We start from the raw sequence: 85574 nt of genomic DNA on the forward strand, positions 1-85574 counted from the left end.
GGAGCACTGTGGCATAGCCCACCGACATGTGGGACGCCGTCGAGGAGCTGTATTTCGCCAATCCACCACATGGGCACCACCAGGCCCAGGGGTCCCGGGAATCACCCTGACAACCGCGGGAGTTTTCGGCCGGTCCGGGGCCGTGATTACCGAAAAACCCACATCTGCCTGCGCTTACCCGTGGTTTTGCGGCTCTGCGATGAATTCCCCGCGACGGCCCCGTCCTACCTGTGAGGCCGGCAGCGTAGCCCGGCAGCATTCACCGGAAGGATGCCGACCATGAGCAGCAAGATGATCTTCATCAATCTCCCCGTCGCCGACCTGGCCCGTTCGAAGGGTTTCTACGAGTCGCTCGGTTGGAAGGTCAACGATGACTTAACCGACGACAATGCCGCCTGCATCGTGGTCGATGCCAATATCTGCCTGATGCTGCTGACCCGCGAGTTCTTCGCCACCTTCGGCAAACGGCCCGTCGCCGAGACCACCGGTGCCATCGGCGCCGCCTATGCCCTGTCGCTGAGCAGCGCCGAGGAAGTGGACCGGCTGACCGAGGCCGCCCTGGCCGCGGGGGCGATCGAGGAGGTCAACGAGGACAAGCGCGCTCAGGAGGCCGAGGTCGGTATGCACGGGCGGACCTTCGTGGACCCGGACGGCCACCAGTGGGAGCCGTTCTGGATGGACTGTCCCGGCGAGCGGTGATCCGCTGTCCCGCTCCGCGACGGCCTCTCCCTCATCGGGCCGAGAGGCCGTCGCTCGTTCGATCGATACCGCGCGGCGAGCACCGGCTGCACCATGCGGACCGTCTCATTTACCGCTGAAATTCGGCTTGCGCTTCTCCTTGAAGGCCTTCGGGCCTTCCTTGGCGTCGGCCGACCTGAACACCGCCATACCGAGTGTGGCGTCGATCTGGAACGCCTCCTCCTCGGGCATGCATTCGGTATCGCGGATGGTCCGCAGAATGGCCTGCACCGCGAGCGGCCCGTTCGCGGTGATCAGCTCCGCCAGCTCGAGAGCCTTGTCCAGCGCGGTACCGTCCGGCACCACATGCCCGACCAGGCCGATCTCCTTGGCCTCGGCCGCGGTGAGGTGACGGCCGGTGAGCAGGATATCGGCGGCGACCGTGTAGGGGACCTGACGGACCAACCGCACCGCCGAGCCGCCCAGTGGGAACAGTCCCCACCGCGCTTCGGATACCCCGAACTTCGCGCTCTCGCCGGCCACGCGGATATCGGTGCCCTGCAGGATCTCGGTGCCGCCCGCGATGGCGGCGCCTTCCACGGCGGCGATCAGCGGTTTCGTGAGTCGGCGTCCTTTGAGCAGGGCCTCGATCCTGGACAGATCCCAGCCGCCGCCGGCGAACGAATCGCCGGGGTGCTGTGCGGTCATCGCCTTGAGATCGGCGCCGGCGCAGAACGCCCCGCCGGCGCCGGTCAGGATGGCGACGCGGATATCGGGATCTTGGTCCACCTGGTCCCAGGCGTCGCGCATAATCGCCATCATCTCGCCCGACAGCGCATTGCGTGCCTCGGGTCGGTTCATGGTGACTATGAGGACGTGGTCGCGTTTCTCGACGAGGCAATCTGGCATCGCGGAATCTCCTGACTTCTGAGCCTTGTCAGAAACAGTAACACGTTCTATTTTAGGCCTGTGACGTACAACATAGCCGACCTTGTCGAACACACCATCGACCTCGTGCCGGACCGGGTCGCACTGGCCGACGATCACCGCTCGGTAACCTTCGCCGAGTTGGAGGACCGGGCCAATCGTCTAGCGCACTACCTGTGTGAACAGGGTGTGCAGCCGGGCGACAAGGTCGGCATCTACTCGCGCAACACCATTGAGGCCGTCGAGGCGATGGTGGCGATCTTCAAGGCGCGCGCGGTAATGGTCAACGTCAACTTCCGCTATGTCGAGAACGAGTTGCAGTACATCTTCGACAACTCGGACATGGTCGCGCTCATTCACGAGCGCCGCTACGCCGACAAGGTGACCGCGGTCCGGCCGAAGACGCCGAAGCTGAAGACCGTCCTCGTGGTGGACGACGGTACGCAACTTCCGACGCCGGTCGAATCGGTGGAATACGAAGCGGCACTGGCTGATTCGTCCGGTGTCCGCGACTTCGAGGACCGTTCGCCCGACGATATCTTCATGATCTACACCGGCGGCACCACCGGTATGCCCAAGGGCGTGATGTGGCGGCACGAGGACTGGTGGCGGGTGCTCGGCGGCGGCATCAACTTCATCACCGGCGAGCACGTACAGGACGAGTGGCAGCAGGCCAAGGACGGCGCCAAGAACCCGCAGATGGTGCGCTACCCGATCCCGCCCATGATCCACGGCGGTTCGCAGTCGGCCACCTTCCACGGCCTGTTCGACGGCGGCAAGACCCTTATGCTGCCGGAGTTCGACGCGCACGGGGTGTGGCAGGCCATCGACCGGCACGGTGTCAACCTCATCTTCATCACCGGTGACGCCATGGCCCGGCCCATGCTGGACGCGCTGAAGGCCGGCAACCCGGAAACCGGCGAACCATATCAGCACGCCAATCTGTGGGCGATGGCCAGCAGCGCCGCCCTGTTCTCGCCGACGCTCAAGGACGAGTTCATCGAGCTGCTGCCGAATACGGTCATCACCGACTCGATCGGCTCCTCGGAGACCGGCTTCGGCGGGATCTCCATAGCCACCAAGGGCGCGACCCACACCGGCGGTCCCCGGGTGAAGATCGACGCGTCCACCGCCGTGCTCGACGAGAACGGCAAACCGGTGGTCCCGGGCTCCGGGCAGGTCGGTGTGCTCGCCCGAAAGGGCAATATCCCGATCGGGTACTACAACGACCCGGTGAAGACCGCCGTGACCTTCAAGGAGTTCGACAGCGTTCGGTACTCCATCCCCGGTGACTACGCACGCGTCGAGGAGGACGGTACCGTCACCATGCTCGGGCGCGGCTCGGTGAGCATCAACAGCGGTGGCGAGAAGATCTACCCGGAGGAGGTCGAGGGCGCGCTCAAATGCCACCCCGAGGTGTTCGACGCGCTGGTGGTGGGCATCCCGGACGAACGGTGGGGGCAGCGGGTCGCGGCCGTCGTGCAGTGCCGCGGTGACAAGCGGCCCACGCTGGAGGAGTTGCGCCCGGTGCTGAGTCAGGAGATCTCGTCCTACAAGCTGCCGCGCAGTCTGTGGTTCGTCGACGAAATCAAGCGTTCGCCCGCCGGTAAGCCCGACTACAAATGGGCCAAGGCGCAGACCGAGGCTCGTCCCGCCGACGAACACGCCGAGGTCGGCAGCGCATAGCCGGTATCCGGGCCAGTGGGCTGTCGCGGATACGCGGCGACAGCCCCTCGTGTATCGAGGTCACAGGGCCACAGACGCACAGGACATCGCAGGCAGAATTGTTCGATGTCCCGCCCACCTGCTTCATGCCGAGGGTCAGTACATCACCATGTGGGCAAGCCTTCGGGTGTCCTGGCCTTGCTTCATTGTGCGTTGTCACCGAGGGGGCCTGGTTCCCGACGGACGCGGAACTGGGCGATTCGGTCGAGAAGCGACTCATCCAGTAGTCCCGCGATCGGCGACCACCGCGCGTGTGTCCGTCCGTTCTGCTCGATCACATCCGCCTGCGCAACGATCCGCCCTAACTGCCCATCCAGATGCTCGACCGTAGGTACGAACACCGCTTCGGCCTCGTGCAACCTGATCCGGTCCTCGAGAAACACCAATCGACTCGACCGCCCGGCATCGACCCGGATCGTCTCGCACAGCTCATATCCCAACCGCAGCGTCCGCTGCTCGGTCCACACCGGCCCACACAGATCGGTACGCAGATACACGATCGCCGGTACTTGGTCCGAATACGTCACGACGCGCCCCTCACACGCCCCGGATGCGTGGCCCGCCACCGGGCGATGACACCGTCTACCTCCTGTTGAGCACTGTTCTCGGGTATGCGTCGGGGCGTGTCGAGCTCACGGAGACCTGCGGCGACTCGCTCGAATACGCCGCGGTCGTAACACTCGCCCTCCCACCACAGGCGTAGAGCGGTTTCCATCGTCTGAGTCCGCAACGGTGTTCTGACCGGCAGCGATGCTCGTGTCAATCGCATATTCACCCCTTGTGTCGTTGGCAGGCAGCCCAGGGCAGGGACGGTTTCCTATGGGCCGGGTCGAACCGCTATGTCAACCTGCCCTGAGCGCCGGGTCCAACGGTATGGACGCAGCTGGGACACCTGAACTGCGTCCGGGACGTTTTCGCAGACACTTTCAACCATTGAAACGTCCCAGTATGGTTCCGGTATGAGCCACCGCCTCGAATCCGCAATGCTGCGAGCACAACTCGACTCGGCCGCGCTCGCAAAAGCGGTCGGCGTCGACACCAAGACAGTCAACCGCTGGCTGGCCGGCCGAGTCCCGCACAAACGGACCAGAACCGAAGTAGCTCGTGTGCTGCACGAGTCGGAATCCACGCTGTGGCCGCAGGCTCGACCAGACCTGAGCGCCGTCGCACCGGCCACAGCCGAAGTACTGGCCGCCTACGCTCATCGAGCCGACATCCCCAACGACGTATGGATATCGTTGCTGGTGGGGGCAACTCAACGAATCGACATCATCGGGTATGCCTACCCGTTCTTATTCGAATTGTTGCCCGATGCCTCCGACCTGATCGTCGGTAAGTGCCGCAACGGCGCCGGCGTGCGTTTGGCCTTCGCGGACCCCGAATGTGCTCATGTAGCCGAACGTGATGCGCTCGAGCAGATGCAGGGGACGCTACCGGGACGGATACGTAACGCACTGAGTATGCTCGGGCCATTGGCCGAAACTCCCGGTTGCCGAATCGGTCTCCACACAACCCACTTGTACAACTCGGTGTTCAGGTTCGATGACCTGATGATCGTGACTCCGTATCTCGTCCGTGCTCGTGGGTATCAACATCCCGCGCTGTATCTACGAAAACTGTCCCCGTACGGGATGTTCGCCTCGTTCGAGGATCAGGTGGAGCAAATATGGGAGACCGTGACCCCCTACCCGAAGGAGGCGTCTGATGGCCTCACGGTGTGACTATTACCGCGATCCCGAGGCACCCGAGGCGAACAGCCTGGTGCCCGGGGGCTCGGCCTTGGTCGTCGACGACCGAGGAGCAATCCTGATGCAACGCCGAAGCGAGTCGGGCAACTGGTCGTTCCCCGTTGGTGTCATGGAGATAGGGGAAACCCTCGAACAGTGCGTGATACGCGAGACCAAGGAAGAGACCGGGCTGGATATCGAGATCAGCGGGATACTCGGGATCTACACCGACCCCGAACATGTGATCGCGTATGCCGACGGCGAGGTTCGGCAGGAGTTCAATATCACGTTCTACGGTCGGGTGATCGGAGGGCGAATCGAGGTCAGTTCCGAGTCCACCGAAGTCAGGTTTCTTCGGCTCGAGGAGCTAGAGACCGTGCCGGTGCACGAGACGGTTCGGCTCAGGTTGCGACACCACGTCGAACAGCGTGCACACCCATACCTGGGCTGAAAGACTCATCCAGTGGATACCACACGCTGGTGCCGACACGGTTCGGTGAGTAGCAACAGCGGTGGCGAGAAGATCTACCCGGAGGGGGTCGAGGGCGCGCTCAAATGCCACCCGGGCGTGTTCGACGCGCTGGTGGTGGGCGTTCCGGACCAGCGGTGGCCCCTTCGCGTCGCAACGCCGCGCGAATCGACGTGGCGGGACCGGCCGACGCAAACCATCAACTTCGGTATAGCGGTGGTACCGCGCGGTACCATAAGGTATGGCCGGATTGAACGTCAGATTCACGGATGAGGAGCTGGCGGCGTTGCGGGAGCGCGCCGAACAGGAGGGGCGGAGTATGCAGCAGTTCGCGCACGATGCGGTGATCACGGCGATAAACGAGCACTCGCGGTTGTTCAACGAGGCCGCCGACCATGTCCTACGGGTGAGTGAGGAGCTGAACCGGAGACTCGCGTGACGCGCTACCTGACGCTGGTCGAGCTCATCAACCTCGCTGAGCGTCTGGGTACTCCGGATGTCCGAGACTACGGGTTGCTCGAATCGGCTCTGGCGCGTCCGCAGGCCAGTGTCTTCGGGCAGGACGTCTATCCGGAGCTATGGCAGAAGGCGGCCGCGCTCATGGAATCGATTGCCCGAAACCATGCGCTGATCGACGGCAACAAGCGGCTTGCTTGGTATGCGACGTGGGTGTTTCTGCACATAAACGGGCATCCGCTGGATGCGAACCTCGATGTCGACGAGGCAGAACGTTTCGTCCTGGACGTGTGTCAGGGTGCGCTGGAGTTGACCGAGATAGCCGAGCAGCTGACGAAATTCACCGTGCGAGGGTAGGAAAGGACACTTACCGCTCGGACATCATGCGGCCATCGTCTATGCCTACCGTGGCTTCTGGAGCAACGGCACCCGGCTCGACGGCCCTGCCGGGCGCGGTTGCGCGACTCTACCGGCTTCGGCGTTGCCTCATCCGGTCACCCATAGCTCGGTGTGCTGGATGCCGACCGATCGATCAGACGGATTCCGGGACGAGGTCGGCCAAAGGGAGAAGGTGGTCCGGGGCCGGGCCGAGGGCGAATTCGTTGTGTTTGGCGGCGGTGAAGTAGCTGTGCACGATGTGGTCGCGGTCGATACCGACACCGCCGTGGACGTGGACCACAGTGTGCGCGACCTGATGGCCCGCCTCGGCGGCCCAGAACTTGGCGGTGTGCACGGCCGCGGCGGCCGGGAGGTCCTCGGAGAGCTGCCAGGCGGCCTGGGTGACGGTCAGGCGCAGACCCTGCACGTTGATATAACTGTCGGCCAGGCGCTGCGCCACGGCTTGGAAGCCGCCGATGGCGCGGCCGAACTGTTCACGTTCCCGGGCGTAGTCCGCCACCAGTTCCAGGCCGCGCTCGAGGGTGCCGAGCTGGCCGGCGGCCAGGCCGAGCCAGGCGCGCAGCAGCAGCCAGTCGAGGATCTGGGCGCCGGTATCGAGACCGCCGAGCAGTTCGGCGGGTGTCTCGGCGAATTCGACCAGTGATTCGGCGCTGCGGTCGGTCACCTGCTGGGCGGTCACAGTGACGGATTCGGCGGTGGGGTCGACAAGGAAGACGGCGGGTGTTCCGGAAACCGCTGCGGGCACCAGGATTCGGGTGGCGCGGTCGGCTACCGGGACGGTGGTCTTGACACCGGTGAGCCGCCAGCCCTCGCCGGTTTCGGTGGCCGTCGTGGCCGGGCGGGTCGGTTCCCAGTTGTGTTCCTCGGCCAGGGCGACCGTGAGGATGGATGTACCCTCGGCCGCCGCGGTGGCGAGTTCGCGTTGCTCTTCCGAACCGAATCGCGCGAGCGCTCCCGCGCCGAGCACGATCGACCACAGATACGGGACGGCGGCCACGTACTTGCCGAGTTCGCGCAGGATCGTGGCCTGTTCCAGGACGCCGAAACCGCTGCCTCCCAACGCTTCCGGCAGGGCAGCCGACAGGACGCCGGTCTCGGCCAGCGCCCGCCACAGCGATTCGTCGAATTTGGCCGTGCCGCTGTCGAGTTCGCGCAGTCGATCGGCGGTGACGAGCTTCTCGCAGACCTCGCCGGTCAGTCGGGCCAGGTCGAGCTGCGCCTCGGTCGGGGTGAAATCCATCTGTACTACCTGCTTTCGGACGGGCTCGACAGCGCTGTCAGCGTGCGGCGGCGGGCTGTTTCAGGGCGGTCATGGCGATGATGTCGCGTTGCACCTCGTTGGTACCGCCGCCGAAGGTGAGGATCAGCGCGGCGCGGTGCATTCGTTCGAGACGGCCGAGCAGGACCGAGCCGGGGGAGTCCTGGCGCAGGTGCGCTTGGGGTCCGAGGACCTCCATGAGCAGCCGGTAGGCCTCGGTGGCCAGTTCGGTGCCGTACACCTTGCAGGCCGACGCGTCCCAGGGGCGCGGTGCCATATCCCCGCCGGCGTCGGCCCGACTGGCGATCTCCCAGTTCATCAGCTTCAGGTACTCGACCTTGGCGTGCACGCGGGCCAGGTTCAGCCGTACCCATTCCCGGTCGAAGACGCGGGAGCCGTCGGCGGCCCGGGTCTGTTTCGCCCAGGCCACGGTCTGCCGCAGGGCCAGGGTGAGCGCCGCGGACGAGGTGAGCGCGACCCGCTCGTGGTTGAGCTGGTTGGTGACCAGCGGCCAGCCGCCGTTCTCCGGGCCGACCAGCGCGGTGACCGGGACGCGCACATCCTGGTAGTAGGTGGCGCTGGTATCCGGCCCGGCCATGGTGTGCACGGGGGTCCAGGAGAAGCCCTCGGCGTCGGTGGGCACGATGAGCATGCTGATGCCCTTGTGCTTCTTGGCGTTCGGGTCGGTGCGCACGGCCAGCCAGACGTAGTCGGCATAGGGGATGAGGCTGGTCCACATCTTCTGGCCGTTGATGACGTATTCGTCGCCGTCGCGCACCGCGGTGGTGCGCAGACTGGCCAGGTCGGTGCCCGCGCCGGGTTCGGAGTAGCCGATGGAGAAGTGCAGTTCGCCGGAGGCGATCCTGGGCAGGAAGGACTTCTTCTGTTCCTCGCTGCCGTAGTGCATGATCGTCGGTGCCACCGAGTTGATGGTCAGGAAGGGGACCGGCGCGCCGGCGATGGCGGCCTCGTCGGTGAAGATGAGCTGGTCCAGCATGGGGCGGTCCTGGCCGCCGAATTCCTTCGGCCAGCCGAGAGCCAGCCAGCCGTCGCGGCCCATTTCCCGGACGACCTCGCGGTAGACGTCGCCCTCACCGTACTCGCCGGTCTGGGCGCCGAGGGCGTGCCTGCGCTCGGGGGTGATGAGCCGGGCGAAGTAGTCGCGCAACTTCGCGCGTAGCTTTTCCTGTTCCGGGGTGTACGCAATGCGCATGGCAGTACCTCGAGACTTCGTTCTTCGGCTTGAGTGGCGTCTCCCGACGGGGTCGGGCCTGGCCCGGGTCCGGAAAAAGGGACCGGATCTGGTACCGGTTACCGCCGATCATTGCATATTGACTGAAACATGTTCCAGTATTGGGGGGTAATCATGCAATGTTGGTCCCTGCGGCGGCATTGGCTTGTTACGCTTCGGCGACTGACGGGGTAAGGAGTTCCGATGAAGGTCAGCGTTGATTTCGACCAGTGCGAGGCGAATGGGATCTGTGTGGGAATCGCTCCCGACGTGTTCGAACTCGACGATGAGGACATGCTGCACGTGGCCGAGGGTGAGGTTCGGGCCGACCGGGTGACCCAGGTCGAGGAGGCCGTGGCGCAGTGTCCGAAAGCGGCGTTGCGGTTGCTGTGAATCCGCTCTTGCCGGTAATAAGAACAGGTTCTAAAGTCGGCCCGGTGAGCGATACAGATATCAGCCTTGCCGGGCGAGTGGCGATTGTGACCGGCGCGGGAGCAGGTCTCGGCCGCGCCGAGGCCCTCGCGCTGGCGGGCGTCGGTGCCTCGATCGTCGTCAACGACCTCGTCGAATCGGACGCGGTAACCGAGACGCTGGAGCACATCCGGGCGCTGGGTGCGAAGGCCGAGTTCGTGGCGGGCAGTGTCGCCGAGCGTGCCACCGCGGACACCCTGATCGCCGCCGCCACCGAATCGTTCGGCGGGCTCGACATCGTGGTCAACAACGCGGGTATCACCCGCGACCGCATGCTGTTCAATATGTCCGACGAGGAGTGGGACGCCGTCGTCGCGGTCCATCTGCGTGGCCACTTCCTGCTGTGTCGCAATGCCGGTGCCTATTGGCGCGGCAAGTCCAAAGAAACCGGGGCGCCGGTCTACGGCCGAATTGTCAACACCTCTTCCGAGGCGGGTCTACTCGGGCCGGAGGGGCAGGCCAACTACGCGGCCGCCAAGGCCGGTATCACCGCCCTGACGCTCAGCTGCGCGCGGGCATTGTCCCGCTTCGGTGTCCGGGTCAATGCCATCTGCCCGCGAGCGCGGACCGCGATGACCGAGAAGGTGTTCAGCGCGCCGCCCGAGGATGAGGTCGATCCCCTGTCTCCCGAGCATGTGGCGCGGCTGGTGACGTACCTGGCCTCGCCCGCCGCCGACGCGGTCAACGGGCAGGTTTTCGTGGTGTACGGCCGCATGGTGGCCCTGATGGCCGCACCCGAGGTCGAGCAGCGGTTCGATGCGCCCGGTGCCGAATGGTCGACCGCCGATCTTGCCGCCACGCTGCGCGGCTACTTCGCCGAGCGCCCCGAAGGCCGTACGTTTTCTGCATCGGCTCTACACGATCTGGGTTGAGTGGCCTGCCCGGTATGCCGGGTATGTGCGGATGACCGGACGGCGCGGAGAGTTGAACGGTTGTCCAAGGATTGGTAGACATTGGTGCACATGTGCGGCGGCTCACAACGGTGATGCCGAAACTGCATAAACATTGTTCCAGTCTTGGTGTCTGAGATTGGAGTAAATATGCAGTTCAAATACCGCAAAAAGGCCCCAGACAGGAAGTGAACGTGTTCTACTTGGCGGGTGCGTGCCGGGGGTCGATCCGACACGCTCGCCAGCGGGACCAGCAGTCAGGCAAGGAGGATCGTCGATGAACGAGGTCCTCGCCGTGCCATTGCGGGCCGTCGGCGGATTCTTCGAACTCATGGCGGACGTGGCCCGCGCCAGTGTGCGGCCGCCGTTCCAATGGCGCGAGTTCATCGACCAGTCCTGGTTCGTGGCACGGGTGTCCATCATCCCCACCCTGCTGGTCGCCATCCCGTTCACCGTGCTGGTGAGCTTCACCCTGAACATCCTGCTCCGGGAGATCGGCGCCGCCGACCTCAGCGGCGCGGGCGCGGCCTTCGGCGCGGTCACCCAGGTCGGCCCGATCGTCACCGTGCTCATCGTCGCCGGTGCCGGTGCCACCGCCATCTGCGCGGACCTGGGTGCCCGCACCATCCGCGAGGAAATCGACGCCATGCGCGTGCTCGGTATCGACCCCATCCACCGGCTGGTGGTGCCGCGGGTGCTGGCCTCGATGTTCGTCGCGTTGATGCTCAACAGTCTGGTGTGCACCATCGGTATCGCAGGCGGCTTCCTGTTCTCGGTGTACCTGCAGGACGTGAACCCGGGCGCGTTCGTCAACGGCATCACCCTGCTGACCAGCCTGCCCGAGCTGATCATCTCCGAGGTGAAGGCCGGACTGTTCGGGCTGATCGCCGGAATGGTCGCCTGCTACCTGGGCCTGAACGTCAAAGGCGGTCCGAAGAGTGTGGGTGATGCGGTGAACCAGACGGTCGTCTTCGCCTTCATGGCCCTGTTCGTGGTGAACGTGGTGGTCACCGCGGTCGGTATCAAGTTCGCGGTGCGGTGATGCGATGTCGTTCGTAATCCGGTCCCGATTCCCGCGGATGGTCCGGCGAGTACGCCGACTGTCCGACTCGATGGACGAACTCGGCAGGCAGGCCGTGTTCTACGGCCGCGCGCTCGGCTCCATGCCCCGCGCGCTGATGCACTACCGCACCGAGACGATCCGGCTCATCGCCGAGATCAGCATGGGCACCGGGGCGCTGGCCGTGATCGGCGGCACCGTGGTGATCGTCGGCTTCCTGACCCTGTTCTCCGGCGGCACCATCGCCGTCCAGGGCTACAGTTCGCTCGGCAATATCGGCGTCGAGGCGCTGACCGGCTTCTTCGCCGCCTTCATCAATGTGCGCATCGCGGCCCCGGTGATCTCCGGTATCGGCCTGGCCGCGACCATCGGCGCCGGCTCCACCGCGCAGCTGGGCGCGATGCGGGTGGCCGAGGAGATCGACGCGCTGGAATCCATGGCGATCCGGCCGGTGCCGTACCTGGTCGGCACCCGGGTACTGGCGGGCATGATCGCGATCGTGCCGCTGTACGCGCTGGCGGTCATCGCCTCCTTCGTCGCCAGCCGGTTCGCCACCGTGGTGATCTACGGACAGTCGGCGGGCGTCTACGACCACTACTTCTCGACCTTCCTGATCCCGAGCGACATCCTGTGGTCGTTCGCCCAGGCCATATTCATGGCCCTGGCGGTAATGATGATCCACACCTACTACGGCTACACCGCGGCGGGCGGGCCGGTCGGAGTGGGCGTCGCAGTGGGTAACGCGGTGCGGGCCTCATTGGTCGCGGTGGTCACGGTGACCCTGCTGATCTCGCTGGCCGTGTACGGCACCTCGGGCAACTTCAACCTCTCCGGGTAAGCGTGATGATGGATTCGAATCGACCGGATGGGTTACCGGGCGGCCGGCTTGCCGGACTGTGGCGGAAATTCGGTCTGAAAGTGGCGGGCATCGCCCTGATACTGGGCATGGTCGCGGTGACGGCGGTATCACTGGTGATGTTCGTGGGCGGTTTCACCCCCACGGTCACCGTCACCGTGGCGGCCCCGCGCAGCGGCCTGGTCCTGGACCCGGACGCCAAGGTGAAGGTGCGCGGTGTGCAGATCGGCACCGTGGCCGAGATCACCCGCACCGACGCCGGGTCGACCCTGCGCCTGGCGCTCGACCCCGACCTGCTGCGGCTGGTCCCGGAGAACGCGACCGTGGACATCCGCTCCACCACGGTTTTCGGCGCCAAGTACGTGAACTTCGTGATCCCCGAGCAGCCGGCCGCCGAGCCGCTGCGACCGGGCGCGCGGGTGACGGCCGAGAAGGTGACCGTCGAGTTCAACACGCTGTTCCAGCGTCTGTCCGATGTTTTGGCCGAGGTGGAACCGGAGAAGCTGAACGCCACCATGACGGCGCTGGGCACCGCGCTCGAGGGGCGGGGCGAGCGACTGGGTGATCTGCTCTCGCGCAGCAACACCTATCTGCGTGAGATCAATCCCAGCCTGCCCACCCTGCGACGGGATCTGGCCACCTCGGCGGCGGTCACCAACCTCTACGCCGATACCGCCGGTGACCTGCTGCGCACCGCGGACAACGCGACGGTCGCCGGCCGCACGGTGGCCGAATCGGAATCCGAGGTGGACGCCCTGCTGGTGAACCTCACCGGTCTCGCCGACACCACCGGGGCGGTTTTGCGGGACAACGAGAACCAGTTGGTCACCGCGCTGGATCTGCTGCGGCCGACCGCGAGCCTCCTACACGAATACGCCCCGGCGCTGAACTGCATCGTCGGCGGTCTGGCCAAGGCCATGCCGCTCGCCGAGCAGGTCTTCGGCGGCGGGCAGCCGGGTGTCGCGCTGAACACCAGCTTCATGTACGGCCACGATGGATACAACTACCCGGAGGACCTGCCGAAAGTGAATGCGACCGGCGGACCGCAGTGCGCGGGGGTGCTCGACCGAGTGCCGGACAGTCATGCCGATTACGTTGTCACCGATACCGCCGAAGGCGCTCCCTACACGCCGTCGACCAGACTGGAGGTCAACACTCCGTCGGTGTTCCAGGTGCTGTTCGCCGGTATGCCCGGGGTGGGCCGATGAGGAATACCGCGACCACGGTCAAACTGGCCATCTTCACCCTGGTGATGACGCTTGTCTTCGCCGGGCTGGCGGTGGTGTTCTCGCAGGTCCGCTTTTCCCGGGAGAACGGCTACCACGCGGTCTTCGCCAGTGCGTCGGGGATGCTGCCCGGCGACAAGGTGCGTATCGCCGGGGTGCCCGTCGGCTCGGTGACCTCGGTGAAGGTGGGCAAGGACTACAAGGCGCACGTCGAGTTCGACGTCGACCGCAAATACCGGCTGCTGGCAAGCACCCGCGCCACCATCCGCTACGAGAACCTGGTCGGCGACCGGTACCTGGAACTGCTGGAGGGGCCGGGCGATACCGAGACGCTGCCGCCCGGCGGCACCATCGGATCGGACAAGACCGCGCCCGCCCTGGACCTGGATCTACTGCTCGGCGGTTTCAAACCGCTGCTGCGCGGCCTGGACCCGGCCCAGGTCAACGACCTGACCAACGCCCTACTGCAGATCTTCCAGGGTCAGGGCGGAACACTGGTGTCGCTGCTGAACAGCAGCGGTTCGTTCGCCAAGACCCTGGGCGACCGGGACGAGCTCATCGCCGGCGTGATCGACAACCTCAACGCCGTCCTGAAGACGATCTCCGACCGGGGCGACCAGTTCGCCACCACGATCGACGAGCTACAGCGACTGGTCAGCGGACTGGCCGCGGACCGCGATCCGATCGGCGTGGCCATCCCGCGGCTCGCGGGCGCCTCGGCGGCCCTCACCGATCTGCTGGCCCAGGCCCGCCCCGATCTGCAGGCCACCATCGCCCAGACCGGCCGAGTCGCCACGAATCTCGACAACGACTCCGACACCGTCCAATGGGTGCTGGACAAACTGCCCCCGACCTACAAGAAGCTGAACAAGATCGGCTCCTACGGCTCGTTCCTGCAGTTGTACGTCTGCCGGACGAACTTCCTGGTGGACGGCCCCGAGGGCAAACCGCTGCTCCTGGAGCTGCCCGGTGAGCAGACGACCGGAAGGTGTGCGAGCGAGTGAAGGAGAACTCACGGGTAGTGACCATCGGCGTCGTGGGCCTGGTGCTCGCGGTGTCGATCGCGCTGTCGGCGCTGCAGTTCGAGCGGTTGCCGTTCATCCGTGGCGGGGCGACGTTCACCGCGTACTTCGCCGATGTCGGCGGGCTCATCCCCGGCGACGATGTCGAGGTGGCAGGTATCCGATCCGGCCGCGTCGAGGCCGTCTCGCTCGACGGCGCCAAGGTGCTGGTGCGGTTCGCCCTCGACGAGACGATCGTGCTGGGCGACAAGACCACCGCGGAGATCAAGACGAACACCGTGCTCGGCCGCAAATCCCTGGCGGTGAACCCGGACGGTTCCGGGGCTCTGCGAGCCGACGACACCATCCCGTTGGAACGGACCGTCTCGCCGTACTCGCTCAACGACGCCCTCAGCGAGCTGACGAGCACGGTGCAGGGCCTGGATCTGGACCGGGTCGACCGGACGCTGGACGCACTGTCGGAGGCATTCGCCGACACACCCGCCCCGCTGCGCGCCGCCCTGGACGGGGTGACCGCCCTGTCGCGCAGTATCAACGCGCGCGACCAGGCGTTGTCCGATCTGCTGTCCCGCGCCCAGAACGTCACCACGATCCTCGCCGACCGCAGTGACAAGGTCAACGCGCTGCTGGTGGACGGCAACGAACTGCTCGGCGAGCTGGAACGGCGGCGGGCCGCGATCGGCCAGTTGATCGTGTACGTCAACGCGCTGTCCCAGCAGCTGTCCGGGCTGGTCGCCGACAACGAGGCACAGCTCAGACCGGCGTTGGACACATTGAATTCGGTACTGGATCTGCTGCAGCGCAACCGGGACAACATCACCGGCGCGCTCGAAGGGCTGGGCCCGTTCTCTGCGGCGCTCGGGGAGCAGGTCGGCAGCGGCCCATACTTCAACGCCTATGTGGTGAACGCGAGCAGTGAGACCCTGCAGCCGCTCGTCGACGCACTGGTCTGGCCGCAGCATCTGCCGGAATCGCTGCGCGCCTACCTACTCGAACCGGGTCCGAGGATCGGGCCGTCCGTACAGGAGCCGCCGCGATGAGTATCGGCAATGCCGTCCGAAGGTCGCCCCGCTGGGTTCTGATCGTCGCCGAGGTACTGGTCGGCGCATTGGTGGTGTTCGGGGCCTACATCGTCTTCGACCGGATCGGGACCGCCCAAATCACTGCCTACTTCACCTCCACCAGCGGTCTGTACGCCGGCGACGAGGTGCGAGTGCTCGGGGTGAAGGTCGGTCGCATCGACGATATCGAGCCCGGCGCCGAGCAGGTTCGGGTATCGATGACGATCGAGCGGGGCATCGACCTGCCTGCCGACGCCCGGGCCGTGATCATCTCGCCCTCGCTGGTATCGGCCCGATTCATCCAGCTGGCCCCCGCCTATACCGGCGGGCCGAAGCTGGCCGACGGCGCCGAGATCGGTATCGAACGCACCGCCGTCCCGGTGGAGTGGGACGATATCAAAACCGAACTGTCCAGGCTGGCCACCGCGCTGGGGCCGGTCGGCGACGACCCGAAGGGCTCGTTCGGCCGGGCCATCGATACCGCCGCCGAGAACCTCGAGGGCAACGGCGACAAGTTCCGGGAAACCCTGCGCGAACTGTCGGCCACCATGACCACGCTGTCCAACGGGCGGACCGATCTGTTCGGCACCATCCGCAACCTGCAGAAGTTCGTGGAGGTGCTGTCGAACAGCAACGAGCAGATCGTGCAGTTCGGCGACCGCCTGGCCTCGGTGTCGTCGGTGCTGGCCGGCGTCTCGAACGATCTGGGTGCCGGCCTGGACAATCTGGATATCGCGCTGGCCGATGTGAAACGCTTCCTCGACGGCAGCGGCGCCGAACTCACCGAGGGGGTGCAGCGGCTGGCCGAGGTCACCCAGATCCTGGTGGACAAACGCCCCGAACTGGAGCAGGCGCTGCACTCCGGGCCGACCGCGCTGGTGAACTTCTACCAGATCTACAAACCGGCCCAGGGCACGCTCACCGGCGCCATCTCGTTGAACAACACCGCCGATCCGCTGAGCTTCCTCTGCGGTTCCGTGCGGGCGCTGGAACAGCACGAATCCGATACCAGCGCCGATCTGTGCGCGGAATACCTGGCTCCGGTGATCAAGTCGCTGGCCATGAACTACCCACCCATCATGGCCAACCCGGCCACGGGTGTGACCGCGTTCCCGAACCAGCTGCACTACACCACACCGGAAGTGGAGGCCAAGGCCCAGGCCACGCCCGGCGCGCCGGCGGGGCCCGCCGCGCCGTCGTCGGTTCCGGTGGGTGTCCCGCTCGGACTGCCGGGTCTGGCCATCCCCGGTCTCACCCCGCCCGAAGGAGGACGATGATGTCCCGGCCCACCCCGCGCCGGACCGCGACGGGCCCGCGGCACCGGATCACGGCGATGGCGGTCGGTCTCGGCCTCGCGCTCGGCGTGTCCGGCTGTCAGTTCGATGGGCTCAACTCGCTTCCGATGCCGGGTACCGAGGGGGGTGGCGAGGGCGCCTACGCCGTGCGTATCCAGATGCCGAACGTCACCACGTTGACCAGGAATTCGCCCGTGCGGGTGGACGATGTCGCGGTGGGCGCGGTCTCGGATATCACCGTGGAGGGCTGGCACGCGCTGGTGACCGTCAAGCTGAACCCGGACGTGGTGCTCCCCGCCAATGCGGTGGCCCGCATCGGCCAGACCAGTCTGCTCGGCAGCAACCACCTGGAACTGGCGCCGCCCACCGATGTGCCATCCGAGGGCCGGCTCGCTGAAGGCGATCTCATCCCCTTGGACCGGGCCGGCGTCTACCCGACCACCGAACAGGTGCTCTCCTCGCTGTCGGTGGTGCTCAACGGCGGCGGTATCTCCCAGTTGGAGAACATCACCCGGGAGTTGAACGCGGCGCTGGTCGGCCACGAGGCCGAGGTCCGCGACCTGCTGCCCCAGTTGAACGAGCTCATCGTCAACCTGGACCAGCAGCGCGGCGACATCATCGCCGCCATGGACGGGCTGGACCGGGTCGCCGGCCAGTTCGCCCGGGAAAGCGATGTGGTGGCCGGCGCCATCGAGGACATCCATCCGGCCCTGACCGTCCTCGCCGACCGGCGGCAGAACATCACCACCGCCATCACCAAACTGGGTGAGCTCAGCGATGTCACCCAACGGTTGATCGACACCAGCGGCGACAACCTGAAGGCGAATCTCGCCGATCTGGCGCCGGTACTGCAGACCTTGGCCGATACCGGCGGCAACCTGGCCGAATCACTGAAGATCCTGCTCTCCTTCCCCTTCCCGTTGAAGAACATCGACAAGGCGATCAAGGGCGACTATCTGAACCTGTTCATGACCGTGGACCTCACGGGCGCACGACTGGACTCGAACTTCCTCACCGGCACCCCGCTCGGCGGGCGGTTCGGCGGTGTGGAGGCCGCGCTCGGCGCCATGGCGCCTCCTACCGCGGAGGGGCAGGGCAATCCGCTCACCGCGCCGCTGCAGCCGCCGGCCGGACCACCTGGGCCGGCCGGCGGGCCGCAACCGACCATTCCCGGGCTGCCGCCGATTCCCGGCCTGCCCGCGATCCCCGGGTTGACGGTGCCGCTGCCCGGTCCCGCAGAAGGGGGACAGCCGTGACGCTCACCCGGTTCGTCCGTATCCAGCTGGTCATCTTCTCCATACTCACGGTGGTCGGCCTGACCGTCATGGCCGGGACCTACGTGCGGCTGCCCGCCATGTTCGGGATCGGGCGCTACGACGTCATCGTGCAGTTGGCCGCGACCGGCGGGCTTTACAAACAGGCCAATGTCGCCTATCGGGGCACGAACGTCGGTGTGGTGAAAGAGGTCCGCCTCACCCCCGCGGGGGTCGAGGCGGACCTGTCCATCGACAGTGACTACAAGATCCCCGCCGACGTGGATGCGCTGGTGCGCAGTGTGTCGGCGGTCGGCGAACAGTACGTCGATCTGGTTCCGCCGCAGGAGCCCGCTGGCGGAAACCTCCACGACGGCAGCGTGATCCCGGTGGAACGCACCACGTTGCCACAGGACGTGGGTGCCCTGTTGGACCAGGCCGACCGGTTGCTGGCCACCGTCGCCGATACCCGCCTGCGCCAGGTGATCGACGAGGCGTTCCACGCCTTCAACGGCGCAGGCCCCGATCTGCAACGATTCATCGATTCGGCGGCGCTGTTGGTGCAGGAGGCGCAGGACAATGTCGAGCCGACCAAGAAACTGATCGAACAGATCGGTCCGCTGCTGGACACCCAGACCCGTTCCGATACGGCCATCCGGTCCTGGACACGGGACCTGGCCGCCGTCACCGACCAACTGCGCGAACACGACCCGGCGTTGCGCAGTATCTTCGCCAACGCGCCGTCGTCCATGGAACGGGTGACCGCCCAATTCCAGGATCTGCAGCCCACCCTGCCGCTGCTGCTGGCCAATCTGGTGAGTCTGGGGCAGGTCACGTCCACCTACCACGCCGGCCTGGAACAGACCCTGGTCGTCTACCCGCCGCTCATCGCGGCGCTGCTCACCGCGGTGCGCGGCCCGATGGAATACGGCGCCCTGGTCGACTTCATGACCGTGCTCAACGATCCACCGCCGTGCACCACCGGCTTCCTTCCGCCGGACCAGCGCCGCTCGCCGAGCGAATTCGACACCCCTCAGCCCCCGCCCGGGTTGTACTGCAAGGTGCCGCAGGACTATCCGACGGCGGTGCGCGGTATCCGCAATACACCCTGTATGGAATTCCCCGGCCGCCGGGCACCGTCGCCGGAGTTGTGCCGCACCGGTTATGTTCCGCTCGGCACCAACCCGCCGTTCGGTCCGCCGCAGCCGGTGGCCCCGGCCGTCGCGCCACCGGATCCGGGTGCTCCGGCCGCGCCGGCGAGTGCTCCGGCCGCGCTGCCGGGGGTACCAGCAGCACCCGCGAGTTTCTCCGGATACAGCATGCCGGGGGCCGCGCTGTCGTACAACCCGGCAACGGGGGTTTATGTCGGACCCGACGGACGCACCTATCGACAGGGCGACATCGCCCCCGGTGGTTCGGGTACCGTCGCTGCGGACTGGCAGGCAATGTTCGAGGAGCAGCAACGATGAGCGAGACCAGGGAGAACGGTCGTTCGCGCCGGCGCGCCGGTCGGGCCGCCGGGCCGCCGGGCGCGAAAGCCGCCGCGGGTTCCGCGGCCGAGACCGAGGCCTCGACCGAATCCGTAGCGGCCATCACCGCCGTCGAACCCACTACCGTCACCACGCCCGGCTCCGCCGAGAGGGCGGAGACCACCGCCGTCCCGGAGGCGGTGCAGGCCGCGGCCACCCACTCGGCCGGTAACCCGCCCGACGGGAAACCCTCGAACCCGGAGATCACGGCCGGCGCCGCCCTCCGCGATGCCGACGAGAAGCCGGCGGACCAGGACAGCCCCGATCCGGTGGTCACGGAGAATGTCGCGGGGGCGGAGGCCGGTACGGAGCGGGCCGACGCCGAGAAGATCGATATGGCGAAGGACACGGCGGCGGCCGCGGCCGCGGACGACACCGAGAAGGTCGAGACGGAAAAGGCCGGGGAGGCCGCGGCGGGACCCGGCCGTTCCTGGAAGCGCGCCCTGGCCACGGTCGCCGCCACGGTTCTGGTACTGGCCCTCGTCGCCGGTGCGGTGCTGTCGGTTTTCGCCGTCCGGTCCACCGAGGACCGCGACGCCCGCCGTGACGCCTACCTCCAGACGGCCCGGCAGACCATTCTCAACCTGACCACCATCCGCGCCGATACCGCCAAAGAGGATATCGACCGGATCCTCACCATGGCCTCCGGTGAGTTCAAAACCGAATTCGACGGCCGGGTCGACCCGTTCACCGAGATCGTCAAGCAGGCCAAGGTGGTGTCCAACGGTGAGGTCGTCGAGGCCGCCATCGAGCGTGACGACGGGAATTCCGCGACCGTCCTCGTGGCGGCCAAACAAACGCTGACCAATGCGGGGCAGGCGGAACCACAGCAGCGGTTCTACCGGTTCCGGGTCACCGTGACCAAGAGCGACGACGGGTCGTTGAAGTCCTCCGACGTGGAGTTCGTGGCATGAGCGGGCACGGCGTGATGAAGAAGGCTCTGCTCGCCCTCGTCGCCCTCGTGGTGGTCGCGTCGGCCGTGGTGGCCGGTATCAATGGTTACCGGTACTGGGATGACAAACGCGCCGAACAGTCGCGCTCCGATGCCGTCGCGGCCGCGACCCGCACGGTTTCGGCCATGTTCAGCTATCGGCACGAGACGGTGGAAACCGAACTGCCCAGGGCCGCCGACAATCTGGCCCCGGATTTCCGCAAGGATTACCTCGAACTCATCGAGAAGGCGATCGTGCCGGGGGCGAAGGAAAAGCAGCTCACGGTGGAGGCCACCACCCAAGCGGGCGGCGTGGTGTCGGTCGACCGGGCGCACGCGGTGGTCCTGTTGTTCCTCAACCAGGTGACCACCAGCAAGGACAGCCCGCAGGGAACCACCACGGGCAGCCGGGTGCGGGTGACATTGGACAAGAGCGACGATCGGTGGCTGGTCGCCTCGGTGACCCCGATCTGATCGACGCCCACCGAGCACATACGGGAAAGGCTCCGACCCTCGGGTCGGAGCCTTTCCCGTATGGAGCGCTTCATGGACCGAGCCGGCGTTCCTCCGCCGCCCGGGCCGACGCCGCGACGCCGTTCGCGTCGTGTCGGAGCCGAACACGCCGAGCTCACGGAGCTCCACGAACTCGTAGTCACCGAGCGTCACACTTACCAACAACGTCTGGAAGAACCGCACGCCGCTCATGCTGTATCGCATGGGGCATGCGCGGGCGTCCTGCGTGGTTACGCCGCGCTACCGCCTTCGGGCGCCGACCGCTCATGCTCCGGCCCTCGCCGAGGCGTATGTAGCCGTCGACGCAGCGCCCATGAGATCCACCGGCAGCACGCGAGGCGGTCGGCCGCTACCGGGACGACCACCGGCAGCAGATCGACCTGCTCCACGGCGACCTCGAGCAAGAGCCACAACACCTGGCCGTAGCGATAGACGCCCACAAGGAGACCGCATGTTCACCCGGTTCGTCTGTGCCCTGGCATTCGCCGGCGCGCTCACCGTCCTCGGGGTAGCGACACCACCCCACGCCGACGGGCACCCCGGCACCATCGCCACACCCATAGCCGTGCCGAACGGGCCATACCCGGTCGGTCGCACCGACACCGCCCTCACCGACTCGGGACGCACCATCGCCGTCTCGGTCTGGTACCCGGCCGCCACGGCCGGCCCTCCGGCGCCCTATATTCCCGAACCGCGGCCGATCGCCGCTGCGCAGATCGCCGCCCGCACCGCGCAGTGGGTGTACACCCCCACCGCGGCCGTGGCGATGCTCCTCGCGAGGGTGCCCGCCACCGACAACGCGGCACCCGCCGACCTCGGCGCGCTGCCCGTCGTCATCTGGTCGCCCGGCCTGGGTACTCCCCGCTGGCTGGCCTCCGGTCTTGCCGCCGATATCGCCTCCCGCGGCTACGCCGTCGTCACCATCGACCACACCGGTGAAGCACCCGCCGTCGCGCTGCCGAACGGACAGTTGGTGCTCGGCGATATCCCCACCCGAAACCCCGGCTACCTGCGGTCCGCTCTCACCGTCCGTGTCGCCGACATGCGCCTGGTCCTCGACCGGCTCACCACCCTGCCGGTCATCGGCGACCGCGTGGACACGAACCGGATCGCGGCCGCCGGCCACAGCTACGGCGGCCAGACCGCGGTTACCGCGGCCGCGGCCGACCCCCGCATCCGAACCGTCCTCGTCCTCGACGGTTCCGCCGGATGGGACGGTGTCGCCGACGTCCCCGACCTCGAACAGCCGGTGCTACTGCTCGCGGCGGGCGATATGCTGCACGCCTCGTGGCTGGAACTCCACACCGCCGTGGCCGGCACCGTCGCCGGGGCCGGTCATTACAGCCCGACCGACCTGCCCGCGTTCGGCGGTGGAGCCGAGCTGTGCGGCACCATACCCGCGGAAACCGGTACGGCGATCACCCGTTCGGTCGTCGCGGCATGGCTCGACCGAACGTTACGTGGCGCCGACCGACCACTGCCGGAATTCCCGGCGCTGCACTGGCGTCGTTGAAAAGAAAGCACCGGTCACACCGAAGACGGGTTGACCGGCGCTTCCTCCAGTGTCCCCTGTCGGGATTGGGCCGACGACCTTTCGGTTTCGGGTAACACGTAGGTCTTCCAACCGTGCCCGACTGCCACTCGGCGAGCAGTTGGACGGAGTTCTACAAGACCGCGGACAACAGGTTGAACGTGAAGTTCAGAGTGGGACCGAAATCGAAAACGAAGACGAAGGTCACCGCAGTACTCCTACAGTCGTGAAGCTGGGCTCATATCGGCCGGCCGGCATGGCGGGATCCGGAATTTGCGGATCCGTGAAAGTCTTTACCTTCGTCGCTATTACGAGAACAAAGGTGTGCCATTCGTAGGTACGCCACCTCAGGACGCCGTTGGGTCCGGACGGTAGCATGCCCCTCTCATGCGATCCGGATAGGCGCGCCGACAAGCCGGTTCCGGGAGTTGCTCGGTAAAGCGAGGCATTCGACCATCACAGCCTGCCCTTCCTCGGCGACCCGCCGGTCGTAACTCTGGTGAGCAGGTTCAACCGTCGTGTCAGTGGGTATGGTGGAACCGTTGGGTTCCGCTCACCAGCACAGGCTGCACAGAGGCTCTTGAACCGGGTGATTCACCGAGCAGAGGAGTGCACGATGGGGGTCTTCTTGAATTTCGGTCCGACGTGGAGCAACACGTGGAACATTTTCTCGCTGATCTTCAGTATCCCCACGCAGTGACAGCAGCGGTCCGGAACATCCGACACGTGTTCCGCGGTACCGGTCCGCCTCGCAGATAATCGGATGAGACCGCCCCGAACAGGGCATACCGGCGTGCCGCCGGAATCAACCGCCGAGCCTTGCCGAGACCACCTCGATATCCGATGCGGTGGATGGCCGGACAAGTTGTCCGTCCGCCCCCTGCCTACTTCTCCCTCTCTCCTCGTACTGGCCATCTCAGCGAAAGTCGGGCGTGTCGAGGATGCCGTGGGCGCCGCGTAGCGGATACCGAAGGCGGTCCTCGGCTCGTTCGGCCGGCGCGAGACCATCGGCCATGAGGAACGGGGATGTCAACGCACCGTGTACCACCTCGGGAAGGTGCGGCACGCCGATGCGTCTTCAGGGCGTGCCCACGGCCGCCATCGCGGCTCGGCCGGGAATACGGATGACGCCTTCACGGTGCGGACCTACGATGCGTTGGCCAGTGTCGCGTCGGCGTCGCAGGCAGTTGTGACAAACCTGACAACATGCGTCGGAGCGGTCGAATCGGAAACGCCGGTCAACCCGTAAGAAGGACGGGTTGACCGGCGTCTCTCCTCGAGCCCCCTGTCAGGATTGAACTGACGACCTTTCGCTTACAAGGCGAGCGCTCTACCACTGAGCTAAGGAGGCGGAAGCTCAGACATCATAACCGGACGTGCGCACCGGCCGACACCGGATATCCGGTGTCGGCCGGCGGCAGGTCGGGTGCCGAGCCGTTCGGAGGGATCGGCCCGGGTCAGGACTTGGCCTGGCGGGCCGCCTCGTCGGCCGCCATGGCGTCGCGCAGGCTCTTGGGCCGCATATCGGTCCAGTTCTGTTCGACGTATTCCACGCAGGCTGCGCGGCTGTCCTCGCCGAACACCACTCGCCACCCGGCCGGAACCTCGGCGAAGGTCGGCCACAAGGAGTGCTGTTCCTCGTCATTGACCAGAACGTAGAAGCGGCCGTCCTCGTCGTCGAACGGGTTGGTGCTCATTTCACCTCACTGGATGCTCGCGCGTATGTGTACGGGTTGCTGCGGGTCGACCGCGCCGAATACCGCGAACCCCGGCCGGCGGAACCCGACTGATAGGTCGACCCTAGCAAGGCCGGCGTTACCTTTGGGAAGACACCTCAACTGGGGGTCCGACCGTCCGAACCCCGCTGCCTGCGCAATTGTGATGTGCGCCGCCTGCGGCCGCCGGTCTACTCAGGCGGCGAAGAAGTCGAGCAGAACCTTGTTCACCGCCTCCGGCCGTTCCAGGTATCCATAGTGGCCGGCGTCGGGAATCTCCTGGTAGCGCGCGTTGGGAATGGCCTCGGCCACCTCACGGGCCAGATACGGCGGGATCATCCGATCGTCGGCGAAGCCCACCGACAGGCAGGACACGGTGATATCCCGATAGGCCTGCACCCGGTCGAACTCGTGGTCCATCCGACGCTGGGCGCGGATTCCGGGGCCCACCGGCCCACCGGTGAACTCGAACAGATCGAGCCAGTCGCGCGCGGCGTTCACATCGGCCATGGTCGCCGGGGACAGATTCATCACCGCGGTAATCGCGGCCTCGTACTTCGGCGGCAGAGCGACCCCACTGGAGTCCAGTTCGTGTTCGCCCAGCGACAGCACCTTCTGGAACTGGTCCAACCGTCCGTGACCGGCCAGGAAAACCGCCTTGCGCACCAGCTCGGGGCGGGCGAGGGCGAGTTCCTGCGCCACCCGGGCGCCCATGGAAGTGCCGACCACCAGCGCCGGGCCCTCGTCGAGCAGTTCGATCAGTCCGGCGGTATCGGCCACCATATCGTCGATGGTCATCCCGTCGACCGCCTCGTAGGAGGGTGCGATACCGCGGTTGTCGAAGGTGCACACGCGGTAGCCCGCGGCGACGAGCGCGGGGACCTGATGCAGCTCCCACACCCGGCCCGGGCTGCCGGTTCCCATGATCATCACCACGAGCGGGCCGCCGCCCTTCACATCCGTGCCCTTGGCCCGGTCGCCCTTGACCTGGTAGTTGAGTGAAATTCCGTTTACCGTGGCCAACGGCATGCTGGTGGCCCCTTCCTCATCGGTTTCGTGCTGCACACGGTATAGCCACCGGGCCGGCGGTGTTACACGAAGGGAGCGCCGGGGTGGCGCCGGACACGGCGCGCCGCGGATACTCGCGCGGCAGATACCATTGACTATTCGAACAGAACCAGCGCACCTGCCGAGAGGACTCGAAATGGCCGCCAAGAGCAGCGCCAATGGTATCGCCGACGACGATCTGGAACCCCTCGCCGACGAGACCGCGCGTCAGGCCCAGCGCGTCGTGGCCGCCTACGCCGCCGACGCCGACGAGTGCCGGATGCTGCTGTCGATGCTCGGAATCGGTCCGGGCGCCCGGGGCGGCGAGTAGTTCCACGGCCCTCGAGCGTCCCCGGCGCCAACGGCGACGTCGGTGGAGGCGTACACAACTGCACATGCCAACAGCGACGCGCAAAGGATGCGTGAGTGGACCCGATGACAGACCAGCCGTCCAACGACTCCGAGCACGCCCTGTCGGACCGAATCGCCGTACCCGATACCGGTCCCAATTCGATCGACGCCGAGGTGGCCGCCCCAGAACCGGTGGACGCCCAGCCGATCCGCAGTAGCGACAACGGTCCCGGCCCCGGGTTCGTCGTGGTCGCCAACCGGCTGCCGGTGGACCTGGAACGGTTGCCCGACGGCACCAGCCGGTGGAAGCGCAGCCCTGGCGGTCTGGTCACCGCGTTGGAACCGGTGTTGCGCAACAATCGGGGAGCCTGGGTGGGCTGGGCCGGTATTCCCGACGTCGAGGTCGACCCGATCATCGAGGACGGGCTGGAACTGTACCCGGTGCCGCTGTCGGCACAGGAGGTCACCGACTACTACGAGGGTTTCTCCAACGGGACCCTCTGGCCGCTCTACCACGATGTGATCGTGCGCCCGGTCTACGATCGCACCTGGTGGGCGGCCTACGTACAGGTGAACCGCCGGTTCGCCGAGGAAACCGCGAAGGTCGCCGCGGAGGGTGCCACCGTCTGGGTGCAGGATTACCAGCTGCAGTTGGTGCCGAAGATGCTGCGGATGCTGCGCCCCGACCTGACCATCGGCTTCTTCCTGCACATCCCGTTCCCGCCGGTGGAGCTGTTCATGCAGATGCCGTGGCGGACCGAGATCGTGGAGGGGCTGCTCGGCGCCGACCTGATCGGCTTCCATCTGCCCGGCGGGGCGCAGAACTTCCTGTATCTGGCCCGGCGACTGGCCGGCCAGCCCACCTCCCGCGGCAGCGTCGGGGTGCGGTCGAAGATGGGTGTGGTGCAGGTGGGCTTCCGCACCGTGCGGGTGGGGGCCTTCCCGATCTCCATCGCCTCGGCCGGACTGGACGAGCATTCCCGACGCCGCACCGTCCGGGAACGGGCCGCCCGCATCCGGGCCGAACTGGGCAGCCCGAAGAATATCCTGCTCGGTGTCGACCGGCTGGACTACACCAAGGGCATCGATATCCGACTCAACGCCTTGGAGGAACTGCTGGCCGAGGGGCGGATCGACCCTCGGGAGACGGTCATGGTGCAGCTGGCCACGCCGAGCCGGGAGCGGGTGGAGAGCTATATCCAGATGCGCGGGGATATCGAACGCCAGGTGGGCCGGATCAACGGCGAATTCGCCCGGGTGGGCTACCCGGTGGTGCATTATCTGCACCGGCCGATCGTGCGCGAGGAACTGATCTCGTTCTTCGTCGCCGCCGACGTCATGCTGGTGACACCGCTGCGGGACGGGATGAACCTGGTCGCCAAGGAATACGTGGCCTGCCACAGCGGTCTCAACGGCGCCCTGGTGCTCAGCGAGTTCACCGGTGCCGCCGCCGAACTGCGGCAGTCCTATCTGTGCAATCCGCACGACCTGGACAGCGTAAAGGATGCCATCATGTCGGCGCTCACCGACGACCGTGATACCCGCCGTCGGCGGATGCGGGCGCTGCGGCGGCAGGTGCTCGCCCACGATGTCGACCGCTGGGCCCGCGCCTTCCTCGACGCGCTCGCGCAGGGCCAGGTCGCGGGTCGTGCCCTGATCAGCTCGGACGGCGAGGACGGCGACATGGAGGACTACCCCGAGGAATTGCAGGACTGACACCACGGCTCACAGCAACCGCACAGCCGGGACGCAGCCCGTTCGCAGCCGCGAGGGCGAGGATGGTGGGGTGACTGGTTCTGCCGAGCAGGCACCCGAGGCCCGGGTACTGGTGGTCGACGACGAGCCCATGATCGTCGAACTGTTGTCGGTGAGTCTGCGCTTCCAGGGCTTCGAGGTCGCCACCGCCGGTGACGGCGCCAAAGCCCTCGATCTGGCCCGCAGCTTCCGGCCGCAGGCGCTGATCGTGGATGTGATGATGCCCGGAATGAACGGCTTCGGCCTGCTGCGGCGGCTACGGGCCGACGGGATCGGCGCCCCGGTGCTGTTCCTCACCGCGCGCGACGAGGTGCACGACAAGGTGGCCGGGCTGACATTGGGTGCCGACGACTACGTCACCAAACCGTTCAGTCTGGAAGAGGTGGTGGCACGGCTGCGGGTGATCCTGCGCCGCGCCGGCGCGGTCGCACCCGTGCGGGAGACCTCACGGCTCCGGTTCGCCGATATCGAACTCGACGACGACACCCATGAGGTGTGGAAGGCCGGCGAGCCGGTCGCGCTCTCGCCCACCGAGTTCACCCTGCTGCGTTATTTCATGGTCAACGCGGGGACCGTGCTGAGCAAACCGCGCATTCTGGACCATGTGTGGCGTTACGACTTCGGCGGGGATGTCGGGGTGGTGGAGACCTATGTGTCGTATCCGCGGAAGAAGATCGACACCGGGGATCGGCGGCTGATCCACACACTGCGCGGGGTGGGATATGTTATGCGTGAACCGAACAGCGGCCGGACATGAACGCCGAGCACCAAGACCGGGGCGAGGCGGGAGGCGGTGCGGCCGGGACGGACCATGGGACCGGGTTCGCGCATGCGACCGGGGCGGAAGGTGCCGCCGAGCCGGAGCTCGGAGCCGACCATACAGGCCGGAACCGCCCCCTCGGTGCCGGAATCGCCGTCGAGGACGGTGCGGCCGCCGACAGCTCCGGTGAGCGGGTGACAACCCGGCGCGAGAGCAGACGTGACGCCCCGCCGCAGGGCCGGATACGGCGGGTGATCGCGGGCAGGCCGGCGGCGATCCCGTTGCGGGTGACGTTGGTGCCGGCACTGGTGGTCCTGGCCGCCGGCGGCCTGTTGGCGTCCGGTGTGGCGGTGACCTCTGCGCTGCGCGGCGTGCTCATCGAGCGAGTCGATCAGCAGTTGAGCGAGGCGGCGCATACCTGGGCGCGCCCGGGCGGGCCGCGGTTGCCCCCCTTACCGGGGCGTCCCAGGGAAGAACGCCCGCCGGTGCTGTTCTTCGCCCGGGTCAAGGACAACTCGGGGGTCCCGTTCCTGAAACTCGACGAAGACAATCGGCCCGCCCCCGACCTGCCCGCCGACCTGGTTCCGGGTACCTTCACCACCGGATCGGTGGGTGACGCCTCGGTGAAATGGCGGGTGCTGTACACCGAGAACTCATCGGGTACCAGCATGGTTGCGCTCCGGCTGGACGAAACCGAGGACATCATCGACCGGCTCATCGTGTTACAGGCCGGGATCGGCGCGCTGGTGTTGGCGGCCTTGGCGGTGGCGGCGTATTTCGTGATCCGGCAGAGTCTGCGCAGGCTGACCGTCGTCGAGGAGACGGCCGCCGGTATCGCGGCGGGCGATCTGCACCGTCGGGTACCCGTGCGCGACACCAATACCGAGATCGACCGGCTGGCCCGGTCGCTCAATGCCATGCTCGCGCAGATCCAGGCGGGTTTCGTGGCGACCGAGGCCGCGGAGGAGGCGGCGCGGCGCTCCGAGGAGAAGATGCGCCGGTTCGTCGCGGACGCCGGCCACGAACTGCGCACGCCGCTCACCACGATCCGGGGTTTCGCCGAACTGTACCGGCAGGGTGCCACCGGGGACGCGGGCATGCTGTTGAATCGGATCGAACACGAATCGAACCGGATGGGGTTGCTGGTCGAGGATCTGCTGATGCTGGCCCGCCTGGACGCCCAGCGTCCGGTGGAACGCACACCCGTCGACCTGCTGCGGCTGGCCGGCGATGCCGTGCACACGGCACGGGCGGTCGCCGCCGCGCAGTATCCCGACGGCCCGCGCCGACCGATCGATCTTCGGGTCGACCCCGGGGAGGGCACCACCGAAGTGCCCGGGGACGAGTCCAGGCTGCGTCAGGTACTGAGCAACCTGCTGAACAACGCCCTCACCCACACCCCGCCCGAGGCGGCCGTCACCGTGCGACTCATCCCGGAACCGGACGAGGTGCGGCTCGACGTGATAGATACCGGCCCGGGCCTGACCCCGGAGCAGGCCGAGCGGGTTTTCGAACGGTTCTATCGCATCGACGATTCCCGTAGCCGCGGCAGCGGCGGCACCGGCCTGGGCCTGTCCATCGTGCAGGCGCCGGCCACTGCGCACGGCGGCACGGTGAGCGTGCACAGCGAACCGGGACGGGGCGCCACGTTCACCGTGCGGTTGCCGCGTAACCCGAAACCCCGTCCTGACCGCCTGCCGTATCGGGTCTATTCCGGGACGTTGGCGCCGTAACCGAGCTCGCGCAGCGCCTTCTTGATCTTGGTCTGGGCCTCGTCGAGGGATTCCGGGGAGGGGTTGGGGTCGGCGCCCGAGATGTCGAAATCACCCAGGGAGAAGGCGGGGAAGACGTGGACGTGCAGATGCGGGACCTCCAGGCCGGCGATGAGCAGACCGGCGCGGGGCGCGTCCCAGGCGGCGCGTACGGCGCGGCCGATCTTCTGGGCGAGGGCATTGATACGTGCGAAGGTTTCGGGGTCGATGTCCTGCCACTGGTCGATCTCCGCGCGCGGTACCACCAGGGTGTGACCCGGTTTCACCGGGTTGATGGTGAGGAACGCGACGAACTCGTCGTCCTCCCAGACGAATCGGCCCGGGAGATCGCCGGCGATGATCTGACTGAAAACAGAGGTCATGCCCGCAGATTACGCGTCCCGCGCCGGACCGGAACACCACCGCACACGCTGCGTCCGGTAGCAACAGCGGGCCGCGAGCCCGACCCACGGAGCACAGCCCGGACGGGGGACGACGGCCGGAGGCGGCAGCGCGGCGTAACCACGCAGGCCGCCCCTGCCCAGGCATATCGAGCGTGGAGTGCCCACCTATAAGCTTTCGGGAATGCGAGTACTCGTCATCGGCACCGGAGCCCGTGAACACGCCCTCGTCCTTGCGCTGCGCCGCGACCCGGCGGTGACCGAGGTGGTCGCCGCCCCGGGAAACGCCGGGATAGCGCAGCACGCGCGGGTGCGTGCCGTGGACCCCATCTCCGCTGACTCGGTGGTCGCGCTCGCCATCGAACTGGCCGTCGACCTGGTGGTGATCGGCCCGGAGGTGCCGCTGGTGCTGGGTGTCGCGGACGCGGTGCGTGCCGCGGGGATCGCCTGTTTCGGTCCGTCCGCCGCCGCGGCCCGGATCGAGGGCTCCAAGGCGTTCGCCAAGGATGTCATGGCCGCCGCCGGAGTGCGCACCGCGCACAGCGAGGTGGTGGACAGCCCGGCCGAACTCGATGCCGCGCTGGACCGGTTCGGACCCACCTGGGTGGTCAAGGACGACGGCCTGGCCGCGGGCAAGGGAGTGGTGGTCAGCGCCGATCGGGCGGCGGCCCGCGAGCACGCCGCGGAACTGCTCGAACAGGGGCATCCGGTGCTGTTGGAATCCTTCCTGGACGGACCGGAGGTGTCGCTGTTCTGCCTGGTGGACGGGGAGACGGTGGTGCCGCTGCTGCCGGCACAGGACCACAAGCGGGTCGGTGAGGGTGATACCGGCCCGAATACCGGTGGTATGGGCGCCTATACGCCGCTGCCGTGGCTGCCCGAGGACATGGTCGAGACGATCGTCGCCGATATCGTCGAACCCGTTGCGGCCGAACTGGTCCGTCGGGACTGCACGTTCAGCGGCCTGCTCTACGCCGGGCTCGCCATCGGGGCCGAGGGCCCGGCGGTGGTCGAGTTCAACTGCCGGTTCGGTGATCCGGAAACCCAGGTCGTGCTGGCCATGCTGGACAGTCCGCTGGGTGAACTGCTGTATGCCACCGCCACCGGCACCCTCGCGCGGGTACCGGCGCCGCGCTGGCGGGACGGCGCCGCGGTCACCGTGGTGCTGGCGGCCGAGAACTATCCGGGCCGGCCGCGAGTGGGGGATGTCATCAGCGGGGCGGGGGACGGCACCGCCGAGGGGTCCGCCACCGTGCTGCATGCCGGAACCACCCTGCGCGAGGACGGTGCTCTGCTGTCCGCGGGCGGACGGGTGCTCAATATCGTCGGTGCCGGGGTCGATCTGGCCGCGGCCCGGGCGGCGGCCTACGAGCGTATGGCCGGGATCAAGCTGCCGGGCAGCCACTATCGGACGGATATCGGGCTCACCGCGGTGGAAGGCCGGATCAGCCTGCCGGTCGCTCAGCCGTAGCCGAGGCCGTGTAGGGCCAGCCAGCGCTGCGGGTCGACGTGTCGGCCGTCCACGATGATCTCGAAATGCAGGTGTGGGCCGGTGGAGTCGCCGCGGTTGCCCATGCGCGCGATCTGCATACCGGCCGGGACGCGTTCGCCGACCGAAACGAAGAAGTCGTACATATGGCCGTAGACGGAGATGGTGCCGTCGTCGTGCCGGATCCGCACCCACAGGCCGAAGCCGGCGGCGGGTCCGGCATCGATGACCGTACCGGCGGCCACGGCGTAGATGGGTGTGCCGATCGGGCCCGCGATATCGATCCCACGATGGAATGTGCCCCACCGCTGGCCGAATCCGGAGGTGAACGTACCGAGCGCGGGCAGGACGACGCCGCCGCTGCCCGGTGGTATCGCTCCCGGCGGGATGACGTCGGGAGGCAGCGTATCCGGTGCGGGGGCGCTGTTGATCCACGGTTGCGCCTGGCCCGCCGCGGCCGCGGCGGCCTCGGCTTTGGCGCGTTCCAGGGTGGCGCGGGCGGCCGCGGCGACCACCGCCTGCTCACGGAGCCGTTCACCGGTGTCGATGGCATCCAGGTAGCGGCGTGCCGACGGTGGGGTGATCTGCACCTGTAAGGGATGGGCGACCGCGACGCGCAGCCGTTCGGCCGGCCCCGGCGGGCGGTCGGTGACCAGCGTGCCGAACGTGCCGTCGCCCGCCGCCAGTACCAGTGTCAGCCCCACCGCACCGATCAGTGCCCGATGCCGCCGCAGCGTCGCACCGATGTCCTCGGCGCTCGGGCGGCGGTCCAGGAGAGCGCGCAGATCGTCCCGGGTCGGGCGGTTGCGCAATGCCGTGGCCGGCAGGGCGCGGATGGACCGTAACCGCTCCGGCGGTACGTGAAGCGTGGCGCGCAGCCACTTCGGTTCGTGCCGTGCGCGGGTACGCCAATCGGACGGGAGCACCACACCGCCGCCCGCGGCGGCCGCCCGGCGCAGGGAAGACCGGCCGTCGTCGGCGTCCGTCCCGGTTGCTTCGGGTTGATCCGTGTCGTGTCCGGCCGATATCGCCGGCGGTACGTCGTCGGCCCGGGCATCGGATGGATCGTCGAGAGTGGGCACGGGGTTTTCCGGCGTCTCCGCCGCACCGTCCGGGACAGAGGTCGTGGCGGTGGGGTCGGCGTGTCGGGCACCGGATTCGGCCAGGGCGTCGAACGCGACCGATTTCGCCGTGTTCGCGCGGCGGCGGAGTATCCGCCCGAGGGCGGTGCGCGTGGGGGTGCCAGGTTTCGTTTCCCGGCGACGCCACAGGCGCCCGGGACCGCGGCGGAAAGCACCGGCGTGTCCGGATTCGTGCGCGGTGTGCTGCCGGTCGGCGACCGACCCGCCGGATTCTTCGGGCATCAGCGCCGACCTTATCGCTCGAGCGAGGCCGGCTGCTCTACCGTCGGTCGGGTGTCTACAGAATCTCGGCGCTCGACCATTCCACCTTTCTACGTGATGGACGTCTGGAAGGCGGCCGCGGAACGCGCGCGGACGCACGGCGATGTGCTGGTACTGGCCGCCGGACAACCGTCGACACCCGCACCGAAGCCCGTGCTGCGCGCCACCAAGACGGCGATGGACACGGAACTGTTCGGCTATACGGAGACTTTCGGCCTCCTGGACCTGCGCGAGACGATCGCCGAACACCACCGCTGGACCTACGGTTATCCGGTGGCCGCCGACGATGTCGTGGTGACCACCGGCTCCTCCGGCGCGTTCACCCTCGTCTTCCTGGCCGCGTTCGATCCCGGCGACACCGTCGTGGTGGCGCGTCCCGGCTACCCGGCCTATCGCAATACCCTCGCCGCGCTCGGCTGCCGGGTGGTCGAACTCGACTGTCGGGCCGAAACCAGGTTCCAGCCGACCGTGGCCATGCTCGAGGCCCTGAGGGAGCCGCCGAAGGGTCTGGTCGTGGCGAGCCCGGCCAATCCGACCGGCACCATGATCGATCCGGACGAATTGACCGCTCTGGCCCGCTGGTGCGAGGCACACGGCACGCTGTTGATCTCCGACGAGATCTATCACGGCATCACCTACGGCGGGGAGCGCACGGCATCGGCGTGGGAGACCTCCCGTGAGGCAGTGGTGATCGGTTCGGCGTCGAAGTACTTCTCCATGACGGGGTGGCGGCTGGGCTGGATGCTGGCCCCGGAAAGGCTGCGGCCGGCACTGCAGCGGCTCGCCTCGAATATGACCGTCTGCCCGCCCGCGGTCTCCCAATACGCGGCCCGTTACGCGTTCGGCGCCGAGGCCAAGGCCGAGCTTGACGGACATGTGCGGCGGTACGCGGTGAACCGGCGGATCCTGCTGGATGGGTTGCCCGCGCTCGGGATCACCGATCTCGCGCCGGCCGACGGGGCGTTCTACGCCTATGCCGATATCGGCCATCTGACCGATGACTCGATGGCGTGGTGTTCGAATGTTCTCGCACACACCGGAGTCGCGCTGGCACCGGGTTCGGATTTCGACACCGCGGTCGGACATCGAACCATCCGTGTCTCGTTTGCGGGGGCGACCGCCGATATCGAGGCAGCGCTGGTCCGCCTGGGTCACTATCTGGGACGGTCGTAAACCCCTCGAGGAGTGCTGGACAGCTCGTACCTCAACAACTTTGCACAGTACGACACCAGCGCGGCGTGGATACGGTAAAACATCGATGTCTGGTTTTTCCTATCCCTGATTTCGTACGGATGTACTGATGACGACTGGCACGATGGCACGGTGATAACCGCGACGACTCCGAAAGGTGAACGCCGTCGACAGGCACTGGTGGCGGCGGCGGCCGAGTTACTGCTCGAAGGTGGGTTCGATGCGGTGCGGCACCGTTCGGTCGCCACGCGGGCGGAGCTTCCGTTGGCGTCCACCACGTACTACTTCGAATCGCTGGAGGATCTGATCGCGCGTGCGGTGGAGTTCAGCGGGAACGCGGAGCTGGAGGCGATGCGCCGCCGCGTCGGCGAGGTCACCCATCGCCGCCGCGGTGCCGAGGCGACCGTCGAACTGGTGCTCGACCTGCTGATCGGTCCCGACGGCGCGGACGAGAGCGCCAACGGGCGGCTCATCGCCCGCTACGAACGCACCGTGGCGTCGGCGCGCCATCCGGAACTACGCGAGGTCCAGCTACGACTACGGGCGCAGCTGGACGAGCTGCTGGCCGATGTGCTGCGCCGATCCGATCGACTGGTGCGGCCGGAACAGCTTCGCCGGCTGGTCGCGGTGGTGGACGGCGCGGTGGTCGCGGCACTGAGCGAATCCGATCCACAACCCCGGCGAATGGCCCGCGGGGCGCTGTTGGAGATCATCGATTTCATCGCTCCCGCGACGCACCAGCAGATGGACCGATATCGGTCATTAGACTGACCGGAGTGACTTCCGCCCGGATTCCGAACGTCCTCGCCACCCGTTATGCCGGTCCGCAGCTGGCGCACCTGTGGTCGCCCGAACACAAGATCGTGCTGGAGCGGCGCCTGTGGCTGGAGGTGCTGCGCGCACAGTCGGAACTGGGGATCGATATCCCACCGGGGGTGATCACCGACTACGAGCGGGTCCTCGAACAGGTCGATCTGGCCTCCATTTCCGAACGCGAGCGGGTCACCCGACACGATGTGAAGGCCCGGATCGAGGAATTCAACGCACTCGCCGGGCACGAACACGTGCACAAGGGCATGACCAGCCGCGATCTCACCGAGAACGTGGAGCAGCTGCAGATCCGGCTGTCCCTGGAACATATCCACTCCCACGGTATCGCGGTCGCCGCCCGATTGGCCGAACGGGCCGCCGAATACCGAACCCTGGTGATGGCAGGACGATCCCACAATGTCGCGGCACAGGCCACCACCTTGGGCAAACGATTCGCCTCCGCGGCCGACGAACTGCTGATCGCGCTGACCCGGCTGCGGGAACTCATCGACCGCTACCCGCTGCGGGGAATCAAGGGGCCGATGGGCACCGCCCAGGACATGCTGGACCTGCTCAATGGCGATCCGGCGAAACTGGCCGCGCTGGAACAGCAGGTCGCCCGGCACCTGGGCTTCGCGAATGTGCTGACCAGTGTCGGCCAGGTGTATCCGCGCTCGCTCGACCACGATGTGCTGTCCACACTGGTGCAGATCGGCGCGGGCCCCTCGTCGCTGGCGCACACCATCCGCCTGATGGCCGGACACGAACTGGTCACCGAGGGATTCCAACCGGGTCAGGTGGGCAGTTCGGCCATGCCGCACAAGATGAACACCCGGTCGTGCGAGCGGGTGAACGGTCTGCAGGTGGTGTTGCGCGGATACGCTTCCATGGCGGCCGAACTGGCGGGCGCGCAGTGGAACGAGGGGGATGTGTTCTGTTCGGTGGTGCGTCGGGTGGCGCTGCCGGACGCCTTCTTCGCCCTCGACGGCATGTTCGAGACCTTCCTGACGGTGCTCGCCGAATTCGGCGCCTACCCGGCGGTCATCGCCCGCGAACTGGACCGCTACCTGCCGTTTCTGGCCACCACCCGCATTCTCATGGCGGCGGTGCGGGCCGGGGTGGGCCGAGAGGCCGCACACGAGGTCATCAAGGAGCACGCCGTCGCAGTCGCCCTCGCGATGCGCGAACAGGGACGTGAACCCGATCTGCTCGACCGGCTCGCCGCCGATTCCCGGCTGCCGCTGGACCGGGCCGCGCTGGAGGCCGCGCTGGCCGACAAGTCGGTGTTCGTGGGGGCCGCCGCCGATCAGGTGTCCGATGTGATCGCGCAGGTCGACAAGCTCGTCGCCGCCTATCCGGAGGCCGCCCGCTACACCCCGTCGCCGATTCTGTAACAGGCCGGTGCGTTTTCGTCGGCCGCGGGTCGGCAATAGTGAAGCGATGGACCCTTACACGATTTTCGCCGATATCATCGCCGGCCGTGCGCCCGCCAGCCGGGTGTACGAGGACGAGGATGTGCTGGCTTTTATGGACATTCGCCCGGTGACGCCCGGTCATCTGCTGGTGGTGCCCAAGGTGGTGGCGCGGAATCTGGCCGAACTCGACCCGGAGATCGGCGGGAAGCTGTTCCGGGTGGGGCAGCGGTTGGCGGCGGCGCTGCGGGCCGGTGAGGTCGGCTGTGACGGGGTGAACTTCTTCCTGGCGGACGGGGTGACGGCGGGTCAGGAGGTGTTCCACGTCCATCTGCACGTGATCCCGCGGACACCCGGTGACGGTTTCGGCCTACGGGCCCGGCCGACGTCGCCGCCGCGCGCCGATCTCGACTATCTGGCCGCCTCGATCCGGGGCGCGTTGCCACGCTGACCCGACCGCGAAACGGTTCGAGGCCGGGCGGTTTCCATCCACTGCGCACGATCCGGCGCTCATGGTCGGTCGGTTGCGCGGCAAGACGCCTGTCTCTCGTCACCACGTCCGAATGCGGCCGACCGGTGGTACACAGACTGCGGGTACTCCGCCGCCGGCCGCTACGGTGGGTGCCATGGCTGTTGACAGTGGGACCGGGACGAGCGGGGACGTGATGGCGCCGATCGCGAAGCGGGTGCCGTTCGAGCGGACGCACCACGGCGATGTCTTCGTCGATGACTACGAATGGCTGCGCGACAAGGACGACCCCGAGGTCGTCGCGTATCTCGAGGCCGAGAACGCCTACACGGAGGCGCGGACCGCGCATCTGGCGCCGCTGCGGGCGAAGATCTTCGACGAGATCAAATCCCGCACCCAGGAAACCGACCTGTCGGTGCCCACCCGGCTCGGGGACTACTGGTACTACTCACGCAGTTTCGAAGGCAAACAGTACGGTGTGCACTGCCGGTGTCCGATCGACGCCACGGCCGTCGGCGTCGACGCCTGGACGCCGCCTCGACTCGACACCGCTACCGAGATCCCGGGCGAAGAGGTCCTGCTGGACAGCAACGAACTGGCCGAGGGGCACGACTTCTTCGCGCTCGGCGCGTTCTCCGTCAGCCACGACGGGACGCTGCTGGCCTACTCGGTGGACACCGCGGGCGACGAACGCTACACGCTGCGCTTCAAGGACCTGCGCACCGGGGAACTGCTCGGTGACGAGATTCCGCGCACGGCGCCGGGGGCTACCTGGGCACAGGCCGGTACGCACGTCTTCTACCAGACCGTCGACGAGTCCTGGCGCCCCGATACCGTCTGGCGGCATCGGCTCGGCACCCCCACCGACGAGGACGTGCGGGTCTTCCACGAACCGGACGAACGCTACTGGGTGAACGTAGGAAGCACCCGGTCGGAGAAATACCTGATGATCTGGGTGGGTTCGAAGATCACCAGCGAGGGCCGGGTACTCGAATCGGACAACCCGGAGGGCGAGTTTCGGGTGTTGCTGCCGCGGCGCGAGGGCGTGGAGTATTCGGCCGAGCACGCGGTGGTGGCGGGCGAGGACCGGTTCCTCATCCTGCACAACGACGTGGTCGACGGGGTGAAGGCGCAGAACTTCGTGCTGGCCGAGGCGCCCGCCGACGATCCGTCGAATATGACGATCCTCATCGGCCACCGCGACGACGTCCGCCTGGAGGATGTCGACGCCTTCGCGAGTCAACTGGTGCTCGGTTATCGGCGGGAGGCGCTGCCCCGCGTCGCCGTCTGGCCGCTCACCGAGGACGGCTACGGCACCCTGCGCGAACTCGAATTCGATCCGGAACTGTACGCGGTGGGACTGGGCCGCTGTCCGGAATGGGATCAGCCCACACTGCGCCTCGGGTTCACCTCGTTCATCACCCCGACCCAGGTTTTCGACTACGTTCCCGCCACCGATGAGCTGCTGCTGCGCAAGGAACAGCCGGTTCTGGGCGGCTACGATCCGAACGACTATGTGCAGCAACGGGTTTGGGCCACCGCCGAGGACGGGACCCGGCTCCCGATCTCCCTCGTGGCCCGGCGCGACACCGACCGTGCCGCCGGTCCGAAACCGTTGCTGCTCTATGGATACGGCTCCTATGAGGCCAGTATCGATCCGGCGTTCTCGGTGTCCCGGCTATCGCTGCTGGACCGCGGCATGGTGTTCGCCGTCGCGCATGTACGCGGTGGCGGGGAGATGGGCCGGCTCTGGTACGAGAACGGCAAAACGCTCACCAAGAAGAACACCTTCACCGATTTCGTCTCCTGCGCACGCCATCTCATCGACACCGGGGTGACCGCGGCGGACCGGATGGTCGCCGACGGCGGCAGCGCGGGCGGTCTGTTGGTGGGCGCGGTGGCCAATATGGCGCCGGAGCTGTTCGCGGGGGTGCTCGCCAATGTGCCGTTCGTGGACCCACTCACCTCCATTCTGGATCCGTCGCTGCCGTTGACGGTGATCGAATGGGACGAATGGGGAAATCCGTTGACGGACAAGGATGTCTACGACTATATGAAGTCGTATTCACCGTACGAGAACGTCACGGCCCGCGCGTATCCGGCCATTCTGGCGATCACCAGTATCAACGACACCAGGGTGTTGCATGTCGAGCCCGCGAAATGGATGGCCAAACTTCGCGCCATCGCCACCGGGAACGCGCCGCTGCTGCTCAAGACCGAGATGAGCGCGGGGCACGGCGGGGTCAGCGGACGGTACGAGAAGTGGAAGGAAGTGGCCTTCGAATACGCCTGGGTGCTGGATATCGTCGGCCTGGGAGACCGCTGAGCCGCCCGGCGCCGCGGCGCGGGCCGCCGTCGGTGGCCGGCCGTTCCCGATGGACGCCACTCGTGGCCCGGTGTTCGTCCCCTGGTCATCGGGGCTGCACGGTGAATACATCTGTGGCCGGCACCGTGGGTTCATGAACGCCGAGCTGCTCGTGTCGGTATCCGATATCCGGGACCTCACCAGGGACGCGGTGGTCGATTTCGCCGCGCAGATGGATCAGCGGAAGGTGCGGCTGTCGCTGCTGGTGGCGCCGCGGCTGAAGGGGAAATACCGGCTGGTCGACGATCCCGCGACCCAGGAGTGGCTACGTGACCGGCGTATGCGGGGAGACGCGATCGTGCTGCACGGTTACGACCAGGCCGCGACCGAACGGCGCCGCGCCGAGTTCGCGTCCCTGCCCCGACACGAGGCCCTGCTACGGCTCACCGCCGCCGACCGGGTGCTCGAACACACCGGGCTGCGTACGCGGCTGTTCGCGGCGCCGCGCTGGAACGCCTCGGCCGGGGCGATCGAGGCCCTCCCCGCGGCGGGGTTCCGTGTCTGTCTGGGACCGACGAGCATCCTCGACCTGGAGCGCGATATCGCCCAGAAGGCCCGGGTGTTCGGCATCGGCGGGGGTTTCCACGCCGAACCCTGGTGGTGCCGCGCCATGGTCCTGGGCGCGGCACGCACCGCCCGCCGCGGCGGGACTCTGCGGCTGGCGGTGTCCGCCGCCCAACTGGGCCGCTCCGGTCCCCGGCAGGCCCTGCTCGATGCCGTCGACCTCGCCCTCTACCACGGCGCGAGCAGCCAGGTGTACCGCTGGGAGCCCACCGAGACGACCCGCGCGGCCTGACCGAGTCACCGCGGGCGAGACCCGCCCCGCGGTACGGCCGATGCCGCCGCCCGCGAGAACGGCGATGGCGCGGGCGGCGGTGTCACCGGGGATCCGTTCTCCGCTGCCCGAGCACACGCCGCGGCCGCTCGGCCACCGGCGGCCACGAAGGACATGATCAGGTCGGCGCGATCGATATCCGCGGCACGGACGGTGTCGCGTCGTGTGTGAAGCCGCCCGCGTCCGCGCGGGTGAGCGAGGGCGAAAACGGTCTCCGCTTCAGCTGGTCCATGCAGCGGGTGAAGTCGGCCAACAGCAGATCGGCCATGTCGACGCTGAACCCGTGCCGGATCACCGCACGCATGATCGTCTCGTCGTCCCGGTCGGCGGGCAGCGGATACGCCGGGATCAGCCAACCCCTGGAGCGCAGCCGATCGGACAGGTCGTAAAGGTTGAACCCTGGGTCGCCGGTGAGCCGCCAGCACACCGCCGTAATGCCGCGCCGCGGGTCGCCGTCGTGGATCAGCTCGAAGACGTCCGATTTGCGCAAACCGGCCGCCAGGTGCTGCGCCGCCCGGTAGATCGCGGACTGCACCCTGGTGTAGCCGGCGCGCCCGAAACGGATGAAGTCGTAGTACTGCGTGATCGCCTGCCCGCCGGGCCGGGAGAAATTCAGGTTGAAGGTGGCCATACTGCCGCCGAGGTAGTCGACATCGAATATCAGTTCCTCCGGCAGGTCGGCCGTCTCACGCCAGATCGCCCAGCCCGCCCCGAGCGGCGCGAGGCCGGTCTTGTGGCCGGAGGCATTGATCGACTTCACCCGGGGCAGCCGGAAGTCCCAGAGCAGGTCGGGCGCGGCGAACGGGGCGAGGAAACCGCCGCTGGCGGCGTCGACATGAATGGGGATGTCCAGGCCCCTGTCCCGCCGCAGCGCGTCGAGCGCGGCGCTGATTCCGGCTACGTCCTCGTATAGTCCGGTGTAGGTCTGGCCGAAGGTCGCCACCACCATGATGGTGTTCTCGTCGCAGTGCTCGGCGACGTCGTCGGGGTGCATGGTGAGGCGGTCGCCGCGCAGTGGAATCTGTCGGATCTCGACGTCGAAATAGCGCGCGAACTTCTCCCAGCAGACTTGTACCGGCCCGCAGACGAAGTTGGGCATCCCGGTGCCGCCGCGCTTGCGCCAGCGGAATTTGGCTGCGAGCCCGCCGAGCATGGCCGCCTCGCTGGAACCGGTGGTCGAGGTACCGTGAGTGGTGGCCGGATCCGGCGCGTGCCACAGGCCCGCGACCATCCGGACGCCGCGGCGCTCCAACTCGGCGGTCTGCGGGTATTCGTCCTTGTCGACAATATTCTTGTCCAGGCACTCGGCCATCAGCCTGCGCGCCTGGTCGTCCACCCAGGTGGTGCAGAAGGTGGCCAGGTTCATCCTGGAGACGCCGTCGAGCATCAGTTCGTCGTGCACGATCTCGTAGGCGACCTGCGGGAACATCCCGTGCGCCGGAAATCCGGCCCGCGGCGCGGAGCGGCCGAGTCCCGGCAGGGCGAACAGGTCCTCGACTCCTTCGGACATGAATGCTGCCTCCGTGCCTGTGCGGTCGCCGGCGGACCGGCTGTGTTGCCCGTGCCCTTCGAGGATGCCGGACCACGGTCGACACCCTCGGCTCGACACACCGGCGCCCACCCCGGAGGAACTTCGGTCGTGGACAGCGTGCCGGACCCGAAGCCCGACCGGCGGCGCGCCGACCGTCCTCGAGATCACAGTTCGGCGGCGTCCTCCGGCCTGAGTACCCGAAATTCGGTTCCGGCCGGCGCCATTTCGGTCAGGCGGCCGAAGTAGATGCCCTGCGCCTCCGGCTGGATGATGCCGAAGTGGATGGGCAGCGCCACCCGCGGGCCGACCGCGCGCAGATAGTCGACGGCCTCGCTGATCCGCATCCAGGGCGCGGCGGCCGGAGTGGCCAGCACGCCGACCGGGACCGGCGGCACCCACAGCGAATCACCGGGGTGCACGAGTTGGGCCGGATCGTCCGGGGTGCCGAGCTGGAAGACAGTGTTGTCGATTACGGGGATCTCGGGGTGGATGACGGCGTGCCTGCCCCCGCCCCCGGTGATCCGGAGATCGCCGAGCGCCAGCACATTGCCGGCGTGTACCGGCTCCCACGGTTCGCCGCGCGCAGCGGCGGTCTGCGGATCGCTCAGCAGCCGCGCGCCCGGATTGGTCTCGATCAGCGCGTCGATCCGGTTCGGGTCGATATGGTCCGGGTGTTGATGGGTGACCGCGATGGCGTCCAGACCGGTGATGCCCTCGAAACCGTGGGAGAACACCCCGGGATCGAACAGAACTCTGGCTCCGTACAGTTCGACGAGGATGCAGGAGTGACCGAAATGGGCTATGCGCATAACCACAACGGTAGTGCGGGGTAACCCCGCTCACACGCAACCGCGCCCGGTACCACCCGCCGATGCGGTCCGAGCGGTGGGCAACTAGGCTGCTCAGGTAATCCCATCAGCGGTCGGGCGCGGTTGCGTCCCGTCCCGCTCATCTTTGTGAGGAGCAATCCGTGGCACGAGTCGTGGTCGAGGTGATGCCGAAGGCCGAGATCCTGGACCCGCAGGGGCAGGCCATTGTCGGCGCGCTGCCGCGCCTGGGATTCCAGGGTGTATCGGATGTACGGCAGGGCAAACGGTTCGAACTCGACGTCGCCGACGACGTCACCGACGATCAGCTCGCCGAAATCGCCGAATCGCTGCTGGCCAACACCGTGATCGAGGACTGGAAGGTGGTGCGCGTCCCATGAACGCCCGGATCGGTGTCATCACGTTTCCCGGAACCCTCGACGATGTGGACGCCGCCCGTGCCGTCCGGCTGACCGGCGCCGAGGCGGTGAGCCTGTGGCACGCCGACGCCGACCTCCAGGGCGTCGACGCGGTGGTGGTGCCCGGCGGCTTCTCCTACGGCGACTATCTGCGGGCCGGCGCGATCGCGCGATTCGCCCCCGTCATGGGCGAGGTGGTGCGCGCCGCCGAGAACGGGATGCCGGTACTCGGCATCTGCAACGGTTTCCAGGTGCTGTGCGAGGCCGGACTGTTGCCCGGCGCGCTGACTCGCAACGAGGGCCTGCATTTCATCTGCCGTGACCAGTGGCTGCAGGTGGACGCCACCGACACCGCGTGGACCTCCCGGTACGAGCCGGGCGCCCAGATCCTGGTGCCACTGAAATCCGGTGAGGGCCGTTATCAGGCGTCGGAGGCCGTACTCGACGAACTGGAGGGCGAGGGCCGGGTGGTGTTCCGCTACGCGGGCGACAACCCCAACGGGTCCCAGCGCGGTATCGCCGGGATAACCTCGGCCAACCGCCGCGTCGTCGGCCTCATGCCGCACCCGGAACACGCCACCGAACCGCTCACCGGCCCCAGCGACGACGGCCTGGGTCTCTTTCTCTCGGTGTTGGACAGTGTGTTGACGGCAGCATAATCTGCGTTTTTTGGCGCCGCCTTCGGCGGCGCGGGGTTGCGGCCCTGTCGGGTCTCGCGTTTCGGCGCCCGAGACTCGTGCCTTCGGCGCATGCGCTTCGGGCGCCGAAACGCGAGACGGGCCGCAACCCTTTGGGGCCTCGTAAGACTCGGCACGGGGGACGCGTTGGGGTGGGGGCGGTGGCCGTGCCCACCGTCATGTTCCTGATCGGCCCGCAGTGGGTGCTACCGCATCGGGTCGATCGGGGACTCGACTGGGCGCTGTGGCAGCAATTGCTCGGCAGTAGCTGTGTGCTCGTCGCGGTGGGTTTCGTACGGTGACGGCGCGGTGTTGTGGTTTCGTCCGCGGAGCAGTACACCGGGTTGTCCGCCGGCGTTCTGCTGTGGTTCCTCTGTCCGCGTTGCGGGCGGCTCCGATCAACGGCGGGCTTTACGGATGCGCCGGAACTTCCTCTGTCCGCGTAGCGGGGCGATTCGTGTGGCGGTCGTGGCTCTGCTCGTGCCGTGCCGATGTGGTGTGGTCGGGGATGGGTGGGTGGCTGCCTAGGATCGGTGCATGCCGGTTTCTACCACTGCGGCGTCGGCCGTCGGGCTGTGCGCCTTCATCGATGAGTCGCCGTCGCCGTTTCATGTCTGCCATACAATCGCCCAGGATCTGGACGAGCACGGTTTCACTCGACTCGACGAAACGCGGCCGTGGCCGACGGACGTGCGGGGCAGGCACTACATCGTGCGCGGGGGGTCGCTGGTCGCGTGGGCCGATGCCCATCACTCCCCGGCGTTCCGGGTGGTCGGTGCCCATACCGACAGCCCGAACCTGCGGGTCAAACAGCACCCGGACCTGGTCTCCGCAGGGTGGCAGCTGGTCGGGCTGGAGCCGTACGGCGGGGCCTGGCTGAATTCCTGGCTCGACCGCGAACTGGGTATCTCCGGGCGGTTGAGCGTGCGCGAGGGCGATACCGTCGGCGAGCGGCTGGTGCGGATCAACGAGCCCATCCTGCGGGTGCCGCAGCTGGCGATCCATCTGTCGGAGGACCGGCACGGCGTCAGCCTGGATCCGCAGCGGCATGTCAACGCCGTGTGGGGGGTGGGCAGCGAGCGGCGGTCGTTCCTGGATTTCGTCGCGGAGTTCGCGGGGGTCGATCCGGGATCGGTACTCGGCTGGGAACTGATGACCCATGAGCTGACCCCGAGCCGGCCGGTCGGGCGCGACCGGGATCTGATCAGCGCTCCCCGACTGGACAACCAGGGCACCTGTTACGCGGGACTGCGCGCGTTCTTGGCCGCTGTGGACTCGCCCGGCGCGGCGGTGCCGGTGCTGGTGGTATTCGACCATGAGGAGGTGGGCAGCCAGTCCGACCGCGGCGCGCAGTCGAATCTGCTGCCGACCGTGTTGGAACGGATCGTGCTGACCCGTGGCGGCGGCCGCGCCGAGTATCTGGCCGCCCTGGCCGGGTCGGTGTGCGCGTCCGGCGATATGGCGCATGCCACCCACCCGAACTATCCCGAGCGGCACGAAGCGGCGCACGGTATCGAGGTCAACGGGGGACCGGTGCTCAAGGTGAACCAGAACCTGCGCTACGCCACCGACGCGGCCGGTGCGGGTGCGTTCGCGCTGGCCTGCGAGCAGGCCGGTGTGCCGCTGCAACGATATGTGCATCGCGCCGATCTGCCGTGCGGTTCCACCATCGGCCCGATGACCGCCGCGCGTACCGGCATGTCGACCGTCGATGTGGGTGCCCCACAGCTGGCCATGCATTCGGCCCGGGAGATGATGGGAGCCGCCGATATCACCTCCTACGCCGCTGCGCTGGCAGCCTTCCTCACGCCGGAGACGGCGGGCCGGTAGGCGAACGCGGCCACGACCAGCGCGCCGAATGTGACGAGCACATAGCTGCTGCCGAGCAACTGCTGCCACAGTGCCCAGTCGAGTTCCCGATCGGCCCGATGCGGTAGCACCCACTGCGGGCCGATCAGGAATATGACGGTGAGCACGGCCGCCGCCCCGAGCGCCACTCGACCCGCTCGGCGCACGTCGGCGCCGTCGCTTCTGCGCACGAGGGCGTCCGCCACGACCAGCAGTGCCGGCGCGAGCCACACCCAGTGATGCGACCACGACACCGGGGACACCAATAGGATGGCCGCGGCGTTGACCAGTAGGGCCGGGACCACGGCATCCACCGAGAGCAGCCGGTGCATCCACAGCGCCGCCAGGCCGACCGCGACCATCGCGAGGCCGAGCCAGATCAGTGTCGCCGCCGAATCCGAGACGCCGAGTCGGAACGCGAACCCCTTGAGCGACTGGTTGCCCGCGTAATACGGCGGGCCGATCCGGTTGGTATCGGCCAGTGTGTGGAACCAGTACTCGGTCGAATCGCTGGGGAACAGCAGATAGGCGACACCGATCGCGCCGAGGGCGGAGACCACCACGGTGCCGGCCGCCTTCCAGTCCCGACGCAGCAGGAAGAACAGCAGGAAGCCGGCGGGAACCAGTTTCACCGAGGCCGCGATGCCGATCAGCAGACCCCGCGGCCAGAACGGCGTGCGGGCCAGACAGTCGAGCGCGACGGCGGCCATCAGCACCAGATTGATCTGGCCGAAGCCGAAGGTCTGTCGGATCGGTTCGAACACCTGGCTCACCGCCACGGCACCGATCACCAGCGGTAGCAGCGCGGTCCGGTCCAGTTCCGGCCGCAACCGGCCGAGCACCAGCCACAGGGTGATTCCCAGGGCCGATACCGAGGTCGCCAGCACCACCAGCTCGGCCATACCCAGTGGCATCAGTGCGAGCGGAGCGAAGAACAGTGCGGCCAACGGGGGATAGGTGAAGGGCAGTCCGATTCCGGCGACGGGCGGCAGCGGGCCGTACAGGTCGTTGCCGTCCAACCAGGCACGGGCGCCGTTGCGATACACCTGGAGGTCGATATAGCCGTCCCACCAGTTCGCCAGCCAGGAGATCAGCGCGGACAGCAGGAACAGTGCCAGGGCGGCGGTCAACCATTGCCGGCGCCGTGCCTGCATCGGGGAGTCCGCCCGCGCGTCATCGGTGAGCTCCGGTCCCGTGGAGCCGGTGTACCCCGATCTATCGTCCATTCGGGAAAGGGTAACGGGCCTCGCCCGGTCCCTGTGCGCAACGTCCTCGCCCGGCCCCTGAGCAGGTGGGTTTTCCGCGACAGTAGACTCACAGGCGTATTTCGCGACAAGCCGGCAGCACCGACGCATCGCTGCGGCGGGCCCGCGGGTTGTCCTCCCATGCCTGGCCGAAAGGACCTTGGTAATCCCGTGAGTGAGCAGGTCGATACCGTCGCCACCGCCGCAGCCACCCCGGACACGCCGCAGCCGTACGCCGAGCTCGGCCTGAAGGACGACGAGTACGCCCGGATCCGGGAGATCCTCGGGCGCCGACCCACCGATGCCGAGTTGGCCATGTACTCGGTGATGTGGAGCGAGCACTGCTCGTACAAGTCGTCGAAGGTGCATCTGCGCTATTTCGGCGAAACCACCACCGACGAGATGCGCGCGTCCATGCTCGCCGGTATCGGCGAGAACGCGGGCGTGGTGGATATCGGTGACGGTTGGGCCGTCACCTTCAAGGTGGAAAGCCACAACCATCCGTCCTATGTCGAGCCGTATCAGGGCGCGGCCACCGGTGTCGGCGGTATCGTCCGCGACATCATGGCCATGGGCGCCCGCCCGATCGCGGTGATGGACCAGCTGCGCTTCGGCGCCGCGGATGCCGCCGACACCCGCCGGGTGGTCGACGGGGTGGTCCGCGGGATCGGCGGCTACGGCAACTCGCTGGGCCTGCCCAATATCGGCGGCGAGACCGTCTTCGATGCCTCTTATCAGGGCAATCCGCTGGTCAACGCGCTGTGTGCCGGTGTTATGCGGGTGGAGGACCTGCATCTGGCCTTCGCGTCCGGGGTTGGGAACAAGATCATCCTGTTCGGTGCGCGCACCGGTCTGGACGGGATTGGCGGTGTATCGGTCCTCGCTTCGGACACCTTCTCCGGCGACGAGTCCGGCACCGGCCGCAAGAAACTGCCCAGCGTGCAGGTGGGTGACCCGTTTACCGAGAAGGTGCTCATCGAATGCTGTCTGGAGCTGTACGCGGCCGGGTTGGTCGTCGGCATCCAGGACCTGGGCGGTGCGGGCCTGTCGTGCGCCACGTCCGAACTCGCCGCCGCCGGTGATGGCGGTATGCGGATCGAGTTGGACAGGGTACCGCTGCGGGCGGCCGATATGACACCGGCGGAAATCCTGTCCAGCGAATCGCAGGAACGGATGTGCGCGGTGGTCGCCCCGGAGAACGTGGACGCCTTCCTCGCGGTCTGCCGTAAGTGGGATGTGCTCGCCACCGTGATCGGCGAGGTCACCGACGGTGACCGGCTAGTGGTGACCTGGCACGGTGAAACCGTGGTGGATGTGCCGCCGCGCACCGTCGCACACGAGGGTCCGGTCTACGAACGCCCGGTGCGGCGCCCCGACGACCAGGACACCCTCAACGCCGCCGGCCCCGAGGACCTGCCCCGCCCGAAAACCGCCGACGAATTGCGCGAAACTCTGCTGCGGATGGTCTCCGGTCCCCAGCTGTGCAGCCGCCGCTGGATCACCGAGCAGTACGACCGCTATGTGCGCGGCAACACCGTGCTCGCCGAATACGCCGACGCCGGCATGATCCGGGTCGACGAGCGGACCGGACGCGGTATCGCCCTGGCCACCGACGCCTCGGGCCGCTACACCAAACTCGACCCCTACGCCGGTGCGCAACTGGCCCTCGCCGAGGCCTACCGCAATGTGGCCACCACCGGGGCCACACCCAAGGCGGTCACCAACTGCCTGAACTTCGGCTCTCCGGAGGACCCCGGGGTTATGTGGCAGTTCCGGGAGGCCGTGCGCGGGCTCGCCGATGGATGCGTGGCGCTGGGCATCCCGGTCACCGGTGGCAATGTCAGCTTCTACAACCAGACCGGCCAGGTCGCCATCCTGCCCACCCCGGTTGTCGGCGTACTCGGCGTCATCGACGATGTGCACCGTCGCATTCCGACCGGGCTGGGCCTGGAACCGGGCGAAACACTGATCCTGCTCGGTGACACCCGTGACGAATTCGGCGGCTCCATCTGGGCGCAGGTCGCCCACGATCATCTGGGCGGACTGCCGCCCACGGTCGACTTCGCCCGGGAGAAGCTGCTGGCGGAGGTGCTCACCGCCGGCTCGCGGGACGGCATGATCAGCGCCGCGCACGATCTGTCCGAGGGTGGGCTGGCCCAGGCCGTGGTCGAGGCCGCGCTGGCCGGCGAAACCGGTTGCCGCATCCTGCTTCCCGAGGACGCGGACCCGTTCGTCACCCTGTTCTCCGAATCGGCGGGACGAGTGCTGGTGGCGGTGCCGCGTTCGGAGGAGACCCGTTTCACCCGCATGTGCACCGCTCGGCAGCTGCCGTGGGTGCGGATCGGCGTGGTGGACCAGGGCTCGGATTCGATCGAGGTCCAGGGACAGTTCTCCATCCCCATGGACGAACTCCGCACCGCCTACGAAGGCACCCTCCCCACCCTTTTCGGCAAGGAAGCCTGAGCCCCGCACTTTCGCCCCACCGAAGCCGCCCCGCCGCCGCCTCCGTCGGACTTGCTTCCGTCGGGACCCACCCCGCCGGAAACCGACCCGTCGGGGGCCTCGCCGTCGAGGCCCCGTTCGCGGCCCGGCTCGGGTTTCCGTGCCCGCAGCGTAACGGCCGAAGGCCGAAGTCGCGGGCACGGAAACCCGAGCCACAGGGGGGCCGCGAACACGACCGCGCGAAGCGCGGTCCATAGATACAGCCATACTGGGTTGTGTGCTCGAGACGGCCGATACCATCACCCGGCTGCGGATCCGCGGCGTCGCGATGGTTCGGCGTACCGAGCGGATCATCGATCTGAACTATGTCGGGCTCGTGGTCGCCACGGCCTTCTTCGCTCTCTCGGTGACCCCGTCGTTGCTGCCGCGCGATTGGATGTTCCAGGGGTTGATCAGCGGAATCAACGCCGCGATCGGGTACGGCGTGGGATGTGTCCTGGAATGGCTGTTCCGGCTGTGGGTCCGGCCGCGGCTGCGGGGTATCTCCATCCCGCCCACCTGGACCCGCTACGCGGTGAAATCCGCCGTACTGATCAGCTGCGGTCTCAGCGCCGCGTACATGCTGGTGCACTCGGCGAGTTGGCAGCGGGAGATCACCGCGCTGATGGGAATGGAGGGCACCACCACACCGGCCTATCTGCGCACCGGTGGGCTGAGTATGACGGTGGGGGTGTTGGTGGTCGCGGGCTACCGCACGATGCGCGAACTGGTTCTGTTCCTGGCCCGGCAGCTCAACCGCTGGGTGCGGGTGCCACGCGCGCTCGCGCCGGCCGCGGGGCTGCTGCTGCTGGCGCTGCTGGTGGTGACACTGTTCAACGGCGTCGCCTCCCGGGTGTTCTTCGCGGCCGCGAATTCGGCGTTCAGCGTGCGTAACCACCACACCTCCGAATACGCGGTGCAACCGCAGGCGCCGGAGCGGTCGGGCAGCCCGCAATCGCTGGCCGATTGGGACACCCTCGGTTTCGAGGGCCGCTGGTTCGTCTCCCACGGGCCCGACGCCGAGCGGATCTCCTGGGTCACCGGCCGACCCGCGAAGGAACCGATCCGGGCCTATGCGGGCCTGGAATCCGCCGAGGAGGGACAGACCCAGGCGGAGTTGGCGGTCGCCGAACTGGAGCGGGCGGGTGCTTTCGACCGGCAAGTGCTCGTCGTCGTCACCACCACGGGGACCGGCTGGGTGAACACGATGGCGGCCGAGGCGATCGAATACATGTACGGCGGCGACAGCGCGATCGTCGCCACCCAGTACTCGTATCTCCCCAGTGCGCTGTCGTTCCTGGCGGATCGCGGGAAGGTCGCGGTCGCGGGCCGGGAACTGTTCGACGCCGTGCATCGGCATTGGGCCGCTCGTCCGCCCCGGGCCCGGCCCAAACTGCTGGTGTACGGGGAGAGTTTGGGTTCCCAGGGTTCGGAGGCCGCATTCGACGGGCTGGCCGATCTGCGGGCGAAGGTGGACGGCGCGCTCTGGGTGGGGCCGCCCAATTCGAACCGGTTGTGGCGACAGTTCGTCATCCGCCGCGATCCCGGTTCCCGGGAGGTGCAGCCGATCTACGCGGACGGCCTGGTGGTTCGCTTCGCCGCCGACCGTGACGAACTCGCGCGCCCGGGACCGGAATGGCGGGTGCCTCGTATCGCCTACCTGCAGCATCCGTCCGATCCGATCGTGTGGTGGTCGCCGGACCTGATTTTCTCCCGCCCGGACTGGCTGTCCGAACCACGCGGCGTGGATGTGTCGCCCCGGATGCGTTGGGCGCCGTTCGTGACGTTCTGGCAGGTGAGCGCGGATCTCACCAACGCGCAGGGGGTCAGTTACGGACACGGTCACCGCTACGGCAGCCTGGTGTTGGACGCCTGGGCCGCCGTGAGCCGGCCGCCGGATTGGAATCCCGAACTGGCCGAGCGCATCCGGGTACAGATCGCGGCCGCCGAGTCCTACGAGCGGGAGGTGAAATGACGGGTCCGGCCCGGACGGTCGCCGCGGTGGCCGCGCCGCTGGTGTGGAGCAATCTGTTGCTGCCCCGGCTGAAGCTCGGCCATCGCGGGCGCACGGCGGCGAACGCTGCCGCCGCCACTTGCTACGCGGTGGTCTTTCGGGCGCGGCCCCACTGGGCGTCGGCCCAAGGCCTGCGCTATGGGCTGGGCTGTGCCGCAGTGGTCGTCGCTGGATACGCCGCGGCCACCGCGATCGCCCCGCTGCGGCGGGTGGTGGGTGGTGCCGGTGAGCGCGCTCCCGATATGGGCACTGTCGAATGGGTCGGGGTTCATATCCCGATCGGCACGGTGTATACCGAGGAACTCGTCTTTCGCGCCACTCTGGACCCCCTGCTCGACAAGACGTTCGGCGAGCGTGTCGGCGCCGTATTGGGCGCGTCGGCCTTCGGGCTCTGGCATATTCATCCCGCGCGCAGTGCGGGCGACAGCGTGCCGGGCACCGTCGCCTTCACCACCGCCGCCGGTCTGGTTCTCGGCGCGCTGCGCCGTCGCGCCGACAGCGCGACCGCTCCCGCGCTGCTGCACTGGGCTGTCAATGCGGGTGGCGTACTCGCGGCGCGGACGGTACGCCGATATTCCGGCGGGCCGGCCGGCATGGCGGCGAACCACCACGTCCGAGACGGCTCTACGGGTCCGAGGGCCGGTATGGGGGACCCACCGCGGCGGCCGGGTACGGCGTGATCGCGGCGTTGTTCGGCACGATCGGGAAGATGGTGACACACTGCGCCGGTGAAGTTGATCGACTGTGACGGATACGGTGTGGAACTGGCAGTCGCCGACTATCAGTTTCCGGAACACACCGATCCGCGGATTCGGTACAGCTGGTTGGTGATCGCCGGTTCCGCGTACTGCCCTCTGGGAAACTGGTCCTTTCGCTGGCAGGCACTGACGCTCGACGACGCGGTCGAGCTCGGCCACTGGCTACGGCGCCTCGCGGAGCACGATATCGGCGCGGTGGATGGCCGCGACGGTACGGCCGGTGCCGCGAAACTGGCGTTCACCGAACCCAACCTGACCTTCGCCTCCGGCCGGTGCGCCGAGGGGGATATCGACCTGCATATCGGCCTGGATCTGGAGTTCTCGCCGCCGTGGCGGAAACGGACGAGCGCCGGCGATCCGTCCGTCGTCACCGTCCGACTCGCTCCGCAGGCGGTTGCGACGGCGGCGGCCGAATGGACCGCCGAGGTGGACGGCTACCTCCCACCGGGCGGGCGGTTACCGCGGTGGACGGCACGGTGAAATATCCGTGCCGAGTGTGTCCCCGCGCGCTGCGGGGTGGCTCCGGCCGCCGGGCCCGAGCCCGGTCTCGTGGCCGGGCGACCAGGGCCTGGAGCGCGGCCGGCGGTTCAGGCCCTACAGTGGTGGGGTGGTCGTCGAACCCAGCCCTGTTCTAGCGGTACCGGGAGCGGTCGCCGCCGCGCCCGACTCCCCCGACGCCGCCGTGGCATGGCATTACGGGGATCCACTCGGTGAGCAGCGTGCGGCGGTCGAGCGGGTGGCGGTCGTGGATCGCTCGCATCGCTTCGTCCTCACCATCGGCGGCGCCGAACGGCTCGGTTGGCTGCACACCATCTCCAGCCAGCATGTCGCCGACCTCGCCGACGGCCAGTCGGCGGAAAACCTGGACCTCGATCAGAACGGTCGGGTCCTGCACCATTTCGTCCTCACCGAACTGGACGGCACGGTATGGGTCGATACCGAGGCCGAGCGCGGTCCCGACCTGCTGAACTTTCTCACCAGAATGGTCTTCTGGGCCGATGCCCGACCGAGTGCGGCCACCGACCATGCCGTCCTGAGCCTGCTCGGCCCGCGTGTCGACACGCTGACCGGGACGCTCGGTATCGACCGGCTGCCGGACGAGAAGGCCGTACCGCTGCCCGGTGGCGGTTTCCTGCGCCGAATGGCCTGGCCGACCGCGGACTCCTTCGATCTCGTCGTGCCGCGTGAGCAGCTGGGTCGGCGGTGGTCCGAGCTCACCGCGGCGGGTGCCGAACCGGCGGGGTCCTGGGCCTTCGAGGCGCTGCGGGTGGCCGCGGTGCGGCCGCGGATCGGCCTCGACACCGACGACCGGACCATTCCGCACGAGGTGAACTGGATCGGCGGTCCGGACGAGCACGGCGCCGTCCACCTGAACAAGGGCTGCTATCGCGGTCAGGAGACCGTCGCCCGCGTGCACAATCTGGGCAAACCCCCGCGCCGACTGGTGCTGCTGCACCTGGACGGTTCCACCGATGAGCGCCCGGCCGTGGGCGAGGCGGTCACCGCGGGGGGTCGCGCCGTCGGCAGGCTCGGTACCGTCGTCGACCACTACGAGCTCGGGCCCATTGCGCTCGCGCTGGTGAAACGTGCCGTACCGGTCGACACCCGTCTCGCGGTCGGGTCGATGGCCGCCGCCATCGACCCTGATTCGGTGGTCGACGACAATACTCCGCAGGCCGGTCGGCAGGCGGTCGAACGACTGCGCGGCCGCTGATCGGTGGCGGCCGATACCGACCCGGCCGGGCCGGGAGAAGACCACGGACGCCCGGACCGATTCCGCGGCCACGGCGGGACCGGGGGAGAGGAGTGTGCGCCGATGCGGGTCGGTGATACCGGATGGGTATTGGACGTCTGCGTGGTGCACGCCGAGGTGACGGTGCCGGGACGGGTGGGACGCAGTGCCATCGACAAACGGCCGGTGCTCGGGCGGGTGGCGGCGCGCCGGCTCGGATTGGTCGGCGATCATGTCTGCAATACCGAGTATCACGGTGGGGTGGACCAGGCGGTATACGCCTACGCCGAGGAGGATGCGCGCGGTTGGGCCGACGAACTCGGGCGGGAGCTGCCCAGCGGCTGGTTCGGGGAGAATCTGCGGCTCGGCGGACTGCCGGTGAGCGACGCGGTGGTCGGTGCGCACTGGGTGATCGGCGACGCGCTGTTCGAGGTGAGCGCGCCTCGGGTGCCGTGCGCGACATTCGGGTATTGGAGTGGGGAGCGGCAGTGGGTGCGCCGGTTCGCCCTGCGCGCGAACACGGGCTGCTACCTGCGGGTGCTCGAGGAAGGCGCCGTCGGGGCGGGCGATCGGGTCGAGATCGTCCATGTTCCCGAGCACGGGATCACCGTCCGCGATGTGTTTACCGGCCATGATCCCGCTCTGTTGGATCGCCTGCTCGTCGTGGAGCCCAGTATCTCCGACGATATCCGGACGCAGATCGCCCGCCGTGCCCGCCGCGGGTCCGGTACTGCCGCCTCCACGGGGGTTGACGGCGCGGACACGCGCGAGGGTGTCGGATCCGCCGGCGGGCAGCCGTCCTCGGGTGGGACGAATACGGCATCGGCGACGGAGGTGCGGTGATGGGTGTCGAACTGGTCGAGGTGGTGCGGTCCGGATTCCGGGAATGCGTACACCGGGGATCGGTGGTGATCACCGGGCCGGACGGAGAAGCGGTCTTCGAGGCCGGCGAGGTGCACGTTCCGATCTATCCGCGCTCCACCAACAAGCCCTTGCAGGCGCTGGCTCTGCTCCGGCACGGCTTCGACCCCGTCGACGAGCGGGAACTGGCCATCGCCATCGCCTCGCATACCGGGGAGCGGCACCATATCGAGCTGGTGCGGCGTCTGCTCGATCGGTATGGCTTCCATGAACGCGATCTGGCCTGTCCGCCCGATCTCCCGGCCGACGAGGGGGCCCGGGCCGCGGTGGTGGTGCGCGGTGCGCGGCCGAACCCGATGTACATGAACTGTTCCGGCAAACATGCCGCGATGCTGGCCACCTGCGCCGTGAACGGCTGGCCGACACACGACTACCCCGACGGCGCCCACCCCTTGCAGCGGGCGGTACTCGAGGTGGTGACCGAGTTGACCGGTGAACCGGAGGCCGACCTGGGGATCGACGGTTGCGGTCTGCCTATCGTGCCGGTATCCCTGGTCAACCTGGCGCGGGCCTTCGCCGGCCTGGCCATCGCGGACGAGGGTTCCCGGCCGCGGCGAATCGCCGATGCGATCCGAGCGCATCCAGGCGTGATTTCCGGCACGAACGGGCCCGATCTGCTGGTCATGCGCGCCGTGCCGGGGCTGGTCTGCAAGGTCGGCGCCGATGGCGTGCACGCGGGGGCGCTCCCGGATGGAACCGCGTTCGCGTACAAGGTCGATGACGGTTCCGATCGGGCGAGAATCCCGCTGACCATGGCGATTCTGCATCGTATGGGCGTCGAATGGTCGGACGAATTGGCGGAGTTGGCCGCACCTCCGGTTCTCGGCGGCGGAGCACGTGTGGGTGTGATTCGGGCCATACCCGGAGTGCTCTAGGACACCCCACCGCATGGCGAAACCCGGGCAAACCGGCCCGGGAGGCGGGGTATCCCGGACTCGCGGAAGCGCGACGGCCGGACACGCGCTAAAGTGTCTGTCAGGAAGAGTATTAATTCGAACGGGGTCGCCACCAATCCCCAGGCCGCCCCGCTGTGACGCGAGGGGGTCAGCCATGGGTCGTGGCCGGGCTAAGGCAAAACAGACCAAGGTTGCTCGTGAGCTGAAGTACAGCTCGCCGACGACCGACTTCGCGAGCCTTCAGCGCGAGCTGTCCGGTAGCACCAACTCCCGGCGGAGTGGTGTCCTGTCGGACGAGCACGACGTGGACGAGTCCTTGTCCCGCTGGAACGAGGACGACTACGACGACGACTGGCGCCGCTGACTCGGTGCACACAGGCTGGGGGGAGGCCGAAGGGCCTCCCCTCTCTCGTTGTGCCGGTCAGCGGTTCCGTCGTGATGTCCGCAGGGGCTCGTGGCGTCGGTACGTACCGTCGGCTGTCGGGTTCGCTCGCGGATGAACTGTTGGTTCGCCCGCGGATGGTTCGACTCGTCGGCGATTCACCCGTCCTCCCGACGAGGGCATACGACAGACCGGCGTAGCGTCGCTGTTCCGCGACGGTGTGCCGCGCCCATCCACTCCGGTTCCGGATGCGAAGGGCGAGCCGCACCGCGTAACGCGGCTCGCCCTCGCCTCCGACGGCCTCGGAGGCGAATCAGAAACGCGGATGCTCGCCCACCAGGGCCACGCGGTCGCTATCGCTGTCCTTCGCCTTCTTGACACTGCCCAGCGTCCAGCATTCGATATGCCGGGCGGTGAGCACGGCCAGAGCCCGGTCCACATCGTCGGGCGCCACCACGGCCACCATCCCGACGCCCATATTGAAGGTCTTCTCCATCTCCGCGCGCTCCACCCGACCGCGCTGGGCGATCATCTTGAACACCGGTGCCGGGTTCCAGGTGCCGCGGTCGAGTTCGGCGACCAGACCTGCGGGCAGTACCCGGGCCAGATTGGCGGCCAGTCCGCCGCCGGTGATGTGGGCGAAGGTGCGGACATCGGTCTCGGCGATCAGCGCCAGGCAGTCCTTGGCGTAGATCCGGGTCGGCTCCAGCAGTTCCTCGCCGAGGGTGCGACCGAATTCCTCCACATGCCCGGTCAACGACATCCGGTCGATTTCCAGCAGTACCTTGCGCGCCAGGCTGTAGCCGTTGGAGTGCAGCCCGGAGGAACCCATGGCGATCACCACATCGCCGGGGCGTACCCGGTCGGGCCCGAGGACTTCCTCGGCCTCCACCACACCGACGCCCGTGGCGGACAGGTCGTAGTCGTCGGGGCCCATCAGGCCCGGATGTTCGGCGGTTTCGCCGCCCAGCAGCGCGCAACCGGCCCGCACGCAGCCCTCGGCGATACCGGAGACCAGTCCGGCGACCTTCTCCGGAACGACTTTGCCCACCGCGATGTAGTCCTGTAGGAATAGCGGTTCGGCACCGCAGACGACCAGATCGTCGACCACCATGGCGACCAGATCCAGCCCCAGGGTGTCGTGTTTGTCCATCGCCTGCGCCACCGCGATCTTGGTGCCGACCCCGTCAGTGGAGGCGGCCAGCAACGGCTCACGGTAGCTCTTCTTCAGTGCGAACAGTCCGGCGAAACCGCCCAGTCCGCCCTGGACCTCCGGACGGCTGGCCTTGCGTGCCAGCGGGGCGAACAATTCGACTGCCCGGTCGCCGGCCTCGATATCCACACCGGCCGCGGCATAGGAGGCGCCGGCGCCACTAGAGGTCTGTTCAGTCATCGTCGGGGAAAGCTCCAAACCGAATCCGCGGGTTGATTGCCTGCTCACGCTACCGGAATCGGATAACGGGCATGCAGCGGTGCCGACTTGCTATGACAGATCACCGCGGCGGACGAGGTGGTGCGCCCGTGCCGGATCAGGGACGGCTCAGCGCGCCGGCGTTCGCGTTCTCGCTCAGTAACTCGGTTTCCGACCGTCCGCTGAGCATCGGCTCCAACACGTTCTTGCCGATCGCCGCCTCGGTGGGCAGCGGAATCGGATAGTTGCCGTCGAAGCAGGCGCAACACAACCGCGAACGCGGCTGTTCGGTGGCGGCGACCATTCCGTCGAGGGAGATGTAGCCGAGGGTGTCGGCGCCGATCGAGCGGCGCACCCCCTCCACCATCTCGCGCATGGCGGTCGAATCGGGGGTGAGTTCGGCGAAATCTTCCGCGGAGTCGACACCCGATCCGTTGGCGATCAACTCGGCGGGTGAGGCGAAATCGATGCCGTAGAAGCACGGCCACTTCACCGGCGGCGAGGCGATCCGCACGTGGATTTCCAATGCGCCGGCCTCGCGCAGCATCCGAATCAAGGCCCGCTGGGTGTTGCCGCGCACGATGGAGTCGTCCACCACGATGAGGCGTTTACCGCGGATCACTTCGCGCAGCGGATTGAGTTTGAGGCGGATACCGAGCTGGCGGATGGTCTGGCTGGGTTGGATGAAGGTACGACCCACATAGGCGTTCTTCATCAGGCCCTGCCCGTACGGTATGCCCGAGCCCTGGGCGTAGCCGACGGCGGCGGGGGTACCGGATTCGGGGACCGGGATCACCAGGTCGGCCTCGACCGGATGCTCCCGGGCCAGCCTACGGCCGATCTCCACCCTGGTGGCGTGCACCGAGCGACCGGCGATGGTGCTGTCCGGGCGGGCCAGATAGACGTATTCGAAGACGCAACCCTTGGGCTCGGGGTTGGCGAAGCGCAGCGAGCGCACACCGTCGGCGTCGATAGCCAGCAGCTCACCCGGCTCGATCTCCCGCACGAAGGAGGCGCCGACGATATCCAGCGCGGCGGTTTCGCTGGCGACCACCCAGCCGCGGTCCAGGCGGCCCAGGCACAGCGGGCGCACACCGTGCGGATCGCGGGCGGCGTAGAGGGTGTGTTCGTCCATGAAGGTGAGGCAGAACGCGCCCCGCAGGGTGGGCAGCAGTTCCATGGCCGCCTGCTCGATACTCGAATCGGCGGCGGCGTGCGCCAGCAGGGCGGTTATCACGTCCGAGTCCGAGGTCGCGGCGATCGCGCCCGGCCGGCTCGACTGTCCGGAGCCATCGGTCAGACCCAGTTCCCGTGCCCGGGCGGCCAATTCGGCGGTGTTGACCAGATTGCCGTTGTGTCCCAGGGCGAGCCCGGAACCGACCGCCGTGGTGCGGAAGATGGGCTGTGCGTTCTCCCAGGTGGTCGCGCCGGTGGTCGAGTAGCGACAGTGCCCCACCGCGACATGGCCGGGCATGGCGCCCAGCGTCTGCTCGTCGAACACCTGGCTGACCAGACCCAGATCCTTGAAGACGAGCACCTGCGAGCCATCGGCGACGGCTATTCCCGCGGCTTCCTGGCCTCGGTGTTGTAGGGCATACAGGCCGTAATAGGTGAGTTTGGCCACGTCTTCCCCGGGAGCCCATACTCCGAACACTCCGCATTCCTCGCGGGGCGGGTTCTCCTCGATATCGGTAGCAGGGGAATTGCTGACAAACTGCTGGTCGGCGTGGGTCACCGTATGCTCCCTGATCGGGCGGGCTGGGGGCTGCCAATATTCTACGGGGGCGAAGGCGGCCGCCGATATCGCCGCCCGTATCCGCTCGCATACCGACACTCGTTCGCCGGCGAATCCCGTCTGTTCGCCGGCCTCTCGAATTCGCGGCGTTCGGCCTGGATATCGGGGCGTTGGCCGGGACGATCAGGTGTTTCGTTCCGGACTCACCCGGACCAGAGGTAACCAGCGGGCGATATCCGGGGCGCGCTGTCCGGAGGCGTGCAGCGCCCCGGAATCGCGGGCGTCGGCGTAATCCCGGAGGCCGGTGGCCAGCAGCAGCCAGGTGCGCGGATCCGTTTCCACCACATTCGGGGGTGTGCCGCGGGTGTGCCGCGGGCCTTCGACGCATTGCACCGCGACGAAGGGGGGAATCCGAACCTCCACCGAATGCCCCGGTGCCGCTGCGGCCAGGGCGCGGGCGGTGGCGCGCACCGCCGCCGCCAGCCGGTTTCGCGGGGGTGCCGGCGCGGTGTCGTCGAGCAGCCAGGCCCGCACCTCGGTTACCGCGTCGCGTACCTCGGCCGGGTCGATAGTCGTCCGTCGTGCCACGCTTCGACTCTATTCGTCGGCATTCACGACCGGCGCCGGTCGGATGTGGGGTATCGACGTGTCGTGGGCGGGATTCGCCTTGTGCGGTCCGGTCGATTCGGGCCGTGGCGGCTGTTCGAAATCGGAATTCGGGTGCGAAGTCCGTAATGCGAATTAGGCCGCGATGCCCGTAATTTCGCGATATACCGACGGGGCCGTCGGAAGCGGGGTGGCGCAGGAGTGCCGCCACGATTCATAACCGCTCATCATGGGGCATATTGGCCTACGCTCGTTCGCATGGTGGATCGAGTTCTTGTAACACTCGACGGTACTGTCCGGGATGCGGGCCGGCCGTTGTTGTTTGCCGACGACATAGGCGTGCTGCGTGGTGACGGCGTTTTTGAGACGCTGCTGGTGCGCGACGGCACGGCGTGTGCGCTCGAATTCCATCTGGCCCGGTTACGCCGTTCGGCCCAGGCGCTCGATCTCCCCGAGCCCGAGATCGCCCGCTGGCGCGCGGTGGTCGAGCGGGCCGTGAAGGAATGGGGTTCCGACCGCGAGGGCATGATGCGGTTGGTGATGACCCGGGGCCGCGACAGCGAGGTCGATACGCCGCGCTCGGCGCTCATCTCGGGTGAATTGTCCGACGCGGTACCGGTTCCCACCGCGTATGCCATGGTGTCACCGGTTCCCGAGCGGGTGCTCGCGGCTCGGACCGAGGGCGTGTCGGTGGTGACGTTGGCCCGGGGAGTGTCCATCGACCTCGCGCAGGAGGCGCCGTGGCAGCTGCTGGGAGCGAAAACGCTGTCGTATGCGACCAATATGGCGGCCCTGCGTTTCGCCGCCCGGATGGGGGCGCAGGACGTGATCTTCACCAGCACCGAGAACCGGGTGCTGGAGGGCCCGCGTTCCACGGTGGTGATCTGCAGGGACAAACAGCTGATCACTCCACCGGCCAAGAACGGTGTACTGCCCGGGGTGACCCAGCGGGCGCTGTTCGCCGAGGCGGAGAAGGCCGGCTACGATTGCCGGTACGAATCGTTGTTCACGGCGGATCTGTTCGCCTGCGACAGCATCTGGATGTTGAGCAGCGTCACGCTGGCGGCCCGGGTCAATTCACTGGACGGCCTGCGGATGTCGGCGCCGGACAATGCCGAGGAGATCATCGGGCTGGTCGATCGCGGGGTCGAGCGGGCGGGCACGATCGCGGACTGGTGAGCACTCGCCGTCCGGACCGGTGAGGTGATGTTCCGCGCTGCTTTCGCATCGTCGGATACCGAGTTCACCTGCCGTGTCGGGTAACACATTGATCGGGGCGTTCGGCCGCGTACTCTCATAACTACGACAGTCTGTAGTAAGAGAAGGAGTCCGGCGTGAGCGCCCTGGATGTCTCGCGATGGCAGTTCGGCATCACGACCGTCTATCACTTCCTGTTCGTACCGCTGACCATCGGCCTGGCGCCGTTCATCGCCGGTATGCAGACCGCCTGGGTGATCACCGGCAAAGAGCACTGGTACCGGCTCACCAAGTTCTTCGGAAAACTGTTCCTGATCAACTTCGCCCTCGGGGTCGCCACCGGCATCGTCCAGGAATTCCAGTTCGGGATGAACTGGAGCGAATACTCCCGTTTCGTCGGCGACGTCTTCGGCGCCCCCCTGGCCCTGGAAGGCCTGGTGGCTTTCTTCATGGAATCCACCTTCATCGGCCTGTGGATATTCGGCTGGGAGCGGTTGCCCAAGCTCGTGCACCTGGCCACCATCTGGATGGTCGCCATCGGGGTGAACGCCTCCGCCTACTTCATCATCGCGGCCAACTCGTTCATGCAGCATCCGGTGGGGGCCCGATACAACCCGGAGACCGGACGCGCCGAGCTCACCAGCATTGTCGAACTGCTCACCAACAACACCGCGCTGGCGGCCTTCCCCCATGTGGTGGCCGGATCGTTCCTCACCGCGGGCACCTTCGTCGCCGGAATCGCCGGCTGGTGGATGGTGCGCCACGCGCGCGGCACAGACCCGGCGAAGCCCACCGAGGCACGAACCGTATGGCGGCCGGCGGCACGAGTGTCGCTGCTGGTGGTGATACTCGCCGGACTGGCACTGGTGTACACCGGCGACGTCCAGGGCAAGCTGATGTTCGAACAGCAGCCGATGAAGATGGCCTCGGCGGAATCGCTGTGCCACACCCGAACCGACCCGGACTTCTCGGTGCTCACCGTGGGCACCCACAACAACTGTGACAGCGTCGTCCATGTCATCGAGGTGCCCTGGGTGCTGTCGTGGCTTGCCGAGGGGAAGTTCACGGGGGTGGAACTCGAGGGTGTGGTCGACCTGCAGCGAGCCTATATCGACCACTTCGGGCCGGGGGACTACCGGCCCAACCTGTTCGTCACCTACTGGTCGTTCCGGGCCATGATCGGTCTGGCCGCCGGTTCGGCGCTGCTGGTGTTCGTCGGACTGTGGCTCACCCGCGGCGGACGGGTACCGGATCGACGCTGGTTCTCCTGGCTGAGCCTGCTCGCCATTCCGACACCGTTCCTGGCCAACAGCGCCGGCTGGGTCTTCACCGAGATGGGCCGGCAACCGTGGGTGGTGGCGCCGAATCCGACCGGCGACCCGAATCTACGGCTGACCGTGCAACAGGGCGTCTCCGACCATGCGACGGCCACCGTCTGGTTGTCGCTGCTCACCTTCACCGTGGTGTACGGCCTGCTGGCGGTGGTGTGGTTCTACCTGATGCGCCGGTACGTCATCGCGGGCCCGGAAAGGCCGGCCGCGCCGGGTTCGGACGAGCCCGGCGGCCCACCGGGAGAGAAACCGCCCGTCGAACAGCTTTCTTTCGCCTACTAGGAGTCGACGATGGGTCTACAGGAATTCTGGTTCGTCGTTATCGGCGTGCTGTTCACCGGCTACTTCGTCCTGGAGGGCTTCGACTTCGGAGTCGGCATGCTCATGCCCGTCCTGGGCAAGGGATCCGATACCCGCCGGCGGGTGGTGCTCAACACCATCGGGCCGGTGTGGGACGGCAACGAGGTCTGGCTGATCACCGCGGGCGGTGCGCTGTTCGCCGCCTTTCCGGAGTGGTACGCCAGTATGTTCTCCGGGTTCTACCTCGCCCTACTGTTCCTACTGGTGGCGCTGATCCTGCGCGTCTGCGCCATCGAATACCGGGGCAAGATCGACGATCCGGTCTGGCGGGCCCGGTGCGACCTGGGGATCGGGATCGGCTCCTGGGTACCCGCACTGGCCTGGGGCTGGGTCTTCGCCAATATCGTGCGCGGTGTGCCGCTGGACGCGGACAAACAGTTCGCGGGTTCGGTGGGGGATCTGTTCACCCCCTACGCATTGCTCGGCGCGCTCACCACCGGTCTGCTTTTCGTGCTGCACGGGGCGGTCTTCCTCGGCCTGAAAACCGGCGGGGAGGTCCGCGCCGACGCCGTCCGCGCCGCTTCGCTGCTGCTGGTGCCGACCGCACTGGCGGTAGGCACCTTCGGGGTGTGGACCCAGGTCGCCCACGGGACCGGATGGACCTGGATTCCCCTGGGTGTGGCCGTACTCGGGTTGATCGGCACGACGGTGGCGGTACGGGCGGACCGGGATGGTTTCGCGTTCACCGGAACCGCGCTGGCCGTGGTCGCCGTATCGGTACTGCTGTTCGGTTCGCTGTTTCCACACGTCCTACCCTCGACGATCGATCCCGCGTTCGGCCTCACCGTCGACAACGCCTCGTCCACGCCCTACACCTTGAAGGTGATGAGCTGGGCGGCGGCGCTGACCACCCCCGTGGTGCTCGTCTACCAGGGCTGGACGTATTGGGTGTTCCGCAAACGCATTACTGTCGAACACATCCCGCCCGGTATCGGGCTCTCCCCCCGAACGACAGCCACTGCGGCCGAGCGTCAGCGCCGGAGGAGGTAGCGCAGCGTGACCACGCAGGCGCAGCGAAGCCGCCCATCCAACGAGGAGTGATCCCATGGCCCGCCCGCCCGTGGACCCCCGTCTGTGGCGGTACGCGCGTTCGGCGCGTCGGTATCTGGCGCTGAGTGTCGGGCTGTCACTGGTCACCACCGTGGCGATCGTCGTCGCGGCGGTGACCCTGGGGCGGGTGCTCGCCGGTGTGATCACCGATCCCGCGCGGCGCGATACCGATTCGTGGACCGTGGAATTGACGGTTTTCGCGCTCGCGATCGTCGGCCGTGCGCTGGCCGCCTGGCTACAGGCCCGGAGCGCGCATCGGGCCGGTGCGGCCGTGGTCGCCGAACTGGAACAGGCGGTGCTCACCGCGGGCGCCGGGCTGCCGCCGCGCGAATTGGAAAGCCGGCGCACCGAACTCGCCGTGGTGGTGGGCAGCGGGCTGAGCGGGCTACGCGGATATCTCACCGGCTATCTGCCCGCGTTGCTGTTGGCGGTCCTGGTGCCGCCGGTGGTGCTGTCCGTTATCGCGGTCCACGATCCGACGGCCGCGATCATCGTGGTGATCACAGTGCCGCTGATCCCGATCTTCATGATCCTGATCGGCCTGCTCACCAAGGGTCGGGCCCGCGCCACCCTGGATGCCACCACCCGGCTCTCGGACCAACTGCTCGATCTGTTCGCCGGTATGCCCACCCTGCGCGCACTGGGTCGGGAGACGGCGGTGGAGGGCGCGGAATCGGCGTCGCGGACCATGCGGCCGCTGGTGCGGCAGTTGGGGGAGACGCTGCGCCGGCGCACCATGAGCGCCCTGCGGTTGGCGTTCCTGTCGTCGATGGTGCTGGAACTGCTGGCGACCCTGTCGGTCGCGCTGGTGGCCGTCTCGATCGGGCTGCGGCTGGTGTACGGGGAGATGGACCTGTACGCCGGGATCGTCGCGCTGGTGTTGGCGCCCGAGGTGTATCTGCCGCTGCGCACCGTGGGTGAACGGTTCCACGCCGCGCAGGACGGAATGGCCGCGGCGGAGAAGGCGTTCGCGGTCCTCGAGCCCGCCGCCCGGGAACCCGTTGCCGCGGAGGCGGAAACGGGCCCGCCGGCGGTTGCCGGGGCATGGGACGGCACGGATGTCGGAGCGGAGCCGCCGCCGAGGCCGCCGGCCGGGAGCGTCACGGGCCGGGAGCGCGCCGACATCCCTTCCGCGGCCGTGTCGTCGACGGATTTCGCCGGGTATGTCGAACTGCGGGACCTGACTGTCGAGAGCCGGGACGGCGCCGCGCCGGACGGCCTCACCGCGGCCCTGCGACCGGGTACGGTCACCATGCTGACCGGTCCCAACGGCAGCGGAAAATCCACGGTGCTGCAGGCGATTCTGGGGCTGATCACCCCCACTCGGGGTTCGGTGCGGGTGGACGGCACCGATATTCGCGATCTCCGCCCCGATCAGTGGTGGTCCCGGGTCGCATGGCTACCGCAGCGCCCGGTCCTGGTGCCGGGCACTCTGCGAGAGAACCTGGAACTGCTCGGCGCCACCGTGCCCGACCCCGCCCGCCGGGGTCCGGCGCGGGTGCTCAGCGAGCTCGAGGCCGCCTGCGCCGCAACCGGTTTCGACACCGTGCTGGAAGAGTTGCCGGGCGGGTGGGGTACCGTGGTCGGGATGGGTGGTGCCGGGTTGTCCCTGGGCCAGCGGCAGCGTCTGGCGCTGACACGGGTACTGGCGGCGGACCGCCCGGTCCTGCTGCTGGACGAACCGACCGCACATCTGGATCCCGACAGCGAGATCACTGTCGCCTCCGCGCTGAAGGTCCTCGCCCACGCGGGGGCCACCGTGGTCGTCGTCGCGCACCGCCCGTCCCTGTTGACAACGGCCGACCACATCGTGCCCGTCCCGTCCACCCCGCACCGGACACACCGATGACCCCGAATCCCGACCGATATCCGAACGCGGACCACGATGTGACCGACCATCGCGGTAGGTCGTCGAGCGCGGGACCGCTGCGACGGGTACATGCCCTGGCCGGTGATATCCGGCAGATGTGGCATATGCTGCGTATACCGGGGTGGCGACTGGCCGCCGCGGTGGGGTGGGGGGTGCTCGCCCTGGGCAGTGGGCTCGGGCTGGCGGCGCTGGCGGCATGGCTCATCGCCCGTGCCTGGCAGATGCCGCCGGTCCTGGATCTCACCGTCGCGGTGGTCGCGGTGCGCGCACTGGGAATCTCCCGCGGCCTGTGCCGGTATCTGGAGCGGCTGGCCACCCACGATGTGGCGCTGCGGTCGATGACCGAGGCCCGTACGGCCGCCTATGGGGCACTGGCCCGCGCCCCGCTGTGGCTTGTCGGCCGGCGCGGCGGTTCGGCCGGCCACACCGAGGCGAGCCCCGAGCCTCGGGGACGGGCGGATATTGCACCGGGTGGACGGTTGCGGCGCGGCGATGCCCTGGTCCGGCTCGGCACCGATATCGACGACCTCGGCGCCGTCGTGGTGCGTACCTTCGTCCCCGTCGCGGTGGCGCTGGTGTTGTCGGTGGTCGCGGTGGGCCTGCTGGCGGGTATCTCGCTCGCGGCCGCCGCGATCCTGACGGTGGCACTGGCCGTTTCGGGTCTCGCGGCGCCGTGGTTGTCGGCCCGTTCGGCGGCAGCGGCCGAACGGGCGGTACGCGCCGACCGCGCGGAGTTCACCGCGCAGGCGGTCACCGTGTTCGACCATGCCGCCGAGCTGCGGGTCGCCGGCAAACTGGACGCCGCGCTGGCCGCGGCGGGCGCGGCGAACCGGCGGTCGGTCGCCGCCGAGGATGCCGCCGCGGTGCGCAGTGCCTGGTCGGCCGCCGCCGGTCCGCTCGCCATGGGTGCCAGTGTGCTCGGTGCCCTGCTGATCGGCATCACCCTGTACGGACCCGCCGGGGGCACTCCCACGGGGATGACCCCGATGGCACTGGCCGTGCTGGTGCTGCTTCCGCTGTCGGCCTTCGAGGCCGTCGGGCCGTTGCCTGCGGCCGCGCAGACGCTCACCACCGCACGCGCCGCCCTGCACCGCCTGCGTGCCGTGTCGGCCGAGGGGCCTGCGGTAACGCCCGACCACGTTCGACCCCCCACCGGTTCGGAGCTCGAGCGGCAGCGGAGCATCGCGGAACCGCCGGCCGCCGGTCGGCCGGCGCAGGACGGGGTATCGTCCGATCCTCGCGGCGAGGCCGGGCTTCACGAGGGCACGGTAATCGGCAGGGTCGGGGACGGCTCGTGGCGGATTCCGCGGCGGCCGGACGCGAAGCGCGTCGTGGTGGTCGGTCCCAGCGGTGCGGGCAAGACCACTCTGTTGCTGGCATGGGCCGGCCTCCCGGAGGCCCCGAACCGGGAGGTGATGTTCTTCGCCGAGGACGCGCACCTGTTCGGTACCAGCGTTCTGGAGAACCTTCGGGTCGCCCGCGGCGATCTGAGCCCGGCCGAGGCCGAGCGGGCGCTGCGTGCCGTCGGTCTCGGGGCCTGGCAGGCCGCCCTGCCGGAGGGGGTGCACACCCCACTGGTCGGCGGGGCGGCAGCGGTATCCGGCGGCCAGCGGCGTCGAATACTGCTCGCTCGGGCCCTGGTCTCGCCCGCCCGAGTGCTGCTGCTGGACGAACCCACCGAACACCTGGAGGCGGAGGCGGGGACGGCGCTGCTGCGCGACCTGCTGGATATCGAGAGCGGGCTGGTGTCCGCCGAACGCGACGTGGTGGTCGTCACGCATCAGTTGCCCGCCGACCACCGGGCCGACGTGGTGGTCACCGTCGAGGCATCAGGGCAGGTGAAGGCGCGTTTTCGTCGGGCGGGAACGACTCCGTTGCGCTCTGGGGGAAATTCCGTTGCCGGTCCCGTACACCGACGGTAAATTCGCCGGTACACAGGGAAGGAGGTGATCCGAAGAATGGAAATTCATAGGACGCGTGAGGTGGCTGTCCGCTAAGCGCTGTATCGATCGGCGGCTTCGCCGCCTCCGCGTGGTCCTGTGTCACCGCGTCGGGGCGGGCCGACCGCCGACTGCGGGAGATCCGTTCACAGAGTGCTGAGCGAATCTCAGGCAGTCACCCGGCCCCCGAGCTACCGGTCTTGTCCGACCGGGATCGGTGCCGGCACCAGCCGGCACCGATATGGCTCGGGGGCCGTTCCATATCCCGGTGCCGGCACCGCGGAGCGGGATCGGCACCGGGCCCGGCCGGTGTCAGCCGATATACCGCTGCAGACGAGCGGACAGGCGTGGTTGTAGCGCCCCGTCGGCGACCACCCGCTCCTCCACATACGCCAGATCGCCGCCCTCGACGATTCCGTAGAGCCGTTTGGCGCCGCCCACCACCGCACCGGACTGGCTGCGGATCACCACATCGGTGGCCAACTCCCAGGACGACTGGGTGAGCGCCTGCCCGTAGAAAAGTTCGACGATGCCGGAGCTGTGGGTCAACAGCAGTTCGAGGACTTCCTCGTCACCGTCGGTAGCGACCCGCCAGAAACCGGTTTCCCGCAGATCCGGGCCGCCGTAGCCGCCGTCGGCGTCGATAACCCAGGACCGTGACTCCCAGGACAGGTAGTCCCCACCGTCGTGCGAGACCACGATCTGCTGCCCGAAGTGGTAGTCGCCGCGTTCGGGGTCGTTGCCCTCCCCTTCGCCGCGCCATACCCCCACCATCGGCAGCAGCGCCAGCATGGCCGCACTGAGGTCGGGCCCGAGTCGCAGATTCGCCGTATCGTCGGGTAGGGGGAGATCCGGTAGCGCCGGGATATTGCGCACACCGGTCGATTTCGCTCGCTCGGCAGCCTCGGCTACCGCCTCGTTGCCGCTGCGATGGGCGGTTCTGTCGACCGGAGTGTGTCCGTTCGTGTTGTCACTCGCTCGCTCGGCCGGCTCGGGTCCTTCGCTCGCGAGTTCACTCATGACTCGGTGAACAACCGGTAGAGGACGTACAGGCCGAACCAGCCGATCAGGATGGACACGGCCACCAGCAGAATCTCGTAGAAGAGGACCACCCGCCCGAGTGTAGTCAGGTGGCCGGACCGGAATGCACAGGGCCCCGGCCCGCCTCTCGAGGAGGCGGCCGGGGCCCGGCGAACGTCTCTGTGGCTGTGGCTACCTATCGCCTATTTGGCGACGGCGACGTCCACATTGTGGATGCCGGTGCCTTCCGGGCGGACCTCGGCGGTGCCGTTGCCCACCGTGGACAGTGCCCGCAGCGTCCACGTGCCCGGTGCCGCGAAGAACCGGAAGTCCCCGGTCCCCGAGGCGACGACCTCGGCGGTGAAATCCCCGTTGCCGTCGAGCAGACGAACGAATGCGCCGCCCACGGGCTGCCCGTCCGTGTCCAGGACACGGCCCGTGATGACCGTTTCCTTCTCCACGTCCACCCCGGCGGGGATGGCCTGTCCCTGGGTAGGTGCTGAGCACATGGTTGATTACGCTCCCAACTCGATCGGTGCGCCGACCAGCGAACCGTATTCGGTCCAGCTGCCGTCGTAGTTCTTCACATTCTGGTGTCCGAGCAGTTCCTGCAGCACGAACCAGGTGTGCGACGAACGCTCACCGATTCGGCAGTAGGCGATGGTTTCCTTGGAGGTGTCCAGGCCGGCGTCGGCGTAGATCTGGGCCAGCTCCTCGTCGGACTTGAAGGTGCCGTCCTCGTTGGCGGCCTTGCTCCACGGTACGTTGATCGCGCCGGGGATATGGCCGGGCCGCTGGCTCTGCTCCTGCGGCAGGTGCGCAGGGGCCAGGATCTTGCCCGAGAACTCGTCGGGCGAGCGGACGTCGACCAGATTCTTGTTGCCGATGGCCGCGATGACCTCGTCGCGGAAGGCGCGGATGGACACGTCCGGGGCCGACGCCTTGTACTGGGTGGCCGGCCGCTCGACCGCATCGGTGGACAGCGGGCGTCCCTCCAGCTCCCACTTCTTGCGGCCGCCGTCGAGCAGCTTGACATTGTTGTGGCCGTACAGCTTGAAGTACCAGTACGCGTAGGCGGCGAACCAGTTGTTGTTGCCGCCGTAGAGGATGACCTCGTCGTCGTTGGAGATACCGCGCGCCGAGAGCAGGTTGGAGAACTGCTCTTGGCTCACGAAATCGCGACGAACCGGATCCTGCAGATCGTTCCTCCAGTCGAGCCGGACGGCGCCCTCGATGTGCCCGTTGTCGTAGGCGGTGGTGTCCTCGTCTACCTCGACGAAGACCACCCCGGGAGTGTGGAGATTCTCTTCGGCCCAGTCAACGGAGACCAGGACATCGGAGCGGGCCATAGTGTTCCTTTCGGTGTGACTTGCGGATTCAGTTCGTTGCCGAAGCGGGCGTCCGGCGGAAATGGATGATCAGCGGGTACAGCCTGCATCCCAGGCATATGCCGAACGCGGCGTTGAGCAGCGCCGCGAACAGGGCGAAACCGGTGAACAGCGCACCTACCGCAGGCATGCCGAGCACGAAGGCCGCCAGGCCGGTGACCGCGAAGACCGCGCCGACCAGTTGGGCGAATCGCAGCGGCGCCTCCGGTTCTGTCTCGGTGACCGGCCCGAGCCGGGGGGCGACCAGACGGGCGTAGATCCGGCCGTACGGGTGTTGGCGCGGACCCAGTATCGCGCCGAGCGCGAAGACCAGCGCCTGTATGGCGAGTATCGCGGCGGCGGTGCCGGGGGATACGGCGGCGGTGAGCAGGACCAGGATCAGGGCGGCGGTGGTGACCCACGCGACGAAACGTGGACCTCGGGCATCGACGCCATGGGGGATCTGCGTGCTGGTGATGGTGGACATGGACGGAACTCCTGCGCTCGAGGTGCTGTTCGGCGGAATCTCGGCCGGTTCGTCGGGGACACGGAGAATTACCCGCGGACGAACCAGGAGGTCGGCGTCAGGAAAGAGGCCGACCGCTCAGCGGCACAGGCAGCAACAACCACCGAGACGACACAGATCGACTGTGCGGCGTCGGGTGAGCATCAGCTCGCGGTGGGATTGCACATCGGGCAGTTTACCCAATCCGGCCGCGCTGTGGGTCGGGGGTGGGGTGAGCGGGGGCGGAGTACCGCGGCGCCCGGACCGGAGCGGTGCTCGCCATCGGTCCGGGAATCGTTCAGACGCCGAGCGTGGCGAGCGCACTGCGCAGGTCACCGGCCTTGGGGACGCCGGAGATGCGGAACCGCTCCCGGCCGTCGGAGTCGAAGACGAAGGTGGTCGGCAGCGACATCACGTTCAGTGCCCTTGCCAGCGCGGGGTCGGCATCGATATCGACTTCGATATCGACCGGTGGCCGTGGGGCATCCGCCAGGTCCCGGGTGACATCGGCCACTACCCGCCGCACCGCGTCGCAGGGGCCGCACCAGTCCGCGGAGAAGTGCAGGACCGCGGGCGCCGTGCCGGTCACCCCGGCGGCGGCGAGCAGATCGGCGCGTTCGGCGGTCTGGCGGGCATCGTGATCCAACGTCGCCGGTCCAGAGCGCACCGCGCCGTCCCGCCTACGCAGATAGAGGCCGACGGCGAGGCCGGCCAGCAGCACCACCAGCAGAATTGTGATTTCGATCATTGCCGCCGCAATCTGTCCAAATCGATCGTCACGTGCTCACCCCGGCCCTCGACCACGATCTGTCCGCCCAGGGCAGAGACCTCGGTGGGTCGGATACCGAACGGGAGCTCCTTGGTGTCGATGGTACGGGTGAACCGGGCCAGCACCGCCGGCCGATCGGCGTCCGAGATCACCGGACTCGCATCGTCCATGGCCGGAACGGGGGCGCCGTCGGAGTCGGGACCGTGGTAGATATCGGTCGCGACGATCTGCACCTGATCCCCGACGAGCAGCAGGTCCGCCTCGACGCTCACCCGTTCCCCGGTGAAGCCGCTCATCCCCAGCTGTCCGCTCGGCGTCGCGGGCAGCGTACCGGTCAGGATCAACGCGCCCCCCGTGGTCATCCCCGAGCCACCCGAGCCGCCGGTGCCGTCGGATTTGTCGGCCGGCGCCGAATGAACCTGCAGGTCCGGGATATCGAACAGGCGGCCGAGTTCGGTCGGCTCCACCCGCATCCGCACGTCCACCTGCTCCACCGGCACACCTCGCACACTGCCGTCCCACAGCCGGCCCGCAGGCAGCCGCATACCGGCCAGTGTTGCCTCCAGCGCGATCTCACCGGGGATATCCGGGCGCATGCTGCGCGCGGTGATCTCGATCCGGTTGTACCGGCCGTCCATCGCTTGCCGGAGGAACGGAAAACCGTGGAAGGTGACCTCCGGATCGGCGCTGAGATCCGCGCCGACGCGAAGCGTCCGGGACACCCGATACTCCGAATACGCGGCCGCCCCGAAATCGATGACCACGGCGAGTCCGGCGAGGCACAGGAGCCCGACGATCAGCTTGCGCATGGTCTGCACCCTAATCGACACAGCATGGCGTCGACCCGTTCGCGGCCACAGTGCGGACGGAGGTACACCGGCCGGAATGTGAGGTCATTCCGCCCCACGCGCTAATCTTGCAACCGGATTACCTGTGATCAGCGACGTGGCTCACGGCGACGAGGCCGGTCTTTCGCGTGGCTACGAGATGGGAGGAGTGCTTGTGGAGCTACTCCTGCTGACCTCCGACCCCGACCCGGAATCGGTCCTGCCCTCGCTGGCGCTGCTCGCGCACACCGTGCGGCCCGCACCGACAGAGGTGTCCTCGCTACTGGAGGCGGGTACCGCCGATATCGCGCTGGTGGACGCGCGGACCGATCTGGCGGCCGCCCGGGGGCTGTGCCGGCTGCTCGGCAGCACCGGATCGTCGGTGCCGGTGGTGGCGATACTCACCGAAGGCGGTCTGGTGGCCGTGAACGCGGACTGGGGTCTGGACGATATTCTGCTGCCCAGCACCGGCCCGGCCGAACTGGATGCTCGGTTACGCCTGCTGGTGGGCCGCAACGGCGGGGCTGCCGGCCCCGAGAACACCGGCAAGATCACCCTTGGGGAGCTGGTGATCGACGAGGGGACCTACACCGCCCGGCTGCGCGGACGCCCACTCGACCTCACCTACAAGGAATTCGAACTCCTGAAGTATCTCGCTCAGCACGCGGGACGGGTATTCACCCGGGCCCAACTGTTGCAGGAGGTCTGGGGCTACGACTTCTTCGGTGGTACCCGGACGGTCGATGTCCACGTGCGGCGACTGCGCGCCAAATTGGGCAGCGAATACGAATCACTGATCGGCACCGTGCGCAACGTCGGCTACAAGGCGGTCCGCCCGGCCCGAGCCTCGAACAGAGGGGAGCAACCGGCCGCCGAGACGCCGGGCGAGGCAAGCGGTGCGGTCGGCGGGAGCGCCGCCGACGAGTCGCTGACCCCCATCAACGGGACGGTGCAGTAAGTCGATGACACAATTGCTCTGGTCGGACACTCTCGATTCCGGCACCGCCGTGCAGGTGCGGGCCCTGCTCGCGCGGGCGGCGGATTCGGACGGGGTAGCGGCGGTCTCGGAACAGGCCGTGCTGTCGTTGCGTCATCCCGGTGCCGCCCGCCACGTGGTGGCCGTGCACGGCGATGTGGTCGTGGGTTATGCGAATCTTGTGGCGGCACGCGACGGACACCCGGCGATGGCCGAGGCCGCGGTGGACCCGGACGCGCGCGGGCGGGGTATCGGCACCGAGTTGGTCGGGGCGGTGCTGACCGCCGGCGGAGCCGACGCGAGGATCTGGGCGCACGGCAGGCTGCCCGCGGCCGAGGCGGTGGCGGCCCGGCTCGGGCTGACCGCGGCGCGTGAACTCTGGCAGATGCGACGCGATATGGCGGACACCGAGCTACCACCGGTGCGGATGCCGGCGGATATCATGGTGCGCACCTACACCGGCCCGGTCGACGACGCGGAGCTTCTCCGGGTCAACAACGCCGCCTTCGATTGGCATCCGGAGCAGGGTGGCTGGACCGAACACGAGCTCGAACTGCGCCGTGCCGAATCGTGGTTCGACCCGGCCGGGCTGTTTCTGGCCTTCGACAGCGCGAACCCGGATCGGCTGCTCGGTTTTCACTGGACGAAGGTGCACGAGGCGGAGAATCCGCCGGTGGGCGAGGTTTACGTGGTCGGGGTCGATCCGAGTGCGCAGGGGAGGGGGTTGGGCAGGCTGCTCACCCTGATCGGTCTGCGGCATCTGCGCGCTCGGGGGCTCGCAGAGGTGCTGTTGTACACCGAGGCCGACAACACCGCCGCGGTACGCACCTATCGAGGACTGGGTTTCGCTCCCGCGCATATTGATATGGCGTATGCCGCGCGGGTCTGATCGATATGGCCGGACGACGCTTCGCCGATGATCGCGCTTGTCCGAGCGGAGTACACGGAGGGTGCGACGGAGCGGAAGCGGGATACGCGGATGCGCATGGTGCGGCGAAGGCGAAGGGGCGGCCGTGCCGGAGCGCGTATGTCGTAGGGCCGCGTATGTCGTAGGGCTTGGCAACCGATCGACGTCCGCCGGGTAGCGGGGCGGCAAATATCACACATGCGGGACACAAAAACGCCGGCCTGTTCACCTCGCGTTCACTTTCCCTGGTCCGGCCGTCTACCGAGGGAATCTAGGTTGGTTTCGGGCGGCTCCAGGTCGCCTGGTGTGCGGGTTCGACGAACACGGCCCACCACGAAACCCGCCCGGGCCGGTGAGGGACCGGGCGGGGACGACGTACCCCGGAGGACTCAGTGAAGTTCAAGCGCAGCAGCGCACTCGTCGGTGTGCTGGCCGCCGGTGCCATGACTCTGGCCGCATGTGGTAGCGACGACAATACGTCCGCGACCGGCATCGCCGCCAACACCGAGGTCCAGTGCGGCGGCAAGGAGGCGCTGAAGGCCAGCGGCTCGTCGGCGCAGGCCAATGCGATGACCCGGTTCATCAACGCCTACCAGACCAACTGCGAGGGCTCCAAGCTCGACTACACCTCCAGTGGTTCCGGTGCCGGTGTGAAGGAATTCATCGGCGGCCAGACCGATTTCGGTGGCTCCGACTCCCCCCTGAAGTCCACCGAGGCCACTCAGGCCGCCGATCGCTGCGCCGGCGCGCCCGCCTGGAACCTGCCGACCGTCTTCGGCCCGATCGCGATCACCTACAACATCGACGGTGTCACCGACCTGGCCCTGGACGGCCCTACTGTGGCCAAGGTCTTCAGCGGTGCCGTCAAGACCTGGGACGCCCCGGAGATCAAGGCGCTCAACCCTTCCGCGCAGCTGCCGGCCGAGCCGATCAATGTGATCTTCCGCAGCGATGAGTCCGGCACCACCGACAACTTCCAGCTGTACCTGGACGCCGCGTCCAAGGGCGCCTGGGGCGAACGCGGCGCCGGCAAGACCTTCAAGGGCGGCGTCGGTGAGGGTGCCAAGGGCAACGAAGGCACCTCGGCCGCCGTGAAGAACACCAAGAATTCGATCACCTACAACGAGTGGTCGTACGCGAAGAAGAACGACCTCTCCACCGCCCGCATCATCACCTCCGCGGGTCCGGAGCCGGTCGAGCTGTCGGTCGAAACCGCCGGTAAGGCGATCGACGGGGTGAAGATCAAGGGCGAGGGCCACGACATGGTGCTCGACACCACCTCGTTCTACAACCCCACCGCCGCGGGTGCCTACCCGATCATCCTGCCCACGTACGAGATCGTGTGCTCCAAGTACAAGGACGGCGAAACCGCCACCGCGGTCAAGGCGTTCCTGCATTCGGCCATCAGCAACGGTCAGGAAGGTCTCGAGGAAGCCGGGTACATCCCGATCCCCGAGCAGTTCAAGACCAAGCTGAGCACCGCGATCGACGCCATCTCCTAGAAGCGGCCCCATGACCCTGCACGACGATGTGACCACCCGTGGGCAGTCGGACTCGACTGCCCACGGGGCGGCCGGAGATACTGCGCGCATGCCCAGCACTGTCAAGGCTGGAGCCGGTACCCGGAAAGCCGGTCCAGACAAACATGGCGCACACAGCAATCGGGCCGAGACGATCTTTCGTTCGCTGGCCGTTGCGTCCGGCGGCATTATCGTCGCCGCGATCGGCCTGATCGCGCTCTTCCTACTGATCCGGGCGGTACCCTCGCTGGCGGCGAACGAAGCGAACTTCCTCACCACCACCGAGTTCTCGACCACCGACGTCGATCACCTGCGGTTCGGTATCCGGGACCTGTTCACGGTGACAGTGCTCAGCTCGCTGCTGGCGCTGTTGATCGCCGTTCCCATCGGTATCGGAATCGCGCTGTTCCTCACGCATTACGCGCCGAAGGCGCTGGCGCGTCCGTTCGCCGTGGTCGTCGATCTCCTGGCAGCGGTTCCGTCGATCGTGTTCGGTCTCTGGGGCATCTTCGTCCTGGCGCCGCGGTTGGAACCGGTGGCCCGGTTTCTCAACGACAACCTCGGCTGGTTCTTCTTGTTCGCCGACGGCAACGTCTCGATGTCCGGCGGCGGCACCATTTTCACCGCGGGCATCGTGCTGGCGGTGATGATCCTGCCGATCATCACCTCTGTCACCCGCGAGGTGTTCAACCTGACCCCGCGGATGCATATCGAGGCCGCGCAGGCACTCGGCGCCACCAAATGGGAAGTCATTCGCATGACGGTGCTGCCCTATGGCCGCAGCGGTATGATCGCCGGCTCCATGCTCGGTCTCGGTCGCGCACTCGGCGAGACCATCGCGGTGCTCATCGTGTTGCGCACCGCGGCCAACGCGGGTAACTGGTCGTTGTTCGACGGCGGGTACACCTTCGCGTCCAAGATCGCCTCGGCGGCGGCGGAATTCAGCCAGCCGCTGCCGACCGGTGCCTATATCGCCGCCGGCTTCGTGCTCTTCGTCCTGACCTTCGTGGTCAACGCATTGGCGCGCGCCGCATCCGGAGGAAGGGTCAGCGGAGGATGACCACCACGACAACCGTGACATCGAAATTCGACCGTCCCGTCAAGGCACCGGCCTTCCGCGAAGTGAGTACCGCCCGGAGGGTGAAGAACTACGCCGCGACGGGCATCATCTGGGCCAGTTTCGCGATCGCTCTGGTACCGCTGATCTGGGTGCTGTGGGTAGTGGTCGGCCGCGGGTTCGAGGCGATCATTTCCGCCGACTGGTGGTTCAAATCGCTCAACGGGGTGCTGCCCGAGCGGTTCGCCGGCGGTGTCTACCACGCGATCTACGGAACACTGATCCAGGCCGGTATCGCGGCGCTGATCTCGGTGCCTCTCGGTGTGATGGCGGCCATTTTCCTCGTCGAATACGGTGCCGGCAGCCGGTTGGCCCGGATCACCACGTTCATGGTGGACATCCTGGCCGGCGTGCCCTCGATCGTGGCGGCGCTGTTCGTGTTCGCACTGTGGATCGCGACGGCGGGAATGCCGCAGAGCGGCCTGGCCGTATCGTTCGCGCTCGTCCTGCTGATGCTGCCGGTGGTGGTGCGCAGCAGTGAGGAAATGCTCAAACTGGTACCGGACGAACTGCGTGAGGCGTCGTACGCGCTCGGTATCCCCAAGTGGAAGACCATCCTGCGGATCGTGGTGCCGACGGCGCTACCGGGCATGATCAGCGGAATCCTGCTCGCGGTCGCCCGTGTCATGGGCGAGACGGCACCCGTGCTGGTGCTGGTCGGCTACAGCCGGTCGATCAACTTCGACGTGTTCGACGGCAATATGGCCTCGCTGCCGCTGCTGATCTATCAGGAGCTGAGCAACCCCGAGGCCGCCGGTGAAATGCGGGTGTGGGGTGCGGCTCTGACGCTGATTCTCATCATCGCCCTGCTGTACGCGGCCGCCGCGGTGGTCAACCGGGTGCTCATGCGGAACCGATAAACCGAACGGAAACTGATACATGGCCAAGCGGATCGACGTCAAAGACCTCAATATCTACTACGGTAAGTTCCAGGCGATCTCGGATGTATCGCTGACGGTTCTCCCGCGTAGCGTGACCGCGTTCATCGGTCCGTCCGGTTGTGGTAAGTCCACCGTGCTGCGGTCGCTGAACCGTATGCACGAGGTGACCCCCGGTGCCCGCGTCGAGGGCTCGGTCATGCTCGACGGCGAGGACATCTACGGCGATCGGGTCGACCCGGTCGGCGTGCGTCGCACCATCGGCATGGTGTTCCAGCGCCCGAACCCCTTCCCGACCATGTCCATCCGGGACAATGTGGTGGCGGGCCTGAAGCTGCAGGGCGTGCGCAACAGGGCCGAACTCGACGAGGTGGCCGAGCGCTCGCTGCGCGGCGCCAACCTGTGGAACGAGGTCAAGGACCGGCTCGACAAGCCGGGCGGCGGCCTGTCCGGCGGTCAGCAGCAGCGACTGTGCATCGCCCGCGCCATCGCGGTATCGCCCGACGTGCTGCTGATGGACGAGCCGTGTTCGGCGCTGGACCCGATCTCCACCCTGGCGATCGAGGATCTGATCACCGAGCTGAAGCAGGAATACACCATCGTCATCGTCACCCACAATATGCAGCAGGCCGCCCGGGTCAGCGACCAGACCGGGTTCTTCAACCTGGAAGCCCAGGGCAAGCCCGGCAAGCTGGTCGAAATCGACGATACCGAGAAGATTTTCTCCAATCCGTCCCAGAAGGCGACCGAGGACTACATCTCCGGTCGCTTCGGCTGACGATCGAAGAGAAAAGGCCCGCGCGATCCGCGGGCCTTTTTCAATCGGAGCGGCGCGGCCCGAATGTCAGTCCTCGCCTTCCTTTTCCGGCGGCAGCACCCCGGTGACGAGGAAGATCACGCGCCGCCCGATGGAGACGGCGTGGTCGGCGAACCGCTCGTAGTAGCGGCCGAGCAATGTGATGTCGACGGCCGCGGCCACGCCGTACTTCCACTCGCGGTCCATCAGCAGGGTGAACAGGTGACGGTGCAGATCGTCCATCGCCTCGTCGTCCTGGTTCAGCTGCGCCGCGCGTTCCGGGTCCCGGGTCTCCAGTACTTCCTGGGCGGCGGAGCCCATACCGACCGCGATCCGGCCCATCTCCGCGAAGTAGCCGTTCACGGCCTCCGGCAGGGCGTGGTTGGGGTGGCGCCTACGGGCCACCTTGGCAACGTGCAGGGCGAGCGCGCCCATCCGGTTCACATCGTTGACGATCTGGATCGCGCTCACCACCTGCCGGAGATCACCTGCCACCGGCGCCTGCAGCGCCAGCAGCGCGAAGGCCTTTTCCTCGGCATCGGCGATCATCTCGGCAATTCGGTCGTATTCGCTGATGACCTGCTCTGCCAGTGTCAGATCCGCCTGTAGCAGTGACTGGGTCGCCCGTTCCATGGCCGAACCCGCGAGACCGGCCATCTCGCCCAGCAGGTGGGCGAGCTCGGCCATTTGCTCGTTGTAGATGACACGCATGAGTCAGAACACTAGTTCGCTCTGCTGACCAAGTCACCAACAACGAGTGAATAAACCCCTGGTAAGCAAGGTAGGTCGGGCACACCCTTGTCGCACGGCGGTCGGGCCCGGTCAGGCGCAGGGGTCGTCGGCGGCGTTGACATGCTCCAGGTCCGATGGCAGTTCCGCCGGCGCGGAGCTGGTCGCCGGTATCTCGGTGATCGGATCGCCGACGGGGGTCGGTTCGTTCACGACACCTTGGTAGTTCGTCCCGAGTACCACCTCGACGATACCGCCGAGGGTCTCGTCGACCTCCATGGTCACGCCGGGAATGGAGCTGGCCACGGTCGCCGCCTCCGCTTCGTGACCGGTCGAGTACCGGACCTTGGTTTCGGGCGAATTACCTTCGGAGTAGTTGTCGGTGTTGTAGATCGTGAAACCCGCGTTGCCGAGTTCGGTTGCGGCCGTTCTCGCTGCACCGGTGATACCGGACCCATTGGAGACCAGCAGGGAGACGATGCCGGGGTCGACGGCCGTGTATTCCGGCGCCGGCGGTGGTGCGGCGGGAGCGGTGTTGGCCCCCGCCGGAGGCGGTTTCTCGCCGGGCAGCGGCTGATCGTCGCGGATCGCGCGGAAAATCGCCTTGATATCGGATTCACGCGGGATCTCGTTCCCGTACGACGTGGTACCCGCGGTAGGGATGGTGAGGAAGGTCACGGCACCCGCGTCCAGTCCCTGCAGCGAGCGGCCGAGGGTGAGTAGATCGTCGGTGGTGACCTTGTCGACGAAGGTCGTGTTACGGAAGGCCGAGACGAAGCCGTTCAGCTTGCCCGGGTCGAACAGCACCCTGCTGGACAGCGAGCCACGCAACAGGGATGCCAGGAAACGTTGCTGCCGGGCGATCCGGTCGTAGTCGCTGCGCTCCTCGCCGTAGACGTGCCGGGCCCGCACGTAGTTCAGCGCGGTCGGCCCGCTGATCCGATGCCGTCCCGGTTCCTCCAGGATGGGGCCGAGGACCCCGTCGATGACCGGCCGCGACGCGCACACCTCGACGCCGCCGATCTTGTCCACCATGGTCTCGAAACCGGCGAAGTCGATACCGATGAAGTGGTTGATCGTGCTGCCGGTCAGCTTCTGGATGGTGGAAACCAGGCATTTCGGCCCACCCAGGGCGTACACGGCGTTGAGTTTGTCGCCCATGGCCGAGGGATAGATCTCATCGAGGTAGCCGGGCTTCTCGTTGTCCCAGCGCGCACACTCCGGCCGGGTGACATCCAGGTCGCGGGGGAACGACACCACGACCACGCGCTGCCGGTTCTCGGGGATGTGCACCAGCATGGTGGTGTCGGCGCGGGCGCCTTCCGCGTCCTCGATGGTGCCCGCGCCGAGTTCGCCGTTGGCGCCGGCCCGGGTGTCGGTACCCACGAGGAGATAGTTCTCGTCGCCGAGCTGGGCGTTCGCGTCGATCACGTTCTCGGTGTTCTCGTCCAGCGCCGAGACCTGGGTGAAGCTGTTGTTGGTGGCCTGCAGGTAACTCCAGGCGCCGCCGGTGATCAGTAGTGCCAGGGCCGCGAGGAACGCCACCACGCCACGTCCGGCCATACGCAGGCGGCGGTATCGGGGCGGTTCGTCCCCGGTGCGGGATCGCCGCTTCCTATCGGCGGGCTCGGGCGAGGAGAGAGGTTCGGCGGTCGGCCATCCGCTGGTATTGGTTCTGCCGACTATTCGGGGTGCGTCCTCGTCGACGGGCGAGAGCACATCGGTGACCTCCTCCGGTTGTACCGCCTCGTCGGCACCTGCCGGGGACGAGGCCGCGATGTCCTGAACCACCGGTGCGGCATCCCGCACCGCCGGTGCGATCTCCGTTGCTGCGGCGGCGGTGGGCTTGCGCCCGGCCGGGCCGGCGGGGGGTGTGCTGTTCGGTTGCCGGGCGGCCTGTGAGGATGATTGCGATTCGGTATCGGGCTCGTGCGGGGCCTCGGCCCGGGCAGGGGTCGGAGCGGGGCGCCTCGCTGCAGGGGCGGCCGGGCCGGCGCCGGTCGGCCCGGGGACGGAGCGGCGTGCCGCGGTCGTCGAGGGGCTGTCACCGGCGGGGGAGTCGGGACGTTCCGGCGCGAGCGGCGGCTGGGCGGGCGGCATCTTGGAACCGCCCGTGTCGGCCGGGTGGTTCTCGGCTCCGGCGGTTCGGCGGACAGATTCGGACCGACGCGCCCCTTTCGACCGTCCGCTCTGTTCGGGCGGAGCGTCGCCGGGGCCACGCCCGCGGCGGGTGGGCATACCGGCAGTCGGCACACCGGCCGTATCCGCTCGCCGAGTGGGTCCCTGGGGTTCACGATTCGGGGCGGGCTGCCGCGGCGCCTGGCCTTCTCTCGGTCGCGGACCGGAGCCGGAGCGTCGCCGCTCCCGTTCGTCCGGCCGCGCTACCGGGCCGGTGGGGGGCCTGCCGGCCGAGGCGGATTGTCCATCGGCGGAACGCGATTGCCGCTCCTCGGGGCCGGGGCGCCGGGGCGGCACGCCGGTCTGCCGCGGCGACGGATCGGGTTGTTCCTGCTCCCCCGGTCGGGGACGGCGTTGTGCGGGCGGCTGTCCCTCTCCGGACGCACCGCGACGGCCTGTGCCGGGCTCGTCTCGACGGCGGGAGGTGCGCTCGCTGTCCACGCGCTCGACCAGATCCTGGACCCGGACCTGGCGGGTGGGCTGGGATGCGGCGGGAGGATTGTTCCGCCGCGGCCGCCGGGAGGCCCGTGCACCGTCTCGTTCGGGGGATTCCGCCGCGGGATACCGCTCCCACGGGGCTCGACTTCCGGGCCGTGGCGCACGCCCGTGCCGATCGTCACCCACCAACGAACCTCGTTTCCATTCCTCGCTGCCATCTCAGCCGGGGGTTCTATCGGCTGGACGGATTCCGCAATGATAACGATTCCGCCACTATCGGCCAGTCGGGTAGTCCGCGCGCGCAGATGCTGAAAAGTTGCCGGGCTCGGCGCAACCCGCTTGCCGGCCACCTGCAGCAGACCATACTGCCAACCGTGCGCAGCGCGGACCCGCCGCGCGGGACACGTGTCGATATATGGCGATCGGGCCCTCGGGCCGCATGGCCCGGGGCGGCACCGCGAAATCCGGTTCAGCCGCCGCTGTGCATGACATCGGCCGCGATCGGGACGGCGGGATCATCCGGATCGTCCAGCCATCCATGGGGCAACGCCACTTTCCCGGCTGATCCCTGACGCCCGCGGGGGCCTTGCGCGTCGCGGGGGAAGGGGGCGTTGGGGTCGAGCCGCCCGATCAGATCCGCGAGCTCGCTCAGTCGTGAGACGGTGGCGAAGGCGCGGCGCAATTCGGCCCCGACCGGGAATCCCATTAGATACCAGGCCATATGTTTACGCAGGTCGCGCATGGCCTTGTCTTCGCCGTAGTGGTCGGTCAACAGGGTGCCGTGCCGTAGCAGGACCTCACCCACCCGGCCCAGACCCGGTGGCGCCGGCTGGGGGCGGCCGCGTAGCGCGGCCTCGAGTTCGGCGAACAGCCACGGCCGGCCGAGACATCCGCGACCGACCACCACGCCGTCGCAGCCGGTCTCGTCCATCATCCGCACCGCGTCGTCCGCGGAGAAGATGTCGCCGTTGCCGAGTACCGGAATGGTGGTGACCGTTTCCTTGAGGCGGGCGATGGCGGTCCAGTCGGCCTTACCGGAGTAGCGTTGGGCGGCGGTGCGGGCGTGGAGCGCCACGGCCGCCGCGCCTTCGGACTCTGCGATGCGGCCGGCATCGAGATAGGTGAGGTGGTCGTCGTCGATACCGATGCGGAATTTGACGGTCACCGGAACGCCGGCCGGTTCCGCCGCGGCCACCATCGCTCGGACGATCCGGGCGAACAGTGCCCGTTTGTAGGGCAGTGCCGCTCCGCCGCCGAGGCGGGTGACCTTGGGCACCGGACAGCCCAGGTTGAGATCGATGTGGTCGGCCCGGCCTTCGCCGACGATGATGCGCACCGCCTCGCCCAGGGTGGCCGGGTCGACCCCGTACAGCTGCATGGAGCGTGGGTGTTCGTCGGTGTCGAACGACATCATGTGCAGCGTTTTCTCATTGCGCTCCACCACCGCCCGGGCGGTGATCATCTCGCAGACATAGATGGAGGTGGGGCTACCGAACTCGCGGCACAGTTTGCGGAATGCCAAATTCGTGATGCCGGCCATCGGGGCGAGCACCACCGGCGGGTCGACCGGATACGGTCCGATTCGCAGGGCTGCTCCCACCTCACTGGTCATCGTCACGTCCACCAGTGTCTCATCCGTCGCCGGGTGGCACTGGCCACCGGGTCGCCGGTCAGGTGCGGATGAGCGCGCGGTTCGGTGCCGGTTGGCCTGGTGTTCGCCCGGACATCGCCGTGACGCGCGATGCGGTCCGCGTGTCCACCCTGGTTCGGGGCGTGGTGATCGGTCTGCCGGTGCTCGCGGTGATCGTGCTCGGTGCCCTGCTCTGGGCGGCGCGCGGCGATATCCCCGAACGGGACGACCGAGCGGCGTGCCGAACAGCTTGCCACCGATTACGCCGTCGGTGCCGCCACGGTGGACTACCAGGGTCCGAGCGCCCGGAGCATCAACTTCGAGGCCAACACCACCCCGCAGCCGGCAAGCAAGTTCGATGCCATCGCGCCGAAGCCGGAGCAGATCCGGTGCCGTTGAAATGGACGTCGACGGCTACGCCGATGACCGCGAAGGCGATGTCGGAGCAGGGTGGGGTCTACAAGGTGAATGTTTTCGTGAACGTCACATCCACCAACGCCCAGGCCCTCGACGGGGCTCGGACCACCGTTGTCTACACCGTCACGCTGGACGAGAGCGCGGACTGGAAGATCACCGATGTCGGTGAGGTGGACGGCGCCCTGCCGATGAACTGACAACCTCGCTTCCGCCGAAGCACGACGATGCCGCCGCCCGGGCCCGGGCGGCGGCATCGTCGAGAGGGTGAGGTGTGTGGCCGGGCCGACCAGTGTGCCCGGCCGGTGATCAGCTTGCGGCCGAAGCCAGTTTGCGTTCCCGCTTGGCGGCCTCGCGGGCGAGCATGCGGTCGCGCTGTTCTTCGAATTTGACGACGTCCTTGGACAGTTTATCCAGGAAATTGCCGAGTCGTTCGCGGTTTTCCTCGCCGCGAGCGGTGAAATCGGTGCGACCGAAGATGTCCCACTTCTTCAGCACTGGCTGCACGACTTCTTCCAGGTGCTGACGCAGATCGTAGATGCCGTGCTTGGCCATCAGCACGCCGTTGCGTCGGAAGTTGGGCATCCCGGCGCCGGGCATCTGGAAGTTCTCCAGGATCAGGGTGATGGCGTCCAGTGCCTGGTCGGGGCATAGGTCCAAGGCCGCACCGCACATATTGCGGTAGAAGATCATGTGCAGGTTCTCGTCGGCCGCGATGCGCTGCAGCATCCGGTCGGCGATGGGGTCGTCGCAGGCTTTGCCGGTGTTGCGGTGCGAGACCCGGGTGGCCAGTTCTTGGAAGGTCACATAGGCGACCGAGTGCAGGAACCCGGCATCGGCATCGGCGGGCGAGGCGAAGCCGTTGGTCATGTGGACCATGCGGGCCTGTTCGAGCGCGACAGGGTCGACGCCGCGAGTGACAACGAGATAGTCACGGATAACGATGCCGTGCCGGTTCTCCTCGGCGGTCCATCGACCGACCCAGGTGCCCCAGGCGCCGTCCTGGGAGAAGTTCTCGGCGATCTCGCGGTGGTAGGAGGGCAGATTGTCCTCGGTGAGGAGGTTTGTGATCATCGCGGCCTTGGCGACTTCACTCAGCTTCGACTGTTCGGGATCCCAGTCGATGCCACCGAGTGCGGCGAAATTGCGGCCTTCGTCCCACGGGACGTAGTCGTGCGGATGCCACTCTTTTGCCAAGGACAGGTGTCGGTTGACGTTTTCTTCGGCAACCGGCTCCAACTCCGTAAGCAGTTCGAGTTGAGTCAGATCCCTTGCCATGTAATCAAGCCCTTCATCTGTTGCGGTCTTGCGGGTCGTCCCCCTCGGGTGGACCGTTGCCGATGCGGCCATACCTTACGGCACCGTAGGTGTGATACGAAACGCATCCGGCCGATATAAGCGCAGTTTGGTTCACGTCACATAACTGTCGTCGACATTCGGCGACCACATGCGAGTGTATGGCCTCGACTCCGTCACAGGCCTATCGAAGTGGAGTTACGGCGCGTTATCGAGGGTGGTTCGCACCACACCCACTCCGACGGCGCGTGCCGTCAGTTTCTCGTGCGGCCGCCCCGGTAGCCGCGGCTGCTCAGCAGGCCCGCCAGAACACCTCCGGCGTGCCTTCCGGGGCCCATCTGCCGGGACAGATAGGCCAGCACGATGGGGGCGAGCAGAGGCATGAGCTCGGCGACCGTCTCGTGGCCGCCGGTTCCCGCGGTTTCCCCCAGCGCGGTGATCACGAGGGGTTTCTCGGGGCCGAACACCCTGTCCACGATTTTCGCGCCGTCGGTGACGTCGATCCGGTTCAGGTCCACCGCGCCGGCCCCGTCGACCAGTTCGCCGTGCCGGGCCAGCGCACCCACCAACGCGGCCGCGCCGTCAGGGCGTAGGGCGTTGGACTGTAGACCGCCGAGCAGGGTGGGCACTGCGGTCTGTACGGCGGTGGCCGCGGTTACCGGATCCACCCCGAGGCGGCCGGCGATCTGGGGGACGGGAATCTGCGCGAGCAAGTCGTCGAAGGAGGTCACTAGGG

81 protein-coding genes, 1 tRNA gene and 1 pseudogene are annotated in these 85574 nt (G+C 67.7%); 56 read left to right on the forward strand and 27 right to left on the reverse strand.

Annotated elements, in window-relative coordinates:
- The first annotated feature begins 279 nt into the window (after positions 1–279).
- Positions 280–699, forward strand: a complete 420-nt coding sequence (locus ON20_RS02260; RefSeq protein WP_040833226.1) for a VOC family protein — start codon at positions 280–282, stop codon at positions 697–699.
- Between the two features lie 105 nt (positions 700–804).
- On the opposite strand, the gene ON20_RS02265 is transcribed toward ON20_RS02260, so the two are convergent.
- Positions 805–1587, reverse strand: coding sequence for a crotonase/enoyl-CoA hydratase family protein (locus tag ON20_RS02265; RefSeq protein ID WP_051161442.1), 783 nt, complete (start codon positions 1585–1587; stop codon positions 805–807).
- A gap of 60 nt (positions 1588–1647) precedes the next feature.
- On the opposite strand from ON20_RS02265, the gene ON20_RS02270 reads away from it, so the two are divergent.
- Positions 1648–3291: an acyl-CoA synthetase gene (locus ON20_RS02270; RefSeq protein WP_040833170.1), complete on the forward strand. Its 1644-nt coding sequence runs from the start codon at positions 1648–1650 to the stop codon at positions 3289–3291.
- Between the two features lie 182 nt (positions 3292–3473).
- Here ON20_RS02270 and ON20_RS02275 read toward each other — a convergent pair whose 3' ends face one another.
- On the reverse strand, positions 3474–3857 hold the full coding sequence (locus tag ON20_RS02275) for a hypothetical protein (RefSeq protein ID WP_157228651.1): 384 nt from the start codon (positions 3855–3857) through the stop codon (positions 3474–3476).
- 432 nt (positions 3858–4289) lie between these two features.
- Here ON20_RS02275 and ON20_RS02280 point away from each other — a divergent pair, with 432 nt between their 5' ends.
- From ON20_RS02280 to ON20_RS02295, 5 genes and pseudogenes are all read left to right on the forward strand, one after another.
- Positions 4290–5051, forward strand: a complete 762-nt coding sequence (locus ON20_RS02280) for a helix-turn-helix domain-containing protein (RefSeq protein ID WP_051161445.1) — start codon at positions 4290–4292, stop codon at positions 5049–5051.
- Complete coding sequence (locus ON20_RS02285) at positions 5035–5508, forward strand: NUDIX domain-containing protein (RefSeq protein ID WP_040833172.1); 474 nt, start codon at positions 5035–5037, stop codon at positions 5506–5508. The genes ON20_RS02280 and ON20_RS02285 overlap by 17 nt, the downstream gene beginning before the upstream one ends.
- A 39-nt stretch (positions 5509–5547) precedes the next feature.
- Positions 5548–5715, forward strand: a pseudogene (locus ON20_RS40905) (acyl-CoA synthetase); the annotation flags it as partial.
- 52 nt (positions 5716–5767) lie between these two features.
- Positions 5768–5965, forward strand: coding sequence for a plasmid mobilization protein (locus tag ON20_RS02290; RefSeq protein WP_040833173.1), 198 nt, complete (start codon positions 5768–5770; stop codon positions 5963–5965).
- Complete coding sequence (locus ON20_RS02295; protein ID WP_040833174.1) at positions 5962–6339, forward strand: type II toxin-antitoxin system death-on-curing family toxin; 378 nt, start codon at positions 5962–5964, stop codon at positions 6337–6339. Before ON20_RS02290 ends, ON20_RS02295 begins: the two co-directional genes overlap by 4 nt.
- 175 nt (positions 6340–6514) lie before the next feature.
- On the opposite strand, the gene ON20_RS02300 is transcribed toward ON20_RS02295, so the two are convergent.
- On the reverse strand, positions 6515–7621 hold the full coding sequence (locus tag ON20_RS02300) for an acyl-CoA dehydrogenase family protein (protein WP_040833175.1): 1107 nt from the start codon (positions 7619–7621) through the stop codon (positions 6515–6517).
- Positions 7622–7658: 37 nt separating this feature from the next.
- Positions 7659–8852, reverse strand: a complete 1194-nt coding sequence (locus ON20_RS02305) for an acyl-CoA dehydrogenase family protein (RefSeq protein ID WP_040833176.1) — start codon at positions 8850–8852, stop codon at positions 7659–7661.
- Positions 8853–9074: 222 nt separating this feature from the next.
- On the opposite strand from ON20_RS02305, the gene ON20_RS02310 reads away from it, so the two are divergent.
- The 12 genes from ON20_RS02310 to ON20_RS02365 all read left to right on the forward strand — a co-directional run bounded on the left by ON20_RS02310 (position 9075) and on the right by ON20_RS02365 (position 20938).
- Positions 9075–9263, forward strand: a complete 189-nt coding sequence (locus ON20_RS02310) for a ferredoxin (protein ID WP_040833177.1) — start codon at positions 9075–9077, stop codon at positions 9261–9263.
- Between the two features lie 44 nt (positions 9264–9307).
- On the forward strand, positions 9308–10213 hold the full coding sequence (locus ON20_RS02315) for a 3-oxoacyl-ACP reductase (RefSeq protein WP_040833179.1): 906 nt from the start codon (positions 9308–9310) through the stop codon (positions 10211–10213).
- Positions 10214–10508: 295 nt separating this feature from the next.
- Complete coding sequence (locus ON20_RS02320) at positions 10509–11273, forward strand: MlaE family ABC transporter permease (RefSeq protein ID WP_040833180.1); 765 nt, start codon at positions 10509–10511, stop codon at positions 11271–11273.
- 4 nt (positions 11274–11277) lie between these two features.
- The gene (locus tag ON20_RS02325; RefSeq protein ID WP_040833181.1) at positions 11278–12129 is read left to right on the forward strand and encodes an MlaE family ABC transporter permease; all 852 of its coding nucleotides are present in this window, start codon (positions 11278–11280) and stop codon (positions 12127–12129) included.
- Between the two features lie 8 nt (positions 12130–12137).
- On the forward strand, positions 12138–13355 hold the full coding sequence (locus tag ON20_RS02330) for an MCE family protein (protein ID WP_083864520.1): 1218 nt from the start codon (positions 12138–12140) through the stop codon (positions 13353–13355).
- Entirely contained in the window at positions 13352–14377 is a 1026-nt protein-coding gene (locus tag ON20_RS02335; RefSeq protein WP_040833182.1) for an MCE family protein, read from the forward strand. Before ON20_RS02330 ends, ON20_RS02335 begins: the two co-directional genes overlap by 4 nt.
- A complete protein-coding gene (locus ON20_RS02340) occupies positions 14374–15435 on the forward strand; it encodes an MCE family protein (protein ID WP_040833183.1) in 1062 nt (353 codons plus the stop codon). Before ON20_RS02335 ends, ON20_RS02340 begins: the two co-directional genes overlap by 4 nt.
- Complete coding sequence (locus tag ON20_RS02345; RefSeq protein ID WP_040833184.1) at positions 15432–16733, forward strand: MCE family protein; 1302 nt, start codon at positions 15432–15434, stop codon at positions 16731–16733. The genes ON20_RS02340 and ON20_RS02345 overlap by 4 nt, the downstream gene beginning before the upstream one ends.
- Entirely contained in the window at positions 16733–18007 is a 1275-nt protein-coding gene (locus ON20_RS02350) for an MCE family protein (RefSeq protein ID WP_051161447.1), read from the forward strand. Before ON20_RS02345 ends, ON20_RS02350 begins: the two co-directional genes overlap by 1 nt.
- Positions 18004–19473, forward strand: coding sequence for an MCE family protein (locus tag ON20_RS02355; RefSeq protein WP_040833185.1), 1470 nt, complete (start codon positions 18004–18006; stop codon positions 19471–19473). Before ON20_RS02350 ends, ON20_RS02355 begins: the two co-directional genes overlap by 4 nt.
- Positions 19470–20447: an Rv1363c family protein gene (locus ON20_RS32720; protein WP_051161449.1), complete on the forward strand. Its 978-nt coding sequence runs from the start codon at positions 19470–19472 to the stop codon at positions 20445–20447. The genes ON20_RS02355 and ON20_RS32720 overlap by 4 nt, the downstream gene beginning before the upstream one ends.
- Positions 20444–20938: an Rv1363c family protein gene (locus tag ON20_RS02365; RefSeq protein WP_051161451.1), complete on the forward strand. Its 495-nt coding sequence runs from the start codon at positions 20444–20446 to the stop codon at positions 20936–20938. Before ON20_RS32720 ends, ON20_RS02365 begins: the two co-directional genes overlap by 4 nt.
- A gap of 269 nt (positions 20939–21207) precedes the next feature.
- Here the strand turns inward: ON20_RS02365 and ON20_RS37265 are convergent, their stop codons facing one another.
- A complete protein-coding gene (locus tag ON20_RS37265) occupies positions 21208–21417 on the reverse strand; it encodes a hypothetical protein (RefSeq protein WP_040833186.1) in 210 nt (69 codons plus the stop codon).
- Between the two features lie 11 nt (positions 21418–21428).
- On the opposite strand from ON20_RS37265, the gene ON20_RS32725 reads away from it, so the two are divergent.
- Entirely contained in the window at positions 21429–22490 is a 1062-nt protein-coding gene (locus ON20_RS32725) for an alpha/beta hydrolase family protein (protein ID WP_051161453.1), read from the forward strand.
- 1297 nt (positions 22491–23787) lie between these two features.
- Here the strand turns inward: ON20_RS32725 and ON20_RS02380 are convergent.
- The 3 genes from ON20_RS02380 to ON20_RS02390 form a co-directional block, all read right to left on the reverse strand.
- Positions 23788–23859: transfer RNA gene (locus tag ON20_RS02380), tRNA-Thr, on the reverse strand.
- 106 nt (positions 23860–23965) lie between these two features.
- A complete protein-coding gene (locus ON20_RS02385) occupies positions 23966–24205 on the reverse strand; it encodes an MbtH family protein (protein WP_040833189.1) in 240 nt (79 codons plus the stop codon).
- Positions 24206–24418: 213 nt separating this feature from the next.
- On the reverse strand, positions 24419–25252 hold the full coding sequence (locus tag ON20_RS02390) for an alpha/beta fold hydrolase (RefSeq protein ID WP_040833238.1): 834 nt from the start codon (positions 25250–25252) through the stop codon (positions 24419–24421).
- Positions 25253–25427: 175 nt separating this feature from the next.
- Between ON20_RS02390 and ON20_RS37270 the strand changes: the two genes are divergently transcribed.
- The 4 genes from ON20_RS37270 to ON20_RS02405 all read left to right on the forward strand — a co-directional run bounded on the left by ON20_RS37270 (position 25428) and on the right by ON20_RS02405 (position 29869).
- Positions 25428–25601: a hypothetical protein gene (locus ON20_RS37270; RefSeq protein WP_169331577.1), complete on the forward strand. Its 174-nt coding sequence runs from the start codon at positions 25428–25430 to the stop codon at positions 25599–25601.
- Positions 25602–25705: 104 nt separating this feature from the next.
- The gene (locus tag ON20_RS02395) at positions 25706–27337 is read left to right on the forward strand and encodes an alpha,alpha-trehalose-phosphate synthase (UDP-forming) (RefSeq protein WP_245546968.1); all 1632 of its coding nucleotides are present in this window, start codon (positions 25706–25708) and stop codon (positions 27335–27337) included.
- A 70-nt stretch (positions 27338–27407) separates the two neighbouring features.
- Positions 27408–28133, forward strand: a complete 726-nt coding sequence (locus ON20_RS02400) for a response regulator transcription factor (protein WP_040833190.1) — start codon at positions 27408–27410, stop codon at positions 28131–28133.
- Positions 28130–29869 (forward strand): sensor histidine kinase, encoded by a 1740-nt coding sequence (locus tag ON20_RS02405; RefSeq protein ID WP_083864512.1) that lies wholly within the window; start codon positions 28130–28132, stop codon positions 29867–29869. The genes ON20_RS02400 and ON20_RS02405 overlap by 4 nt, the downstream gene beginning before the upstream one ends.
- Here the strand turns inward: ON20_RS02405 and ON20_RS02410 are convergent.
- A complete protein-coding gene (locus tag ON20_RS02410; RefSeq protein ID WP_040833191.1) occupies positions 29845–30270 on the reverse strand; it encodes an HIT family protein in 426 nt (141 codons plus the stop codon). The two genes, ON20_RS02405 and ON20_RS02410, sit on opposite strands and share 25 nt — an antisense overlap.
- A gap of 202 nt (positions 30271–30472) precedes the next feature.
- On the opposite strand from ON20_RS02410, the gene purD reads away from it, so the two are divergent.
- Positions 30473–31759: a phosphoribosylamine--glycine ligase gene (gene purD, locus ON20_RS02415; protein ID WP_040833192.1), complete on the forward strand. Its 1287-nt coding sequence runs from the start codon at positions 30473–30475 to the stop codon at positions 31757–31759.
- Here the strand turns inward: purD and ON20_RS02420 are convergent.
- Entirely contained in the window at positions 31750–32805 is a 1056-nt protein-coding gene (locus ON20_RS02420; RefSeq protein ID WP_051161473.1) for a M23 family metallopeptidase, read from the reverse strand. The two genes, purD and ON20_RS02420, sit on opposite strands and share 10 nt — an antisense overlap.
- Before the next feature lie 432 nt (positions 32806–33237).
- Between ON20_RS02420 and ON20_RS02425 the strand changes: the two genes are divergently transcribed.
- The 6 genes from ON20_RS02425 (at position 33238) to ON20_RS02450 (ending at position 40223) form a co-directional block, all read left to right on the forward strand.
- Complete coding sequence (locus ON20_RS02425; RefSeq protein ID WP_051161455.1) at positions 33238–34353, forward strand: pyridoxal phosphate-dependent aminotransferase; 1116 nt, start codon at positions 33238–33240, stop codon at positions 34351–34353.
- Positions 34354–34503: 150 nt separating this feature from the next.
- Positions 34504–35142 (forward strand): TetR/AcrR family transcriptional regulator, encoded by a 639-nt coding sequence (locus ON20_RS02430; RefSeq protein ID WP_040833193.1) that lies wholly within the window; start codon positions 34504–34506, stop codon positions 35140–35142.
- 5 nt (positions 35143–35147) lie between these two features.
- Positions 35148–36575: an adenylosuccinate lyase gene (gene purB / locus ON20_RS02435; RefSeq protein WP_040833194.1), complete on the forward strand. Its 1428-nt coding sequence runs from the start codon at positions 35148–35150 to the stop codon at positions 36573–36575.
- A gap of 46 nt (positions 36576–36621) precedes the next feature.
- Positions 36622–37044, forward strand: a complete 423-nt coding sequence (locus ON20_RS02440; protein WP_040833195.1) for an HIT family protein — start codon at positions 36622–36624, stop codon at positions 37042–37044.
- Between the two features lie 175 nt (positions 37045–37219).
- Positions 37220–39388 carry a S9 family peptidase gene (locus tag ON20_RS02445; RefSeq protein ID WP_051161457.1) on the forward strand — a complete coding sequence of 723 codons (2169 nt, stop codon included), beginning with the start codon at positions 37220–37222 and terminating at the stop codon, positions 39386–39388.
- Positions 39389–39521: 133 nt separating this feature from the next.
- Entirely contained in the window at positions 39522–40223 is a 702-nt protein-coding gene (locus ON20_RS02450) for a DUF2334 domain-containing protein (RefSeq protein WP_040833246.1), read from the forward strand.
- Between the two features lie 157 nt (positions 40224–40380).
- Here the strand turns inward: ON20_RS02450 and gad are convergent, their stop codons facing one another.
- Together gad and ON20_RS02460 are read right to left on the reverse strand one after the other, a co-directional pair.
- The gene (gad, locus tag ON20_RS02455; RefSeq protein ID WP_040833247.1) at positions 40381–41772 is read right to left on the reverse strand and encodes a glutamate decarboxylase; all 1392 of its coding nucleotides are present in this window, start codon (positions 41770–41772) and stop codon (positions 40381–40383) included.
- A gap of 185 nt (positions 41773–41957) precedes the next feature.
- Positions 41958–42602: an MBL fold metallo-hydrolase gene (locus tag ON20_RS02460; RefSeq protein ID WP_040833197.1), complete on the reverse strand. Its 645-nt coding sequence runs from the start codon at positions 42600–42602 to the stop codon at positions 41958–41960.
- Positions 42603–42763: 161 nt separating this feature from the next.
- Between ON20_RS02460 and purS the strand changes: the two genes are divergently transcribed.
- From purS to ON20_RS02475, 4 genes are all read left to right on the forward strand, one after another.
- Positions 42764–43000 carry a phosphoribosylformylglycinamidine synthase subunit PurS gene (purS, locus tag ON20_RS02465; protein ID WP_040788394.1) on the forward strand — a complete coding sequence of 79 codons (237 nt, stop codon included), beginning with the start codon at positions 42764–42766 and terminating at the stop codon, positions 42998–43000.
- Positions 42997–43677, forward strand: a complete 681-nt coding sequence (gene purQ / locus ON20_RS02470) for a phosphoribosylformylglycinamidine synthase subunit PurQ (RefSeq protein WP_040833198.1) — start codon at positions 42997–42999, stop codon at positions 43675–43677. Before purS ends, purQ begins: the two co-directional genes overlap by 4 nt.
- 179 nt (positions 43678–43856) lie before the next feature.
- Entirely contained in the window at positions 43857–43997 is a 141-nt protein-coding gene (locus ON20_RS36030) for a hypothetical protein (RefSeq protein WP_157228652.1), read from the forward strand.
- A gap of 235 nt (positions 43998–44232) precedes the next feature.
- On the forward strand, positions 44233–45525 hold the full coding sequence (locus ON20_RS02475; RefSeq protein WP_040833199.1) for a M18 family aminopeptidase: 1293 nt from the start codon (positions 44233–44235) through the stop codon (positions 45523–45525).
- Here ON20_RS02475 and ON20_RS02480 read toward each other — a convergent pair.
- Positions 45474–46769, reverse strand: coding sequence for a glycosyltransferase 87 family protein (locus ON20_RS02480; protein WP_245546960.1), 1296 nt, complete (start codon positions 46767–46769; stop codon positions 45474–45476). The two genes, ON20_RS02475 and ON20_RS02480, sit on opposite strands and share 52 nt — an antisense overlap.
- A gap of 189 nt (positions 46770–46958) precedes the next feature.
- Here ON20_RS02480 and purL point away from each other — a divergent pair, with 189 nt between their 5' ends.
- The 8 genes from purL to ON20_RS02520 all read left to right on the forward strand — a co-directional run bounded on the left by purL (position 46959) and on the right by ON20_RS02520 (position 55953).
- Positions 46959–49250 carry a phosphoribosylformylglycinamidine synthase subunit PurL gene (gene purL, locus ON20_RS02485; RefSeq protein ID WP_040833200.1) on the forward strand — a complete coding sequence of 764 codons (2292 nt, stop codon included), beginning with the start codon at positions 46959–46961 and terminating at the stop codon, positions 49248–49250.
- Positions 49251–49506: 256 nt separating this feature from the next.
- The gene (locus ON20_RS02490) at positions 49507–51243 is read left to right on the forward strand and encodes an alpha/beta hydrolase (protein WP_040833201.1); all 1737 of its coding nucleotides are present in this window, start codon (positions 49507–49509) and stop codon (positions 51241–51243) included.
- Entirely contained in the window at positions 51240–51962 is a 723-nt protein-coding gene (locus ON20_RS02495) for a CPBP family intramembrane glutamic endopeptidase (RefSeq protein WP_083864516.1), read from the forward strand. Before ON20_RS02490 ends, ON20_RS02495 begins: the two co-directional genes overlap by 4 nt.
- 48 nt (positions 51963–52010) lie before the next feature.
- Positions 52011–52520 carry a WapI family immunity protein gene (locus ON20_RS02500; RefSeq protein ID WP_040833202.1) on the forward strand — a complete coding sequence of 170 codons (510 nt, stop codon included), beginning with the start codon at positions 52011–52013 and terminating at the stop codon, positions 52518–52520.
- Positions 52521–52647: 127 nt separating this feature from the next.
- Positions 52648–53754 (forward strand): CAF17-like 4Fe-4S cluster assembly/insertion protein YgfZ, encoded by a 1107-nt coding sequence (gene ygfZ / locus ON20_RS02505; RefSeq protein ID WP_040833203.1) that lies wholly within the window; start codon positions 52648–52650, stop codon positions 53752–53754.
- A 102-nt stretch (positions 53755–53856) separates the two neighbouring features.
- Positions 53857–54615 carry an MOSC domain-containing protein gene (locus tag ON20_RS02510; protein WP_083864521.1) on the forward strand — a complete coding sequence of 253 codons (759 nt, stop codon included), beginning with the start codon at positions 53857–53859 and terminating at the stop codon, positions 54613–54615.
- The gene (locus ON20_RS02515) at positions 54615–55568 is read left to right on the forward strand and encodes an asparaginase (RefSeq protein WP_040833205.1); all 954 of its coding nucleotides are present in this window, start codon (positions 54615–54617) and stop codon (positions 55566–55568) included. Before ON20_RS02510 ends, ON20_RS02515 begins: the two co-directional genes overlap by 1 nt.
- A gap of 175 nt (positions 55569–55743) precedes the next feature.
- Positions 55744–55953 carry a DUF3073 domain-containing protein gene (locus ON20_RS02520; protein WP_040833206.1) on the forward strand — a complete coding sequence of 70 codons (210 nt, stop codon included), beginning with the start codon at positions 55744–55746 and terminating at the stop codon, positions 55951–55953.
- Positions 55954–56284: 331 nt separating this feature from the next.
- Here the strand turns inward: ON20_RS02520 and purM are convergent, their stop codons facing one another.
- The 3 genes from purM to ON20_RS02535 form a co-directional block, all read right to left on the reverse strand.
- Positions 56285–57364, reverse strand: coding sequence for a phosphoribosylformylglycinamidine cyclo-ligase (purM, locus tag ON20_RS02525; RefSeq protein WP_040833207.1), 1080 nt, complete (start codon positions 57362–57364; stop codon positions 56285–56287).
- A gap of 136 nt (positions 57365–57500) precedes the next feature.
- Positions 57501–59117, reverse strand: coding sequence for an amidophosphoribosyltransferase (gene purF / locus ON20_RS02530; RefSeq protein ID WP_040833208.1), 1617 nt, complete (start codon positions 59115–59117; stop codon positions 57501–57503).
- Between the two features lie 183 nt (positions 59118–59300).
- Positions 59301–59705 (reverse strand): sterol carrier family protein, encoded by a 405-nt coding sequence (locus ON20_RS02535; RefSeq protein WP_040833209.1) that lies wholly within the window; start codon positions 59703–59705, stop codon positions 59301–59303.
- 276 nt (positions 59706–59981) lie between these two features.
- Between ON20_RS02535 and ON20_RS02540 the strand changes: the two genes are divergently transcribed.
- The 5 genes from ON20_RS02540 to cydC all read left to right on the forward strand — a co-directional run bounded on the left by ON20_RS02540 (position 59982) and on the right by cydC (position 67453).
- The gene (locus tag ON20_RS02540; protein WP_040833210.1) at positions 59982–60902 is read left to right on the forward strand and encodes an aminodeoxychorismate lyase; all 921 of its coding nucleotides are present in this window, start codon (positions 59982–59984) and stop codon (positions 60900–60902) included.
- A 155-nt stretch (positions 60903–61057) separates the two neighbouring features.
- Positions 61058–62533: a cytochrome ubiquinol oxidase subunit I gene (locus tag ON20_RS02545; RefSeq protein ID WP_040833211.1), complete on the forward strand. Its 1476-nt coding sequence runs from the start codon at positions 61058–61060 to the stop codon at positions 62531–62533.
- 9 nt (positions 62534–62542) lie between these two features.
- Positions 62543–63601 (forward strand): cytochrome d ubiquinol oxidase subunit II, encoded by a 1059-nt coding sequence (cydB, locus tag ON20_RS02550; protein ID WP_051161459.1) that lies wholly within the window; start codon positions 62543–62545, stop codon positions 63599–63601.
- 55 nt (positions 63602–63656) lie between these two features.
- On the forward strand, positions 63657–65510 hold the full coding sequence (gene cydD / locus ON20_RS02555; protein WP_040833212.1) for a thiol reductant ABC exporter subunit CydD: 1854 nt from the start codon (positions 63657–63659) through the stop codon (positions 65508–65510).
- 116 nt (positions 65511–65626) lie between these two features.
- Positions 65627–67453 (forward strand): thiol reductant ABC exporter subunit CydC, encoded by a 1827-nt coding sequence (gene cydC / locus ON20_RS02560; RefSeq protein ID WP_051161477.1) that lies wholly within the window; start codon positions 65627–65629, stop codon positions 67451–67453.
- A 330-nt stretch (positions 67454–67783) separates the two neighbouring features.
- On the opposite strand, the gene ON20_RS02565 is transcribed toward cydC, so the two are convergent.
- From ON20_RS02565 to ON20_RS02595, 6 genes are all read right to left on the reverse strand, one after another.
- Positions 67784–68491 carry a heme-binding beta-barrel domain-containing protein gene (locus ON20_RS02565; protein ID WP_040833213.1) on the reverse strand — a complete coding sequence of 236 codons (708 nt, stop codon included), beginning with the start codon at positions 68489–68491 and terminating at the stop codon, positions 67784–67786.
- A gap of 203 nt (positions 68492–68694) precedes the next feature.
- Positions 68695–69000, reverse strand: coding sequence for a DUF1416 domain-containing protein (locus tag ON20_RS02575; protein ID WP_040833214.1), 306 nt, complete (start codon positions 68998–69000; stop codon positions 68695–68697).
- A gap of 6 nt (positions 69001–69006) precedes the next feature.
- A complete protein-coding gene (locus tag ON20_RS02580) occupies positions 69007–69840 on the reverse strand; it encodes a sulfurtransferase (protein ID WP_040833215.1) in 834 nt (277 codons plus the stop codon).
- Between the two features lie 28 nt (positions 69841–69868).
- Positions 69869–70345, reverse strand: a complete 477-nt coding sequence (locus ON20_RS02585) for a DUF4395 domain-containing protein (RefSeq protein WP_040833216.1) — start codon at positions 70343–70345, stop codon at positions 69869–69871.
- 316 nt (positions 70346–70661) lie between these two features.
- Positions 70662–71111 (reverse strand): thioredoxin family protein, encoded by a 450-nt coding sequence (locus ON20_RS02590; RefSeq protein ID WP_040833217.1) that lies wholly within the window; start codon positions 71109–71111, stop codon positions 70662–70664.
- Positions 71108–71941, reverse strand: a complete 834-nt coding sequence (locus ON20_RS02595; protein ID WP_040833219.1) for an LmeA family phospholipid-binding protein — start codon at positions 71939–71941, stop codon at positions 71108–71110. Before ON20_RS02595 ends, ON20_RS02590 begins: the two co-directional genes overlap by 4 nt.
- A gap of 193 nt (positions 71942–72134) precedes the next feature.
- Between ON20_RS02595 and ON20_RS02600 the strand changes: the two genes are divergently transcribed.
- The 6 genes from ON20_RS02600 (at position 72135) to pstB (ending at position 78135) form a co-directional block, all read left to right on the forward strand.
- Positions 72135–72917: a winged helix-turn-helix transcriptional regulator gene (locus ON20_RS02600; protein ID WP_040833255.1), complete on the forward strand. Its 783-nt coding sequence runs from the start codon at positions 72135–72137 to the stop codon at positions 72915–72917.
- A gap of 4 nt (positions 72918–72921) precedes the next feature.
- Complete coding sequence (gene mshD / locus ON20_RS02605; RefSeq protein WP_040833220.1) at positions 72922–73824, forward strand: mycothiol synthase; 903 nt, start codon at positions 72922–72924, stop codon at positions 73822–73824.
- 410 nt (positions 73825–74234) lie between these two features.
- Positions 74235–75344, forward strand: a complete 1110-nt coding sequence (gene pstS / locus ON20_RS02610) for a phosphate ABC transporter substrate-binding protein PstS (RefSeq protein WP_040833221.1) — start codon at positions 74235–74237, stop codon at positions 75342–75344.
- Between the two features lie 88 nt (positions 75345–75432).
- Positions 75433–76422 carry a phosphate ABC transporter permease subunit PstC gene (gene pstC / locus ON20_RS02615; protein WP_040833257.1) on the forward strand — a complete coding sequence of 330 codons (990 nt, stop codon included), beginning with the start codon at positions 75433–75435 and terminating at the stop codon, positions 76420–76422.
- A complete protein-coding gene (gene pstA, locus ON20_RS02620) occupies positions 76419–77339 on the forward strand; it encodes a phosphate ABC transporter permease PstA (protein ID WP_438803369.1) in 921 nt (306 codons plus the stop codon). Before pstC ends, pstA begins: the two co-directional genes overlap by 4 nt.
- Positions 77340–77358: 19 nt before the next feature.
- Complete coding sequence (gene pstB / locus ON20_RS02625; RefSeq protein WP_040833222.1) at positions 77359–78135, forward strand: phosphate ABC transporter ATP-binding protein PstB; 777 nt, start codon at positions 77359–77361, stop codon at positions 78133–78135.
- Positions 78136–78201: 66 nt separating this feature from the next.
- Here the strand turns inward: pstB and phoU are convergent, their stop codons facing one another.
- From phoU to dusB, 3 genes are all read right to left on the reverse strand, one after another.
- The gene (phoU, locus tag ON20_RS02630) at positions 78202–78864 is read right to left on the reverse strand and encodes a phosphate signaling complex protein PhoU (RefSeq protein ID WP_040833223.1); all 663 of its coding nucleotides are present in this window, start codon (positions 78862–78864) and stop codon (positions 78202–78204) included.
- Between the two features lie 111 nt (positions 78865–78975).
- The gene (locus ON20_RS02635) at positions 78976–80982 is read right to left on the reverse strand and encodes an LCP family protein (protein WP_040833259.1); all 2007 of its coding nucleotides are present in this window, start codon (positions 80980–80982) and stop codon (positions 78976–78978) included.
- A 985-nt stretch (positions 80983–81967) separates the two neighbouring features.
- Positions 81968–83110 carry a tRNA dihydrouridine synthase DusB gene (gene dusB / locus ON20_RS02640; protein WP_040833260.1) on the reverse strand — a complete coding sequence of 381 codons (1143 nt, stop codon included), beginning with the start codon at positions 83108–83110 and terminating at the stop codon, positions 81968–81970.
- Positions 83111–83311: 201 nt separating this feature from the next.
- On the opposite strand from dusB, the gene ON20_RS38475 reads away from it, so the two are divergent.
- Together ON20_RS38475 and ON20_RS38480 are read left to right on the forward strand one after the other, a co-directional pair.
- A complete protein-coding gene (locus ON20_RS38475; RefSeq protein ID WP_245546962.1) occupies positions 83312–83527 on the forward strand; it encodes a hypothetical protein in 216 nt (71 codons plus the stop codon).
- A gap of 23 nt (positions 83528–83550) precedes the next feature.
- On the forward strand, positions 83551–83742 hold the full coding sequence (locus ON20_RS38480; protein WP_051161463.1) for a hypothetical protein: 192 nt from the start codon (positions 83551–83553) through the stop codon (positions 83740–83742).
- 109 nt (positions 83743–83851) lie between these two features.
- Here the strand turns inward: ON20_RS38480 and ON20_RS02650 are convergent, their stop codons facing one another.
- Both ON20_RS02650 and ON20_RS02655 read right to left on the reverse strand, forming a co-directional pair.
- Entirely contained in the window at positions 83852–84820 is a 969-nt protein-coding gene (locus tag ON20_RS02650) for an acyl-ACP desaturase (protein WP_040833224.1), read from the reverse strand.
- Positions 84821–85092: 272 nt separating this feature from the next.
- On the reverse strand, positions 85093–85574 hold a 482-nt coding region (locus ON20_RS02655), incomplete at its 5' end, for a DUF937 domain-containing protein (protein ID WP_218002416.1).

Source organism: Nocardia brevicatena NBRC 12119, assembly GCF_000308495.1.
Taxonomy (GTDB): domain Bacteria; phylum Actinomycetota; class Actinomycetes; order Mycobacteriales; family Mycobacteriaceae; genus Nocardia; species Nocardia brevicatena.

Bases quoted from the DNA above. Each gene is read 5' to 3' on its own strand.
- cydC (WP_051161477.1), top strand. From the start codon at position 65,627: ATGTGGCATATGCTGCGTATACCGGGGTGGCGACTGGCCGCCGCGGTG.
- ON20_RS02300 (WP_040833175.1), bottom strand. From the start codon at position 7,621: ATGGATTTCACCCCGACCGAGGCGCAGCTCGACCTGGCCCGACTGACC.
- ON20_RS02635 (WP_040833259.1), bottom strand. From the start codon at position 80,982: ATGCCGCCCGCCCAGCCGCCGCTCGCGCCGGAACGTCCCGACTCCCCC.
- ON20_RS02365 (WP_051161451.1), top strand. From the start codon at position 20,444: ATGAGCGGGCACGGCGTGATGAAGAAGGCTCTGCTCGCCCTCGTCGCC.
- ON20_RS02595 (WP_040833219.1), bottom strand. From the start codon at position 71,941: ATGCGCAAGCTGATCGTCGGGCTCCTGTGCCTCGCCGGACTCGCCGTG.
- dusB (WP_040833260.1), bottom strand. From the start codon at position 83,110: ATGACCAGTGAGGTGGGAGCAGCCCTGCGAATCGGACCGTATCCGGTC.
- ON20_RS02330 (WP_083864520.1), top strand. From the start codon at position 12,138: ATGGATTCGAATCGACCGGATGGGTTACCGGGCGGCCGGCTTGCCGGA.
- ON20_RS02520 (WP_040833206.1), top strand. From the start codon at position 55,744: ATGGGTCGTGGCCGGGCTAAGGCAAAACAGACCAAGGTTGCTCGTGAG.
- ON20_RS32720 (WP_051161449.1), top strand. From the start codon at position 19,470: ATGAGCGAGACCAGGGAGAACGGTCGTTCGCGCCGGCGCGCCGGTCGG.
- purD (WP_040833192.1), top strand. From the start codon at position 30,473: ATGCGAGTACTCGTCATCGGCACCGGAGCCCGTGAACACGCCCTCGTC.
- ON20_RS02410 (WP_040833191.1), bottom strand. From the start codon at position 30,270: ATGACCTCTGTTTTCAGTCAGATCATCGCCGGCGATCTCCCGGGCCGA.
- ON20_RS02580 (WP_040833215.1), bottom strand. From the start codon at position 69,840: ATGGCCCGCTCCGATGTCCTGGTCTCCGTTGACTGGGCCGAAGAGAAT.
- gad (WP_040833247.1), bottom strand. From the start codon at position 41,772: ATGTCCGAAGGAGTCGAGGACCTGTTCGCCCTGCCGGGACTCGGCCGC.
- ON20_RS02425 (WP_051161455.1), top strand. From the start codon at position 33,238: ATGGACGTCTGGAAGGCGGCCGCGGAACGCGCGCGGACGCACGGCGAT.
- ON20_RS02405 (WP_083864512.1), top strand. From the start codon at position 28,130: ATGAACGCCGAGCACCAAGACCGGGGCGAGGCGGGAGGCGGTGCGGCC.
- ON20_RS38480 (WP_051161463.1), top strand. From the start codon at position 83,551: ATGACCGCGAAGGCGATGTCGGAGCAGGGTGGGGTCTACAAGGTGAAT.
- ON20_RS02395 (WP_245546968.1), top strand. From the start codon at position 25,706: ATGACAGACCAGCCGTCCAACGACTCCGAGCACGCCCTGTCGGACCGA.
- phoU (WP_040833223.1), bottom strand. From the start codon at position 78,864: ATGCGTGTCATCTACAACGAGCAAATGGCCGAGCTCGCCCACCTGCTG.
- ON20_RS02320 (WP_040833180.1), top strand. From the start codon at position 10,509: ATGAACGAGGTCCTCGCCGTGCCATTGCGGGCCGTCGGCGGATTCTTC.
- ON20_RS32725 (WP_051161453.1), top strand. From the start codon at position 21,429: ATGTTCACCCGGTTCGTCTGTGCCCTGGCATTCGCCGGCGCGCTCACC.
- ON20_RS02585 (WP_040833216.1), bottom strand. From the start codon at position 70,345: ATGTCCACCATCACCAGCACGCAGATCCCCCATGGCGTCGATGCCCGA.
- mshD (WP_040833220.1), top strand. From the start codon at position 72,922: ATGACACAATTGCTCTGGTCGGACACTCTCGATTCCGGCACCGCCGTG.
- ON20_RS37270 (WP_169331577.1), top strand. From the start codon at position 25,428: ATGGCCGCCAAGAGCAGCGCCAATGGTATCGCCGACGACGATCTGGAA.
- ON20_RS02440 (WP_040833195.1), top strand. From the start codon at position 36,622: ATGGACCCTTACACGATTTTCGCCGATATCATCGCCGGCCGTGCGCCC.
- ON20_RS02310 (WP_040833177.1), top strand. From the start codon at position 9,075: ATGAAGGTCAGCGTTGATTTCGACCAGTGCGAGGCGAATGGGATCTGT.
- ON20_RS02260 (WP_040833226.1), top strand. From the start codon at position 280: ATGAGCAGCAAGATGATCTTCATCAATCTCCCCGTCGCCGACCTGGCC.
- ON20_RS02575 (WP_040833214.1), bottom strand. From the start codon at position 69,000: ATGTGCTCAGCACCTACCCAGGGACAGGCCATCCCCGCCGGGGTGGAC.
- ON20_RS02445 (WP_051161457.1), top strand. From the start codon at position 37,220: ATGGCTGTTGACAGTGGGACCGGGACGAGCGGGGACGTGATGGCGCCG.
- ON20_RS02385 (WP_040833189.1), bottom strand. From the start codon at position 24,205: ATGAGCACCAACCCGTTCGACGACGAGGACGGCCGCTTCTACGTTCTG.
- ON20_RS02450 (WP_040833246.1), top strand. From the start codon at position 39,522: ATGAACGCCGAGCTGCTCGTGTCGGTATCCGATATCCGGGACCTCACC.
- ON20_RS02290 (WP_040833173.1), top strand. From the start codon at position 5,768: ATGGCCGGATTGAACGTCAGATTCACGGATGAGGAGCTGGCGGCGTTG.
- pstA (WP_438803369.1), top strand. From the start codon at position 76,419: ATGACCACCACGACAACCGTGACATCGAAATTCGACCGTCCCGTCAAG.
- ON20_RS02650 (WP_040833224.1), bottom strand. From the start codon at position 84,820: ATGGCAAGGGATCTGACTCAACTCGAACTGCTTACGGAGTTGGAGCCG.
- purM (WP_040833207.1), bottom strand. From the start codon at position 57,364: ATGACTGAACAGACCTCTAGTGGCGCCGGCGCCTCCTATGCCGCGGCC.
- ON20_RS02335 (WP_040833182.1), top strand. From the start codon at position 13,352: ATGAGGAATACCGCGACCACGGTCAAACTGGCCATCTTCACCCTGGTG.
- purQ (WP_040833198.1), top strand. From the start codon at position 42,997: ATGAACGCCCGGATCGGTGTCATCACGTTTCCCGGAACCCTCGACGAT.
- ON20_RS02325 (WP_040833181.1), top strand. From the start codon at position 11,278: ATGTCGTTCGTAATCCGGTCCCGATTCCCGCGGATGGTCCGGCGAGTA.
- ON20_RS02475 (WP_040833199.1), top strand. From the start codon at position 44,233: ATGCCGGTTTCTACCACTGCGGCGTCGGCCGTCGGGCTGTGCGCCTTC.
- cydD (WP_040833212.1), top strand. From the start codon at position 63,657: ATGGCCCGCCCGCCCGTGGACCCCCGTCTGTGGCGGTACGCGCGTTCG.
- ON20_RS02285 (WP_040833172.1), top strand. From the start codon at position 5,035: ATGGCCTCACGGTGTGACTATTACCGCGATCCCGAGGCACCCGAGGCG.
- ON20_RS02305 (WP_040833176.1), bottom strand. From the start codon at position 8,852: ATGCGCATTGCGTACACCCCGGAACAGGAAAAGCTACGCGCGAAGTTG.
- ON20_RS02460 (WP_040833197.1), bottom strand. From the start codon at position 42,602: ATGCGCATAGCCCATTTCGGTCACTCCTGCATCCTCGTCGAACTGTAC.
- ON20_RS02540 (WP_040833210.1), top strand. From the start codon at position 59,982: ATGGTGGATCGAGTTCTTGTAACACTCGACGGTACTGTCCGGGATGCG.
- ON20_RS02350 (WP_051161447.1), top strand. From the start codon at position 16,733: ATGTCCCGGCCCACCCCGCGCCGGACCGCGACGGGCCCGCGGCACCGG.
- ON20_RS02390 (WP_040833238.1), bottom strand. From the start codon at position 25,252: ATGCCGTTGGCCACGGTAAACGGAATTTCACTCAACTACCAGGTCAAG.
- ON20_RS02345 (WP_040833184.1), top strand. From the start codon at position 15,432: ATGAGTATCGGCAATGCCGTCCGAAGGTCGCCCCGCTGGGTTCTGATC.
- ON20_RS02480 (WP_245546960.1), bottom strand. From the start codon at position 46,769: ATGGACGATAGATCGGGGTACACCGGCTCCACGGGACCGGAGCTCACC.
- ON20_RS02265 (WP_051161442.1), bottom strand. From the start codon at position 1,587: ATGCCAGATTGCCTCGTCGAGAAACGCGACCACGTCCTCATAGTCACC.
- pstB (WP_040833222.1), top strand. From the start codon at position 77,359: ATGGCCAAGCGGATCGACGTCAAAGACCTCAATATCTACTACGGTAAG.
- pstC (WP_040833257.1), top strand. From the start codon at position 75,433: ATGCCCAGCACTGTCAAGGCTGGAGCCGGTACCCGGAAAGCCGGTCCA.
- ON20_RS02515 (WP_040833205.1), top strand. From the start codon at position 54,615: ATGGGTGTCGAACTGGTCGAGGTGGTGCGGTCCGGATTCCGGGAATGC.
- ON20_RS02565 (WP_040833213.1), bottom strand. From the start codon at position 68,491: ATGAGTGAACTCGCGAGCGAAGGACCCGAGCCGGCCGAGCGAGCGAGT.
- ON20_RS02590 (WP_040833217.1), bottom strand. From the start codon at position 71,111: ATGATCGAAATCACAATTCTGCTGGTGGTGCTGCTGGCCGGCCTCGCC.
- ON20_RS02510 (WP_083864521.1), top strand. From the start codon at position 53,857: ATGCGGGTCGGTGATACCGGATGGGTATTGGACGTCTGCGTGGTGCAC.
- ON20_RS02280 (WP_051161445.1), top strand. From the start codon at position 4,290: ATGAGCCACCGCCTCGAATCCGCAATGCTGCGAGCACAACTCGACTCG.
- ON20_RS02495 (WP_083864516.1), top strand. From the start codon at position 51,240: ATGACGGGTCCGGCCCGGACGGTCGCCGCGGTGGCCGCGCCGCTGGTG.
- cydB (WP_051161459.1), top strand. From the start codon at position 62,543: ATGGGTCTACAGGAATTCTGGTTCGTCGTTATCGGCGTGCTGTTCACC.